Below are 115343 nucleotides of genomic sequence, written 5' to 3' on the forward strand. Positions count from 1 at the left end.
GGGGCATGCCCCCCGCGTGCTAGTTGGCGGACACCGCCTCTGGAGCAGGGGCGGCCGGGCAGGGGCGGCCGGCTTTTTGGTCGCGGGGATGAGGAAGGACAGGGCGGCGATCAGTACTGACAGGCCGGCGGCCAGCCAGAATGCCGTGTGGAACGCCTCGATGCCGGAGCCCGCCGCGAGGCCGGAGGCTGTGACGCCGATCGCCAGCCACAGGCCGACGCCGAGCTGCCTGCTGGAGGTGTAGAGCCCGGACGCCAGACCCATGCGCGGCCCCGCCACGCCATAGGTCGCGGCCACCGCGGTGCTGATCATCATGACGGTGACGCCCAAGCCCTGCAGCACGCCACCGGGCACGATGTGGATCCAGAGCGAGCCGTCCACGGGAATCCCCGTCAGCAGCAGTGAGCCCGCCGTCAGGAGCACGGCGCCGCCGATGAGCACGGGACGCGCGCCGCGCGTTCCGGTCATCTGCGCCACGTTCTTGCTGGCCAGCACGACCACGAAGGCCTGCGGGAAGAACGCGAGCCCGGTCTGGATGGCCGAGTAACCGAGCACCTCCTGCATGTAGACGCTCATGAAGAACGTCGAGATCGACATCACGCCGCCGGACAGGAACGCGATCGCGTTGCCCGCCGTCACCGCGCGGTTGGCGAAGATCGACAGCGGCACCAGCGGAGTGGAGACCCGGGCCTGCAGCCACACGAACGCGACGAGCAGCACGCCGCCCACCGCCAGCGGCCACACCACGCCCGCCGAGCTCCAGCCCTGGTCCGCGGCGACGGTCAGGGCGTACATGATCGCGCACATGCCGACCGTGACCAGCGTCGCGCCGGGCAGGTCCACGCGCCCGCGCCTGGCCACGCCGTGGTCGGCGTCCAGGCGCTTGAGCGCGCGGGCGATCAGCAGGATGCCGATCGGCACGTTGACCCACATGACCGAGCGCCACCCGAGGTACTCGGTGAGGATGCCGCCGAACAGCACGCCGCCGGTGAAGCCGGCCGACGCGACCGCGCCGAAGATGCCCATGGCCTTCGCGCGTTCCTTGGCCTCGGTGAAGCCGGACGCGATCAGCGCCAGCACCGCGGGCGAGACCGCCGCCGCCGTCAGGCCCTGCAGGGCGCGCGCCACCACCAGCACGATGGGATCCGTGGCGAAGCCGCCCACCAGGGAGGCGGCGGTGAAGAGCACCAGGCCGCCGACGAACAGGCGCTTGCGGCCGAACAGGTCGCCCAGCCGCCCGCCGAGCAGCAGGAACCCGCCGTAGAACAGCGCGTACGCGCCCACCACCCACTGGAGGGCGGCGTCGGTGAAGCCGAGGTCGCGCTGGATCGACGGCAGAGCCACGTTCAGGATCGCGAAGTCCAGCGTGAGCATGAACTGGGCGGTGCAGAGCAGGCCGAGCGGTGGACGCCGTACCGTCTCTGAGGTTTCCGACATTGTCCTTTTCCTTCCTGGATGAGACCACGCTTGGCGGCGGCCGGGACGAGCCCGCCACGGCCGCGGGACCTACTGGGGGACGTGTGTGACGCGCCGGTGCGGCAGCCGCGCCTCCTCTCGCCGCCGCTTCGACGGATGCGGTACCTGATGCCGCGGCACCGGCTCTACCGGCGAAACAGTTTTGCCGGTAATATCGGCGGCATGAAGGGACAACCTGGAGACAGGGCGATCGCGCCCGGCCGACTCGCGCTCGTGCAGTCCTTCGTGAACAGCATCAACGTCGAGTTCGGGCCCGATTACCTCGCCACCGTCGAGGGGTTCGCCACCTGGCTGGACCGGCACGGCTTCCCCGGCCTGGAGCCGGGAGAGCTCGACCGGCGCGACGCGGTGACCTTCAGGGAGGCGCTGCGCGCCCTGCTGCGCGAGCACAACGGCGGCGACCCCGACCTGCCGGCCCGCGGCGCCGTCGAGCACATCGCGCGCGGCTGCCCGCTCGTCGTGGACTTCGACGAGAGCGGCGCCCTGCGCCTCGGCCCGACGCTGAGTGACGTGCGGGGCGTGTTCGCGACGATCCTGGCCGCGGTGTCCGAGGCCGCGATCGAGGGGTCCTGGCAGCGGCTCAAGGCCTGCCACGCGCACCAGTGCGAGTGGGCCTTCTACGACCGCTCGCGCAACCGCACCGGCCGCTGGTGCTCGATGGAGGTCTGCGGGACCCGCTCGAAGATGCGCGTCTACCGGGAGTCGAAGAAGCACGCCTGAGGTCACGGGGCGTTCTCCCTGCCGAGCAGGCGCCGGGCCACCACCAGTTTGGTCGCGGCGGCGGTGCCGTCCGCGAGCTGGAGCCCGATGACGTCCCGCAGGCGCTGCGCCACCGGCCCGTCCTCCGACCAGCCGAGGTGTCCGAGGGTCAGCAGCGCCTGGTGCGCGGCCTCGACCGCCGCCTTCGGCGCCCACCACTTGGCCATGTTGGCCGCCTCCCTCGGGTCCAGGCCCACGTCGGCCCGCCACAGCGCCTCGAAGGCCACCAGCCGCGCCGCGTGGAGCAGCGTCGCGTGCTCGACCAGCGGGAACGACACCGCCTGGAAGCGCCCGAGCACCTGGCCGAACGCCTCCCTCGTGGCCGCGTGCGCGATGGCCTCGTCGAGAGCGGCCCTGCCGACGGCGATGGCCATCAGCGCGATCAGCGCCCTGGACACCCCGAACCCGCGCATGACCTGGCCGAAGCCGCGGCCCACGCCGCCGACCACGTGCTCGGGGCCCACCCGCAGGCCGTCGAGGACCAGCCGCCCGCGACCGCCGGACCGGCAGCCGAGGTCCTGGAGGAGTTCGCGCTCGACGCCGTCGAGGCCGACGTAGAAGGCCGTGATCCCGTACGGTCCCGGCTCGCCGGTGCGGGCGAAGAGCAGGGCGTGGGTGGCGTACGCGGCGGACATGATCGACGTCTTCTCGCCGGTCAGGAGCCACCCGTCGCCGTCGGGCTCCGCCCGCGTCTCGATCGCGGCGGCATCGGTGCCGTGCCCGGGTTCTGTGAGGCCCAGCGCGAGCACCGACTCGCCGCGGACGATCGGCGGCAGCCACTCGGCGAGCTGCTCAGGGCTGCCGTTCGCGGCCAGTACCCCGCCGACGAGGGCGGCGTTGAGCACCGGGAAGCACACGGACAGGTCGGCCGCGGCCAGCTCCTCCAGGACGATGCCGGCGCTCACCGCGTCCAGGTCCTGCCCGCCGTACGCCTCGGGCAGGCGCAGCGCGAACAGGCCCTCGGCGCCCAGGTCCGGGAGCAGCCCGGGGCGGTAGGAGCCGTGTACGTCGCTCTCGCGCCGGTAGGGCGCGACCCGCTCGGCCGCGAACTGCCTGGCCTGCTTGGCGAGAGCATTCTGCTCAGGGGTGAAATCGAAGTCCACGTCAGTTCCTCAGCGCGTCACGGAGGGCGAATTTCTGGATCTTTCCCGATGGGGTGCGGGGCAGGGACGGCACGATCTCCAGCCGCTCCGGCCAGTACTGCTTGGCCATGCCGAGCCCGGTCAGATGGACCCGTACGTCGTCGAGCGTCGGCGGTGCGCCGGTCGCCACGACGACGGCGCAGGCGCGCTCGCCCAGCCGCTCGTCCGGATAGCCGACGACCGCCACGTCCCTGATGGCGGGGTGCCGCAGCAGGGCGCCCTCGACCTCGACGACGGGGATGTTCTCCGCGCCGCGCATGACGATGTCCTTGAGCCGGCCGGTGATGCGGATGCCGCCGTGGCCGTCGTCCCGGGCGAGGTCGCCGGTGTCGAACCAGCCGTCGGCGGTCACCGACGCCGCGTACACCTCCGGGCGGCGGAAGTAGCCGAGGCACTGGGACGCGCCGCGTACCTGCAGCAGACCCTGCTCCCCCGGCGGCACGGGGTCGCCCCCGCGGTCCACGATCCGGATCTCCATGCCGGGCACGACGATGCCGTCGCTCTCGGCGGCACGCAGCGGCGGGTGCTCGGGGCGGGTGATGGTGACGCAGCCGTTCTCCGACATGCCCCACAGTGCGTAGACCCGGCAGCCGAGTACCTCGCCGGCGTCCTCCACCAGGCTCGGCGCGATCGGCGCGCTGCCGGTGGCGAACGTCCTCAGCGCGCTCAGGTCCCTGGGATCCTCGCGCTGGGCCTCGATGAGGTCGGACAGAAACGTGGGCGCGCCCATGAAGAACGTGACCGCCCGCTCCCGCAGGATGTCCAGCATCCGCACCGGGTCCCAGGCGTCGACCTGAACGGCGGTCGCGCCCAGCAGCAGCGGCATGACGAAGTTCCACGTGTAGCCGGCCTGGTGCGTGGTGGGCGACCCCATCGCGGTCACCTCGCCGGAGGTCAGGCCGAGCACGTCCGCCTGCGCCCGGTTCATGGCGTGGAGGGTGTTGTGGGAGTGCACGACGCCCTTGGGTTCACCGGTCGTGCCTGATGTGAAGATGACCTGGGCGGGGTCGTCGGGGCCGGCCTCCAGGGCGCCGAGGTCGGCGGCCGGCGGCTGGTGCTCCAGCAGGTCGCGGTGGAAGTCGAGGGCTCCGGGTCCGCCGCCGACCAGCACCCGGTGGCGCAGCGTCGGGACCGCGGCGGCGACCTCCGCGCTCATCTCCGCGTAGGAGAAGCCGCGGAACTCGGCCGCCGCGATGTAGACGGGACTGCCGGTCAGCCGGGTCATGAACTCGACCTCGCGCCTGCGCATGATCGGCACGATCGGCCCGGCCACCGCACCGATCCTGGCGCAGGCCAGGATCGAGACGACGAGCTGCCACGAGTTCGGCAGCTGCAGGCTCACCACGTCGCCCGGCCGCACGCCGAGCCGCAGCAGGTTGCCCGCCAGCCGGTCGGTCAGCACGGCCAGCTCGGCGTAGGTCACGGTCACGGCGTCGCCACCCTGGTAGCAGACCAGGGCGGGCTTGGCCGGATGGGCGGCGACGGCGCGGCGCAAATCATCGAGGATCGTCTCCTCGCGCCACCACCCGGCCGTACGGAAGAGCTCTCCGGTCGCGATGCTCGTCGCGGTCACCACACGTCCTTTCGTCCGAGGGCCGACCTGGCCCGCTCGACAACCGCCGCGGCCGTGACGCCGGCCCGGCGGAGAAGGTGGCGCTGGTCGCCCGCGACCGAGACGAAGGCGTCCGGCAGCGCCACCCGGTGCACCCGGATCGGCATGAGCTCGGTCAGGGACTCGGCGACCGCGGCGCCGAACCCGCCGTGAGCCCAGTGCTCCTCCACGGTGATCACCAGGCCGGTCGCGCTCGCCCACGCCGCCAGGGTGGCCACGTCCAGCGGCTTGACCGTGTGCACGTGGAGCACGCTCGCCCGGATGCCGTCCCGCCCCAGCAGGTCCGCGGCCTCCAGCGCGGCCAGCACCGGGTATGGTCCGCAGGCGGCGATCGTGACGTCCAGGCCGCGGCGCAGCACCTGTGCCCGGCCGAGCCGTACGGATGGGCCAGGCGGCAGGTCCGGGGTGGGCCCACGGCCGAGCCTGAAGTACACCGGCCCGCTCGTCACGACCGCCTGGCGGAACAGGGCGGCGGTGGTGGCGGCGTCGCCCGGCGCCACCACGGTCATGTTCGGCAGCGTCCGCATGACGGCCAGGTCCTCCAGCGCGTGGTGCGTGGGGCCCAGATGGCCGGCCGACACACCGGAGTGGGTGGCCGCGATGAGGACGGGCAGGCCGTTCATCGCGATATCGATCTTGACGGCCTCGACGGCTCGCGAGGCGGCGAACGCGGCCATGGTGTTGACCAGCGGCCGGCGCCCCTCCTTGGCCAGCCCGGCGGCGGCGCCCATCATCGTGTGCTCGGCGATGCCGAGGTTGACGTACCGGTCGCGGGCGGGGCCGAAGTCGACGCCGGCGAACAGACCGGTGTCGGAGTCCAGGCAGACCAGCCGCTCGTCGCCGGGCAGCAGCGCGGCCACCAGGTCGCGATAGACCTCCCGCGAGGAGAGGACCGCCGTCCCGGTCATGCGCGTTCCCTTTCCGAGCCCAGGGCCCTTTCCGAGCCGAGGGCCCTATCCGAGCCCAGGGGGCTTTCCGAGCGGAGGGCGGCGAGCGCCCGCTGGTGCTGCCGCTCGCTCAGGCGGGCGTAGTGGCTGCGGACCTGGCCCTCCACGAACGGCAGGCCCTTGCCCTTCACGGTGTGCGCGATGATCAGGGTGGGCCGCCCAGGCACCGGCGGCGTGCCGAGCGCCACGGCCAGTTCCTCCATGTCGTGGCCGTCGGCCTCGCGCACCTGCCAGCCGAAGGCCCGCCACCGCTCGGCCAGCGGTTCCGTACCGCCGACCGACTCGGTGTCGCCGGTGATCTGCAGGCGGTTGCGGTCCACGACGGCGACCAGGCCGTCCAGCCGGTGGTTGGCGGCCACCGCGGCCGCCTCCCACACCGAGCCCTCCTGCAGCTCGCCGTCGCCCATGACGACGAAGCAGCGGCGGTCGGCGCCGTCGAGCCGGAACGCCAGCGCGAAGCCGATTCCCAGCGCCAGGCCGTGCCCGAGCGAGCCGGTCGGCATCTCCACGCCGGGGATCTCCGGGTGGGGATGCGCCATGAAGTGGCTGTCCGGCAGCGCGTACTCGGCCAGCCGCTCCTCGGGGAAGAAGCCGGCCTCGCAGAGCGTCGCGTACAGGGCGAGGCCGCCGTGACCCTTGCTGAGCAGCAGCACGTCGCGGTCGGGCGCCCCGGGGAAGCGGGGATCGACGCGCATGACGCGGAAGTACAGCGTGGCCAGGATCTCGACGAGCGACAGCGAGCCGCCCGCGTGGCCGCCCTCCGGCCCTGCGCACATCCCGACGATGTGCTCCCTGACGCGGGCGGTCGTCTCGGCGGACGCAAGCGCGTGCGGCGTGGTGGAGACGATGGTCATGAGCTACTCCTTGGATCAGTTCGGGTGCAGGCCGCTGAATTCGAGCCCGAGTGCCTCCGGCATGCCGTACCGGACGTTCATGCACTGGACGGCGTTTCCCGCTCCGCCCTTCACCAGGTTGTCCAGGGCCGAGATCACCGTGACGTGGCTCGCGCCCTGCTCCAGGGCGAAGCCCACGTCGCAGAAGTTGGAGCCGGACAGGATCTTGGAGTCGGGGAACCGGTGCAGGCCGCGCCGGTGGGCGACGACCCGGATGAAGGGCTCGTCCCCGTAGCGGGCGCGGTAGGCGCCCCGGATGGCCTTCTCGTCCACGCCGGGCGTCAGCGACGCCTTGCACAGGAGCTGCACGCCCCGCACCGCCTCGACGCCGGTCGCGGTCATGCTGACGGGCAGGCCGGTGGCCTGCGTGATCTCGGCCTCGTGACGGTGCCGGGTGGGGGCGAAGACCCTGAGGGCACCGCTCCGCTCGGCGTGCAGGTTCTCGGGTCCGGCCTTCGCCCCCGCACCGCTGGAGCCGGTCTTGGCGTCCACGGTCAGCGAGCCCTGGATCAGCCCGGCCTCGGCGAGGGGCACGAGGGCCAGGATCCCGGCCGTCGCCATGCAGCCGGGGACGCTGATCCGACTCGCCGTACGCAGCCGCTCCCTGTGCAGCTCGGCCAGCCCCTGCACGAACGTGCCGATCAGCTCGGGAGCCTCGTGCGGCACGCCGTAGTAGTCCTCGTACACGAGGGGGTCGTGCAGCCGGAAGTCGCCGGACAGGTCGATGATCGTGTCCGCCAGTCCGATGAACTGCGGCATCTTGCGCATCGTCTCGCGGTGCGGCGTCGCCAGGAACAGCACGTCGCAGTGGTCGAGCTCGTCCTCCGTGCAGAAGGCCAGCCGGGTGAAGCCGCGCAGGTTCGGATGGACGCCGTCGATCGGGCGTCCGCGCAGGCTGCGCGACGTGGCCGCGGCGAACTCGACTCCCGGGTGGGAGATGAGCAGCCGCAGCAGCTCGCCGCCGATGTAGCCGGCCGCTCCGACGACCGCCACGCGCAACCTGCGATCATGAACAGCGTTGAGTCCGCCTGCGGAGTGAGAGTTGGCGTTCATTCCGTCCTCTCGATGAGGTGGGCCGCGATGGCGTCGGCCACGTCGGTGTGGGAACCGTGCGCTTCCTGGAAGCCTCTGAACTCCACGCGGTCGTTGACCTCGAGCACGGTGACCGAGCCGTCGCCGTCCTCGATGAGGTCCACGCCCGCGATGTCGGCGCCGACCGCGGCCGCCGCGGCGATCGCGAGATCGGCGTGGTCGCCGGAGAGCGAGAGCCGCTCGCTCACCGCTCCTCTGGCCACGTTGGTGCGCCACTCGGTGCTGCGGCGGTAGGTGCCGCCCAGCGCCCGGCCGCCCACGACGATCACGCGGATGTCGCGGTCCGCCTTGGCCACCTGCTCCTGCAGGTAGATCACGTGCGCCTGCGGGGAGGGCAGGGCCTCGACGTGTTCGAGCACGGCCGTGGAGATCTCGCGGTCGGTGACCCGGGTGACCAGCCGGCCCCAGGAGCCGATCAGCGGTTTGATGACGGCCGGGTAGCCGAGCTTGTCCAGCGCGGCCAGCGCCGACTGCGGTGTGAACGCCAGGACGGTCCTGGGGGTCGGCAGTCCCGCGCCGAGCAGGGCCGCCGAGGTGTGCCACTTGTCGCCGCTCACCTGCGTGGCGCGGGAGGAGTTGACCACGGTCGCCCCGGCGGACTCCAGGGCGCTCGCCGCGTAGAGCGCCCTGAAGTGGCCGACTTCACGGTTCAGCACGAACCTCCCGGCCCAATCCGCTCTGTCGGGATTCCCCGCGACGAACAGCGAACGAGAGTCGAGATATTCGTACGAGGCGCCGCGCCGTTCGAGCGCGGCGATGATCGCTTTTTCCTCGAATCTCACCCGTGACGCGAGGACGGCAAGGCGTGACGCCGGCATCGTCACTCGCCCCAGTCTTCCTCGACCTCGGGGGCGAGAACGAGCGCCGGGGGCTCGACCGAGGCCATCTCCAGCTCGCTCCGGCAGTCCGGGCACTCGATGATCTCGCCGGACCGCGCGTCCGCCTCGATGGGCACCACAGCCGCGCACTCCGGGCACTCCGCCGCCGCTTCCATCACCTTCTGCATCAGGTCGCCCCTTCCGAATTAGGTGCATTGCATTTCACTGGCGACGGTAACCCGGTCGCCCCGGAAAACTCCAACAAATACTGCTGCTCACAGTGAAAATGGCCGCTTATATGCAGGCACCAATAATTGCGCGCTGATTACCGGATAAGCAGAGCTACTGGTCAGGGGCGTAAAAACATTGACTCCGCCGCTTACGCTCACACGGTAATCATTCATTCCCGTGGAAAGTGAGTTCTCATGCTGACGACTCCCGGACTTGAAACCGAGGCCACCCCGGGCGGGCTGTTCGCCTCGGCCGTCGCCGAAGGGGCCGCGTCGGTGCCTTTCCGCAGCCATCTGCCGGCGGCGTTCCCGCTGTTCGCCACCCGGCCCCGCTACACGGTGCGGCACCTGCTCAGAACCGCGGACGTGGCCGACGAGCCGTACACCTTCGTGTACGAGCCGCCGCAGGGCGAGCTCGGCGCCGCCGGGACGTCGTACGCGGCCACTCCCGAGGCGGCGTTCGCGCCGCGGCTGGCCCAGGCCAGGCTGACCGACCTGAGCGTCACGATGCCGATCCCCGGCGACCTCATCCACGACCCCGCCCTGCTCGCCCACTACATCGACTTCCGGGTGCTGGTCCGGCTCTCGGTCGTGGAGAACGAGTCGCTGCTGCACGGCACCGCCGACGGCGCGATCACCGGGCTCCTCGCGCAGCCGGGCACCCGGCACACCAGAACCGGGAAGACTCTGGAAGAGGCCGTCACGACGGCCGCCGCGCTGGTCGAGGAGACCGGCGGCTCCTGCGACGGCATCGTCGCGCACCCGGCCGTCTACTGGGAGCTGGTCCGCCTGGGCGCGCTCTCCCGGCTGGCCACGGCCGGCATCAAGGTGTCGCGGACCCGTATGATCCCGCGCGACCGGTTGCTGCTCGGCGACTTCAGCGCCGCGGCGACGCTGCTGCTCCCCGGCGTGGCCGACATCACGCTGGACGGACCCACGGTCCGCGCCACCACCCGGGTGGGGCTGGCCGTGCGGTTGCCCCAGCACCTGATGACGCTGTCGTGGGGCGGTGACCATGGCTGACCCGCGAGTTCTGTACATCACCGGCTGGATGCGCTGCGGCAGCACCCTGCTCGGCAACGTCCTGGGAGAGCTTCCCGGCGTTCTGCACACCGGCGAGCTGCACTACCTGTGGCGCAACGGTGTACTCGGCGCGGGAACCAACTCCACCTGCGGCTGCGGCAGCGGCGTGACCGCGTGCGATCTGTGGTCGCGCGTGCTGGCCGCGGCCGGCGACGACCGCCACGAGACGGCGCGGCGGATGGTGCGCGCACAGCGGTCGCTGCTGCGGACCAGGCACACCCGCGACCGGCTCGCCGAGTCCGGCGGCACGGCGAGACCGGCGCCCGGCCTCGACCCGACCATGGGGCGGACCGCGGCGATCTACCGCGGCCTCGCCGGTCTGGGCGCCGAGCGCCTGATCGTGGACGGCTCCAAATACCCGGCCGAGGCGGCCGCCCTGCTGGGCCGGTCCGACCTCGACGTCCGCGTGCTCCACATGGTCCGCGATCCGCGCCCGACCGCCTACTCCTACAAGCGGGCCAAGGACTACATCGACCCGATGAGCCCGGCCCGCAGCAGCGGGTACTGGACCGCGTTCAACCTCGCGTCCGAGCTGATCGGCCGCGCCCGTCCCGACCGCTATCTGCGGGTCAGGCACGAGGACCTGTGCCGCGACCCGAGCCGGGTGGTCACCGCGGTCATGCGCTTCGCGGGCCTCGACGGCGAGCCGCCGGTGGACGAGTCCGGCCGGCTCTCGCTCGGCAGGAACCACACCGTGACCGGCAACCCGGACCGGCTGTCGAGTGGCGCGGCCGTGATCCGCGCCGACGAGCGCTGGCGCGCCGGGCTGACCGTGCGGGAGATCGCCGCGGCGACCGGCCCGGCCCTGCCGCTGCTGGCCCGCTACGGCTACCCGCTCCTGCCGATCAAGGAGGCCCGATCGTGGATCTGGGGCTGAAAGACCGCGTCGCCCTCGTCGCCGCCTCCAGCAGCGGGCTCGGCCTCGCCGTGGCCAGGGCGCTCGCGGCCGAGGGCGCGAACCTCTCCATCTGCGGGCGCGACCCGGACAAGCTGGCCCAGGCCCACGTCGAGGTCAACGCGATGGGCCAGGGAGACGTGCTCAGCATCCCCGTGGACCTGCGCGACGAGCGGGCCGCGGCGAACTGGGTGCGCAAGACCGCCGCCACCTTCGGCCGGATCGACATCCTCGTCACCAACACGGGCGGCGTGCCGTTCGGCCCGGTGGACGCCTTCGAGGTCGCCGACTACCGCTCGGCCGTGGACGCCAACCTGCTGCCGCACGTCAGCCTCACGCTCGCCGCGCTGCCCGTGCTGAAGAAGGGCGGCTGGGGCCGGATCTTGATGATCGCCTCGGAGTCCGTACGCCAGCCGCACCCAGAGAGCGGGCTGTCGTCGGTGGCCCGGCTCGGCCTGCTCGGCTACATGAAGGGGCTGGTGCACGCGCTCGGCCCGAACGGCGTCACCGTCAACGTCCTGGCGCCGGGCTTTCACCGGACACCCATCCTCGACGTGCAGTTCGGGGCGGACGTGGAGGCTGAGCTGGACCGCGTGGCCGCGCGAATCCCGATCGGGCGGGTCGGGAACGTGGCCGATTTCGGCGCGGTGGCCACCTTCCTGGCCGGCGAGCAGGCCTCGTACATCACCGGAACGGTGCTGCTCATCGACGGAGGCAACACCCGTGGCATCAGTTGAGGAGGAGCCGAAGATGTCCGTGCTCGGACACACTGCCAGCACCCGCAAGGCGGCCCTGTACGTCATCAAGATCGGAAGCGCCGGCCTGGACCACGAGGGGGTCTTCGACGAGCTGGCCGGCCTGCGTGCCCGCGGTGCGCGGCTGCTGCTCGTGGCGGGCGGCGCGACCGGGATCGCCCGCCACTACGCCGACATCGGCCGGCCCGTCAGAACGATGCGCGTGCGCGGCGGCGGCGAGGTGCGCTACTGCCCGCCCGCGGAGATCCCGCACCTCGTCGACGCCTACGAGAAGGTGACCCTGCCCCGCGTGCGGCAGGCGCTGTCCGAGCGCGGACTGAGCGTGTTCACCTCGGTGGCCCACACCGGCGCCCTGGTGTCGGCCCTGGCCAACCCGCCGGTACGGGCCGAGCTCGACGACCGCGTGTGCGTCGTGCGCGACCACCGCGCGGGCACGGTGTGCGCGGTCGACGTCGACTGCCTCGACCAGTTGCTCGAGGCGTTCGACGTCGTGTGCCTGTCGCCGCCGGTCGCCGACGCCGCCGGCGGCACGGCGCTCAACGTGGACGCCGACGTGCTGGCGGCCGAGCTGGCCAACGCCCTGGACGCCGACCACCTGCGCCTGGTCACCGGCACGGCGGGGCTGCTCACCGACCCGGCGGACCCGGCCAGCGGGATCGAGCACGCCACCCGCGGCGAGGGCCTGGCGTACGCGCGGGGCCGCATGCGTCAGAAGGTGCGCGCCGCCGAGATCGCGCTGACCGGCACCGCCGACGTCTCGATCACCGGGCCGTACGTCCTGTCCCCCGCGTCCGGCACCCGGTTCTGGCGCGCCCCGGCGCCCGCCGGCGACCTGTCGCTGCTCTCCAGGGCCGTGGAGATCTCCTCGGTGTCGTTCGACGAGCGTGAGCTGACCGAGTTCCTGGTGGACTGGTGCACGGAGCACGGAATCCACGCCGAGATCGACGAGGTCGGCAACCTGGTGGCCACCCGCGGCTCGGGCCACGAACGGCTGCTCATGCTCGGCCACCTCGACACCGTCCCGCACCGCTGGCCGGTGCGCTGGGACGGCGACACCCTGTCGGGCCGCGGCTGCGTGGACGCCAAGGGCAGCCTGGTGGCGTTCCTGGAGACGCTGGCCGAGATGGACGTGCCCGGCCACGCGCAGGTCCGCGTCATAGGCGCGGTCGAGGAGGAGAACACCGCGCGCGGCGCGTTCTTCGTCAGGGACCACTATCCGGCCGACGCCGTCATCATCGGCGAGCCGAGCGGCGCCGAGGCGCTGACGGTCGGCTACCACGGCCTGCTCAAGGTGCGCCTGAGCATCGCCGAGCCGGTCGGCCACACCGCGGGCCACGGCGTCGTCACCGCCGCCGACCGCATGGTGCACGTGCTGAGCAGGCTCCGCGACGAGATCGCGGCGGGCTCGCCGAAGGCCATGATGGCCGTGCTCGGCATCCACGCGGTCAACGCCGGACATCTGCAGCAGGGGGAGGCCGTCTTCGATGTACGCGTGCCGCAGGAGACCCCGATCGAGAGCCTCGTCGCCCTGGTGCGGCAGATCGCCGAGGCGGTCGGCGTGGAGGTGCTCAGGGCGACGCCAGGGGTGATCACACCCAGGACGAGCGCGCTGGTACGAGCGTTCTCGCGGGCCTTTCGCGAGATGGGCACCACACCGCGGTTCCTGGCGAAGAAGGGCAGCAGCGACATGAACACCCTCGCCACGACCTGGCAGGACGTCCCCATGGTCGCCTACGGCCCCGGCGACGCCGCGCTCGACCACACCCCCGGCGAGCGGCTCGACGCGGCGGAGTTCAGAAAAGCCAGGGCGGTGCTGGCCAGAGCGGTCATGAGCTGGGTCGACGAACGAGAGAGGACGACACCGTGACGATCACCACCGAGGGTCTCCATTTGCTGTCCCACCTGGACACGCTGGAGGCGGAGGCCGTCCACATCCTGAGGGAGACCGCGGGCGAGTTCGAGCGGCCCGTGCTGTTGTTCTCCGGCGGCAAGGACTCGGCCGTCATGCTGCACCTGGCGCTGAAGGCGTTCGCTCCGGCGCCGCCGCCCTTCCCGCTGCTGCACGTGGACACCGGGCACAACTTCCCCGAGGTCATCGCCTACCGGGACCGGATCGTCGCCGAGCACGGACTGCGCCTGCGCGTGGCCTCGGTTCAGGACTACGTCGACCGGGGCGAGCTGGCCGAGGCGCCGGGCGGCTCGCGCAACCAGTTGCAGACGGTGCCGCTGCTGGACGCCATCGCCGCCGGGCCCTTCGACGCGGTCTTCGGCGGTGGGCGCAGGGACGAGGAGAAGGCACGGGCCAAGGAGCGGGTGTTCTCGCCGCGTGACGAGTTCGGCATGTGGGACCCGCGGCGGCAGCGACCCGAGCTCTGGAACCTGTACAACGGCCGGCACACCCCCGGCGAGCACGTACGGGTGTTCCCGCTGTCGAACTGGACCGAGCTCGACGTCTGGCAGTACATCGCCCGGGAGGACGTCCCGCTGCCCGCCATCTACTACGCGCACCGGCGCGAGGTGTTCCAGCGTCGCGGCATGTGGTTGGCCCCCGGCCCGTGGGGCGGCCCCAGGCCGGGAGAGACGGTGCTGCGGCGGCTCGTCCGGTACCGCACGGTCGGCGACATGTCGTGCACCGGCGCCGTCGACTCGGCCGCCACGACCGTGGCGGAGGTCATCGCCGAGATCACGGCGTCCCGGCTGACCGAGCGGGGCGCCACCCGCGCCGACGACCGGGCCTCCGAGGCGGCCATGGAGGATCGCAAACGGGAGGGGTATTTCTGATGGAGACGACATTGCTCCGCTTCGCCACCGCGGGCTCGGTGGACGACGGGAAGTCCACGCTGGTCGGACGCCTGCTGTACGACACCAAGACAGTCCTCGCCGACCAGCTGGAGGCCGTCGAGGCGGCCTCGCGCCGCCAGGGCCACGAGGGCGCCGCGCTCGCGCTGCTCACCGACGGCCTGCGCGCCGAGCGCGAGCAGGGCATCACGATCGACGTGGCCTACCGCTACTTCGCCACGCCGCGCCGGCGGTTCATCCTGGCCGACACGCCCGGTCACGTCCAGTACACCCGCAACATGGTCACCGGCGCGTCCAACGCCGAGCTGGTGCTGCTGCTGGTGGACGTCCGCAAGGGCGTCAGCGCGCAGACCAGGCGGCACGCGGCCGTGGCCGCCCTGCTCCGGGTGCCGCACGTCGTGCTCGCGGTGAACAAGATGGACCTCGCCGGCTTCTCCGAGGACGCGTTCGCCGCCGTCGCGGCGGACTTCACCGCGCTGGCCTCCCGGCTCGGCATCGACGAGGTGACCGCGATCCCCGTCTCCGCGCTCACCGGCGACAACGTCGCCGTTCCCTCGCCGAACATGGACTGGTACGGCGGCCCGACCATTCTCGAGCTGCTGGAGACCGTACCCGCGGGCGCCGATCCCGCCCGCGCTCCCCTCCGGATGCCCGTCCAGTACGTCATCAGGGCCGACGGCCGGCGCTGCTACGCCGGGCAGATCGCGGGCGGCGTGCTGCGGGTCGGCGAACGCGTCGCGGTGCTGCCCAGCGGGCGCAGCGCCACCGTGGCCGGCATCGACGTGCTCGGCAGGCCGGCGCCCGTGGCGTGGGCGCCGCAGTCGGTCTCGATCGCCCTCGACGCCGCTCTCGACGTGTCCAGGGGCGATCTCATCGTCGCCGCCAACGCCGCTCCCGAGCCGACGTGCAAGCTCGACATCACCGTGTTCCACCTGCATGAGCGGGCGCTGGCGCTCGGCGAGCGGGTGCTGGTCAAGCACGGCACCCGTACGATCCAGGCCGTCGTCGAGGACATCTCGCCCTGCCCCGGACTGGACGACCTGACCTGCGACCCGGCGGCGGACCTGCTGGCGGTGAACGAGATCGGCGAGGTGCTGCTGCGCACGGCTTCGCCGCTGGCGGTCGATCCGTACACCGAGTCGCGCACGACGGGCGCCTGCCTCCTGATCGACCCCCACGACGGCTCCACCAGGGCGGCGGGCGTCGTCCGGGGCTGACCCGCGCGCCGGCCGGGGCCCGCCCGCCGGGTCCCGGCTCGCGTTCCCGCTCATGTGACGGGCAGGTTGGCCAGGTAGCCCTGGAGGTTGCGGCGGGTCTCTGCGACCGAGTCGCCGCCGAACTTCTCCGCCACCGCGTCCGCCAGCACCAGCCCCACCATGGCCTCGGCCACGATCCCCGCGGCGGGGACCGCGCACACGTCCGAGCGCTGGTGGTGCGCCCGGGCGGGGCCTCCGGTGGTGAGGTCCACGGTGGCCAGCGCCTTGGGGACGGTCGCGATCGGCTTCATGGCAGCGCGTACCCGCAGTGGCTCGCCGGTGCTCAGCCCGCCCTCGGTGCCGCCTGCGCGCCCCGACGTACGCCGGACGCCGCCGGGGGCCGGCACGATCTCATCGTGCGCCCGCGAGCCCGGCACCCTCGCCAGGCCGAACCCGTCGCCCAGGGCGACGCCCTTGATCGCCTGGATGCCCATGAGCGCGGCGGCCAGCCGGGAGTCGAGCCGCCGATCCCAGTGGACATGGGAGCCGAGCCCGACCGGGACGCCGTATGCCAGGACCTCGACCACGCCGCCGAGCGTGTCTCCGTCCCTGTGCGCTCTGTCGATCTCGGCGACCATCGCCCGGCTCGCGTCCGCGTCCAGGCAGCGCACCGGGTCCGCGTCCAGCCTGCCGGCGTCCGCGGGGGTGGGCAGGCGGCCGTCGGGGGCTCTGACGGTGGACAGCTCCACGACGTGGGAGACGATCTCGACGCCGGCCGTCTCCATGAGATACGAGCGGGCCACGGCCCCCAGCGCCACGCGGGCGGCCGTCTCGCGGGCGCTGGCTCTCTCCAGCACGGGCCTGGCCTCGGTGAATCCGTACTTCTGCATGCCCGCCAGATCGGCGTGACCCGGGCGGGGACGGGTCAGCGGCGCGTTGCGGGCCAGCCCGGTCAACGCGTGGGCGGGCACCGGATCGGCCGCCATGACCTGCGACCACTTCGCCCACTCGGTGTTGCCCACCATGATGGCCACCGGTGAGCCGAGCGTCAGCCCGTGCCGTACGCCGCCGAGGAAGGTCACCTCGTCCTCCTCGAACCTCATCCTGGCGCCCCTGCCGTAGCCGAGCCTTCTGCGGGCGAGCGCCCGCGCCACCATGCCGGTGTTGACCGGCACCCCGGCCGGGAGCCCTTCCAACGTCGCCACCAGGGCCTGACCGTGCGATTCTCCGGCGGTCAGCCAGCGCAGTCTGCTCAACGGGTCTCTCCTTCGCTGACAATCACGTGCCCGGCACTGCCGGGGCATTTCGTCGTACGGGTCCCGCGACGCGGAACCGGCCACGCCACGAAGCCGCGGCTCACTCGGCGAACGGGTAGCCGCGCAGGGCGTTCTGGAGGGCCTTCTTGGCGATCCGAACGAAGCCGGCCGTGGCCGAGCCGGTGGAGACCGCCATGGTCACGGGGATGGGACCGGGCGGGTCCGGCAGCGAGAACATGACCGTGCGCGGCAGGCCCCACAGCTCGTCGCCGTTGGCGATGAGGCAGGCCACGCCCAGCCCGGCCTTCGCCGCCGCGCGTAACCCGACCAGCTCCGACCCCTCGTACGCGACCCGCCACGGCACGTCGGATGCGTCGAACGCGTCCAGGATGCGGCTGCGCAGCGTGCACGGCTCGGTGAACAGCGTCAGCGGAAGCGCCGCGCCCTCTCCGTGCGCCGGCTGGCCGAACCAGTCCATGCGCATGCGACCCAGCTCGTGGTCGGTGGCGGAGGCCCGTGGGGAACGCGACTGGAGCAGCAGCGCCAGATCGAGCTGGCCGGTGGTCACCTGGCTCTCCAGCGACTCGCTCAGCCCGGTCCGCACGCTGAACTGGACGTGCGGCATGCCCCTGGTGAGCATCCGCAGGATGTCGGGCAGCGCCTCGGCGAGCTGGTCGCCGATGCCGATCGACACCCGGACGCTCCCCGCGGGAGGCACGAACCGGTCGACGGCCTCGTCGTTGAGCGACACGATCCGGCGGGCGTACCCGAGGAGTTCCTCGCCCTGTGGGCTGAGCCGCAGCTCCCGTCCGGTGGATATGAAGATGGGTCCTTTGATGAGATTGCCGAGCTGGCGGATTTGCTGGCTGACGGCGGGCTGGGTCACGTGCAACGCCTCCGCCGCCCGCCGGAAACCGCCGAGATCGACCACTGTCAGCAGAGCTCTCAATCGGCTTATCTGCAGATCGTGATACATTTTCCCTCTCGCGTTCCGGTAAATCCTGGTTTTTAGTGAAAGTGAAAGCCGCCCGGGGAGCGGCGGCTGCCGGCTCCCCGGAGTTCCCGGTTCTCCCGTCCACATCACCTCCTGCGACGCGTCCGCCACACCCGGCGAAATCCGCTCAATCCGACCGCCGCCACGGCCTTGTACAGCGACGGCAGGTCTGATGAGCAGGTTTCTCGCCGGTTCAGTACGGCAGCGGAACGCCGCTCGGAGTGCGCGTGTCGAGGTCGAGGGAATTTCTGGTGCACGTTCTCTTCGACCTGCGGATCGTGCGCCTTTTCTCTGATCTGCTGATCTGGACCTGCTGCATGATCTCCCCCAATCCTTTGATATGGATGGGGCGAGCCTAGGTCGGGGGAAGCACGACAACCTACACATATGGCCACCACCCGGGTGTGAATCTTTCACACTCCGGAAGTGACGCGAAAACTATGTTCGCCGGCGCCGCCGCAGCAGACTCATGGTCCATCGGACACATCACAGAAACCCGAAGGGGCTCGCGATGGCAACCACGCTGGACCACACCGACTGGCGGGTCACCGAGCTGGTCATGCGCTCCTGGACCGAGCCGCGCCCGCTCACCTGGCACGTCGACGACCTCATCCTCATCGAGGACCTCGACCGCCCCGCTCCCGGCTGCGCGCTGCCCAGCTACACCGGGTGACCACCGTGGGCATGACTGATCCTCCGCTGATCGGCTTCAAGCGCCACCTGCGAGCGGCCGCGGTTCCCGGAGAGGCGGTCTATCTGACCTCCGCGCGAGGCACGATCGCCCTCTCCGGGGCGCGCATCCAGGAGCTCGCCCCGCTACTGGACGGCAGCCACAGCCTGGCCGAGGTGCAGGAGCGCACCGAGCTCTCACCGGCGGAGCTGGGACAGCTCCTCGGCAGGCTGGCGCAGGCCAACCTGGTGGGGTCGCGCCGGCCCGCCGCGACCAGGGGCGACGCCGCGGCCGAGGCGTACTGGGAGCTGGCCGGCCTGGACGCCGGCCAGGCCGTCCCTGGCCTGACGGAGGCGCCGGTCGAGCTGGTCGCGCTGGGCGGCGTCGACACCGGGCGGGTCGCCGAGGCCCTGCGGTCCATGGACGTGACCGTCGGCGAGGAGAGCGCGGCCTTCGCCCTGGTGCTCTGCGACGACTACCTCGACCCCGAGCTGGAGCGGGTCAACGCGCGCCGGCTGGCGGACGGCCGATCCTGGCTGCTGGCCAAGCCGACGGGCGCCGACCTGTGGATCGGCCCGGTCTTCCAGCCGGGTACCGGTCCCTGCTGGTGCTGCCTGGCGACCAGGCTGCGCGGGCATCGGCGCGGTGAGACGTGGCTGCGCAACGCGCTGAGCCACCTGGTCAGCCCGCCTGAGGCCGCGCTGCCGCTCACCCGCGCGCTGGGCCTGCGGCTCGCGGCGCTGGAGACCGCCAAGTGGCTGGCCGGGTGGCGCGACGAGCGGCAGGGCAGCGTGTGGACGTTGGACACCCTGTCGCTGGAGAGCGGGCGGCACCGGGTGGACAAACGGCCGCAGTGCCCGGCCTGCGGCGACTCCGGCCTGGTCGAGGCGCGCGTGAACCGGCCCGTGGTCGTCGTCTCCAGGGGCAAGACCGCCGCCGACGGCAACGGTCACCGCGCGTTGGCGCCCGAGCAGGTGTGGGAGCGGTACCGTCACCTGGCCGATCCCGTCACCGGCATCACCGAGGAGATCCAGCGCGACCCGCGCAGCCCGTCCTTCCTGCACTGCTACCTGTCGGGTCCGAACCTGGCGCTCGCCGACGACAGCCTCTCGGGAATCAGGGCGGGGCTGCGGCAGCAGAGCGGCGGCAAGGGCAGCACCGACCTGGAGGCCAAGGTCGGCGCGTTGTGCGAGGCGGTGGAGCGCTATTGCGGCGCGCGGCTCGGGGACGAGCCGACTGTACGAGGCAGCTACCGCGACCTGGGCGCGCGCCGGGCTGTGCATCCCGACGCGTACCAGCTCTTCCACCGGCGGCAGTTCCTCGACCGCGACCGCTGGAACGCGGCGAACATGGGCTTCCAGCGCGTTCCCGAGCCCTTCGACGACGCGGAGGTCATCGACTGGACCCCGGTCTGGTCGCTCACCGCGAACCTGCACCGCCTGCTCCCCACCGACCTGCTCTACTTCACCAGGAACGGCCACGGTTCGCTGCGCGCGGACTCCAACGGCAACGCCGCGGGCGCCAGTCCGGAGGACGCGATCGTCCAGGGCTTCCTCGAACTGGTGGAACGTGACGCGGTGGCGCTGTGGTGGTACAACCGCACCGGCCAGCCCGCCGTGGAACTCGACTCGTTCGACGACCCGTGGATCGCCGGCCTGCGGCGGCGCTACCAGAGCGTCAACCGCGAGCTGTGGGTCCTCGACGTCACCTCCGACCTGGGCATCCCGGTCATGGCTGCGGTCTCCCGGCGGGTCGACAAGCCGGCCGAGGACATCATGCTCGGGTTCGGCGCCCACTTCGACCCGCGCGTGGCCGCCCGCCGCGCGCTGACGGAGCTGGGGCAGCTCCTGCCGTCCATCGTGGGCGCCCGCGCCGACGGCACCGGGTACGGCCAGGCCGACGACCACATCCAGCACTGGTGGCGAACGGCCACGACGGCGAACCAGCCCTACCTCCGCCCCGACGCCGGCCAGCCCGGGAAGGACCTGGCCGGATATGCCTACAGCCCGCGCGGCGACCTGCGCGACGACATCGAGCACCTGCTCCGGCTGGCCGGCGGGCTGGGCCTGGAGGTCCTCGTCCTCGACCAGACCCGCCCCGACATCGGCATGCCGGTGGTCAAGGTCATCGTCCCCGGCCTGCGCCACTTCTGGGCGCGCTTCGCCCCGGGCCGGCTCTACGACGTGCCCGTACGTCTCGGCCGGCTGGCCGCGCCCACGGCGTACGAGGATCTCAATCCCATCCCCCTCTTCCTGTGACCCCCGACCTCTTCCCGTGACCCCCGACCTCTTCCCGTGACCCCCGACCTTCCTGTGACCCCCGACCCGAACCAGGAGTAGCGATATGCCCGGTGGGCCCTTCCCCCTTTGGTCCTTCCGTGAGGACGTGTACGTCGAGCCGGTGCCGCAGCTGGGGATCGTCGTGGTGCACAACCGCTGGGAGGACACGTCACTGCCGAGTCCCAGACCTGCCGTGCTGGAGGCCATGCGGCGGATGAGCCTGGGGCCGATCTCGCTCGACAACGTGATCAGCGAGGACGTCGACAGGCGCGAGCTGGCCGTACTCCTCGACCGGCTGCAGCATCTCGTGGTGCGCTCGTTCGGCCTCGACCCGGAGCGGCCGCTGATCTCGGTGGTCCCGCTCACCCAGCAGGCGTCCTTCCTGCTACCGGAGACCCCCCTGGTGCACCCGGTCCGCCTGTCCAGGTTCGCGCTGATCAGAACGGACGGGAACCACTGCTACATCGAGTCCCCGCTGTCGCTGCACCGGGTCATCCTGCACCGGGCCGATGCCGTGGCCCAGATCAGCCCGCTGATCCGGCCGTTCGTCCCGGCGGAGCAGGACCCCGACTCGGTGATCGCCTACCTGCTGGCGGCGGGCATGGCGGTGCAGGCCGACGAAGGGGATCCGTTCCAGCCGATGCGGTTCGCCGAGGACCGTGACCCCGCCCTGGTCGCCTGGTCGGCGTTCGACCTCATGTTCCACACCCGCTCCACGCTGGGCAGGCACGACCACGACTTCGGGGTCACCTATCCCCTGGGCGAGCAGTGGAGCGTCGAGCCGGTGGTCAAGCCGCGCTCCGCCGACGCCGCCATCCCGCTGCCGCGGCCCACGTGGGACCGGTTGATCGCGGCCGACCCGCCGCTGGCCACCGCGGTGGAGGCCGGCGAAGCAGGCCGCGGCTACGACGAGCGCCCGCTGACGGTGGAGGAGCTCGGGGAGCTGCTGTACCGGACGGCCCGGGTGCGGGCCCTGATCGGCTCGTCGCTGGAGACCTCGACCACCGCGACCAGCGACCGCCCCTACCCCAGCAGCGGAGGCTGTTACGAGCTGGAGCTGTACGCGACCGTCGACAGGTGCGACGGCCTCCCGCGCGGCGTCTACCATTACGACCCCTTCGGCCACCGGCTCGAACCGATCCCCGCCGAGCCGGCGGGCGCGGACGAACTGCTGGAGACCGGCAGGCTGGCGGCCAACCTGACGGGCACGCCACCCGCCCTCCTCACCATCACCGCGCGCTTCCGCCGGGTGTCGTGGAAGTACGACGGGCTGAGCTACTCACTGGTGCTCAAGAACGTCGGCGCGCTGACGCAGACGCTCTCCCTGGTCAGCACCGCCATGGGCCTGCCCGCCTGCCGGTTGGACAGCGGCGACACCGACACCGCGCCCCGCGTGCTCGGCCTCGACTGGCGCGTGGAGTCGAGCGTCGGCGGCTTCGTCGTCGGCCACCGCTCCGCGCCGGACCGTGAAGGCCCGGCGGACAGGTACGCGGTGAACGACGCCGACTGGGTGACGAGGGCCCAGGCCACACTGACCTGACCTGGAGCTACCACAGGCGTTGCGGCTGTTGTAGATTTCGTGCAGACCCCGGCTGGCGACGAGGGGCCACCGTCGGACTTCGGAGGAGAAGTCGATGGCTGGAGACGGCGGTTCACCACACCGCTGGCCGGCCCGGTCGGTCCCCGGACCGCAGGGGGAGACCAGGGCTGACGGGCTCGGCGCGCTGCGCATGGCACGCGCGGTGACCACCGCGGTGCTGTTCGGTTACGTCCTCAACGCCTCGGTCTTCGTCTGGGTGGACGGCCTGCGCGGGCTCGGACTGGCCGGCTTCGGCGCGTGCCTGGCCGTCGTGTTCCTGCTCCAGCTCGCGCACTCGACGGGTGACACCTTGGAGTGGCCGGTCCGGGCGCGGGTCCTGGCGCTGTCGGCCCAGGCCGTGGCGACGTTCGCCCCCTTCCTCTGGGCCGGCACGCAGGCCGGGACGATCGCGGGCTTCCTGGCCGGCTCCATGCTGCTGGCCGTGACGGGCCCGCCGCGGTGGGCGCTCTACGGCTCCGTCGGCTGCGGGGTGCTGCTCGCGCTGTGGCTGGGGGAGGCCGCCCCGGTGGGGTTGTTCTACGGCGCGTACTTCACGCTGCTGACCGGGCTGATGGTGTACGGCGTCAGCTCGCTGGCGACGCTGGTGGACATGGTTCACGCGGCGCGCGGCGAGCTGGCCAGGGTCGCCGTGGTGCAGGAGCGCCTGCGGGTCGCCCGCGACCTGCACGATCTGCTCGGACACGACCTGTCGGCGATAACGGTCAAGAGCGAGCTGGCCTACCGGCTGTTACCAGGAGCGGCCGAGCGGGCCCGGCAGGAGCTCCAGGACGTGCTGGCGGTGGCCCGCCGGTCTCTGGCGGACGTGCGGGTGGTGGCGGGCGGCTACCGGCCCATGTCGCTGGCCGCCGAGCTGACTTCGGCGGAGTCCATGCTGGTGGCCGCCGAGATGCGGGTGCGGGTTCGCTCCTCCGTGGAGGGCCTGCCCGAGTCGCTGGAGACCGTACTGGCGGTGGTGCTGCGCGAGGCCGTCACCAACGTGCTGCGGCACAGCAAGGCACAGCACTGCGTGATCGAGGCGACTGTGGAAGCGGGTCGCGTGCGGCTGAGCGTGGACAACGACGGCGTCGAGCCGGCGCCCGGCGCGGCCCGCTTCGGCAACGGCTCAGGGCTCGGCAACCTCGAGGTTCGACTGGCGGCCGTCGGCGGCACGCTGGCGGTCACGGTCGAGGACGGGTGGTTCCGGCTGACGGCGGAGGCCCCGCAGGCGGCGGAGGCGGCTGGGCCGTCCGAACGCCCCCAGGAGGAGGCCGCTCCCCCGGGCCAGGTGGCCTCCCAGCCGTGGCACCTGCGGGTGGCCCGGCTCATCACCGTCGTGGTGCTGATCGGCTACGGCCTGCTCCTCGTGGTGAACGTGTTCGCGCTGGAGCCGTCCGCCCTGGCGCTGGCCGGCTTCGCCGCGTGCGTCGCGGTCCTGGTCGGCGTGCAGATCGTGCTCTCCCTGCACGAGCCGCGGTCATGGCCGGCGTGGGCCCGAGGGGGTGCGCTGGCGCTGCAGGCGGCGGCCACGGTGCTGCCGCTGTCGTGGATCGGCACCCCGTGGGGGTCGATGGGCGGCTTCCTGGCCGGATCGCTGCTGCTCACGCTGGCCGGGCGGGCGCGGTGGGCCCTGTACGCGGCGGCCGGGTCGGGCGTGCTCCTGCTGTCCCTGACCCACGGCGAACCGATGGAGTGGAGCGCCTACCTGACGATCTCCACGCTCCTGACCGGGCTGGTGGTGTACGGCATCAGCTCCCTGGCCGGTCTGGTGACGCAGGTCGACCAGGCCCGCGGCGAGCTGGCCAAGATGGCGGTGACGCGTGAGCGCCTGCGGGTCGCCCGCGACCTGCACGATCTGCTCGGACACGACCTGTCCGCGATGACCATGAAGAGCGAGCTGGCCTACCGCCTGCTCCCCCGGTTCGCGGGCCGGGCCAAGACAGAGATCGCGGACGTGCTGGACATCGCCCGCCAGGCGATCGCGGGCGTGCGCACGGTGGCCGGCGGCTACCAGCACATGTCACTGGCCGCGGAGGCCGACTCGGCCCTGTCCACGCTGACCGCCGCCGGGATGACGGTGCGCGTGGACGTGTCCGTGGACGGGGTCCCCGACGAGCTGGACGCTGTGTTCGCGATGGTGCTGCGCGAGGCCGTCACGGACGTGCTGCGCCACGGCGACGGCGCCGAGTGCCGGATCACGGCCGGCGTGACCGGGCACGAGGTCCGGCTGAGCGTCGCCACCGACGGCGCCCCGCCTGGTGCGCTCCCCACGCTGGAGAGCGGCACCGGCCTGGGGGATCTGGCAGCGCGGCTGCGGGCCATCGGCGGGCGGCTGACGGCCGAATCCGGCGAGGGCACGGTGCGCCTGGTGGCGACCGCGCCCACCGGAGCCATGACTGACGGGCGGAGGTGACAGTCAGTAAGGGCCGACGGCATTGCCTCTTCTCCGTGGATGGGTAGCATTCGGACAAGATTCGGTTGGCCCTGTACCGGCGAGGGGCCTTTCGGCGGACGACGCCACACCTGGTCGCACGATGGCGGCGGTCCTCGTTCCTGGCAGGGGGGAAGGGACATTGCTGTCGCTGAAGATCCTCCTGGCCGAGGACGTGCACATGGTGCGCGGCGCGCTGGCCGCGCTGCTCGATCTGGAGCCTGACCTGACCGTGGTGGCCCAGGTCGGCAACGGCGACCAGATCGTTCCCGTCGCGCTGGCGACGCGGCCCGACGTCGCGATCATCGACGTCGACCTGCCGGTCCTGGACGGCCTGTCCGCGGCCGAGGAGTTGCACACGAAGCTGCCGACCTGCCGCACGCTGATCCTCACCGGTCTGGGCCGCCCAGGCACGCTGCGCCGCGCGCTCTCGGTGTCGGTGTCCGGCTTCCTCCTCAAGGACCAGCCCGTCGCCCGGCTGGCCCAGGCGGTACGCGAGGTGGCCGCCGGGCGGCGCATCGTGGACCCGCAGCTCGCGCTGACCGCGTGGGACGTCGGGGAGATGCCGCTGTCGGGGCGGGAGATCCAGGTGCTGCGGCTGGCCGCGAGCGGCGCGGAGGCGCCGGAGATCGCGGCCGCCATGCACGTGTCTGTGGGCACCGTGCGTAACTACCTCACCAAGATCGTCACCAAGCTCAACGCCAGGAACCGCGTCGACGCCATCCGCATCGCCACCGAGGCGGGCTGGATCTGACCCGTCCCGGAGGATCACGCGCGTAGGCGGGTCGGGTCGGGCGGATGCCGTCATGTCATGCGAGTCGGCTCGTCAAACCTGACGTTCGCTTAGTCCCTGATGTGACGTTCGGCGGAGGCTCATGGATTGTGGCCGTTGAAGACGTAGAAGGCGATCCTCTCCATGGCCTTGAGCAAGCGATGGTCGTCGTTCTGCTTCCGCCTGCCTATGACGACCTCCCGGGCCTCGGTGGCGCAACCCGTTGGTCCGGCGAAGACCCGCGTCCAGCGGTGCCCCCGGTCGTCCAGCATGGATCCGGTGGCCTTCGCGGGCCTCATCTCGATCTGCGTTCTGATCTATCGGAAGGAGAACATGGCCATGGCGGACCTCTTCGCGAGGCTCCAACTGCACGAGGCCGTACAGTCACTTACCGAGCAGGGCTTATATCCCTTCTACCGGGCCGCCGAGACGCGGCACGGCAGCGCCGAGGTGGTGATCGACGGCCGGACGTTGGTGCAGGCCTCGGCTCACGACTACCTCGGCTTGTCGTGCGATGCCCGGGTGATCGAGGCGGCCGTCGCGGCCACTCGGCGGCTGGGCACCGGCACCTGCGCCTCCCGGGTGGCCAATGGCTCGCTCGCGCTGCATGAGGAGCTGGAGGGGCGTCTGGCGGATTTCCTGAGCCGTCCCGCCGTCATGGTCACCGCGACCGGATATCAGGCCAACCTCGCACTCGGCGCGCTGCTGGACCGAGGTGACAAGGTCGCGGGCGACCAGCTGATCCACGCGTCGCTCATCGACGCCGTCGCACTGAGCCGGGCACGGCTGGTCCGCTTCCGGCACAACGATCTCACCCGTCTGGAACGGCTGCTGCAGGCCTCCGACGGCCACGACTTCGGGCTGATCATCACCGAGGGCCTGTTCTCCACCAGCGGAGATCTGTGCGATCTGCCGGGCATCGCCGAGCTCGCCCGCCGCCACGGTGTCCGCCTGGCGCTGGACAGCGCCCACGACCTGGGCGTGCTCGGACGGCACGGCCGTGGCGCCGCGGAGCATTTCGGCCTGGAGCCGGCGGTCGACGTGCAGACGGTGACCTTCTCCAAGGCCCTCGGCGGCGTGGGCGGAGCCGTGGCCGGTCCCGACCACGTCATCGCTCACCTGCGTCACGACGCGCGGTCGATGTTGTTCACGTCCGCGCTGTCGCCGGCCTCGGCCGCCGCCGCGCTGGCCGCCCTGGACATCGTCATCGGCGAGCCTGAGCGCCGTCAGCGAGTGCGGCAGGCCGCTGCGCTGGTCAGCGGCGCTCTGGCCGATCTGGGGTTCGCCGTCACGCCATCGGACCGGCCCATCGTGGCGGTGCCGGCCGACGACGAGCTGAGCTGCTTCCGGTTGTGGAAAGAGCTGTTCGACGCGGGCGTACTCACCTGCGCCATGATTCCGCCCGGCGTCCCCGACGGGCGGTCCGTCATCCGGGTCGCGGTCACGGCCGCCCACACCGACCGGCACCTGGAGCGGATCGTCGACGCGTTCGCCGCCGGGAAGACAAATGCCCAAACGCGCTCAGCTAACGAGCACATGCCCGCTTAGACTCTGAAACCTGGATAAGCCCCAGTGGCGATCGTTCGTCCGGTCAAGCTCGTAGAGCGCCCAACGAAAGGCACCCCCCATGGCTTCCCCCATCGCATTTTCTCGGTCGATGCCGGCAGATCGCACAGGACGGGTCGTGCTGCTGGGAGCGTCACGGACGTTGACCGAACGAGCCTGCGCGCTGGGACTCGAGACACTGCTGGTCACCACCAAGCAAGCCGTTCCCACCGTCGACCTCGAACTCGTCGACCGGCTCGTCGTGGTCGACAGCTATGACGACAAGCTGCTGATGCCGCTCGTCTCCCGGGCTCACGAGGAGACCCCGTTCGGGGCCTGCATCACGTTCGTCGAGTCAGCGCTGGACACCGCCGCACAGATCAACGAGCAACTCGGCCTCGGGTGGGTCTCGCCCGAGACCGTTGCGCTGACCAGGGACAAGTCACTGATGCGGGAGCGGCTCAACACGCTCGGGCTGTGCCCGGTGCCCGCACGCCTGTGCTCCTCGGCCGCCGAGGCGCTCGCGTTCGCCGAGGAGACCGGCTTTCCGCTGATCGTCAAACCCCCTATGGGCGTGGCCAGCATCGACGTACGCATGGCCCGCGACGCGGACGAGCTCGCGGGCATGTTCGCGGACGGGCGTCCGCTCCACGTCGAGGAGTACATCGACGGTCCGGAGTTCTCCGTGGAGACGTTCTCCTACAGCGGCAGGCACGTGTTCCTGGCGATCGTCGAGAAGCGGCTCCTGGACGGTACGTTCGTCGAGATCGGTCACACCGTGCCCGCGCGACTCGACGACGACGCCGCCGCCTCGATCCGCAAGGTCGTGTCGCTGTGCCTGGACGCGCTGGGACTGACCGAGGGACCCGCGCACACGGAGGTGAAGCTGACACCGGACGGGGCCAAGATCATCGAGACCCACAACCGGGTCGGCGGGGACTTCATCTGGGAGCTGGTTCGCCTGGCCACCGATTGGGATCTCTGCACCATGACCCTGGAGTGGGCGGCGGGTACGGCGCCCGCGCCGAGCTGGGACGTGGCGGAGTCCACCGCGACGTCCGCCATTCGCTTTCTGGCGCCGCCGCCGGGCCGGGTCAAGCGGATTTTCGGCCCCGAACTGCTGGCCGGAATGCCGGGAGTCGTCAAATTGGGTCTTTTCGTCGGGGTCGGTGATGAGATCCCGACCGTGTCACAGTCGTTCGACAGAGTCGGATATGTCATCGCCACGGCCAGCGACGCCGCGGCCGTGAATTCCGTCTGTGACCGGGCGAGCGAGCTCGTCCGATTCGTCGTCTGACCCGGCTTGAGCCGACCTGCCCAGTCTGACCTGCCCGGGCGGGCCCCCGGTCTGATCTGCCCTAACGGGCCCGCCCAATCCGACACGCTGGGCGGGCCCGCCCGGTCAGCGGGCGCGGCGGGGCGTGATCGAGGGTGTCGCGGGCTTCGCCGCGCTGACCTGCTCGGCCAGCCCGGCGACCGTCGGGGCGTCGAGAATCATGCGTATCCGCACCTCGACGCCGAGCTCCCGGCGGATCCGCGACATGACCTGGGTGGCGAGCAGCGAGTGGCCGCCCAGCTCGAAGAAGTTGTCGGAGATCCCCACCTGCGGCAGGTCGAACACCTCCGCCCAGATCTTCGCGACGGTCTTCTCGACCTGGTTGCGCGGCGGCTCGAAGGGGCGCGCGGTGCCGGGCGCGGGCAACGCGGCGCGGTCGAGCTTGCCGTTGGGGGTCAACGGGAACGAGTCGACGCGCACGAACGCGCCGGGGACCATGTAGGCGGGCAGGGTCCGCCGGCACCAGTCCGGCAGGCCGTCCACCGGATCGGCCGCGACGTAGTACGCGACCAGGCGCTTGTCGCCCGGAATGTCCTCGCGCACGGCGACCACCGCCGCCTTGACATCGTCGTGCGAAGTGAGCACCGACTCGATCTCCTGCAGCTCGATCCGGAAACCCCGGATCTTCACCTGCTGGTCGATGCGCCCCAGGAACTCCAGCTCCCCGGTGGGCAGCCAGCGGACCAGGTCGCCGGTGCGGTAGGCCCGGGCGCCCGGGGTGAACGGGTGGTCCACGAACCGCTCCGCGGTCAGTTCCGGCCGGTTCCAGTAGCCGCGCGCCACCCCCGGTCCGCCCACCCACAGCTCTCCGGGCACCCCGATCGGCGCCAGGCCGCCGTACCGATCCATCACGTAGACCTCGGTGTTCGCGATCGGACGGCCGATCGGCATCGTCGGCAGGCCGTCCTGCCTGACCCGGTGACAGGTGGTGAACGTCGTGGCCTCGGTCGGGCCGTAGCCGTTCACGAGCACGGCGGGCGCCCACGGCCCGGCCATGAGGCTGTCGGCGATCGACCGATCGACCGCCTCGCCGCCGTACAGCACGGTCTTCATCCCGGCGAACAGGTCCGGGCAGTCCACGACATGCCGGTTGAACAGCGACGCCGTCAGCCACATCGTCGAGACCCCGTGGCGGCGAACGGCCTCCTTCAGCCCCTGGGCGTCGAGCACCGTGTCTCCGCTCATGATCGCCAATCGGGCGCCGGAGCACAGCGCGCCCCAGCACTCGAACGTGAAGACGTCGAAGGAGAAGTTGCCCGTCTGCGCGACGACGTCGTCGGCGGTCACGTCCGCGTACCAGTTGCCGTCGACCAGCCGGCAGATCGACCGGTGCTCGACCATCACGCCCTTGGGCCTGCCGCTCGAACCTGACGTGTACATGACGTACGCCAGGTCCGCCGGCCCGGCGACGGGCGGCAGGTCCGTGTCGGGGCCCGCGGGCCAGCCCTCGTCGAGGAGCATCAGGGCCGTCTCGGAGGTCCTGTCCCGCAGCTCCGACGACGTGATCACCAGTGACAGGCCGGCGTCGCGCGCCATGAACGCGAGGCGCCGCGGCGGATAGTCGGGATCGAGGGGCACGTACGCCGCGCCGGCCTTCATGACCGCCAGCACGGCGATCACCAGCTCCGGCCCGCGCTCCAGGCAGACGCCCACCAGGGCACCCCGCTCGATCCCGCGCTCGCGCAGGTGCCGGGCCAGCTGGTTCGCCCGCCCGTTCAGCTCCCGGTACGTGAGCGCCGCCGCGCCGCTCACCACGGCGAAGGCGTCCGGCGTCCGCGCGGCCTGGGCCTGCACGAGCTCGTGCACGCCGGCGTCCCGCGCGAACGGCGCGGCGTTGTGGTTGAACTCGTGGTCGTTGAACTCGTGGAGAACGCGCTCCCGTTCCCGAGGCGGCAGCAGGTCGATCCGCCGCACCGGCCGGGCGGGGTTCCGCGCGGCGCTCTCCAGCGCGATCACGCAGAGCTCGGGCAACCTCGCCGCAGCCGTGGCGTCGATCAGATCCGTGGCGAGTTCCATGTGACCGGCGTGACCGGCATCGTGCCCCCCGGACAGGGTGAACGGCACACCGTCGGCGTTGTCACGGTGGACGAGCTCGTCGAACGTGGGGTCGCCGCCCAGCGGATCGTCCTCCCACGTCAACCGTGACAACACGAGCAGGACGACGGCCCGCGCGATCGCGGCCGGCGACGTGCCGTGGCGGTCCGCGAGCAGACGCACCAGGTCGGCCGGCAGCGTCAGCGGTGTGGTGGTCATGCCACTCTCCTCGGTCGATCGGCGAGCCCCGCTCCAGGCGCCACGACGCGCGGCGGTATCCATCCTGGCGGCGTCGAGGCCCCGTGCGCCGCGATGGTTCCGGACTCGTGCGCTCCGCTCACCGGCGGGCCGGCTCACCATTCCCCGTGACCGCGGCCCGGCGCCCCACCTCCGGCTTCCCGAGGCGTCCACGCTTTCTCACCCGGTGACCGGCCGGCGGACAAATCCAGAGCAGTGTCAATGGTCCGGTCCGAAGTCTGCGATAGGTCGGCGACCACGGGCAGCGACATGCGTCCCCGGCCCCCAGGGGTACTGGAACCGATAGAACCAGCGGGCCCCGAGCCGCGTCAAGGGATTGTCACGGAAATACCCGGCCGCGCGACCGCGCAGCCGTCCGGAGTCAGCCTGGGACTACCAACCTCCGGTTCTTCTGGGTAGTGTCGTACGGGTGCTGAAGACTGGTAAAGAGCACCTCGAAAGCCTGCGCGACGGCCGTCGTGTCTACATTGGCCGAAAACTAGTCGAAGATGTCACGGCGCATCCCGCGTTCGCTCGCGCGGCGCAGACGATCGCCGACCTGTATGACTTCAAAGCCAACGCCGCCAACCGTGACGTGATGAGCTATGTGGATGACGACGGCGGCACTTACAGCTCATACTTCATGCGGGCCAGGACCCGTGCGGATCTCGCCAAGCGCTCGGCCGCGCACAAGCAGATCTCAGATCTGAGCTACGGGCTCCTGGGCCGCTCCCCGGATTACGTCGCCAGCTTCGTGACGGGAATGGCGATCTGTCCCGAAGTCTTTGGTGACGGCGCCGACAGAATAACCGCCTACTGGCGCCACATGCGCGACAATGACGTGTACGCGGCCCACGCGATCGTGGCCCCGCAGGCCGCGCGGGACCCGGCATACTATGAGCGCGAGAACAGGCCGATCCCCACCCTTCGGGTCATCGAGGAAAACGACTCCGGCGTGGTCGTGCACGGCATGAAGATGCTCGCGACCGGAGCGATCCTCGCCAACGAGATCTGGATCGGCAACATCCTGCCGCTCGCCCCGGAGAACAAGGCCGAGTCGATCACGCTGGCGGTGGCGTGCAACGAACCCGGCCTGTCGTTGTGGTCGCGCCGGCCGCTCAACGTGCCCGGGGGCGCAGAAGCCGACGACCCGCTCAGCCGGCGATTCGACGAGACCGACGCGATGGTGCTCTTCGACCACGTGTTCATCCCCTGGGAGCGGGTCTTCGTGCACAATGACGTCGCGCTGTCGCGGGAGCTGTACTTCCGGACTCCGGCGCACGCGTACGGAAACCACCAGTCCAGCGTGCGTTTCCGGTCGAAACTCGAGCTGGTGGTGGGCCTGGCGAGCAGAATCGCCCAGTCCACGGGGGCCGACCAGGTCCCCGCGGTCCGGGAGACGCTCGGGCGGCTCGCCTCACAGGAGGCACTCCTGGCGGGCCTGATCGACGGTCAGCTCTGGAGCGCCGAGCCGTGGGGAGATTACCTCAGTTACAACCGGCGTTCGATGTACGCGGCCATGAACTGGTGTGTGGAGAATTACTCCGGGATCATCGACGTGCTCCGGGAGCTGTGCGGCGGCGGCGTGCTGCAGATGCCGGCCGACAGCTCGGTGCTGGACGACGAAGAATTGTCCACGATATTCAAGGAGTTCTGGCACACCCCGCAACTCGACGCGGTGAGCCGGATGAAACTCCATCGGCTGGCATGGGACCTCGTCGGCACCGAGTTCGCCGGCCGCCACCTGCAGTACGAGAAATTCTACGCCGGTGCCGGTTTCATCGTGCGTAACCACAACTTCCGTGAGGCGCCGTGGCCCCGGTTCCACGGCGTCGTGGACGACCTGTTGTCGTCCTACGGAAATTCGGCGGAATCCGGGGACGATTCCTGAGGGCCCCGGGCGCATCGGCCCAAGCGTCGTGTCATTCCCCGTCACGGGCGATTGACGGTGCCGCCGAATTCTGCGGGTCCTGATCGATCGGATCGCGGTTCTCCGGGCCGCGGAGCCATTGCAGCAGGGGGCCCGACATCGCCGTCGTCACGACCGCCATGACGACCATGAGCGAGTAAAGGCTGGAATTGAGCACGCCGATCTGTAATCCCACACCGAGTGCGATGAGTTCGGTCAGCCCGCGGGTGTTCATCAGGGTGCCCAGGACTGCGGACTGCCGCGTGGACAGTCCCTGCGAACGGGCGCCGGCGAAGCCGCCGACGAACTTCCCGACGATCGCCGTGACCAGAATCAGCCCCAGCTCCGCCAGCCCGGTGGTGCCCATCTGGGAGAGGTCGACCTTGAACCCCGCGACGAAGAAGTAGATCGGGAGCAGGAGCACGGTGCCCATCTGGATGCGGTGCGTCAGATCCGCACGCGTCCTGTCGGCCGACTTCCGCGGCATGGCCAGGCCGAAGAGGAACGCGCCGAACACGAAATGCAGCCCGAGCAACTGCGTCACCGCGGCCGAGGCGAACAGGCAGGCCAGCACGATGGCGAAATGTCCGGTGGTCAGCTTGTCGCCGTGGCGGAGCAGCCGCCCTAGCCACGGCCGGACCACGAAGAACAGCAGGGCGGCGAAGGGCGCCACCAGGAAAACCATCCAGTGGTCCGCGACCCCGTTCACGATGGCCTGCACCAGCGCGAGCGACGTCCATGCGACGAGATCGCACACCGCCGCCGCGGACAGCGCGATCGAGCCGATCAGCGTCCTGCTCATGCCCCGGTCGACGAGGATCCGCGCCAGCACAGGGAACGCCGTGATCGACATCGCCGCGCCGAAGAACAGCACGAATCCCAGGAGATCACCGGTCCGGTGGTTGCCGGCGAGGTGGAGCGCGAGCAGTGAGCCCAGCCCGAACGGCAGGAGCATCGCACCCAGCGCGGTGGCGCCGGCCACCCGGCCGGAACCGCGCAGCCGATCGTGGTCGAACTCCAGCCCCACCAGGAACATGAACAGCACCAGGCCGACGTCTGCCAGGGAGGTCAGGTGCGGCCGGACCTCGACGGGGAAGACCGTGCTCGCCACGGCCCCGTTGAAGAGCGTGGGCCCGACGGCGATGCCCGCGATGATCTCCCCGATGACCGCGGGTTGCCCGAGCGCCTGCGCGAGCCTGCCGACGACCTTCGCCACCAGCACGATCACCGCGACGTCGAGGAGCAGGATCGCCACCTGGAATTCGGTCAATTCGCTCCCCGTGGTGTGCGCGCCGGCCTAAGCGGTGCCTGATCAGTGGCTGAGCGGTGCCTAGCGGTGCCTGATCAGTGGCTGAGCGGTGCCTAGCGGTGCCTGATCAGTGGCTGAGCGGTGCCTAGCGGTGCCTGAGCGGTGGCCTAAAGGGTGGGCACGGCGCCGCCGTCGCACCGGATCGCCGTTCCTGTGACGTACGCGGCGGATTCGCCGCACAGGAACGCGGCGAGCGCGCCGAACTCGGCCGGCCGGCCGTACCTGCCCGCCGGGATGGCTGCCTGGGCGCGCGCGGAGAACTCCTCGACCGGCATGCCCTCGCGCTCGGCCCTGAAGGTGTTCATCTGCAGCGTACGGGCGGTCTCGATCCGTCCAGGCAGCAGCAGGTTCACGGTGACGCCGTCGCCGGCCACCTCGGTCGCGAGCGTCTTGAGATACCCGCCGAGCGCGGCCCGGCCGATGTTCGACAGCGCCAGGCTGGGAATCGGCGCCACGACGCCGACGGACGCGATGGCGAGGATCCGGCCCCAGCCGCGTTCCCTCATCCCGGGCAGGACCAGGGACACGAGCCGCTGGTGCGGCAACACCAGCGCTTCCATGGCCGTCACGATGGCCTCGTCGTCGATGTCGGCCGAACCGCCGGGCGGCGGTCCCGGACTGTTCGTGACCAGGATGTCGACGGGGCCGAACGCCTCCCGCGTCGCGGCGACCAGATTCCTGGGCCCGTCGGGTGCGGTCAGGTCCACTTCGACACCCACGGCTTCGGGGAGTTCGGCGGCGATCGCCTTGGCGACTCCGCCCCTCCGCCCAGAGATCACGACCCGCGCGCCCTCGGCGGCGAGCGCTCGCGCGGTGGCCTCGCCGAGGCCCGCGGTCGATGCGCAAACCAGGGCCACTCGTCCACGAATCCCAAGGTCCATCAGGCGGACACCTCCTGTACGTACGTCGTTGAGCTCATGAGTTGTCCGCCACGTTCATGACCACGGTCTTCGCCTCGGTGAAGAACTCCCGGGAGTACCGGCCGCCTTCGCGGCCGACGCCGGAGTGGCCGTACCCGCCGAAGGGCGAGCGAAGATCGCGGACCCAGAAGCAGTTCACCCAGACATTGCCCGCCCGCAGCCGCCCGGCGACCCGGTGCGCCCGGGAAAGCCGGCTGGTGAACACCATCGCGGACAGGCCGTAGCGGGTCGCGTTGGCGGCGGCGACCGCCTCGTCCTCGGTGTCGAACGGGTGGATCGTGACGACCGGGCCGAAGACCTCCTCCTGGGTGATCCGCATCTCCGGAGTGGTGTCCACCAGTACGGTCGGCGCCACCCACCAGCCGTCGCGAGCGCCTCCGGTCAGTGCCACGGCACCGTCCTCCGCGGCACGACGCAGGTGAGCCGTGACCTTCGCGTGGTGTTCCGCGGAGGAGAGCGGACCGACCTCGGTGGCCGGCTCGCGGGGGTCGCCGAGGCGCAGCTGCCCGGCTGTCTTGACCAGGCGCTCGACGACCTGGTCGTAGACGGTCCGCTGGACCAGGATCCTGGTGCCTGCCAGGCAGATCTGACCGGCGTTGGCGAACGCCGCGTCGGCCGCCACGGCCACGGCCCGCTCGATGTCGGCGTCCTCGAAGATCAGCGAGGCGCCCTTGCCACCGAGCTCGAAGCTGACGGCGCGGACGCCGGCGGCGGCCTCGCGCATGATCGCCTCACCGGTACGCGTCTCGCCGGTGAAGGTGATCAGGTCGACACCGGGGTGCGCGGCCAGGGCCTGCCCCGCGCCCTCGGGGCCCACTCCGTGCACGACGTTGAGCACGCCAGGTGGCAGTCCGGCTTCGACGGCGAGCTGGGCCAGCCGGGTCGCGGAGGCGGGGCTCTGCTCGGCGGGCTTGAGCACCACGGTGTTGCCGTACGCGAGCGCGGGCGCGATCTTCCAGGTCTCCTGCATGAGCGGGAAGTTCCACGGGGAGATCGCGGCGACCACGCCGGCCGGTTCATGACGGGTGTAGACGTGGTGCCCAGGCTGCCCTGGCAGGCTGTCGTCGGCGGCCATCGCCGCGTGGTCGGCGAAGAAGCGCAGGTTGGCGGCACTGCGCTGGACGTCGTTCGTCCTGGTGAGCGAGAACGGGCGCCCCATGTCCACGGTGTCGAGCATGCCCAGCTCGGCGGCGTTGGCCGGCAACACCTCCGACAGCCTGCGCAGCAGGGCGGAGCGCTCCTGCTGCGTCATCCGCGGCCATGGCCCGTGGTCGAACGCCGACCGCGCGGCCTCCACCGCTCGGTCGACGTCCTGTTCGGCTCCGAGCGCCACCTCGGCCCATGGCCGGCGGGTGGTGGGATCGACCGACGGCATGGTTGCGCCGTCCGCGGACGGCGTGGTGACCCCGTCGATGAAGTGATCGATCGGTTCCAGCCGGGTCATGACCGGTCGGGCTCGAGCTGCAGGACCATCTCGATCTCGACGGCGAAGTCGTGCGGCAGCGCGATCGCACCGATCGCGGAACGCACGTGCCGTCCGGCGTCGCCGAAGATCTCCACCATGAGGTCGGAGGCCCCGTTGAGCACCTGCGGGTTGCGGTCGAACCCGGCCTCGCAGTTGACGAATCCAAGGATCTTGACGATCCGCTTCACCCGGTCGAGCGAGCCGAGCTCTTCCTTGGCCAGGGCGAGCGAACGCAGGCCCGCCTCACGGGCCGCCTGGTAACCCTCGTCGACGTCGAAGTCCACCCCGATCTTGCCCAGCCGGTCGTGGCTCCCCTGCCCGGACAGGAACAGCAGGTCCCCGACCCGCACGGCGCTGAGGAAGTTGCCCGTCCGCTTGGGGGACGGCGGAAACTCCAGCCCCAGCTCCTTGAACCGCTCCTCGGCGGATGACGTCGCGGCTTCACCGCTCATTTCGTGCCCCCATTGGTTGTGTCTTGCGGCGTTCCTGTCAGCAACGCCACGGCGTTGGTCGAAAGGATCATGGCTTTGGTGCCGTCGTCGAGCGAGGACTCCAGCACGACGTCCCCCGCGCGCTGCTCGCCGAACGGGAACGGGTAGTCGCTGCCGACCACGAGGTGGTCCCAGCCGATGCGGTTCGCGACGAGCCGCAGGTTGGCCTCGTCGCCCGCGAGCGAGTCGGCCCACAGCCGGCGGGCGGCCGAACCCGGGGTCTCGGTGGAGGCGCCCCTGCGCTCCGGCCAGGTGGCCCAGCCGCGGTCGATGCGGGGAAGGAGCCAGGCGAGTGCGCCCGCACCATGCGCGAGCAGCACGCGCAGGCCGGGTACGGCACCGAGAACGTTGCCCTGCAGCAGGGCGAGCGCCGCGTACGAGGTCTCGGTCGGCATCCCGACGGTGTACATGGCGTTGTAGCGCGTGAGCCGATCGGCCGTCCGCACGTCCCACGGATGCACCAGCACCGGCACGCCCAACTGGGCCGCGGCCTGGAAAACCGGCAGGAACGCGGGATCGTCGAGGTCGCGACCGGCGACGTTGGTACCGATCTCGACACCACGGAGCCCGAGCTCGGAGACGGCGCGTTCGAGTTCCTTCAGCGCCAGGTCCGTGTCGCCCAGCGGGAGCGTCGCCAGGCCGGCGAACCGGCCGGGCGCGTGCCTGACCATGCCGGCGATCTCGTCGTTGACGTGGCGGGCCATCTCCGCGGCCTGGTCGGGCGGCGCCCAGTAGCTGAACATGACAGGAGTGACGGACAGCCACTGCGTACGCACGCCGGCCGCGTCCATCTGCTCGACGCGCGCCGCCGCGTCCCAGCAGGTGTGCGGCACGGTGCGGAAGTGCTTGCCGCCGACGAACAGGTCGGCGCTGCAGGCGTCGATCTCGCGGCGGACCGGCCAGCGGTCGTCGCCATAGCGTTCGGCCAGGTCCAGCCAGCGCCGGGGAAGCGTGTGGGTGTGGCAGTCGACCAGTTCGGTGCGCGCGTCCGTCATTCCGCCTCGTCCAGGACGAACGGCCCCGGCTGCGGCAGAACGGAGCCGCACTTCCGGCATGTACGGCGTTTCTCGCTGGCCTGGAATTCGTCGAGCAGGGGTCCGAGGGAGGCGATCATCTCCGACGACTCCATGCTGACCCGCTCGATCAGCGCGTCGCATCGATCGCAGTACCACTCGACGTGCTCGACGTCGCCCGGCTTGCGGCGGATCTCGACGACCAGGCCCCAGGTGCCGGCCGGTCGTAGCGGCGAGTGGGCGACGCCGGCGGGCACCACGTACAGCTCGCCCGCGCGGACGAGCTGGCGGTGCGGGCCGGCGCCCTCCTCCCGGGTGTCGACCCGGATCGTGCCCTCCAGCTGGATGAAGAGCTCGTCGTACGGCTCGACGTGGAAGTCGTTGCGCTGGTTGGGACCGCGTACGAGCACCACCTCGTACTGCGAGTCCGGATACAGGGACTTGGCGGCGAGCGCGCCGGGGAACGCCGCCGCGCCTGCCCGGCGAAGCTCGTCCACGGGGACGAGCCGGCTTCGCGTGTCATCCAGGTGCGTCATGCGGTAGGGCCTCCTGTCGTCTCGATCTCGCGGCCAAGATCTAGGAATCGGTGTCGGTGGTAGACGAGCGGCTCCGCGTCGCCATCGGTCCAGTAGGCCGTCTCGATGCTGCCGATCAGCAGCGTGTGCGTGCCGTACTCGAGGGACTCCGACACGCGGCACTCGAAGGACGTCAGAGCGTCGGCGAGCACCGGCACGCCGCGCGTGCCCGCGGTCCAGTCCCCGGTGCCGAAGCGTTCGGCCCCGTTCAGTCCGCGGTGGCCGGCGAACGTCTGCGCCAGTCCGACGTGCCGGCTCGCGAGAACGTTGACGGAGAACAGTCCTGTACTGCGCAGCAGCCGGTAGGTTCCCGCACCGCGATTGAGGCACACGACCAGGCTCGGTGGCTCCGCGCACAGGGAGCACACCGCGGTCGCGGTCATTCCACGCCACCCCGCCGGGTCGGCGGACGACCCCGTGGCGACGATGCTCACCGCGCCGGCAAGACGGCTCATTCCCATCCGGAAGCTCGACAAGCTGATCTCATGTGCCATGGCGGAACTCACAAAGTTGCTCCGGTTTCCTACGGACACGTCAACGGCGGCCGGCGGCGAGCTCGGAACACGCACGGTCCCCCGCCCACCGATCCGGCTTCACGTGCTCAACGGCGTCAGACTGCGGAGTCCGCCGGAATCCCGGAAGTGTCCTGGCCAATTCGTCGTCATCAAGCGCCGGGGAGTCGGTTGGCACCGGCATCATGCCTCCGTCGCACAATTCGCTCAGAAGGTCGACAAGATCGGAGTAGGTCTACTGTGTCGTTTTGGGGCACCACGGCCTCATGTGAGGCTTACGCTCCCTGTCACGCATGTGGCGCCGGCGGCTGTCGGGTGTTCCCGGTCTACGGGACCCGGTTGACGATACACATGAAATCCGACATTTTGGTAGCCCCAGACCGGATATGTTGCGGCTGATCCGCACGGTCACATTCCGCTACATCCCGATCGACCCATTCGTCCCGTGCTGGGGGTTTTGTTCTATGTGTCCTAATTGGGCGCATGACGGGGGCTTGACAATAATCAGAACCCCCTGCTTACATCGACCGAGTTAGCTACACGGGGGTTCGCGGGGGAATCTTCTGGTCCAGCCTGGCTGACCCTCCAGACAGCGCCAGTCCCTTTATTAAGGCCGCCTTGAAGCGAATGGAGGCCTTGAAGTAAACATGAATGACCCTACTGGTCGGTCGCTGGCAGCAGAAGTTCGCGAGGAGGGTGCCCCTGTTGCCGATGACGACCCAAAAGTCGTGTCGACGGACGAGGGTAACCCTTTCATCAGATACGTAGGCAGTGACGTGCTGCTGTCGTTGCAATATCCACGCACCGACGCGCCCGCGGAACCGGCCTTCCTGATCATGACCCAAGTGATGGAGCTGCTGTTCAAGCTCGCTCATATCGAAGCCTTACGCACGAGAGACCAGCTGGAAAGCAGCGATGTCACGGGGGCGCTGTGGACGCTGCGCAGGCTCGGACAGGTGTCCGCCACGTTGACCGGCAGCTGGGACGTGCTCGGCTCACTGAGCCCCACCGAGTACGCCGAGTTCCGCGAGCAACTCGGCAGCGGAACCGGCTTTCAGTCATTCATGTACCGGCAAATGGAGTTCCTGCTGGGCAACAAGAATGCGAAGCTGGCCGAGGCGCATCGTGCCGACGAGAGAATCCATCGCGACCTCGTACGCACCCTGACGGAGCCGAGCCTCTATGACGCCGCCCTTCGCCTGCTGTGGCGGCGCGGCCTGCCCGTCCCGCGCAGCTGCGTCGAACGCGACTGGAGCGAGCCGTACGAAGAACAGGACGCCGTCGTCGACGCCTGGCACGTCGTCTATGTCGAGAAAGACAAGTACGGCGACCTCTACCAGCTGGCCGAGGCTCTCATGAGTCTCGCCGCCGACCTCGGTCAATGGCGTTACACCCATTTACTGACGGTTGAACGGCTGCTCGGGGCCAAGGCCGGCACGGGCGGCACAACCGGCGCGAACTGGCTGCGCAGGGTCGCCGATCACCGGTTCTTCCCGGAGCTCTGGATGGTCAGGACGAAATTGTGATCCGCGCGCACGGGGGCGGTGAAAAGCGCGCGCCTTCAGTTCATGAGAATCGCCGACGTGCCCCAGGCGCGCGCCTGCCCGGTTCAGTACAGATCAAAGGAGGGCTCTCCGAATGATCCAAAGTGTTGTCATAGTGGGCGGTGGGACCGCCGGATGGATGACCGCGACCTACCTGCGCGCGACGTTCGGCTCACGAATCTCGGTGACGCTCGTGGAGTCCAAGAACGTCCCGACGATCGGTGTCGGCGAGGCGACGTTCAGCACGATCCGGCACTTCTTCGCCTATCTGGGCCTGCAGGAACACGAGTGGATGCCGGAATGCAGCGCCACCTACAAGCTCGGGATCAGGTTCGAGAACTGGCGTGAGCAGGGGCACTACTTCTACCACCCGTTCGAGCGGCCCAGGATGATAGACCGGTTCCCCATCACCGACTGGTGGCTGCGGCTGCGCAGGACGGGGCGTTTCGACGACGACTGCTTCGTCATTCCCGCCTTGTGCGAGCACAAGTCCTCGCCGCGCCATCTCAGCGGCGAGACCTTCGAGCAGCGCGGCTGGGGCGGTGACCAGGCCACCGCCGGCGGCACGACGACCGAGCAGCGGACGCAGTTCCCCTACGCCTACCACTTCGACGCGGCCATGCTCGCGAAGTATCTGAGCAGGTACGGCACGGACCGCGGCGTCCACCACGTGCTCGACAACGTCACCGACGTCGTACTCGACTCGCGCGGCTGGATCAGCCACGTCACGACCGCCGAACACGGCGAGCTGCACGGCGACCTGTTCATCGACTGCACGGGTTTCCGCGGCGTGCTGCTCAACAAGAAGATGGGCGAGCCCTTCCAGTCGTACCAGGAGACGCTGCCCAACGACAGCGCCGTGGCGCTGCGCGTGCCGCAGGACATCGCCACGCAGGGCCTGCGCCCTGTCACCACGGCGACGGCGCAGGAGGCCGGCTGGATCTGGACGATCCCGCTGTTCAGCCGGCACGGCACCGGCTACGTCTACGCGAGCGACTACATCACCCCCGACCAGGCCGAGCGCACTCTGCGCGAGTTCGTCGGGCCGGCAGCGGACGGGCTGGAGGCCAACCACATCAAGATGCGGATCGGGCGCACGCGCAACGCGTGGGTCAAGAACTGCGTCGGCATCGGCCTGTCCGCGGGCTTCGTGGAGCCGCTGGAGTCGACCGGCATCTTCTTCATCCAGAACGGGGTGGAGCAGCTGGTCAAGCACTTCCCCGACAAGCGCTGGGACGACGCGCTGCGCGACTCCTACAACGGGCACATGGCCCGGATGATGGACGGGGTCCGCGAGTTCCTGGCCCTGCACTACTACGCGGCCGGCCGGCGGGACAACCAGTACTGGAAGGACACCAAGACGCGGCCGCTGCCCGACGGGCTGGCCGAGCGGATCGAGCAGTGGAAGGTGAAGCTGCCGGACAGCGAGTCGGTCTTCCCCTACTTCCACGGCTTCGAGCCGTACTCCTACCAGATCATGCTGCTGGGACTCGGAGGCGTGCCGCTGCAGGCGCCGCCCGCGCTCGGCGCGATCGACGAGAGCGCCGCGGAGAGGGAGTTGGAACTCGTCGGACAGGAAGGCCGCAAGTTGGTGACCGAGTTGCCCAGCCAGTACGAGTACTTCGCACACCTGCGTGGGCTGACACAGGCGTAGGCCACCCAGTGGCCCATGGAAGGGATTGACCTATGACTGCAGGCCAGGCGAACCAAGAGGCGAGCCCCGGACCTCCGGCGCAGAGCTTGCGGCAGAACCGCGACTTCGGCAAATATCTGGTCGGCTACACCGCATCAGACTTCGCCAGCCAGATCGGCACCGTGGCCATTCCGCTGGTCGCGGTGCTCACGGTAGGGGCCTCCTCGTTCGAGGTCGGTGTCATGCGCTCCGCCAACCAGGTGCCCTACCTGCTGTTCGTCCTGGCTTTCGGCATCGTCGTCGACCAGGTGCGCAGGCGCAACCTGCTGGCCTTCGCCGACCTCGGCAGGGCGCTGGCGCTGGCCGCGATCCCCGCGGCCTTCGCGCTGGACGCGCTCAACGTGCCTGTGCTCTACCTGGTCTCCTTCCTCATCGGCGTCTGCACGGTGCTGTTCGACGTCGGCTCGCAGGCCTACCTGCCCAGGCTGGTCGAACGCGACCAGCTCACCCAGGGCAACAGCCTGATGGAGAGCCTGCGATCGACCTCGCTCATCGCCGGCCCCGCGGTCGGCGGCCTCATCGTCGGCTGGTTCTCGCCGCCCAACGCGCTCATCGCGTGCGCGGCGTTCTACCTGATCTCCGCCGGGGCGATCTGGTGGATCCGCAAGCCCGAGCCCAAGCCGGAGGCGAGCCAGGAAACGGGCTCGGCCATCGCGAAGATCGGCGAGGGTTTCCGCCTGGTGTTCGGGCATCCGATCCTGCGCTCGGTCGTCGGCATCGTCGCACTGTTCAACTTCACCTACGCCGCGTACCTGGCGGTGTACATCGTCTACCTGCCGGTCGAGCTGAAGCTGCCCACTTATGCCATCGGTCTGGCGTTCGCGGCGACCGGGCCCGGCTTCCTGGTCGGCGCGGTGCTGTCGTCGTGGCTGCCCAAGCGGTTCGGCTACGGCCTGGTCCTGAACACCAGCGCCGTGCTGAGCGGCCTGTTCGCGCTCGGAGTGGCGCTGTTGCACGGCAACGGCATCCTCACGATCGCGTTGCTGCTCGTCCTGCAGTTCGTCTACGCCACGCTCAGCATGACCTTCACGTTGCCCCTGGTGGCGATCAGGCAGTCGATCACGCCGGACAGGATACTCGGCCGGGTCACGGCGACCCACCGGTTCCTCGGCGTCGGACTGGGTGTCCCGCTCGGCTCCCTGGCCGGCGGTTTCCTCGGCGAGCAGCTGGGGCTGCGCAACGGACTGTTCGTCGCCGCTCTGGCGATGATCTTCGCTTCATCCCTCTACCTGTTCACCGCGCTGAGGACGATCGGCAAGGAGCTTCCCGAGCCGATCGAGACATGACCCGCAGTGCCCCGTTCCCGTCGAAGTGAGAGTTGATCATGAGCACTGACCTCCCGTACTTCGTGGAAGGCGAGTTCGTCCTCGAGCCCGAGGCGATCGAGCCCGAGCGTCACGGCAACGTCGACCTGTACATACCGAAGTCCGAGGGCCCGTTCCCCGCGGTGATCCTCGAGCCAGGCGGCCCGCTCCCCGAGGACGCGGACTGGAACGACCCGCGCGAGTGGTCGGTCTACCACGGATACGGCTCGCTGCTGGCCGCCCACGGCATCGTGGCCGGCCTCGTCAAGCTCCCCCTGTACGACGGGGAGCACTTCCCCCGCTGCGCGAAGGTGCTGGCGGAGTCGGTCGACGCCGTACGTGCCGACGATCGGGTCGACGCGGACCGGATGGGGATCTGGTTCTGGTGCGCGGGCGGCCCGCTGGTCTCCAGCTGGCTGCGCGAGGCGCCGCCGTGGCTGCGCGTTCTCGCTCTCACCTACCCCTCGCTCGGCGCACCGGACGGCGTGGAACTCCCCGCGGGGTTCGAGCCGTCGGACGCGCTGGCGGAGGCACGGGAGCTGCCGCGGATCCTGCTGGGGCGCGCCGCCCTGGAGGCGCCGGCCATCGCGAAGACCGTGGAGAAGTTCGTCATGGCCGCGGAGAAGCACCAGGTGCCGCTCGAGATCATCGACGTGGCCACCGGCTTCCACGGCTACGACATCGTCAACCACGCCCAGAAGAAGGTGGGCAACCCGCCGCCCGGCGCGGTGCGCCCGGACTTCGACGCCTCCATGGTGGAGTCGCGAGCGGCGGTGAACAGGGCCCTCGACTTCGTCAGAAAGGCCCTTCAGTAATCATTCGCCTTGGCCTACGTGACTGGCGTAACGCCGAGAGGGTCAACCGTCAAAAGGGGGAGTTCGGTGTCCAGTCGTATCTGCGGCCTGTCCTCGATGCAGCGGCGCCTGTGGTTCGTGGACCAGGTTCAACCGGGTGACGTCGCGTACAACATCCCAGTCGTGCTGCGGGTCCGCGGAAGGCTGGACATCGAGGCTCTCCAGGCGGGGCTGGACGCCGTGGTCGCCAGGCACGACGCGCTGCGGACCCGGTTCCTCGTGGTCGACGGCGAACCGGCGCAGGAGGTGCTGCCCGACGCGCGCGTCGTCGTCGACGTGGTGGACATGCGCAGCCGCGAGGACGCCGAGGCCGTGGGGCGCGCGTACGCCGCGGCCGAGGCCGGGCGGTCGTTCGAGCTGACCGTCGCGCCGCTGCTGCGCTGCGTCGTGGTACGGCTCGGCGACGCCGACCAGCTGGTGATGTTCACCATGCACCACATCGTGTTCGACGGCCTGTCGGCGGAGGTGTTCTTCGACGAGCTGTCGACGGCGCTGACCGGCGGACCGCGGGCGCTGCGGGGCCGTCCCCCCCAGCTCACCGAACTCGTCGAGTGGGAGCACGCGTCGGTCGAGTCCGGCGAGCAGGACCGGCTGGTGCGGTGGTGGAAGGAGCGCCTCGCGGGCGCTCCGACCGTGCTCGACCTGGTGACGGACCGGGCGCGGCCCGCGGTGCAGGCACACCGCGGCGCCCGCCGCACGCTCACGCTGCCCGCGGACGTGGCCGAGGGCCTGGCGGAGCTGAGCCGGTCGCACGGCGTGACGTTGTTCATGTCGTTGCTGTCGGCGTTCGGCGTGGTGCTGGCTCGGCACTCGGGTCAGGACGAGGTGCTGGTGGGCGTGCCGGTGGCCTTCCGTCCCCGGTCCGGCTTCGAGCGCGCGATCGGGTGCTTCCTCAACACGGTCGCCATGCGCGTCGACATCGGCGCGAACCCGTCGTTCGCGGAGCTGCTGGCCCAGGTGAAGGACACGGCGCTGGCCGCGTTCGAGCACCAGGAGGCGCCGTTCGAACGGCTCGTCGCGGAACTCGCGCCGGAGCACGACCTGAGCCGCACTCCCCTGCTCCAGGTGCTGCTCAACATCGAGCCGGAGCCCGTGCCGCCCGCGTTCCCCGGCTGCGTGACCGAGCACGTCGAGAACGAGTCCGTGACGGCGAAGTTCGACCTCACCCTGTACGTACGGACTTCGCCGGGCCTCATCGACCTCGACCTGGTCTACGACGCCGCCCTGTTCTCAGAGACCCGGATCGGCTGGCTGCTCGACCAGCTGGGCGCGTTGCTCGCCCAGGTCGGCCCCAACCCGCACCGTTCGGTGCGCGGCTACCCCCTGCTGTCCGGGCAGAGCCGCGAGCTGCTGCCCGACCCCTTCGAACCGCTCGCCCCCGAGTGGCCGGGATCGCTGCTCGGCCGGATGGCCAAGCACGTGGCCGGCTCGCCGGACCGCGTCGCCATGACCTACAAGGACGAGGTCTGGACCTACGCCGACCTCGACCACGCCTCGAACCAGCTCGCCGGCCGCCTGCGCGGCGCGGGCGTGGGACGCGGCGACATGGTCGGCATCGTCGTCAAGCGCGATCCGTCCACCCAGGTGGCGATGCTGGCCGCGATGAAGTGCGGCGCGCCTTTCGTGATCATGGACTGGACCCTGCCGCCGGCCAGGCTCGCCCAGTGCGTGGCCGTCAGCGCCTCGAAGGCGATCGTGCTCACGCGCGGCTGCGAGCCGCTGCCGGACGGCGTGGCCGCCGCGGCAGGACCTGAGCCCGCCGAGGTGATCCGGCTGGACGACCCCGAGTGGACCACGCTGCCCGCCGATGACGACCATGTCGACATCCGCCCGGAAGACCCGATCTACGCCGTCTTCACCTCCGGCTCGACCGGGGTGCCCAAGTGTGTGGTGACCAGGCACGACGCCGTCATGCACTTCCTCGACTGGTACGAGCGGTCCCAGCGGCTCGGCCCCGGCGACCGTATCGCCGTGCTCGCCGGCCTCGGCTACGAGGTGCTGATGCGGGACCTGCTGACCCCGATGTGGCTCGGCGCCCGGTCGTCCTTCCCGCACCTCGACCGGCTGGACTTCGCCGGCACCACCCACTGGCTGCGGGACATCGGGGCGACGGTCCTGCACCTCACGCCGCCGTACGCCAACGAACTGGCCGCGGCGATGCCGCCCGGCGGGCTGCCGGACATGCGGCTGGTCGGGATCAACGGCGACGTGCTGCGCCGTGACACGGTGACGGCCTGGGCGGCGGCCGCGCCGCGCACGACATTGATCAACATCTACGGCGCGACCGAGACCCCGCAGGTGATCTCCGCGCTGTCGCTGCGCGACCCGGGCTCCCCCGACGGGGTCCGGCCCTTCACGTCCAAGGCACCGATCGGGCCGGGCATCGACGGCGTCCAGGTGCTCGCACTCAACCCGGCGGACCAGCTGTGCGCGGAGGGGGAGATCGGCGAGCTGGTCGTGCGGACGCCGTACCTGGCCACCTACCTCGACGGCGTCAGCGGCGGGTTCACCGTCAGCCCGTGGACCGGCGACCCCGGGGACCGCGTCTACCGCACCGGGGACCGCGTCCGCTACCTCGGTGACGGGTGCTTCGAGTTCGTCGGCCGTACCGATCACCAGATCAAGCTGCGGGGTCACCGGATCGAGCCGGGCGACATCGAGGCCGCCCTGCTCGGGCACGAGCACGTCGGCCAGGCACTGGTCATGGTGCGCGAGGACAGGCCTGGCGACCGCCGGCTGGTGGCGTACGTGACGCCCGCGCCGGGCGGCGCCGCGCCGTCGGCGGCCGAGCTGCGGGCCCTGGCCAAGGCCGCGCTGCCGGGGCCCATGGTGCCGTCCGCGATCGTGGTGCTGCCCGGCTTCCCCCTGACGGCCAACGCGAAGATCGACCGCGCGGCGTTGCCGGCGCCCAGCCGCGAGCAGGAGCTCGGCCACCGGTCCCGGCGCCCCTCCGGTGACGTGGAGCGCAAGCTGGCCGGGCTGTGGGAGGACGTGCTCGCGGTCGACGGCATCGGCGCGGAGGACGACTTCTTCGAGCTGGGCGGCCACTCGCTGCTGCTCACCAGGCTCCTCGCGCGGGTGGCCGAGACCTTCGGCGTCAGGCTCAGCCTGCTCGAGGTGTTCGAGACCCCGACGATCGCGGGGTTCGCCGGCCTGGTCCGGGCCAGGGCCCGCGAGGACGTCGCGGCGGAGCCCCCGCCGATCCTGGCCGGCGGCGACGGCACCTACCCGCTCACCCGGACGCAGCGGCGGATGTGGTTCGTCGACCAGATCCAGCCTGGCGACGTCTCGTACAACATGTCGGTGATCCTGCGGGTCAGCGGCGAGCTGGACGTCGGCCGCCTGCAGGCCGGCCTGGACGCCGTGGTGGCGCGGCACGGGGCGTTGCGCACCCGGTTCGCGATCGTGGACGGCGAGCCCGTGCAGGAGGTCGTCTCCGGTGCCAGGGTGCTGATCGACGTGGTGGACCTGCGAGATCGCGAGGACGCGGAGGAGGTCGGACGCGCGTACGCGGCGGGAGAGACCCGCCGGCCGTTCGATCTGTCCGTCGGCCCGCTGATGCGATGCGTCGTCGTACGGCTGGGCGAGGCGGTGCGACTGGTCACGTTCACCCTGCACCACATCGTCTTCGACGGATGGTCGGGAGGCGTGTTCTTCGAGGACCTGTCACGGGCCTTGGCGGGCGAGCTCGACGGCCAGGTCGCCCAGCTCGCGGACCTGGTGGAATGGGAGGGGTCCTCGGCCGGCGACGGCGCGCAGGACCGGCTGGTGAGCTGGTGGAAGGAGCGGCTCGCCGAGGCGCCGACGGTCGTGGACCTGGTGACGGACAAGCCGCGTCCCGCCGTGCAGGCGCACCGCGGCGCGCGCCGCCGGTTCACCGTTCCCGCCGAGGTCGTCGCGGGCCTGCACGCGGTGGGCCGGGCGCACGGCGTCACGCCGTTCATGACGTTGCTGTCGGCCTTCGGCGTGGTGGTGGCCAGGCACGCGGGCCAGGACGAGGTGCTGGTGGGCACGCCGGTGTCCTTCCGTCCCCGCTCCGACTTCGAGCGGTCCGTCGGCTGCTTCCTCAACACCGTGGTGATGCGGGTCGACACCGGCGGGCGGCCGTCGTTCGCGGACCTGCTGGCGCGGGTGAGGGAGATGGCGCTGGCCTCCTTCGACCATCAGGAGGCGCCGTTCGAACGGCTCGTCACGGAACTCGCGCCGAACCACGACCTCAGCCGCAACCCGCTCTTCCAGGTGCTGTTCGCCCTGCAGAACGTGCCGCAGGCGCCGCTGGTGATCCCCGGCTCTCTGGTCGAGACCCTCGACAGCACCGAGAGCCACGCGCAGTGCGACCTCAGCCTGCGCTTCGTGCAGGGCGCCGAGGGCCTGGTCGGCATGCTGGACTACGACGTGGACCTCTTCGAGGAGGCCACCGTCGACCGGATGATCGGCCACCTGCTGAACGTGCTGGCCAAGGTGGCCCGCGACCCGCGCGTCCCGATCCACCGGCTCGACCTGCTGGGCGGGACGGAGCGCGAGCTGCTGGTGCGTGGCTGGAACGACACGGCCAGGGACTACCCGCTGGATCGCACCCTGACCGACTTCCTGCACGACCAGGTGCGCCGGACTCCCGACGCGCCCGCGGTCCGGTTCGACGCGGAGGAACTGTCCTACGCGGAGCTGGACCGGCGGGCGAACTGGCTGGCGCTGCGTCTGCGGGAGCGGGGAGTGGGACCGGACGTCGTGGTGGGCGTCCACATGCGTCGCTCGGCCGAGCTGATGGTGGCGTTACTGGCCGTACTCAAGGCCGGGGGCGCCTACCTGCCGATGGAGCCCGACCACCCGGTCGAACGGCTCCGGACCATGCTCGAATCGAGCGCCTGCCCCGTCGTCCTGACCCACCACGAGCTGGCGGGCACCTTCCCCGGCGAGATCGTGGTCGGGCAGGACGCCGCGGACCAGGGTCCGGGGCCGGCGGCCGGTCCGGACAACCTCGCGTACGTCATCTACACGTCAGGCTCGACCGGCGTGCCCAAGGGCGTCCAGATCACGCACCGGGGCATCGTCAACCGGCTGTTGTGGATGCAGGAGGCATACGGGCTCACCGCGCGGGACCGCGTGCTGCAGAAGACGCCGATCGGCTTCGACGTCTCGGTGTGGGAGCTGTTCTGGCCGTTGATGACCGGCGCCCGCGTGGTGCTCGCCGCGCCGGGCCGGCATCGGGACCCGGCCTACCTGGTCGAGCTGATGGCCTCCGCCGGCGTCACCGTCTGCCACTTCGTGCCGGTCATGCTGCGCGCGTTCCTGGAGACCCCCGGCGTGGCGCGGCAGACCGGGCTGCGGCTGATCGTGTGCAGCGGCGAGGAACTCCCCGCCGACCTCGCCCGGCTGTGCCTGCGCACGCTGAACCTCCGGCTGGAGAACCTGTACGGGCCCACGGAGGCCTCCGTCGACGTCACCTCGTGGACGTGCGAACCCGGCTCAGAAGCGCCACGGGTCCCGATCGGCTCACCGATCGCCAACACGCGGACCTACGTCCTGGACGGCAGGCTCCAGCCGGCTCCCGTCGGCGTGACCGGCGACCTCTACCTCGGCGGTGCAGGTCTGTCCCGCGGTTACCGCGGCCAGCCGGCGCTGAGCGCGGAACGGTTCGTCGCCTCCCCGTTCGGGCCGCCGGGCGCGCGGCTGTACCGGACGGGCGATCGCGCGCGGTGGCTGCCCGGCGGCAGGCTGGAATTCCTCGGCAGGCAGGACCACCAGGTCAAGATCCGCGGGTTCCGGATCGAGCTGGGCGAGATCGAGCAGGTGCTGGCCCGTCACGACGCGATCGGGCAGGTGCTGGTCGTCGTGGGCGAGGATCGGCCGGGCGATCGGCGGCTGGTCGCGTATCTGACCACGAAGCCGGGCGCGGCTCCGCCGTCGGCCGCGGAGCTGCGGACGCTGGCCGCCTCGGTGCTGCCCGCGTACATGGTGCCGTCGGCCTTCGTGCCGCTGGCGGAATTCCCGGTCACCTCCAGCGGAAAGATCGATCAGGCCGCCCTGCCCGCGCCCGATCACGTGCGTACGGGCCCGTCGCGGGCGCCCGCCACCGACCAGGAGCGGACGCTGGCGGCGCTCTGGCAGGAGGTCCTCGGCGTCGGGAACGTCGGGGCCGACGACGACTTCTTCGAGCTGGGCGGCGACTCCATGCACGCGGTCGTGTTCGTGGGCCGCGCCAGACAGCACGGGTTCGACCTCACGGTCGAGTCGCTGTTCCGTACGCCCACGCTGGCCGCGCAGGCCCAGAGCCATCGAGCGGACGAACCCGCGCCCCGCGCGGAGAACCCCGCGCAGGACGACGACACCGACGCCTTCCTCCTGATGTCAGAAGAGGACCGCGCGCGCCTGACCGGAGGGAGCTGACATCCTGTGGTGATCGAAGACGCCTACCCGCTCACCCGGTTGCAAGCCGGGATGCTGTTCCACAGCCATCTCGATCGTGCGGGATCGACCTACCACGACGTGTCGAGCATGAAGATCACCGGGCCGTTCGACGCGTCCCGCCTGCGCCAGGTGCTCGCCGCGCTGACGGCCGGCCATGAGATCCTGCGCAGCGGCATGGACCTGACCAGGTTCAGCGAGCCCATGCAGCTCGTCCACGACGCCGTCGAGCCGGCGCTGACCGTGGACGATCTGTCCGGCCTGGCCGAGGCCGGACAGCGCGTACGGGTCGAGCGGTGGCGGGCCGCCGAACGAACCAGGCCGTTCGACCTGGCCGACCCGCCCCTGTTACGGGTGCACGCCCAGGTGCTGAACGACACCGCGTTCTGGCTCAACCTGAGCTTCCACCACGCGATCCTGGACGGCTGGAGCCTGTCGCTGCTGACGTCGTCGCTGCTGCGCGACTACGATCGGGCGCTTTCCGGCCACGCACCGGAACCGCCGCGCCTCGCCGGCCGGTTCCGCGACTACGTGGCGCTGGAGCGCAAGGCCCTGGCCGACGACGACGCGCGGGCGTACTGGCGTGACCTGCTCGCCGGCGCCGAAGTCCTCGAACTGCCCCGCAGGCGGGACGGCGGGACCGCCACGGAGAACGCGGTGCACCTCCGCCGCGTCTCCCTGGGGACGGACCTGACCGAGAAGATCCGTGACCTCGCCTCGCGTGCGCGGATCACGGCGAAGGCCGTGCTGTTCGCGGCGCACGCGGGCGTCATGTCCCGGATGTCGGGCCAGTCCCGGGTGGTCACCGGCAGGGTCGCCAACTGCCGGCCCGAGACCGCCGACGCCGAGCAGATGATCGGCCTGTTCCTCAACACCGTGCCCATGGTCCTGGACGTCGAGCGGACGAGCTGGCTCGACCTGGCCCGCCAGGCGCACCAGGCGGAGGTCGACACGCTGGCGCACCGGCGCTATCCGCTCAGCCAGATCCTGCGCGACCTCGGCCAGGACACGTTGTTCGAGACCATGGTCGACTACCGCGCGATGCGCAGCTATGGTGACACGGCCTCGCTGCGGCACCTGAGGATCGACGAGACGGCCTTCTTCGAGCAGACCAACTTCCCGTTCACCGCGAACTATGGCGCCGATCCGCGGTCCGGCGACATCGGGCTGGCACTGAACTACGACGGCGCGGCCTTCTCCGCCGACCAGATCGAGGCCATCGGCGGATACTACGTGGCGGCGCTGGAGGCGACGGTCCGCGACTCCGGCGCGTACGTCTCCGGCACCGTGCTCATGAGCCCGGCGGAGACGGCGCGGCACCTCGAGGAGTGGAACGACACAGCCGCCGATTTCCCGCTCGACAGGAACCTGCCGTCCCTGCTGGCCGAGGCGGCCGGGCGCACTCCGGACAAGGTCGCCCTGCGATCCGGAGACCGGCACCTGACCTACGCGGAGCTGTACCGGCAGGCCAGACGGCTCGCCCGGCGGCTCAGGGACCTGGGCGCCGGTCCTGACGTGATCGTCGGTGTGCACATGCGCCGGTCGCCCGAGCTGATGGTCGCCCTGCTCGGCGTCCTCATGGCCGGCGGCGCGTACCTGCCGCTCGATCCGGACTACCCGGAGGACCGGCTGGCGTTCATGCTCGCCGACTCCGGCGCGCCGGTCGTGCTGACCGATCCAGGCTCCGCGCCGCCCGGCTCGGCGGCGGCGGTGCTGACGATCGGGCCGGACAGCCTGGCGGAAGGACGTGATGACGACCTCGACCCCGGTACGACGGCTGGGCATCTCGCGTACGTCATCTACACGTCGGGCTCGACGGGGCGGCCGAAGGGCGTGCAGATCTCCCATCGAGCCCTGGTCAACCTGCTGCTGTCCATGTCGGCCAAGGTGAACCTCACAGCCGGCGACCGCTGGCTCGCCGTCACCTCGCTGTCGTTCGACATCGCCGGGCTTGAGGTGTTCGCCCCCCTCGCGGCGGGCGCCGAGGTCATCCTGCTGCCTGACGACGTCGTACACGGCCCAGAAGTGGTGTCCCTGCTGTCGACCGCCACGATCGCGCAGGCCACCCCGTCGAGCTGGCGCATGCTGATCGAGGCGGGGCTCGGCACGGAACCGGGCATCCGCGCGATCTGCGGTGGCGAGGCGCTGCCCGCCGACCTCGCCGAACAGCTCGCCGCCCGGATGGGCGCCGTGTGGAACGCGTACGGGCCGACGGAGACCACCATCTGGTCGTGCCTTTCCCGCGTGCGGTCCGCCGAACCCGTGACGATCGGCGAGCCGCTGGACAACACCCAGGTCTACGTGCTGGACGAGAGCCTGAAACCGGTGCCTGTGGGGGTGCTGGGCGAGCTCTACATCGGCGGCGACGGCCTGGCCCGCGGTTACGCCGGCCGAGCCGGGCTGACGGCGGAGAGGTTCGTGGCCGCCCCCTTCGGCACGCCAGGCTCCCGGCTCTTCCGCACCGGCGACACGGTGCGCCGGCGGCCGGACGGCACGCTCGAGTTCCTCGGCCGGTCGGACCACCAGGTCAAGATCCGCGGGTTCCGGATCGAGCTCGGCGAGATCGAGGCAGTGCTGGCCGCCCACGACACCGTCAAGCAGGCCGTCGTCGTACCGCGGCAGGATCGGCCCGGCGATCAACGGCTGGTGGCGTACCTCGTGCCTGCGGCGTCCCCGGCCGCCACTCCGGCCTCCACCCCGGCCTCCACTCCGGCGGAACTGCGGGCGCACGTGGCGGCCCAGGTTCCCGACTACATGGTCCCGTCCTCGTTCATGTGGCTGGAGACGTTCCCGTTGACTCCCAACGGGAAGATCGACAGGAAGGCTCTGCCGGACCCGGGCCGGAGCGGCACCGCCGCCGGAGAGATCGTCGAGCCCGCGACGGCGACCGAGCGACTGATCGCCGGCGTGTGGGCCCAGGAGCTGGGACTGGACCGGGTCGGCAGCACGGACCTGTTCCGCGATCTGGGCGGGCATTCCATCGCCGCGCTCCGGGTCGTCCTGCGGATCAAGGAGGTCACCGGACACGAACTGCCGCTGGCGCGGCTGCTCACCGACGGCACGGTCGCGACGCTCGCCGAGATGGTCGACAGCGGACACCAGGAAGCGGGCTCGATCCTCGTCCCGCTGCGCGAGGTGTCCGGCGCCCCGGTCAAGACGCCGCTGTTCCTCATCCATCCGCTGGGCGGCACCGTGTTCTGCTACGGGGAACTGCTCGACGCCCTGCCCCCGGACCAGCCGGTCTACGGCCTCCAGGCGTTCGACGCGGCCATGCGGGACGGGCCGCGGCCCGCGACCGTCGAGGAGATCGCCGAGCACTACCTGAGCGCCGTCCGAGGGGTGCAGGCCGAGGGGCCCTACCACCTGGGCGGCTGGTGCATGGGCGGCGTCGTGGCCTACGAGATGGCGCGTCGCCTGGAACAGCAGGACGAGCGGGTCGCCACCCTGGCGATCATCGACTCCAGCTTCGCCGACCCGGTGCCGCCCGAGTGGGTCGACGACGAGGCCGCGGCGATCCTCGGCGCGTTCGCCGACGCGCTGCCCATCACCCTGGAAGAGCTGCGGCAGGTCGATCCGGAGCACCGCCTGCGGCATGTGCTGTCGCTCGCCGTGGACGACAAGGCGCGCCCGGACGTCGGCACGGAGGACGATCTGCGCACGCTGCTCACGCTCTATCGCCGGCATGCCATCGCGCTGCTGACCTACCGGGACACCGTGCACGAGCCCTACGGTGGTGACGCGGTGGTCATCCGCGGCGCGCAGGCGCCGCACGCCCGCGCGGATCTGGGCTGGGGGCCTCGGGTCGGCGGCCGGCTTGCCGTGATCGAGACACCAGGCGATCATCGAACTCTGCTGACGAAGCTGCATGTGGGATCCCTGGCCGAAAGGCTGGTCATCGCCATGCACGACGGCGTGCAGGCACTTGACCGGTTCCTCTATCTGGAGACGCACAACGATGAGTGACCATCCGAGCGGCATTCCGAGCTGGGCCTACGGGGTAAGCAGACTGGTCGTGTGCAGTGGCGCGGGCATCTCGACGGAGTCCGGCATCGCCGACTTCCGAGGGCCGAGCGGGGCCTGGATCAAGGACCCCACGGCCCAGCACAGGAACACCTACCAGGGATTCATGGCCGATCCCGAGCTCCGCGCCGCCTACTGGAAGTCACGCTACGAGCACGAGGTCTGGCAGGCCGAGCCCAACGCCGGTCACCGCGCCGTGGCTGAGCTGATCGACTCGGAGATCGACACGACGGTCGTCACCCAGAACACCGACGGCCTGCACCAGCTCGCGGGCGCCCCTGCCGACCGGGTGGTCGAGCTGCACGGCACGATGCGCGTGGTGCTCTGCGTCGCGTGCGGGCGCCGGTCGCCGACGACGGAGGTGCTGGCCAGGATCGCGGCCGGCGAAGCCGTACCGCCGTGCGCGGAGTGCGGCGGAATCCTGAAGACCGCGAGCACCATGTTCGGCCAGACCATGGACCCCGCGGTGTTCACCCGCGCGGAGCGGGCCGTCGTCCAGTGCGACCTCATGCTCGCCGTGGGGACGACCCTCACGGTCGAACCTGCGGGGTCCCTGGCCGCGAGCGCGGTGCACGCCGGGGCCCGGCTGGTCATCGTCAACCTGGGCGAGACCCCCTACGACAGCATCGCCACCGACATCCTCCGTGAGCCGATCGGCGAGGCTCTGCCGCGCATCGTCCGGCAGCTGAAGGCCGTCCACGCCGGCACCCCGCCGCCGGCCGCCGGTCCGTCCGAGGCGGCCGCCCCGGTACGTGTCCCACGGCCGAGCCTGCTGCTGCGGGCGGAAGCGCGTACCGCGCGCCTGCACGCGCGTAGCGAGGAACTGCGCCGGCTCACCGCGTGGCTCACGGGCGAGGGCACCCGCGCCCATCTCGTCTGGGGCCCTGCCGGGTCCGGCAAGTCCCGCCTGGCGCTCGAACTGGCCGACCGCGTGCGAGGCGACTGGGACGTCGAGTTCCTGGCCCCAGGCGCCGGACTCCCCTCGGGCGGCGACCGGCCGTCGCTGCTCGTCGTGGACGACGCGGAGACCCGCCGGGAGCAGGTGGCCCGGATCCTGGGCGCGGCGGGCGAACGCCCGGCCCTCCGCGTGCTGCTGTGCGCCCGCACCAGGGACGGATGGTGGGAGGAGTTCCGGTCCGAGTCCAACACCGACGAGGAGCTGACGTCCCCCTACGCCACGGAAACCACCCTCGACCACGCGGACACGGACGGGGGAACCACCCTGGACCACGCGGACGCGGACGGGGGAACCACCTTGGACCACGCGGACGCGGTGCGGGAGACCACCCGCGACTACGCGGACACGCTGACCGCGATGGGGTTCTCCTGTCCCGCGCCGGACCAGGCCCCCGGCATCGGGCTCACGGACGCGACCCGGCTGCCGGGCGGGCTGCAGGCCGCCGTGCTGGCCGGACTGCTGAGCCTGACCGGTGACGACGCCACGGCCGCGCTCGGCCGGCTCGAACTGGCCCACCTGCGCTGGGACGCCGCGGAGCACGGGCTGGCGCCGGCCGCCGACGTGGTGGAGGGCGCCGTGGCCACCGCTGTGCTGTGCGGCGCCGCCGACGAGGAGGCGGCCCGCGACGTGCTCGGGCACCTCCCCGCGCTGCAGGACGACGATCTCCGGCTGCTGGCCGCCCGCTGGCTGCGCGAGGCCTGCCCGCCGGCCGCGGCGTCGTACTGGGCCGAGTCGCTCCCGGACCCACTGCTGGAGGAACTGGTCGCCGCCGTCGTCTCCCCGAAGTTCCTCATGGGCATGCTGATGGAGACGACGCAGGACCAGAACCGGCGAGCACTCACCACGCTGGCCCGCGCCGCCGCCACTCGACCGGCGCTGCGCGTGCTCCTGACCGAGCTGCTGTCCATCCTGCCCGGCCTCTCGCCGAACGCGGTCGACGCGGCGCTGCACGGCGGATACCCCGCCCCGCTCGCCGACGCGCTGATCTCACTGGCCAGGAACGCCGCCCTCCCGGCCGAGCTCCTGGAGGACGTACCCGCGGGCACCACGGTGCTCGGCGATTTCGCGGTGCTGCTCGCGGAGAGCCTCGTCGAGGCATACGAGTACCGTGTGCGGCAGAACCGGCCCACGGCGCAGCGGGGGCTCGCGACCATGCTCAGCGAACTGGCCGAGCGGCTGGCCGACCTGGGCAGGGCAGAAGAGGCGCTCGCCGCCGCGCGAAGGGCGGTGGAGGCCGCCGAGAAGCTGCCCGAGCAGCCCGAGCACCTGACCCGTGCCGAGACGGCGCTGCGCAGGGCCGCCGACATGGCCGGGTGACGTACGCGAGACGGCTGATCCCGGGACGCTGAAGGAACAGCCGCAGGAGGGCCCCGGTCACGCGCTACTGGCCGGCCGTATCCGCTTCCATCGCCTGGACCAGGCTGTACGGCCGCATGTCGGTCCAGTTCCGCTCGACGTGATCGAGGCACTCCTGGCGGCTGCCCGGACCGTGCACGGCGGTCCATCCGGCGGGGATCTCCGCGAACTCCGGCCAGATCGAGTACTGCCGTTCGTCGTTGCGCAGCACCAGGAAGGTCCCGTGCTCGTCGTCGAAGGGGTTGGTCATTCCGTTCCTCCTCGGCTGGGTCGGGTGAGATGGCCGGCGAGCGCGGCGGGCGTCGGATGCTGGAAGAGCTTGCCGAGGGTGATCTCCCCGCCGAGCCGCGAACGGATCAGGTTGATCAGCCGCACGGCCAGCAGCGAATGCCCGCCCACGTCGAAGAACCCGTCGTCGGGCCCGACCGTGTCGTGCTCCAGCACCTCGGCGAACAGCGCGCACATCGCCTCCTCGGCGGGCCCCGAGGGGGCGCGGCCGGGAGGTTTCGCCTCCAGCGACGGCAGTTCCCGCGTGTCTATCTTCCCGAGCGGGGACAGCGGCAGCCGCTCCAGCATGAAGAAGCCCGACGGCACCATGTGGCCGGGAAGCCGTTGCCTGGCGAACTCCCGCAGCTCGTCCGCCAGCAGCTCGGTACGCCTGCCCCGCAGCGGATCGTTCGCGAGGCCGTCCGGCAGGCGCGCCGGATCGAGGCCGTCCGGCAGGCGGCGCTCCGGATCGAGGCGGCCCGTGGCCCCGACCGTGACGACGACGTCGTAGCCATCGTCGCCGGGGACCACCTCGACGTGGCGGGCCCTGGCCAGCCGCTCGGGCAACCCGGTGAAATACGCCTGCCCGATGGCCAGGTCCCCGTCGTCGGCGTGTTCCCGGACGTCGGTGACGATCACCAGGCCGCCGTCCTCCACCGCGTTCGTGGCCAGCTCGACGGCCTTGTCCACCCAGGACAGGCCGGGGCAGTGCCGGGCCACGGAGTCGAGCACGACCGCGTGAAACGACCGGTCGCGGAAGCCGCGGAAGTCCGTCGCCTCACGCATCAGCAGCGTGAGCCCGTTCCCTGCGGCCAGGTCCGGCGCCGCCCGCAGCAGGTCGATGGCGGAGGAGGAGAAGTCCGTCGCGACGTACTGCTCGCACACGGGCGACAGCGCCCGCAGCAGCGCACCGGCGCCGCAGCCGATCTCCAGCAGCCGTTTCGGCCGCAGCGCGGTGATCCGCTCGACCGCGGTGGGATTCGGCGGCGCCGCGCCCGTCCCCTCCCGGTGCGCCTTGTCGAAGAAGCGCTGACGTTCCCGGACGTGCTGCTCACTCAGCGCCGCGTCGTCGTCCGTGGCCACGTCCACGGGCACGACGTAGGCGAACATGCGCCGGTCGCCGCCCGCGCTCTCGCGGACCGCCACGCGCGCCTGGTCCACCGCCGGGTGCTCGGCGAGCACCGCCTGGACCTCGCCCAGCTCGATACGGAAGCCGCGCAGCTTCACCTGGTCGTCGAGCCTGCCGAGGAACTCCAGGTCCCCGTCCGGCCGGTAGCGGGCCAGGTCGCCGGTCCGGTACAGCCGCGAGCCGTCCCCGGCGAACGGGTCCGCGACGAAGCGGGCCGCCGTCAGCCCCGGCCTTCGCAGATAGCTGCGGGCCACGCCGATGCCGCCGATGTACACCTCGCCGGGCACGCCCACCGGAACCGGCCGCAGCCAGGCGTCCAGCAGATGGATCCGCGTGTTGGCGATGGGCCGGCCGATCGGCAGCGGCTCGCTCACCTCGCCGGTGGAGTGGAAGACCGACGCGTTGACGGTGGCCTCGGTGGGGCCGAAGACGTTGAACAGGTCGCGCCCCGGCGCCCAGCGGTTCACCATGGCGGGCACGCACACCTCGCCGCCCATGAGAATCGTCTTCAGGTCGGGCAGCGCGGTGCCGGGCATCGTCGCGAGCACGGACGGCACGAGCGCGACCTGCGTGATCGCCCGCTCGGCGAGCACGTCGGCCAGGTCCTGGCCGATGAGCTGGCGGGGCGCGACCACGAGTTCGCCGCCGCTGATCCAGGTGATCCAGATCTCCGACACCGAGGCGTCGAAACAGACCGACGTGACCTGGAGGACGCGTGAGCGCGGCCCGACGCCGAACGTCCGGCTCTGAAAAGTGATCAGGCTGGTCAGACCGCCGTGCGCGACCTCGACGCCCTTGGGTTGCCCGGTCGAGCCTGAGGTGTAGATGACGTACGCCACATTGTCCGGTGACAGCTCCGGCGAGGGATCGTCCACGGGCCAGGACTCGTCCGCGACGGCGTCGAAGCGCACCACCTCGGCGGTGCCGGTGTCGACGTCGAGCCCCTCCTGCACGACCACGAGCGGGCAGGAGGCGTCCCGCAGCATGAACCCGATCCGCGCGGCCGGATGGTCCGGGTCCAGCGGCAGGTACGCGCCACCCGCCTTGAGGACGGCGAGCATGGCCACCATCACCTCGAGCCCGCGCTCGAAGCAGAGACCCACGACCACTTCCGGCCCCACACCGAGCGAACGCAGCCGGTGGGCGAGCCGGTTCGCCCGCACGTCGAGCTCGGCGTAGGTGAGCCGATCGTCATGGAAGGACACCGCGACGGCGTGTGGCGTCCTGGCGGCCTGTGCCTCGAAGAGCCGCATCACCGTCCCCGCGGGGACCGACGTGGCCGTGTCGTTCCACTGGACGAGCTGCCGGTGCCTCTCCTCTTCGGTGAGCAGCGACAGGCGCGACAGCCTGACCTCGGCTCGCACCTGCGTCAGCGTATGCACGAAGTGCCGCGCGAACCGTTCCATGGTCGCCTGGTCGAACAGGTCGACCGCGTACACGAGCCGGGCGGAGAGCCCGTTCGGGCTGTCCCAGCAGTACAGCTCCACGTCGAAGTGGATGGCGTCGCCGTGCCCCTCCAGCGGCGTGATCTCGATGCCCGCCAGGTCGAGCGAGCGCCCGGTGTGCCCCGCGGGCAGGAGCTGGAAACCGATCTGCGTCAACGGGTTGCGGCCCTGGTCACGCGCCGGGTTCAGCTCTTCGACCAGGCGCTCGAACGGCAGGTCCTGGTGGTCCAGCGCCCCGAGTGTCACCTCGCGCACCCTGTCCACCAGCTCGCCGAAGGCCGGATCGCCCGAGCAGTCCACCCGCGTCACGAGATTGTTGACGAAGAACCCGATGAGACCCTCGAGTTCGGCCCTGTCCCGTCCCGCGACCGGGACGCCGACCACGATGTCGGTGCCGCCGGTGTAGCCGGCGAGCAAGGTGTCGAACGCGGCCAGCAACACCATGAACAGGGTCGCCCGCCGCTCCGTCCCGAGCTCCCGCAGGCGCTCCACCACGTCCGCGGGCACCTCGAACGACACGACGCCGGGGGTGTGGCTCGGCACCGGCGGACGGGCGCGGTCGGCCGGGAGCTCCATCGCCTCCGGCATGCCGAGGAGGCGCTCTCGCCAGTAGTCGAGCTGCCCGGCGAGCACGTCGCCCGACATCCACGACCGCTGCCACTCGGCGAAGTCCGCGTACTGGATCTCCAGGGGCGGCAGCGGCGACGGGCGCCCGGCCGTGAAGGCGGCGTACAGGACGCTCAACTCGGACTGCAGCACGTTCAGCGACCAGCCGTCGCCGACGATGTGGTGCATGGTCACGAGCAGGACGTGGTCGGCCTCGCCCAGGCACAGGAGCCGGGCGCGCAGCAACGGGCCCTTGGCGAGGTCGAACGGGACGAGCGACTCCTCATCCGCCAGCCGGTGCGCCTCGGCCGGCGGTTCGGCCGCGTCCCTGATGTCCTCCACGATCAGCTTCAGCGGAGACGGCGGGTCGATCACCTGCCAGGGCTCGTCCCCGTCATCGGCGAACCGCGTGCGCAGCGCCTCGTGCCGCGCCACGATCTCACTGAGACCACGTTCCAGCGCGTCGATGTCGAGCAACCCGGACAGCCTGTACGCGAACGCCAGGTTGTAGTGCGGGTTGCCCGGCATCAACCGGTCGAGGAACCACAGACGTTGCTGGGCGAACGACAACATCGGCCCATGGGAGACGTCACCCATCGACTCAGCTCACTCCACTCACTCCGCTCACTGCGTGTCCGGCGAGTACTGCTGCAACGGGAACCTGGGACCGGTCACCCGCGGGAGGCCCGCCCACCGCAGCAGTTTGCGCCTGCGCATCTCGAGGGCGAGATCGACGAGTTCCTCGACGTCCGCCTCGAGTTCGCGCGCGATGTCGCGCATCGAGCGGACACCGTCGGCCAGGTCGAGGATCCGCTGCCACTCCGGCGAGATCGGCACGCCCTGCTCCCGGCGGCCGTTCGGTCCCGGGGCGGTCCGGACGCGTTCGGGCCGCAGCGCGGTGAGGTCCGGCGCCGGGATCTCCAGATCGCCGATGAACAGCCTGTCGAGTCGCGAGCCGTAGAGGCAGTCCATCGCCTCTTCCGGCCGCTCCACGATCGGCATGCCGCGCAGGTTGAACGAGGTGTTGAGCACCAACGGCAGGCCGGTTTCGATCTCGAACGCCTCGATCAGGGCGCGGAAGGGCCCAGGCGTGTCCTCGTCGACGGTCTGCACCCGGCACGTGCCGTCGACGTGCACGACCTCGCTGATGAGCCGCCTCTGCTCGTCCAGCACAGGGCACACCATGAGCATGAACGGGCTTTCCCGCGCGGGCATGTCGAACCATTTGTGCGCGCGTTCGGTGAGCACGGATCCGGCGAACGGCCGGAAGGACTCACGGAACTTCACCCTGGCGTTGAGCCGGTCCTTCATCCCGGGGATGCCGGGGTGGCACAGGATCGAGCGGGCGCCCAGCGAACGCGGCCCGAACTCCGCCTGGTTCTGGAACCAGCCGATGATCTCGCCACGGGCGATCGCGCCGGCCGCGGCGGCCGCGAGCTCCTCGGGCCCGCCGTGTTCGCGTGGCTCCAGGTGCCATCGCTCCGCGATCGCCTGGAGGTCCACTCCGGTGAGCCGGGGCGGGCCGAGGTAGACGTGCCGCATCGCCGGCCCCGCCACGGTCTCGTGGCCCATCAGGTTGTGGTGGGCGTAGAGCACGGCGCCCACGGCGTTTCCGTCGTCGGTCGCCGCGGGGAAGACGAACATGCGGTCGATCTCGGTCTCGCGCATGATCCGCGTGTTGAGCTTGGAGTTGAGGAACGAGCCGCCGGACAGCGCCAGCGAGCGGCTGCCCGTGACGGCGAGCACATGCCGGGTCAGGTGCAGGACCGCTTCCTCGAACTCCTCCTGCAACTGCGCGGCGAGGTCGTGGTGGAACGGCTCGTACGGAGCCCGCGGCGGACGCGAGACGAGCCGCAGTTCATCACCCTCGAGCACCGCGACGCCGAGTTCGACGAGCGAATCGGCCGCGCGGTCGAACCGCAGCTCGCCATTCGGCGCCGGCTCGAAGAAGAGGTTCTCCGCGCTGAACCGCTTGCCGTAGGACGCGAGCCCCATGGTCTTGCCGGCGTCGTCGTAGATGGTGCCGGCTTCGTGGAACCCCAGCGCGAGCGTGACCACGCGGTAGATCTCCCCGATGCCGGACAGATCCGACGGCGTACGGATGTGCCCGTCACGCATGTAGCCGGCCCAGCGGTCGACATCGCGCTTTAGGCGCATGACGTCCTTGGGTCTCTCGCCGACGCGGAAGAAGAACGCCGTCTCCCGCTCCCGGCCGCCGTCGATGAGCGAGCCGTAGCAGTCGATGGCCAGCGCCGCGGCCTCGTCGAAGCCCGAGGAGTAGAACGCGGCGCTCGCGTGCGCGAGATGGTGGGCGGGGTGCGGCAACGTGAGGCATCGCTCGGGCGGCGCGACGAGGCCCAGCGAACTCAGCAGCTTCGCCTCGTCCGCCTCGTCACGGGATTCGGTCGACGTCGCGATCCAGCCGTCGATGTCGGTCGATACGAGTCCCGCCGCCGACAGGATCTCGTTGGTCAGGTCGGCCATCATGGCCGAGTAAGCGTGCAGCGGGACCGTGCCCCGCTTGATTCGAGTAGTGCGTTCGAGTGCGAGCGCAAAACGAATGACACCGTCTTCCGCTAAACACACACTGCTGTCATGGCTCAGGTTGAAGCCGATGATCCGAGTAGAAATAACTACCCCCAAGAACCAGCGCGGATGTCAATGTCACCGCAGCAGCACCAAAGGGCGCGGGACAACAACCGGCCATTTCCCCGTTGACAGATTCCCCTGATATGCCCGAAGCGTAGCCGAAACGAAGCCGGTGTCAACACCCGAGACCAACATTTCGACCCCTCCGGAACTACCGGCCGTCCCGCCGGTCGAGGACTGATCACCGGGACTATCAGGCATTTCACCTCGGGAGCGGAGGCCGAATCACAATCGCGACGACGCCCTCATCGATCTCCTTCTCGCTGATCGTTTCCGGCGGGCCTCGACTCGGGCCGGCCCTGTCTCCTGGGCGTCGCTTCGTGGCGGCCTCGTCTCGTGGGCACACCCGAGGGCGCGCCATCCCCGCCGCGAAGGCGGACCACTCAATGCTTGACAGTAATCGGACCCACTGATTACATCGGGCGTTGTCGCCTCCGTGCGCGGCGCGGGGGGCTTTTGGAAATCGACTACGAACATCCGACCGGTCGCTCTCGGGGGGAAGCGCGTGGGCTCTTCACCGGATATGTGGCAAGTGCGGCTGAACACCGCCCCGGCAACGACGCTTATGACTGCGCCCCAGGTGAATATGTAGGCGGCCTGCGGTGCGGGCGGGATTTCCGCACGTGTCCGGAATTCACATCGCGTGCGACTCCGTCTCGGATCAGTGCGACGGCCATTCCATCGTACTCACCGCGGGTGTCTCCTTGTCCGAGATCGGCGCATGCACATCGTCAACCGGCTGTCACGTCTGGTGTTCCGCATGACAGCGATGACAGCCATGTGCATGAATTCCGCTGATCCCGTGTACGAGGGGTGGCCGACGAGCCATGACAGGTCGCGAGAGGAGCGCAAGTGAGCGACCGCTTAGTCACCTTGGTCAATCCGAACCGTATCCACCCCGGGATCACTCCGTACGCCCTCGACATCCTGACGACCTCGCTCGAGCAGGCCGGATATGACGTCGAGGTAGTCGATCTGACCTTCCGGCGTGACGCCTGGAAAGACGCGTTGACGGATTACTTCAGTGACCGCCGGCCGCTGCTCATCGGCGTGACCATACGCAACACCGACACCATCTATCCGCAGGAACAGAAGGTGTTTCTCGGTGCGCACAAGGAGATCATCGAGGAGATACGCCGGCTGGCGGACGCGCCGATCGTCGCCGGAGGCGTCGGCTTCTCGTCCATGCCCGTCGCGGCCACCGACTATCTCGGCGTCGACTACGGGGTGAAGGGGCCCGGCGAGATCGTCCGCCGCAAGCACGGCGACGCCGGCTCCCCGCTGCACGACCTGCGCCTGTGGATCTACTCCCAGCCGGCCCCGTTCGACGACGAACTGGCCGAGTTACTGGCCCAGGCGGGGTGCGCGGGGGTGAATGTGGCTCCCGACCACGTACGCGAGGACCTGCTGAACGGGTGGAAGGTCACTCAGCGCGGGACGCGCTATTACGGCTATGACGACTTGGTCAACGTCGTGGAGCTCACGCGCAAGCACGGAATGCTCTGCATGATCGAGGTGCTGCTCGGGATGCCGGGTGAGACGATCGACACGCTGCGCGAGTGCATCGACCGCACCATGGAGTTGGACGTGACGGTCGTCGGTTTCACGCTCGGACTGCGCATCTTCCCGTACTCACCGCTGGGCATGCAGTGCGCCGCGCTGAGCGGCGGAGACAAGGCGGTGCCCGGAGTGCAGTCGAACACCGCCACGCGGCCGATCATCCTGCGCACCGCGGAGCAGTGCTCCACTCCCCTCGAGTACGAGCGCCAGTTCATGTTCGAGGAAGGCGGTTCCTTCCGGCCGCTGTACTACTTCTCACCGGAACTGCCCGAGGACCGCAGACCCTCGCGCGACCCGACGGCCGTGGCTGAACACCCTGAGCTTCATGTGGGACCACATCGCCGCGTCCGACTATCCGCGGGTGATGCTGCCCACCGCGCCAGGCCTGACCCAGCACGACAACAACTATGCCGACAACCCCTTCCTGACGAACCTCGTGGCGCTCGGCTACAAGGGCGCCTTCTGGTCACGGTGGCGCGAGCGTGACCAGATCATGCGGCAGGCCGCCGCGGAAGGGTTGCCGGTTCCGGTCAATGTCTGATCGCGACAGCAACGACGATTCGTCGATGGAGCAGGAGAAGGAAACGGGGATGACGGAACAGGGGCGCCTGGTAACGGCGCTGCGGTCCATCGCGGCAGAGGTGGAGACCGCACAGGCGTGGAACACGACCTCCCGCGCCATGGTAGGAGAGCGCATCGTCACGGTGTTCGGCTCCGCGCGCGGCAAGCGCGGTCAGCCGTCCTACGAACTGGCCAGGGAACTCGGAACCGCGCTGGCCGAGCGCGGATGGACGGCCGTGACCGGCGGCGGGCCAGGCATCATGCAGGCGGTCAGGGACGGAAGCGGCGACACCCTGTCCAGGGCGGTGCGCATCGAGATCCCAGGGGAGGAGCCGGAGACGGAGCTGGACTCCACCCGGTCGATCATCGTCGGCACGTTCGCGCTGCGCAAACTGCTGCTGACGCACGACATCGACGCGCTGTTCGTCCTGCCAGGCGGCCTCGGCACCTTCGATGAGCTTTTCGAGGTGCTGACGCACCAGGTGCTCGACCGGCTCCACCCGTTCCCGGTGATCCTGATGCAGCCCGAGGGGATCCACATCTGGGACGCCTGGCTGAGGTTCATGGACGAACACGTCGTGCGGCCTGGGCTGCTCGACGCTTCCGCTCTGTCTCACGTGGTCATCGCGAAGAACGTCGAAGATGCTCTCGCCCTTGCGGAGTCCGCCACGCCGTGGACGGGAGCGGCCGACGACGCGTTGACGGGGCGAACAGAAGAGGGGCCGCAAGCGGCGGTGCCGGCCGCCGCGGCCGGTCAGGTGTCATGAGCGCGCGTATAGGAAGGATGGTGCGGGGTGGGCCGGCTTCCCGCCCTCCCCCGGTGCGCATCAGCGCTTTCGGCCCACCCCGCAGGTCGCCGCCATCCCCGTCACACGATCCAGCGCGGGAACCGACTCGTCCGGACGCCACTCCGGCAGCGGCACCGCTCCCGGGGGCACCAGTTCGAGCCCGTCCAGGAACTCGGCGATCCGCTCAGGCGAGCGAAGCACCGCCCCCGTCCCGGAGGCGCTGTAGAAGGCCGCCGCCTTCTGGAGCTGCGGGGTGTCGCCGATGTGGCTGATGACCAGATACGACCCCGGCGGCATCGCGTCCATCACCGTGCGGACGATCCGGTGGGCGTCCCCGTCCGGCACGAAGTGCAGCATCGCCAGCATCATCACCGCGACAGGCTGGTCAAGGCCCATCAGCGAGTCCGCCTCCGCCAGGATCGGCTCCGGCTCGTAAAGGTCGCCCTCCACCACATGGGTGGCGCCGGTCGTGGCCAGCAACGCCCGCGCGTGCGCCAGCGCCACCGGGTCGTTGTCAACGTAGACGACCTCGGCCTCAGGACGGACCTTCTGCGCCACCTCGTGGACGTTCTCCATCGTCGGCAGCCCCGCTCCCAAGTCCAGGAACCGCCCGATGCCTGCTTCACCGGCCAGGAACCGCACCACCCGGCGAAGGAACAACCGGTTGTGATACGCCATCACCGGCATCTCGGGCACGACGGCCTTGACCCGGTCGCCCATTTCTCGATCGGCCGCGAAGTTGTCCTTTCCGCCCAGCCAATAGTCATAGACGCGAGCGATACTCGGAACGTTCGGATTGACGCCTGCGGGGGGATTCTCATCGCGGTCCATGGTCATGACGGTAACAACCCTGACGCCCAGCCGTGACCGTCGGCATCGGCCGGGTCAGTCCCGCGTCTTGCGGGGCAGCCGGTCGTACGGCACCGCGTGGCTCGTGTGCCCGTGGACGCCGGTGGTGGTCGTCGCGGTGAACAGGGAGTTGAGCAGCGCCTCCTCGACCGAGTCCATGACCGCGGCGAAAACGGGGTTCAGCGCGTCGTCGGGCAGGGTGGCGAGCCGCGGCGGCGCCGTGCTGAAGGCGATCGCGTAGTCGCCGCTCCCGTTGGAGTACGACGCCCCGACGCGGCCCATCGCGAAGACCGCCCGGCGGGCGAGGCGGCCCAGTTGGCGAGCGTCGAGCGCCGCGTCGGTGGCCACCACGATCATGCAGGAGTTGCCGGACGGCTCCTCGGGACCGGCGTCCGGGACGAGCTCGCCGACCGGCATCGGGACACCCTGGACGGTCAGCACGCCGCCGAAGTTCGCCTGCACGAGCGCCCCGACCGTCACCTGAGCACCGTCCACCGCCGGCCGCCGGGACGAGGTCCCGATGCCGGCCTTGAACCCCAGGGCGGTCGTCCCGGTGCCCGCCCCCACGCATCCCTCCGCGGGCAGCCCGCCGGACGCCCCTTCCAGCGCGTCCAGAACGTGCCGTTCGGTGATCGGGCGGCGCCGGATGTCGGACAGGAAGCCGTCGTTGGTCTCCCCCACGAGCGGATTGAACGACAGCCCGTCCCGGCGAAGCCTCATCAGGTACGTGAGCAGCGCGTCGGCCGCCCTGAACACCGACAAGGTGGCGGTCAGCACGATGGGCGACTCCAGAACGCCGAGTTCGCCGACCTGGGTCGAGCCGACCAGCTTGCCGTACCCGTTGCCGGTGCAGACGGCCGCGGGCAGCGCCCGCCGCCCGGTGGTGAGCTGCCGGGGGACGACGGCGGTGACCCCGGTGTGCAGATCGGCGCCGTCGTCGAGGGTGGTGTGACCCACCAGAACCCCTTCGACATCGGTGATCGCGTTCAGCGGCCCGGTCGGCAGGGCGCCGACGACGATGCCCAGCGAGCGCGCCCGGGCACGCTCCTCGGATGCGGTGGAGTGGTCGTTCATCCCGTTCCTGTGCTCGGTGTGACGCCCTGCCGATGTCTGACGCGTCAAGGCGTGTGCGGTGGTGTCCCCATGACGAAGACCACGACAATACTCAGGGCATGACGCGGCGGCCGGCGAGCTGCTCGACCGGCGTCAGGCGATGTACGGGAGCTGCTCCGGTTCGACCCGCCCGAGCAGCGGCGCGCCGTTGACGAACCTGCTCACCTCGGCGATCGCGAATTCGCCGAGCCTGCGCGTCTCGCGGCCCTGCGCGCCGGCCAGGTGCGGGGTGATCAGCACGTTGGGCAGGGCGAAAAGCGGGTGTCCCGGCGGCAGCGGCTCGGGGTCGGTGACGTCGAGGACGGCGGAGATCCGGCCGGTGGCGCACGCCGCGGTCAGCGCCTCGGTGTCGATCAGTGAGCCGCGGGCGGTGTTGATGACGACCGCGCCGTCCGGCAGCAGGCCGAGCCTGCGGGCGTCGAGCATGTGGCGGGTCTCGGGCAGGGCGGGGGCGTGCACGGTGACGAGGTCGCCGCGGCGGCAGATGTCGTCCATGCCCACGGGCTCGGCGCCGAGGGCCGCGGCTTCGGCCGCGCTCACGTACGGGTCGTAGAGCAGCACCTCGACGTCGAAGGCCCGCAGCCGCCGCAGCACGAGCCGGCCGATCCTGGAGGCGCCGATCACGCCCACTGTGCAGCCGTGCAGGCCGGTGCCCTCGCCCGAGAACCAGTCCCCGTGCGCGTCCTCCACCGCGGCGGCGTAGCGCCTGGCGCGGCTGAACGCCTGCTTGGCGCCCAGGACGAGCATGGCGACGGTGTAGTCGGCCACGGGGACGGCGTTGGCCTCGGCGGCGGAGGACACGACGAGCCCGTTGTCGAACACGACGGGGTCGACGCGGGCCTTGACGGTGCCGGCGGCGTGGATGACGGCACGCAGCCGGGGCGCGGCGGTCAGCACGGCGGCGTCGATGCGCGGTCCTCCCCATCCGCTGAGCAGGATGTCCGCCTCCGCCAGGGCGGCGGCGGCCGCCGGTCCTTCGAACGAGGTGAAGGTCGTGGCGGGGTCGATGTCGACCAGTTGCCGTAGCCGGGTGAGCAGGTCGGCAGGGAAGACGCCGTCGAACGCCCAGGGGGCGATGGCGAAGACCGCGACGGGTCGCCGTGGCACTTGATGAGCTCCTATGAGGCGTGGTTGTGTAAACGCTTCCGCAAACGAGGCCACTCTACGTGGCCACATGTCCTACCACAACGCCCCTCCAGGCCAGAGGCCCAGGAGAACCCCGGACTCCTCCTCAGGCGTCTATTGACGATGCTATGTAACCGTTTTATGTTGATGAACATTCTGTTTCGAGCTCGGCACCGCGAGAGAGGCGTAGCACGTGAGCATGACGCGGGTCCGCGGCGGCACTGGCGCGACCAGTCCGCCGATCGAGGGGGCACGGAAGCCGTCCACCCGCATCGGCCCGCTACGGCGCATCCGTGCCGACCGCGTGCTGCTGCTCCTCGCGGTGCCCGGCGGCGACCAGGTGGCCGGGGAACTGGCCAAGGAGTACGCGGCGAACCAATGACGTCCCGGCTGCAGCGGCCGGCCCGCCGCCGGGATTTCGCACGCGGGGACGTCGCCCAGCCGGACCGTCACCGTCTCTCTCCCATCGGCCAGATGTTTAATCGTTTACGCCGTATCCTGGACCGGAGGGAACCAGCAGGCATTTGACACCCCGACCCGCGAACGGAACGATCGCGTGCAAGCGGTTTACCAGTTGTTGCACCATCCAGTGGAGGTGGCATGTCCCGGCGCGCGACGTCTGGGGGCGAAGAGCGGCGGGCGGTGACGATTCGCGACGTGGCGGCGCACGCCGGCGTGTCCGTGGCCACGGTCTCCCGGATCCTGTCCGGCACCTACCCCAGCGCGCCCGCCACCCGCGGCAAGGTCATGCGGGCGGTCCGTGAGCTCGACTACGTGGCCAACGCCAACGCCCGCGGCCTGGCCGGCGCGAGCAACCGCAGCGTCGCGATCATCGTCAACTCCGTCGTCTCCCCCCACTACGCCCACGTCGCCCAGGGCGTTCAGACGCAGGCCGCGCTCGAAGGCAAACTCTGCATCGTCGGCACCACCGGCGGCGACCCCGAGCGCGAGCTCGCCACCGTCCAGCTCATGCGGCAGGAACACGCCGAATGCGTCATCCTCGTCGGCAACGTCGTCAACAACGACGCCTACCGCGAGCGCATGGCCGAATACGCCCGCGCCCTCGCCGCGGCCGGCTCCCAACTCGTCCTGTGCGGCCGCCCCACGCTCGGCCCCGACGTGCCCGCCCTCGTCATCGAGTACGACAACACCGGCGGCGCCTACGCCATCACCAGCCACCTGCTCTCAGCCGGTCACCGGCGCATCCTGTTCCTCGGCCGGCACGAGGGCTGGACCACCCCGGGCAGCCGCGTCGCCGGCTACCGCAACGCCCTGGCCGACTTCGGCGTCCCCCACGACCCCGGCCTGGAGATCGACGGCACGATGGAGCGCAGCGAGGGCTACCGCATGATCCGCCGGCGCCTCGCCGCCGGGCCGCCCGACTTCACCGCCGTCTTCGCCGGCAACGACCTCATCGCCGCCGGCGCCCGCCAGGCGCTGCGCGAGCACGGGCTGCGCATCCCCGACGACATCTCCATGGTCGGCTTCGACGACCTGCCCACCGCCGCCGACATCGACCTCACCACCGTCCACGTGCCCCACGAGGAGCTGGGCCGCACCGCCGTACGCATGGCTCTGCGACGCGGGTCCGGCGAGGCGGGAATGACGGAGCACGTGATGCTCGGCACCCACATCGTCGTCCGCGACTCCGTTCGCGTCCTGAGACGCCCGAGCTGACCCGCCGCATGTCGCCGACGAAGGTGGGATTCTGGCCCTGACTGGCGTTGACCGCGCCGTAGTTCCAGGTGCTGAGCAGCCGGGGCAGGCTGTTGCTCGGCTTCGGCTCTGCCGGGTCCCACTTCTCCAGCTTGCCGTCGTTGAGCAGCTCCCTGGTGAGGTCGCCGTCCCACCACAGGCCCAGTTGCGGCCACGGGGCCAGCGACGTGTCCGGTTCGGTGAGCCGGTTGGACCGCGCGTTGTAGAGGCCGGAGAAGGACCAGACCTCCATGCCGGGGAAACGCGGGTCGATGTCGGCGGCCATGCCGCGGCCGACGTCGGCGACGCCGTCCCCGGCGTGCTGCCAGAGCATGGTGCCGTCCTTGGCGCCGTAGTAGTACTCGCGCAGGCCGCTGGGGTTGTCCTGCTGCACGCCGTACCCTTCCAGGCCCGGCCGGGAGGGGTCCAGGTCGGCGATGTGGAAGCGGTCGCCGTGGACGACGCCCTCGTCGGCGAGGGAGTAGCGCAGGGTGCCGTCGCCGTTCAACGCGAACCCGATCTCGGCGATCTCGTCCTTGCCGTCGCCGTCGAGGTCGACGATGCGGGTGTTGTGCCCGTCGGCCATGGTCCCGTTGCCGCGCTTCCACTTCCACTGGTTGGTGAGGGCCGCGCCGTCGAACCGCCAGGCGGTGAACATGAGGTTGAAGTCGCCGTCGCCGATCCGGTTCTTCATGAACGCGACCAGGCTCGGCGCGACCCCGTCGAGGTGGCCGACGCCGAAGCGGGCGTACATCGGGCCGTCGGGCCGGTAGTCGGTGGGCACCTGGGCCGTGGCCCGGGCCGCTCCGGTCCTGCCGTCGAGAATGGCGATGTGCTGAGGGTCTCCTTACCGCTTGTCGCCGATGAGGGCGAGGCACTGGATGGCGGCCAGGCCGTACTGGGCGGAGGCGTTGGTCGAGAGAGGGGCCTCGTCGACCGGCTTGAGCACCTTCGAGCCCTCGATCCGCACGGCCTCGAACGAGTGGTCCTTCGGATAGCCGGCGTGGCCGGTGTCGAACTCCTTCCACGCCCGCGCGGCCAGGCCGGCGTCCCCGAGCTTGGCGGCCGCGTAGGCGGTCAGCCGGGAGTGGGCCTGGCGCAGGTTCTGGCTGCCGAACGACTGTCCCGTCTCGGCCTTCTGCTCTTCCGCGGTGCCGTTGTAGAGGCGGCAGTACTGGAGCCACGCCTTGGTGAAGGCCTCGTCACCGGTCAGGTGGATCACCTCGCTGCACAGCTCGACCAGGCCGAACACCGCGCCGAGCGAGCCGACGCTCACCGCCGGTTCTGTGGGCTCGAACGTGCCGTCGTCGAGGTCGTACAGGCCGCTGCCGCGCACGAAGCCGTTGGGCATCGCGGCGATGGTGCGCATGCCGTTCAGCAGCTTCTCGCGGGCGATCGGCGCGCCGCCCCGCTCCCACTCCGTCAGCCAGGCCAGCGCGAGGCCGCTCCAGTCGGTCCCGGTGCTCACACCGAGGGCGTGCGGGTCCGGCTCGTAAGGCTCCGTGCGGATCTTGCGGATCGGGTCCAGGACGAGGAACGTCTTGTCGGCGTCGACGAGGTCGCGCAGCAGATCCCCGATCCGTTCGTCGGCGGTGAGGAAGTAGAGGAAGCGCCGGTAGCCGGCGTTGCTGATGCGGGCCTGCTTGGCGCTGTCTGCCCAGTGCTGCACGCCGTGCCGCGTCCCCAGATCGCGCCACTTGCCCAGGTGGTAGACGTCGACCTCGCCCGTGTGCCGGGTCATCGCCTCGGCGAAGCGGAACGCCTCCGCCTTGCCGGTGCGCAGGTAGTGGTACCACAGCCACAGGTCGGTGGACAGCTCGGAGTTGTCCCAGGCGTAGCCGCCGACGTCGTACCGCCACACGTGCCGGTCCTCGTCGTAGCTGTGCATGACGTCGCCGTAGTCCCAGAAGCCGTACCAGGAACGCTGCTCGACCTGCTTGCTGTGGTGGTCGAACATGAAGTCCAGCCGGTCCTCGATCAGCGCCTTCTCCGGGGTCGAGCGGTCCACCGGCGACCAGTCGCCGAACACCCCGGCCGCGTGCAGGTGCGCGGGCGGCGCGACGACGAGCGGCGGCGTGCGCACGGCATCCGTCAGCTCCGCGATCTTCCCGGCGGCGGGGGTGGCCTCCAGGGCCCAGAACATCAGCTCCGTCGTACGCGCGATGCCGTACGGGGTGCCGAAGCCCGGCTCGTAGTCCTCGTACGTGATCTCCAGCCCTTCGAGCTGCTCGGCGTAGGTGTCCTGGCCGAGGCCGTCGTGGTAGAAGCGCAGGTCCATCGCCCCGGCCTCCGGGGACCACATCCACAGCGTCACCTCGGCCCTGTCGCCGGCCGCGCCCCTGACGTCGAGCTGGGTGGGGTGGAGCTGCCAGAAGTTACGCATGCCGAAGGCGAATCCGCCCTCGGGGCTTCCGACGTACCCGAGCCCGCCGGCCCGGCCGCCCGCGTCCACCGGGATCCAGCTGTGCCCGGCCTTGGTCCGCTTGCGGATCTGGAAGCCGTCGGCCGTGACCTGGCGCAGTGAGTAGTCGCCGAAGGCGGGGATGAGGTGCAGCCGGGAGCTGACCCGGGTGTCCCACGTCTCCACCGGCGGGGTGGCCTGCCCGGCGACCTGCGCCTGGCGGACCGCCGCGCCCGGGTCGCGGCGGAGGCCGGTGATGCCGCGTACCGCCTCGGCCAGCACGCCGTCGCCCGGCCCCGCGAAGCGTACGTGCCGGTTGTACAGCTCGCCCCGCATCGGCACCTCGAACCGGATGCCGAGACCGCGGATGAAGTCCTCCTTCTCGTCGCCGTCGTAGACGAAGCTGTGCACGGCGCGGATGCCGTCGCTGCCGGCGTAGAAGTACAGCCGCACGGTGAACGGCAACCAGGACCGGTTGCCGTGCCGGTGCCTGCCCTCGATCCTGACCACCGCTCGGACGGGGCCGGACTGCTCGACCGTCACCTTTTCCGTCCGGCCGGCGAACTTCTCCGTCTTGCCCGCCCGGCCCTCGTCGTCGTCCGGCTCGTCCTGGCGCAGGCAGACCAGCTCGCCGTCGCGGGCGATCTCGATGTCCCCGCGGTGGATGGAGCGGACGAGTCCGTCGCCCCTCTTCTGGATCACACACCGGATGACCCCGGTGTTCACCTCGACCCCGTCCCTGCCGTCCTTCACGGTCACGGCCGTCGCCGGCGCGGCGGGGGTGCCGGCGGCGAGCACGTACTGCTCGGCTGGGGCGACCTCTGCGCCGATGGCGTGCGCGGTCCACTTGAGCGACCCGTCCGGCCAGTACGCCGTCGCCCACGTCTGCACCGGCACCTGCTGCCCGGCGGCCGTCTTCAACGCGAACGCCTGGTCCTTCGGCACGACGCCCTTCGGCCACGCCACACCCCACGTGGACCCGGCGGCCAGTTGCTTGGGGGCGCCGCCCTCCAGCCACCTGAGCTGGACTCCGTCCTCCAGCGGGCCGGCTGCCGCGACCTGCCGCGCGGACTCCGCCCGCGCTGGTCCGGCGCCCAGGCTGAGCTGTCCGGCGGCGCCGACCGCCGCCGCGCTCAAGAGCAGGTTCCGTCGGGACATCATCGCCATGGGGGGCTCCACTCGGGTTGGCGTAACGTCGATGAAACGGTCCGTTGTTAAACCGTTTACTCGAAGCCGATCGCACCACGAGCCCCTATGGCCTGTCAAGAAGCAGTTCGAGCCTTGAATACGTTTGCAACAACCACTCCTACGTGACGGTCACAGGCCCTCCACTTGCCCCACGACCAGGACGAAACGGCGCGAAGTTGCCACCTCGACACGCACCCGGAACCAAGCGGATGGAAGCGCTTCACTAAGGGAGGCCGCGTCAAGGAGAGGCGCGAGGATTTCAAGAAGGAGCACGGCGAACGTGCGCGCGGTCTGGGCGCGTGGAACGCGGAGCAGCAGACCATGATCTGAACGAGCCTCGGCTTCTCACCGAGGTCCGGCGCCGACTCGGCCCCGTAGTCCGTGCCACTGATGCTCAGTGAACGGTCCGGGGGCGGTTCCACCAGAGGGAGAGGGACAGGGCCGCGGTGATGAGGACGGCGCCGCCTGCGGCGAAGGCGGCGGCTGTGTCGACCCGTTGGCGGACGACGGTGAAGCTGCCGGGGAGGGCGTCGAGGGCGCTCTGGAGTTGGTCGGCGTTCTCGGCGCGGTGGTAGGAGCCGCCGGTGGTCTGGGCTATCTGTTTGAGTGCGGGCTCGTCGATCATGCGGACGTTGCGGCCGCCGTCGAATCCACCGCGGCCCCGGCCGCCGAAGCCGCCGCCCCAGCCGCCGAAGCCGCCGTCGAACTGTGAGTTGTCGCAGACCATCGGGGCCGGGTTCGTGGTGCCGAAGCCGATGGGGAAGACGCGGACGCGACGCAGGGCCGCTTCCTGGGCGGCGGTCTGCGGGTCGACGCCCTGGGTGTTGGCACCGTCGGTGAGCACGACGATCGCGGCGCCGGCGTAGCCTTCCCCGCCTCCGCCCGGGTTCGCCCCGGTGGCGGCGACCGACGGGTCGACCTCCGCGATCGCGTCGATCGAGGTGAGCATGGCCTGCCCGACCGCGGTGCCGCGGGCCACGGTGAGGCTGTCCAGCGCCTCGATCAGCGACTCGGTGTCGTCGGTGGGAGGGACGAGCAGACCCGCGGTGCCCGCAAAGGTGACCAGGCCGATACGCGGCCCGCCCCGCTGCGACTCGATGAACTCCGCGGCGGCCTTCTTCGCGGCGGTGATGCGGTTGGGGTCGACGTCCGTGGAACACATGGAGCCGGAGGTGTCGAGCGCGAGCACGATGGTCGCCGACGTCTGCGGCACCGGCACCGACGCCTGCGGTCGCGCGGCCCCCACCGCGAGCAGCGCGAGCCCGGCTATGAACAGTGCCGGGGGGATCTTCCGCGTCCAGCGCGTACGGCCGGGCAGGGCGCTCCGTACGAGCGCGATCGAGGTGACGCGCACGGCGGCCCGCCGGCGGCGGCGCCGCGCCCACTCACGGATGGCGAAGATCAGCGGGATGATCAGGACTGACAGCAGCGCCCACGGCCATGAGAACAACATTCAGATCACCCGTCCAGACCGGAGCACGGTGAGCGCCGCTCCGGCGGTGAGCAGCGCGAGGGCGAGCCCGATCAGCCCGCCGGCGAGGGGCAGCGGCTCGTCGGAGACGGTGAGCCGCAGATCGATCGTGTCGGCGACCCCGTCGAGCCGCGCAGTGTCGGAGGCGGGATGGTACGCGCCGCCGGTGGTCTGCGCGATCAAGGTGAGGGTGTCCTCCTCGAGCGAGGTCTGCAGGTGGTAGCCATCGACCTTCACCGTCGCCCCTGCCGTGGTGCCGACCCCGACGGTGTGGATGTGGACGTTGGCTCGCTGCGCCACTGCGGCGGCCCGTTCGACGTCCGCGCCCTGGTTCTGGCCGTCGGAGAACATCACGATCGTCGCCGACGGCCAGTAGCCGATGTCGGGCGTGGTGCCGTCGCGGCCGACGGCCACCGGCTTGCCGATGATCGCCGACAGCGAGGCCGTGATGGCCGTCCCCAGCGAGGTGCCGCCGGTGATCTTCAGCCGGTTGATGGCCGCGAGCGCGATGGAGTGGTCGGCGTCGGGCCGTGCGGTGGTGAGCGCGCCCCGCTCGAACGCGACGACTCCGATGTCGACGCTGTCGGGCTGCGCCGCCACGAACGCGCGGGCCGCCCGTTGCGCGGCCGCCAGCCGGGTGGGCGCGACGTCGTCGGCCCCCATGCTGTTGGAGACGTCGATGGCGAGGATGACGGTGCCCGCGGTCCGCGGGACCGGCACCATGGCCGCCGGTCCCGCGGTGGCGATCGCGAGCACCCCGACGCCGGCGATCGTCAGGCCGATTCCGAGGTACGCCGGGCGGCCCCCCGGCACGGGGACACCGGCCGCGGCGAGCGCGGCCGTCCGCCGGCGCGCCGAGACGACGGCCGCCCAGGCGAGCGCCACCGTGACGAGCAGCCCGACGGCCAGCAACAGCGGAGACGACAGAGTCATGAGGCCTCCTTCGCCGGCCTCATGACCAGAGTGCTGTGCCCATTGATGACCTCGACAGGCTCGGTCATGATGACCGGTCCCGGGTTCGGGCGACGACCTCGACGAGTGCCTCGGCCAGATCGCGGTCGGTGTCGATGCGGTGGACGGGGACCCCGGCCCGGCGCATGCCTGCCGTGAGCCGGGCGTCGCGGGCGTCGACGGCGGCGCGGAAGCGTACCCGTAAGAGGGGGTCGGCGGAGTCGACGACGAGCTGCTCGCCGGTCTCGGCGTCCTCGACCACGATCAGCCCGGCTTCGGGCAGCACGTCGTCGGCGGTGTCCACGATCCGCAGGGCGACCACCTCGTGCCGCCGGGCAAGGCGCTGGAGCGAGCGTTCCCAGTCGCCGTCGCCGATGAAGTCCGACAGCACGACGATGAGTGCGCGGCGGCGCGCGAGCCGTCCGGCCGCATCGAGCATCTCCGCCAGGTCGGTGGTGGCGCTGCCGCGCGCCGCGGAGGTGCGTTCCAGCTCGGCGCCGATCCGCAGCGCGTGCCGCCGGGAGGTGCCGGGCGGCACGACGCGCAGCATCCCGGTGTCGAACAGCAGGGCGCCGACGCGGTTGCCGCCCCGGCCGAACATCCGAGCGAGGACGAGCGCGAGCTCGGCGAGCACGTCATGCTTGCCGCGCCCCGGCCGGCCGGCTGCCATCGACGCCGACCGGTCGAGCACGAGCCACACCGTCAGCTCGCGGTCCTCGGTGAACACTCGCAGGTGCGGCTCGTCCAGCCGTGCGGTCACGTTCCAGTCGATGTGCCGGGCGTCGTCGCCGTCGCTGTAGGCGCGCAACCCGGTGAAGTCGATTCCGGAGCCGCGGTGCGCGGTGCGGTGGGCACCCTGGAGTCGGCCGTCGAGCCTGCGGACGACCTTCCACTCCAGGCGGAGCAGGAGCCTCTCGGGGGCGGTGGCCATGGCTCAGCGGTTCTGCAGGACGACGTCGGGCGCCCGGACGGCCCCGAGCACCCTGGTGATGATCGTGTCGGCGTCGACGTCGTCCGCGAGGCCCTCGTAGGACAGCACGAGGCGGTGGCGCAGCACGTCGAGCGCGAGCTCGGACAGGTCGTGTGGCAGGACGTAGTCGCGGCCGCGCAGGAACGCCAGCGCCCGGGCGCCCGTGACGAGCGCGATGGACGCCCGCGGGCTCGCCCCGTAGGTGACGTACCGTTCCAGCTCGCCGAGCCCGGCCGTCGCCGGGGAACGCGTCACGGAGACCAGCCGTACCGCGTAGTCGACGATCGCCGGATCGACGTACACCTTCTGGGCGTCGGCCCGCATCGCGATCAGATCCTCGGCCGTCACCATCGGCTGTGGCGGCTCCGGCGGACGCAGCGCCCGCCCGACGATCGCCTGCTCTTCGGCCTGCGTCGGATAGTCGACGACCACCTTCATCATGAAACGGTCGACCTGCGCTTCGGGCAGCGGGTAGGTGCCCTCCGACTCGATCGGGTTCTCCGTCGCCATGACCAGGAACGGCTCGGGCACCCGGAACGTCTCACGGCCGATCGTCACCTGATGCTCCTGCATCACCTCCAGCAGGGCGCTCTGCACCTTGGCGGGGGCGCGGTTGATCTCGTCGGCCAGCAGTAGGTTCGCGAACACCGGGCCGAGTTCGGTTCGGAACTCCCCGGAGTGCTGGTGGTAGACCCGCGTGCCCACGAGGTCGGCCGGCACCAGGTCGGGGGTGAACTGGACGCGCTGGAAACTCCCGGCGATCGCGGCGGCCAGCGACCTCACCGCGAGCGTCTTCGCCAGGCCCGGCACGCCCTCGACGAGCAGGTGACCGTCGGCGATCAGCGCGACGGCCATGCGCTCCAGCAGCACGTCCTGCCCGACGATCGTGCGTTTGACCTCGAACAGCACCTGTTCGAGCGGATGAGCCGACTCCGGGGACTTGGTCGAGGTCATGGTCTTCCTTCTCGTGACGCTTCGGTCAGATCTCAGGCCCGCCGCCCGGCGGGCCGTCGCCTTCGCTACCACCAAGGGCCGCGCCGATCGGCACCGCGAACGCGATGCCGGCGAACGCCTCGTCGCCTCCCGGGTCGGCGATCGATACCACGATCCCGATGACCAGGCCGCGAGCGTCCAGGAGGGGACCGCCGGAGCTGCCCGGGTTGACGGAGGCGTCGAATTGGATGAGCCCGCTCAGGTCGCCCTCTTCCGCGGACCGGTTCAGGCCCGACACAACGCCGGTGGAGACGCTGTAGGTCAGGCCCAGCGGATTGCCGATCGCCACGACGGGCGCGCCCACGGCCGCGCCGCCGCCGAGCGTCGCCGGGACGACGATCTCCGGCAGCTCCGCGGGCTTGAGGGTCGCGACGTCGCGCCGGGGATTCGACGACGAGACGACGGCCTTCGCCTTGGTGCCGTCAGCGAACGTCACGGTGACGTCCTCCGTGCCTTTGACGACGTGGTACGCCGTCAGAATCGTTCCGTCCTCGGCCGCGATCACCCCGGTTCCGAGTGACTTCCCGGCCTGGATGACCGCCACCGACGGCCCGGCCCTCTTGAAGACCTCGGACACCGTGAGCGTCGCACTGGGCGTCGGTGCCGGCGTCGCGCTCGGCGCGGGCGCGGCCCCCGCACCGTTCCCACCGCTGCTTCCCAGCCAGTACGCCAGCACCGCCACGACGACAATGGCGCCGCCCGCGACGACAAGCCGCCGAGACCTCCCGGCCCCGGCTCCCTGAGCCTCGGCCGCATCGGCCTCCTGCGGCGCGCGCTCCATCACCCCATATTTATAAAAATCAGCGAAAAGTGCTACAAATCCCGCCTGAAAACTCCATGAGAACCGGTCCCCACAGCCCCACGCGCGCAACACGGAGACGTGATCATGTGCCCCACGGACCCGGTCCGGGAGGCACACGCTCGTGTCCAGCTGGGCACGCGACGCGCTCACGGGCAGGGACCAGCCAGGCACTCGTCTCTTTTATCAACTGTGAAATCGGACATCTTGACAGCTCACTTGTCCGGGTGTCACCATCGCAAACAATCCGAAACAATGCCGAAATAGCTCCACTTGTCGTACATAACGTCAAGTGCAAGGAGCTGCGCGCGCCTTGCCTGACTCAACCCCCCAGGTCAGGAAAGTAAGCACATGGCAGCACACCTGTTCACGGCCTTACTTCTGGCGCTACCCAGCGTCACGCCCGCGACCGCCGCCGCGACGGCACCGGACATCCCACCTGGCGACTATCAGCAGGTCCAGCTGGCGACCGGCCCGCCCGAGATCGGCGAGGCGATGTCCCTGGCCGTCCTCCCCGACAGAGGAGTCCTCCACACGGCCCGCGACGGCACGGTCAGGCATACCGACCCGGCCGGCAACACCAAGGTCGCCGGCAAGCTGGATGTCTATACCCACGACGAGGAGGGCCTGCAGGGGATCGCCGCCGACCCCGCCTTCGCCACCAACCGCGCCCGCGTGTCGGCGGGCGCGCCTGGGGGAACGATCGAGGTGCGCGCGGGCTCGGCCACCGGCACCCTGCTCGGAACCCTGACCGTGCGGAACACCGGCGGCTGGGACACCTTCGCGAACGTCTCGGCGAACCTGTCCGACACCCCTTCCGGCACCACGACCCTCTTCCTCTTGTTCAAGGGGATGACCGGACAGGGAAACCTGCTCGACGTCGACACCTTCACCCTCACGAGGTAGGCACCGGGATGCGTCACTTCATAGGAATCGTCCTCGCTCTGCTCATGTGCATGGTCACTCCCGTGGCCGCCACCGCCGACGCCGCCGCTTACCAGGTGCTGGTCTTCTCCAAGACGGCCGGCTTCCGGCACGACTCCATCCCGGCCGGTGTCGAGGCGGTCAGGAGCCTCGGCGCGGCCAACGGCTTCACCGTCACCGCCACCGAGGACGCGGCCGCCTTCACCACGGCCAACCTGGCCGGTTACCGGGCCGTGGTGTTCCTCAGCACCACCGGCGACGTGCTGAACGACGGCCAGCAGGCCGCGTTGCAGTCGTACGTGGATGGTGGCGGCGGTTTCGTCGGCGTGCACGCGGCCGCCGACACCGAGTACGGCTGGCCGTACTACGGGCAGCTCGTCGGCGCCTGGTTCAAGAGCCACCCGGCCATCCAGCAGGCGGTGATCAGGAACGAGGACCGGTCGCACCCGGCCACCGCGCATCTAGGGGCGACCTGGACTCGCACGGACGAGTGGTACGACTACCGCACCAACCCGCGCCCCAACGTGAAGGTGCTGCAGACCCTCGACGAGAGCACCTACACCGGCGGCACGATGGGCGCCGACCACCCCATCACGTGGTACCACACTCAGGGCAGCGGCAGATCGTTCTACACCGGCCTCGGCCACACCGTCGAATCGTACGGTGACGGTGATTTCCGGCGGCTCCTGCTCGGCGGCATCCAGTACGCGGCCGGCGTGACCGCCGTACCGTCCGCGATCGAGGGCGAGGCGTACACCTCCGGTCAGGGCGTGCAGATCGCCGACCACGCGCCCGCCAGCGGCGGCAGGACGCTCGGCCATATCGACAACGGCGACTGGTCGGGATACTCCCAGGTCAGCACGGCCAACGCGAGGACCTTCAGCGCCCGGATCTCCTCCGCGGGCGCGGGCGGCACCATCCAGATCCGCTCCGGCTCGGCCACCGGCACCCTGCTCGGCACGGTCGCCGTCCCGGTCACGGGCGGCTGGGAGAGCTTCCAGACCGTCACCACGACCCTGACCGGCACCGGTTCAGGCCCGCTGTTCCTCGTCTTCGCGGGCGGCGCGGGCGCCCTGTTCGACATCGACACCTTCACCCTGAGCACCGAGACGGCGCGGGCGCAGGTCTCACCGAACGTGCATGTCTTCTACTACCCCTGGTACGGCAGCCCGTCCGTGAGTGGCGCCTGGCGGCACTGGCAGCAGGGCGGCCGCACCCCGCCCGCGGACATCGGCGCCGACCTCTACCCCAAGCTCGGCCCCTACGACTCCGGCGACCCGGCCGCGATCGACCAGCACATGCGGTGGATCAGGCAGTCGGGCACGGGCGTGCTCGTCTACAGCTGGTGGGGGCGCGGCGGTTATGAGGACAATGTGGCACGCCAGGTCCTGGACGCCGCCCAGCGCGAGGGCATCAAGGTCGCCTGGCACATCGAGCCGTACGCGAACCGCACCGCGGCGTCCGTCGTGTCCGACATCGCATACCTCAACCAGACCTACGGCTCGCACCCCGCCTACTACCGGCACGGCAACCGCCCCGCCTTCTACGTCTTCGAAAGCCTGAAGATCACCGACTGGACCGCGCTCGACCAGGTCAACGGCGCCAACATCATCCTCGCCCAGACCACCGACACCTCCAAGATCGCGCATTTCTCCGGCATGTACACCTACGACGCGATCGCCGGCGCCACCGCCCCCGGCTGGCAGCAGGCCGCCGCCTACGCCAAGCAGCACGACCTGATCTGGGCGCCGTCGGTCGGCCCCGGCTACATCGACGACCGCGCCGTCCCCGGCAACACGACCCCGACCCTGGCCCGCGACAACGGCGCGACCTACGACAGGGAGTGGACCAACGCCATCGGCACCGCCCCGACCTGGGTGTCGATCACGTCGTTCAACGAATGGCACGAGGGCAGCGTGATCGAGCCCGCCGTCGCCAGGTCCGGATACCAGAGCTTCGACGGCGCGTACGGCAGGACGGGCGCCGCCGCCGAGACCGCGTACCTGGATCGCACGCGCCACTGGGCCGAGCGGTTCCAACCCTTGAACGCACCGGCCAGCCCGTTGCCGAGGTAACGCCGCAGCAGCACGAACAACGCCACGGCCGGCAGCACGAACAGCCGGCCCGTCGCCCACCGCGGCCGGCGTGGGCGGCGGGCGGCCACCAGGCCGGTTACTTCAAAGAATCCAGAAATGCCTTGATTGCGTCCCGGGAAACGTGGTCAAGTCGTCGTCTGAAAATCTTCGTTGGTAAGGGTGGTGAAGTTGGTCAAGCGTGGTGAAGAAGGGGTGTCGCTACCGCCGACCGGCTGCGTGCCCAGCTTCAGGGCGACCTCGGCGCGGCGCTGGGGCACCTCTCCGAGCGATTGCCGGGCAACGAGGTGACCTGATGGCCCAGCCGTTGAGGATCGAGCGCCGACTGGTCGACGACGGCCTGGCGCTCTGGAGCGGCATGGCCGCTGAATTGGAGAGCGCGGTCACCGTCGCTGTCACCCGCATCGAACAACTGCACGCCGCCGCGCCATGGGGCGACGACGCTTCGGCGAGGGAATTTCTGCAGGCGTATATGGCGGAAAACGGGCCTAATGTCCTGATCTCCTGGTCCAAGAGTCAAATCGGCCAGATCATCGACACCGGGACGGCGGTGCGGCAGAGCGTCGACGGCTCGGCCGAGGCGGACGCAGAGGCGTTCACGAGACGGACGTAGCGGTTTGACGGCAGCTCAAGGGCACGGGGGAAGGTCGAGACAGGTGTGGCCATAGACGCGGGAGCGGGCCGCAACGTCAGTTCTCCTGTCACAAGTACGCCCGACAACCTGGACGTCACCATCGGCAGCGAGGGATACGCCGCCGATGTCACCAAGGCATGGGGTGAGAACCTGCCGCCACTGGCCGACGCACTGATCGCACTGATCTCGAGCGGGCGGCTGTGGCCGACGGCCAGCGAGAGCGGTGAGGCGGCGCTGGCTCTCGCGTTCCAGGACCTGGGGACCGCCCTGTCGGCTGCCACCGAACCCCTTGGCAGGGCGAGCGGCAAGATCTTGGACGGGTACGACGGGCCCGCCGCGAATGCCTTCCGCGAGCAGGCGGAGCGGCTAGGTTCAGGTGAGTCAGGGTTGGCCGCGGCGGCCCGGCTGGCGCACGGCTACGCCCTCCAGCACGACAGTTACGCCCGTGAGATCCAGTACGCCAAGCTCTCGATCAACATCGGCTTCTGGGTGACGCTCTCCTCCGCGCTGGTGGCGGCGCTGGCCACGTTCTTCAGTGCCGGTGCCACGGCGCCCTTGCTTGGGCCGTATGCGAGGGTGTTGCGCCGGTTCCTGGATCGGATCTTCACAAGGCTTGACAACGCCGCGAGTGTCCGCTTCGCCGGGGCGGTGACGCCGAAGTTCGGTGCCGTGAATGTTGCCCGCCTCAGCGCCGCGCCGGGGGCGAAAGGGCTGCTCGCCAGGGCTGTTGCGAGCCATGCGCTGAGGGAGGTGCCCGAGGAGGTCGCCGAGGGCCTGCTGATCGACGGGTACGCCCAGGCCGTGCAGCGGCGGCTGGGGACGCGTACCTCGTGGGACGGCAGGCGGACGCTGGCCACGGCGCTCGGCGACGCCGGAGGCGCTGTTCTCGCGTCGCAGATCGCGCGGCCGGTGTCCCGGTTGGTGGGCGGCATGCCGGGAATCAGGGCCCTGAACTCGGCCGCCGGGGACGCGCCTGGAATCCTCAACGCCCTGCGCCGTTACCCTGGTCGAGCCGTCCAGGCGGGGCTGGTCAATGGTGCCGTGTCGCTGCCGGCCGGCTTCATGGCCAACGGGGTCGTGTATGGCCAGTGGGGTCTGGCTTCGCCCGGTGAGGTGCTGGGAAGCATGGTGGCCGGGGCCGGTCGGACGAACACGATCAGTCCGTTCAGCGTCGACGCGGTCAGCGCGATCGCTCACCCGGGAGCCACGTTGGAGGCCGCTGATGCGGCCGCTGCCGCTTCGGACGCGGCACGCGCGCCCGGCAGCGGTACTGCGGGCGGTGCGGCGGCCTTGTCAGGCTCTCCGAGCATATCTTCAGGAACGAACGATACCGCCGGGCCATCGGGCGGTACGGCGAGTGGATCCGGAGGCGGCGGGCCTGCCCCTGCGGCGTCCGCTCCCTTTCCCAACACACTGGCCGACGCGCTCACCGGCGCAGCGGCCCCGGCGCAGCAGACGTCGGCACAGGCCCCGGCACAGCAGGCCCCGGCGCAGCAGGCGGCGTCGGCACAGCAGGCCCCGGCGCACGGGCGGCCGGGCCTCGGTCCGCCCACGTCCCCGGAGCCGTCAACCGGATCGGCCTCGGCGCCTGCCGACTCGACGCCGGCCTCCCGCGGGTCGGGGCCAGGCGTGGAAGGGCCGTCGGCAACAATCGCCGGACCGGCACCAAGCCCGGCAACGACCGCACCGGCGCCAGGCCCGACAACAGGCGGACCGGCAACGACCGCACCGGCGCCAGGCTCGACGACGAGTGGACCGGCAACGACTGCACCGGCGCCGGGCCCGACAACGAGTGGACCGGCGCCAGGACCTTCAGCGGCGGCGGGGCCAGGGCCCACTACCAGCGGCAACGGGTGGCCTTCCCCATCAGCGCAAGCGACACAGGGGCCCGTCGACGGACCGGCGTCCCCTTCCGCACTACAGGCAGCATCCGCCCGTGACAACGTGGTGCCGTCCCCAAGAGAACTCGCCTTGGCGCTCAGCGGCGCTTCTCACCCTCCCCAGCAGGTCACCCCCGGCGATCCGGCGACAGCCGCCCCTTCCGATACCGCTCGATCTCCGCACGGCCACGCAGCACACCAGGCCCCGTCGCAGAACCCTCGGCCCGCACCCGACCATGTGCTCACCGAGGAAGAACACCGGCGGATCTTTCATGAGCGGATCGTGCCCAGCATGCTGTCAGGGGCCACGCGATCCATTGAGCCGACGATGATCGTGGTCGGCGGCCAACCGGGAGCAGGCAAGTCGACCACTATCGCCCGGCTCCATGACGATCTCCAGGACCGGGGCGGCGCCGTACGGATCATCGTCGACGACTACAAGGCTTTCCACCCCGGCTACGACCAGTTGCTCGCGTGGGACGACATCGCCGCCAACGCCCTCATTCAGCCGATCGCCAAGAAATGGCAGTCGATGGCCTTCGACTACGTCATCGAACGACACTACAACGTGATCGTCGAAGCCACCCTGGGCAATCCGGAAGACGCCCGGGAATTCATCCAGCATTTCACGGGCCACGGCTATCGGGTAGAGACCGAGTTCGTCGCGACGGCCGGACCGCAAAGCCGGCTGTCGATCCTCACCCGTTATTTAGGGGAAAAGGTCAGTGAGGGGGCCGGCCGCTTCGTGCCGGCCGGTGACCATGACAGCCGATTCGCTGGATCCGCGGAAACGGCGGCCCAGTTGGAGTCCGACGATCCTCCGGTTCAGGTCGACGCCATCCGGGTCCGGCTTCGTACCGGAGAGACGATCTTCGCCAACGAGCGCGGTCCCGACGGCGCGTGGACCAGCGCGAGAGGCGCTCGAGACGCCCTGCTCACCGAGCGGGAGCGCCCTTGGAGCCGCGCCGAACGGCAGGCCTTCACCCGCCGGCTGAACGACCTGCGCGCCACCCTGGAGAAGCAGCGCCGAGAGCATCCTGACAGCCCCGCGACCTACCGCCGTCTCGCCCAGGAGGCCGACGCCGTCGAGGCGTTGGCGCGGCCGTGGCTGGCCCGCCGGGATTCCCCGGCGATCGAGTGGTCGCTGGACGGAGCCCGGCGATTTGAGAGCAGCCTCGGTGAGGCGCTGTTCCACGATCCCGAGGCGCGCGCCGCGGCGGATCGAACGCTCGCGAAGTTGTTCGACGTTCTCACCGCGGTCCATCGGGAACTGCACCCGGAATCCCCGGCGGACCGGACCGAGCAGGCGTTTTTCAAGGATGATCCGAGCAGTCCGGGCCAGGTCGGGCGCGATGTGATCTCGTTGTCCGAGCTACGCCGCGACGGCAATCTGCGCATGGTGATGACAGCGCTGTACAACGGCGCCTACTTCAGCAAGGACGAGTTCTCGCTGATCGAAACCCTGTATGAGTTGCGAAGCCGGCCGAATTGGCCGGAGACGATGGCGCGCGCCGGCTTGGACGTCTCCCGTTTGGGGCCTGTTCTGGCGGGCCCGCTCACCACCTCGAGGGACATCTTCAAAATCCCGGCACTCGGTACGCACGCCGCCGAGACCGCGGATGTCGTTACGGAGTACCTGGAAAGTCAGTCCGCCAGATGGTCACGCACGGTCGAAGACCGGGAGGCGTTCCGGCGGACACCGCAGGATTTTCTCGATCGCCGAATACCCTTGCATGCCCTCGAACTGGCGGCGCAGCTTCACCATCAATCGGACGCGCCGGAGGCTGGACCTGGTGCGCCCCCAGAGCCGGCCGCTTCGACAGCGATCCGCAACGTGCTGGACGAGCCGGCGGACGAAGACAACTGGTCAAGCCTCTTGGCCAGGTCGCACGACGAGCCCCCGGCTCAGGAGGTCCAGCCGCCGCTGGACTGGGTGCTCGGAACGGCTCGCTACGGAATGCACGCCGATCACCCGTGGTACGAAACGATTTCCGGTGCAGCCGGCCTCCCCCTTACCGCCGGGATATCGGGCACCGCCGCACGGCTCCACTCGATCTTCTGCTGGATACGTCCGGAAGGAGTCACCGAGGAACACTTCGCGCGCGCCCTCCTCGGCTGGATGCTCACCACCGAAGACCATTCCGTCTACGAAATAATTCGCGGCATCGAGGTGGCGTCCCCGCACCTCTTCAAAGGGTCGGCCGACGGATACTCTGATGCCGAGGAGCTGTACGAACGGATTGTCCCGCCAAAGCTCGTTACCGAAATCATCGCTACCATGGGGGCCTCCGGAGACAGGCAGAGGAGAGACCTGTGGTGAATTACCGGTTTCCGCAGCTTGTGGCGAATTGTCACATGATGCTGCTGCGGTTGTCCGGGCGGGTTCCTGACAGCCTGATCGCCGAGGCCAGAGATCGCCTCGTCGCGGAGGACCTGGAGAAGCTGGCCGGCACTGTGACCGCCGCCGTCGTCGAGGGTGGCATAGCACTCGACGAGCGTGACGCCGACCTCCTCGCCGGCCTCCTGACCAGTGCGGGCATGGACCCCACGCCCCTTTCCAGGGTTGCGCGGACGGCGGAAGCACCCCTCCCGGCATGGGAATTCGCCCCTGTGCCGCTGCCGGTGCTGCGTGCCCACGGCGACCGGATCGGCCGTTGCCTCGACCTCACCGGCGATGCGGACAGGGCGCTCGCCGACGGCCTGCTCGACGAACGAGACGCGAGCCTGATCGACTGGGTCGCCCCTCAGCCGGGCATCGTAGGTCTGTGGCGGGCCTGGAGATTCCCGCGTACCGGCTCTCCCCTGGCCGGTGCCCGCCGCGTCCATCTCATCGAGGTCACGCCCGGGACAGACCCGCCTCTCCTGGCCTTGCGCGCCCAGGTCGTGCTCAGCCGGCAAGGAGAGTTGGATCCGCGAGTCGAGGTCTACACCGGCGAACATCCGCTTCCGGCCTACCAGCGGACCGCGCGAGCCTGGTCGTCGCTACTCTGGGCGCCCACCCCGGCACACCGCTTCCGTCACGCGCGGCTGTACGACACCGCCGAGAACGGCTTCCACGTCGATCATCCCCGGATCGGCGACGCGGAGCAGCGGGAGAAGATCACAGGTTATCTCACCTCAGCGACGCTGATCCGTGAGAACACTGTCCGCCGCGACGACATCATGGACCCCTCGCGCCGCGGCGTCGTGCCATGGAACTTCCGGACGGACGGCACGTGGATCTGGTCGGAGGCCATCGCCTATTACCTGCGCGAGCACCGGCTGGCGCCGGCCGCGGACTTCCTCGGCCATCTCACCGCCGCGGTCCCTCGGCCACCGGCGGTGGACACGGTGACGTGGTTCAGGGCCAGAGCGGCGTTGTACCGGTTCACGAAGGCATGAGCACGCGCCAGTCACCATGGCGGCAGTGGTAGCGGAGCATCAGGTGCAGCCTGGACACGGCTTCGGCAGCGGCCATCATCTCCACCTCGACCCGATATCCGGCGTCCAGGAAAACCGCCGCGTAGTCGTTCGCGTCGTCGGGGAGATTCACCCCGACTTCGAGGACCACGTCCACCCGGCGAGCGATGGCCCGCTCAACGGCCAGCGCGCACCAGCCCAGTGCGTCGGTCATCACCCGGTCACCGGCGGCGGGATCATCCTGGACGACCAGTTCCCAGCTGCGCGGATGATAAGCGAGGAACGCCTCCGGGTCGATCGCTTCGCAGTGCGCGCGGGCTCGTGCCGCCCGGCGGACTCGCGTCGTCTTACCGGTGCCCGGAGACCCCGCGACGATGAGCGCGGCCGGGTCCGCGCTGGGCTTCGCGGTATTCAGCATGTCAGGCACGATGTACTCGCGGAAAATGCTGAGGTGCTCTTCCGGGGTGAGCCGGTAGTCATCGGGTGACGAGCGAGGCATGACCTCGAGTGAGCCACCGAGCTCAGTCAACTGGGCGCCGTACGTCGTGATGGCCTGGTCCACAGCCGCCCCGTCGGATGCGTCGAGCGTGAGAAGTTCCCGCAGATAGCCACGCCGGCGCTCGCGCCACCCCGGGCCGGCTTCCGCCGCACTACAACGCGCCATGAGACTGCCGATGATGTCCAGAGCGGCTTCGAAATGCAGCGCCTCATCTCTGCCTGCCACGGCCAGCCTCCGTACATCCCGGTCGACACAAACTAATCCACCTCCTGGCCGAACCTACCCGGCTGAGCGCGCGTGGTGCGCTCGATCTCGGCCTTTGGAGAGCCGGCCCGCTCATGCCCTTCTGCGGCATGCGACGGATCGCCACGCGGGGCAGCGTGGTCCCGACGGAGACACACCGGATTTGCATGACCGTCACGCGGCCGAAACACCGGACGGCCACTGTGGAGCGACCCCCGATGATCACGGGCCGCCCGCGGTGCCGTTGCCGACGATGGGAGTTCAGCATTTCCACCAACCACTGGAGCTCGGCAAGCCGGAGGAGCCTGCTGGCCGCCGGACTGGCCGCGACGTTCACGGCCGGCGTCGCCGCCCCCGCCCAGGCGTCGCCCGGTGACAAGAACGGCCGCGGCGGTCCCAAGCCTGGGAAGTGGGACCATCACCTCAGGTCCACCCCGGACACATTGCACTGGGGCGGCTACCCGATCGGCTGGGAGCCCGGCCTCACGATGAGGTCGGGTGAGACCGTCCGCGTCGACACCCTCTCTCACCAGGGCTTCACCAACCCTGCCAGCCACCCACGCGACTACTTCGGTGCCTTCGGGGTCAAGCCGGACGAGATCCTCGCCGACGGGCTGGCGTTCTGGGAGACGCTGCCCGAGCGCCAAGCCACGGGCAGGCAGTACGGCGGGCACGTCCTGACCGGCCCGATCTACATCGAGGGCGCCGAGCCAGGAGACACCATCGCGGTCGACATTCTCGACATCGACACCCGGGTGCCCTACGGCTTCAACAACACCGCTCCGACCGGCGGTGTCATGGCCACGTTCTACCCCGGCTGGCGCGAGGGCGACGAGGGCCTCGACATACCCGCCGAGATCCCGCCCGATCTTCCGGCCGGTGTCTGGCCCGACGTCCGCACCCACCTCTACCGGACCGGCATGTACCGCGGTGAGGAGGTCGTCTTCTTCGCCGACGACATCATCATTCCGACCCACAAGTTCATGGGGATCATCGCGGTCGCTTCGCCGACAGGCGAGTTCGTCGGCAACACCGAGGACGCGCCGCCGCCGGCCACCGGCGTGCAGAACTCGACGCCGCCGGGCAAGTTCGGCGGCAACATGGACGTCCGCGACCTCAACGTCGGGACGAAGCTCTACCTGCCGGTCTTCCAGCCCGGCGCGCAGGTCTTCATCGGTGACCCGCACAGCTGCCAGGGCGACGGCGAGGTCAGCGGCACCGCCGTCGAGCACTCGCTCGCCGGCACGTTCCGCATCACCCTGATCAAGGACGTGGAAACCGCGCTGCCGTGGGCCGAGACCAAGGATCACTGGATCATGATGGGCATCCACTGGGACCTCGACCGCGCCATGCGGATCGCGGTCGAGAGGACCGTCGACTTCCTCGTCACCACCCAGGGCCTGACCGTCCCGAAGGCCTACTCGTTCGCCTCGATCGCGGTGAACTACCACAACGCCGAGGTCGTCGACCGTACCCAGGTCGTGACCGGCTACATCCCGAAGAGCGTCTTCAAGGGCCGCCGCTGATCCGGCCCCGGCGTACAGCCGGATCTCGGCAACCTGCCTCGAACCAGAAGCGCGGTACGGGCCCACGGATGCGCGGTCACGGCCGGTCGGCGCAGAGCGTGAGCGGGGGGCTGCGGTACACGATCGCGCGCGGCAGCTCGTCAGGGGTCTTGGTCCAGTTCGGAACGTCCTTGCCGCAGACCGAGGCGTCAGCGGACCCATCCGACACCTTGGTGACCTGGTAGGTCGCCGAGGCTCCGCAAGTCACCTTGGACGCCTTGCCGGTGGGGAAGCCGATCTCCTGGTAGAAGCAGTCGCCCTCCTTCGCGTTCAGCGTCAGGCACAGCTGGCTGCGCGATCGGCGGCTGCCGACCTGGACGTATCCGTTGGTGACGTCGTCGCAGCGGCTCGCCTTCTTGATCACCTTGTAGGCGGCCTGCGGGGTGGTGCATGCGACGATGTGGAAGTCGTCCCGGACGGTCTTGCCACCCCTTCCGAGCGCTTCGAGGCAGGACCCGACCTGGGCGTTGCTCGGATCGTCCTCAGGGGCGCAGCCCGCGGCCACGGCGATCAGGAGCACGCAGGCAAGTCCTGTGGTGAGGCGGGCCACAGGACGGTGGCGATCACTCGTGGTGCCGGTCATGGCACGGCAGCCTAGGCCAGTTCGCCGGACACTCCCCCTCATTTGCGGATTCGTCGAAGCGTCCGGCGAAGGCCTGCGCCTCCCGCCTCGTCTCCGGCGAGCTGGTGAACACCGAGTTCTGCCGACACCATCCCGACCGGCATGGCCACCCCGCCGTCAGCGGTGTGCGGCGAAGGGGTCGGCGGCCAGGCGGCGGAACTCCTGGGCGGCCTGCCAGGCGGCACGCGCGTACGGCTCCGGGCGGTGACCAGCCAGGATGGCGTCGGCCAGAGCGTGGAGCCGCACCGGCGAGAACAGGCTGCGCGTGGCGGGGTCGTCGAGCTGAAGGCTGACCACATGACCGGTGCGCGGATCCTGGACCCGGAGCCGAGGGATCAGCCGCCCCGTCGGCGCCGAACCGGCGTTTCCTGCGAAGGACCGCTCGACGACCGAGTCGATCGTGATCAGTGCGGCCTCGGCGAGATCACAACGGCGCGTGGTGAAGGCGGAGCGCACCACCAGCACCGTGCCGTCGAGCCAGGCGGCCGCGCGCAGAATGTCCAGCAGCAGAAAGCCCAGGGAGGCGACGCACAGGAGCGCGACCCCGGCGCAGAGGATGCCCAGCACCGCGGCCAGCCAGCCGGACAGGATGGTGGCGATCCAACCCATGACGAGGAGCAGGAACAGCACCAGGACGCTGGAACACCCGATCAGCGCCTTGAGGCCCCACGAGCGCCCGCCGTGCAGCCGGACGCGCTGCTGACGGCCCATGCCCTCGCTCGACGTCACCTCGGCGAACTCTCCTCAAAGGTAGCCATCGCCTCAACCTACCCGGACTCGACCTGCACGGCCGTGCCGCTCACCAGAACACGGCGGCCGGGAACCCGCCGCGAGCACCACGGCTACGTGAGTACGGCGCGGCAGGCGGGTTCAGGTCGTGGCCGAGTTCTGCAGGCCATCGCGCGGCCAGGTCCTCGCGACGGCGCAGAAGGAGCAGCGCCGCCTCGGTGGAGACGCCCGCCCAGGCCCATCGAGAGTCTCCCGCACCTTGGGCGCGGGGTCTTCGCTGTGGTGAGGGCCGTCGAGCGTGCTCGACGATTGCTGAGGATCAGTCGTCGTAGTCGCGCTTGAACTTCACGATCTTGCCGTTCTTCAGCGACACGTAGACGTCGTACTCCCAGTTGCCCTTGCGGAGTTCGACCTTGCACACCCGGTGGCCGTGCTCCCACTCGCGTTCGGTGTCGGTGACGTGCGCGCCGGGCGCCTTCTTCTTGGCGATCTTGACAGCCGTGGTGCAGTTGATGGCGGTGGCGTCGGTGAGGGCCGTTTGCGGGGCGGCGGCCAGGGCGGATGTGGTGCCGCCCGCCAGCACGACTAAGGTTCCGATTCCCGCGGTGATGATCTTGCTGCGTGTGTTCATGGCCCCAGGTTGCCGATTTCGGTGATAGCGCCGCGCTAGCTAATCGTTAAGGGCGAGATAAGGTGCGGTCGTCTTCGGCCGACCCGCGCCGGTCACGCACCGCCTGGCTCGGCGATCCGCTCCCACATCGACTTCATCTCGGCGAACCCCTGCTCCATGACCCCCACCATGGCCTTCCTGGCCCGCTCTCCGTCGCGCCGCTGGATCGCCTGAGCCACGTCGGTGTGCAGCTGCAAAGCCCGCTCGTCCGGGTAATGAGGCATCAGGTGGTAGTGGTGACGGCCGGCGAGCACCTCGGCGACGATCAGTTGCAGTTCCGCGAACATCTCGTTGCCGGACGCGGCCAGCACCCGTCGGTGAAAGTCGATGTCCAGGCTGAGGAAGCGCGCCTCGTCACCGGCCTTCCCCGCGGCCCACAACTTGGCCCCGAGCCCGACCAACTCGCTCGCCTCGTCGTCGTCGATCCGCTCGGCGGCCAACATGGCGGCGTGCGGCTCGATCGCGGTCCGCAGCTCGCTGATCGAGCGCATCTGCGCCATCCGCCCGTCCGAGGCGAGCCGCCAGCGAATCACCTGCGGATCGAAGACCTTCCACGCCCGGGCGGGCTGGATCATGATCCCGACCCGGCGCCGGGTCTCGACGAGCCCCATGGAGGCGAGCACTCGCAGCACTTCACGGATCACCGAGCGGGAGACCTGGTAGCGGTCGACCAGGTCTTCGATGCTCAGGACGGAACCGGCGGCCACGTCTCCGCTGCAGACGGCGGTGCCGAGGTGGTCGAGGACGCGTGCGTGCAGCCCAGCCTCAGCGGGAGCGTGCCGGGTGGGGGCACCCCGGGAGAAGGACTGGATCACACGATAAAGCATATCAGTTGGAGGTCGGCTCTTGAATAAATCAGCTTTTTTGTCCTAACATCCCGGCATTAAGCCGACGTTACGAGAGTGTGGCGCTCTTCAGGGGGACGGCGACCATGACAGAAAGGCGAGATGGCGTGCGACGTCGATCGATAATCGGTACATCTCTGGCCATGGTTGTGGCCATGGGCCTGTCCGCCTGCGGTGGCGGCGACGGGGGCGACGGCGCCTCCACGACAGTGCGGGTCACCCTGGCCAACCACGTATGGACCGACAACGTCAAGCAGGCGCTGCCCGAGTTCGAGAAGCAGACCGGGCTCAAGGTCGAGATCACCCAGCTCGGCGAGGACCAGCTCTCGGACCAGTACAACGTCAAGCTGAACGCCGGCTCGTCCGACATCGACGTGATGATGTACCGCCCCCTGCAGGAGGGGAAGCTCTTCGCCAAGAACAAGTACCTGGCCGACCTGTCCGCCCAGGTCAAGTCCGCGGCCTGGGACTTCTCCGACTTCCAGGGCGGCCCGGTAGAGGCCACCGCGTACGAGGGCAAGCCGGTCGGTGTCCCGATCATCACCGAGCAGGAGGTCCTCTACTACCGCAAGGACCTGCTCGATGAGGCCGGCCTGAGCGCCCCGCCGAAGACCCTCGACGAGCTGAAGGCCGCCGCCGCCAAGGTCAAGGCGGCCGAGCCGGATGTCGCCGGCTTCGTCGCCCGTACCGGCAAGTCGGCGGCGGTCACCCAGTTCTCCAGCTTCCTCTACAGCTTCGGCGGCGACTTCGTCGACAGCGGTGGCAAGGCCGCGGTCAGCAGCGACGCGGCCAAGCAGGCATACGCACTCTACGGCGGGCTGATCAAGGACTCCGGCCCGGCGAACGTCAGCACCGACATGGGCTGGCCCGAGGCGATGGCCATCTTCACCCAGGGCAAGGCCGCCTTCTACACCGAGGCGAACTCCCTCTACAAGAACGCCACCGACCCGGCCAAGTCCAAGGTCTCGGACCAGGTCGGCTTCGCGCCGTTCCCGGCGGGCCCGGCCGGTTCGAAGCCGTACAACATCCCGTCGTGGGCACTGGGCATCAACGCCGGCTCCGAGAACACGGACAACGCCTGGAAGTTCATCGAGTGGGCCACCAGCAAGGAGCAGACGCTCGCTCAGCAGAAGTCCGGCGTGCCGGGCGCCCGCAGCTCTGTCTGGGCCGACCCGGAGGGCATCTCGACCTTCCCGGAGGACCTGGCGGAGGCCATCGAGGCCAGCACCAAGGCGGGGGTGGGTCATGACCGGCCGCTGGTCGTGAAGGTCGCCGAGGCCCGCGAGATCGTCGGACAGCCGCTCGTCGACGCGATCACCGGCAAGGACGCCGGAGCGGCCGCGGACACGGCCAACGCCATGTTCCAGAAGTTCCTGGACGACGAGGCCAGGTAAGCGGCACACGCGGGTGGCGGGACAGAGCGCCCGTCTCCCGCGTACCCCGCAGGCCCGCCCATCCCTGGAGACCTCATGGCAACGATCACCACCAAGCCGCCGCGCAGCACCCCCGCCGCCCCCGATACGCCGGGCTGGGTGCGCTGGGTCAATGACCACCGCAAATGGCTCTTCGCCGCGCCCGCGATGACCTTCGTCGCCGCGCTGCTCGTGTTCCCGCTGGCCTGGACCGCCTATCTCAGCCTGACCGACGCCGAGGGGTCCGTTCGCGCGGAGAGCGAGTTCGTGGGGTTGGCGAACTACCTGGACGTCCTCTCTGACACCGACCGGTTCTGGCCCGCCGTGGGACGGACGGCCACCTTCACCGTCGTCGCGCTGCTGTTCGAGGTGGTCCTCGGGATGGCGATCGCTCTCCTGCTCTGGCGGCCGTTCAAGGGGCAGAGGTGGGTCCGGGTCGCCATCCTGCTGCCGCTCGTCGCCACCCCGGTGGCAGTCGGCATGATGTGGCGGCTCATCTTCGACCCGAACATCGGCCTGGCCAACCAGGTCCTGGGCTGGTTCGGCATCGGGCCACAGCCGTGGCTCGCCGGCCAGTACTCGGCGCTGCCCACCACGATCTTCATCGACGTGTGGCAGTGGACGCCGATGGTCGTGCTGATCCTGCTCGCCGGGCTCACCTCGCTGTCGGACGAGCCGCAGGAAGCGGCGCGCATCGACGGCGCCAGCACGTGGCAGCGTTTCCGGCACGTCACGCTGCCGCTGCTGATGCCCACGCTGACCGTGGCGATCCTGCTGCGCGGCATCGACGCGCTGAAGACCTTCGACATCCTCTACGCCACCAAGGGCCGTGGCGGCGGTTCGTTCCACGAGGTGGAGACCCTCAACGTGTACGCCTACGGCCTCAGCTTCGACTACAACGAGTACGGCGTCTCCTCCACCGTGCTCATCATCTTCTTCCTGATCATCATTGGGGCGATGTGGGCCCTGACCGCCCGGCGCAAGGAGGCGCAGCGATGAAGCCCCGGCCCGCGTACCGGATGTTCCGGGTGGTGGCGCTCACCTTCGTGATGCTCATGCTGCTCGCGCCGCTGATCTGGATGATCGCCGCGTCGTTCAAGACCAACGTCGACATCTACGACCCGGGCAAGGCGCTGGCGTTCTCGCCCACCATGGACAACTACGCCAAGGTGCTCCAGCAGGCGAACTACGTCGAGTTCATCGTCAACAGCCTCTGGGTGGCGTTCGCCGCCACCGTGGCGTCGTTGATCCTCGGCCTGCCGGCCGCGTACTCGATGAGCCGGTTCAACATGAAGAAGTCCGCGCTGGTGGTGCTGATGGCCCGGGTCATCCCCGGCGTCTCGCTCCTGGTGCCCTGGTATTACGTCTTCTCCAACCTGAAGATGGTCGGGGGCTTCGGTGTGCTGATCATCAGCCACATGTTCGTCTCGCTGCCGCTGGTGGTCTACATCATGATGGGCTACTTCGACAGCCTGCCCGAGGACCTGGAGGAGGCGGCGCTGGTCGACGGGCTGACCCACATCGGCGCGTTCCGCCGCATCACCCTGCCTCTGTCCGTGCCGGGTATCGCCACCGCCGGGATCCTGTCCTTCATCTTCTCCTGGAACAACTTCATGTTCGCGCTCGTGCTCTCCGACGCGGACACCAAGACGCTGCCCGTGGCGATCTTCGACTTCGTCGGCTACGCCAGCATCGACTGGGGCGGCCTGATGGCCGCGACCACCGTGGTCACCCTGCCGATCATGCTGATCGCCCTGTTCGTGCAGAAGTACGTGGTCTCAGGCCTCACCGCCGGCGCGACCAAGGGCTGACCGGCATGACGACCTTCGCCCAGACGTCGCAAACGGCAGCCACCACGCCGAAAGCACGCGCAGCCGGCGAACGCCAGGGCAGGCCGGTGTGATGGAGTTTCGTGCGGATGGTCAGTGCGTGGACGGCGACAGGTGGGCGCGTTCTCCCTGAGCACCGATGCATGGGAGGGCCCCTTCGGCGGGCCGATCGCGCACGGGCACCTCACGCTCTCGCTGGTGCCGCACCTCCTCACCATGGCGCCCTCCTGGAACGGGCCACGGAGCCCGGTCGGCAGCCGGGGGGCCGACCACGTCAAGCTCTTCGACGGGGCTGAACGATAACGATTAGCTGTGAACCCTGCTCCCGATGCGCCTCTCACGCGCGACCCATGGAACCCTCAAGGCGGCATGACGATGGCAAGGATCGGATGGGGATCGGTGGTATCGACTAACGGGGGATCGACTTGGCGGCGGCTCGGCCGGCTGACAGCCTCGGCCGCGGTGGTCACCGCCATGGCGCTGGCCGCGGCGAGCTGCGGGGTCGCCGACCCGGACGAGCCGGGGGTGCCTGTCGTGCGGCAGTCCTCGGCCGCGCCGCAGGCGGCGACCGAGAGCGAGATCGGCGTACCCCCTGCGGTGGACCCCGGGTGGCCGCGCTGGGGGTTCACGCATACGGGTGTCAGCGCCAACAACATCACCCCGCGGTTCGAGCGGGACGTGGCCCGGTCGCTGGCCCGGACACCGATGTTGCAGAACCAGCACATCATGGGGTTCGGCGCGCTCAACCCGGAGCCGTACCCGGGGCAGTACTTCTGGGAGGACCTCGACAGCCGGCTGAACCTGATGCAGGAGTCCGGCGGCACGCAGATCATCACGCTCTGCTGCGCCCCCGACTGGATGAAGGGCGGCCCAGAAGGCCCGACCGAGGAGTCGGCGTGGGACGAGCACCTGGAGGACGCCCCCTACCCCGAGCACTACGACGACTTCGCCAGGCTGGCGGCGACCGTCGCCAGCAAGTACAAGGACGTCAAATACTTCATGGTCTGGAACGAGTTCAAGGGCTTCTGGAAGGACCACTCCAAGCCCGCGAACTTCAAGGGCTACACGGAGTTGTACAACAAGGTCTACGACGCGGTGAAGGCGGTCCGGCCCGACGCCAAGATCGGCGGCCCGTACCTCGGCTTCGACAGCAACAGCAGCGGCGAGTCCGAACTGCGGGGGCCGTGGGGAGTGGTGAACCAGAACGCCATCGACGCCTTCGAGTACTGGTTCAAGAACAAGAAGGGCGCCGACTTCATCGTGGTCGACGGCGCCTCGCCCACCGACGCGCATGAGTTGCTGCCCGACGAGTTCGGGGCGCTGGCCAAGTTCGGCGCGGTGACCAAGTGGCTGCGCGAGAAGACCGGCGACCTGCCGGTCTGGTGGTCGGAGTGGTATTTCGTGCCCGAGGACGGCACCACCTGGCCGGAGAACAAGCGGCTCGCGGTCCAGGCCGCCTCGATGATCGAGTTCGCCGAGAGCGGCGCCGCGACCGCGCTCTACTGGAACCCGCAGACCAAGGAAGGCCCCTGCGAGGGCTGCCTGTGGGACTCGCGGACCGGAGCGGAGATGCCGACGGGACAGCTGGTGAGCAACTTCACCAAGTGGTTCCCCGCCGACGTCAAGGTGGAGCAGGTCACCTCCTCCGACCCGGACGTCCGGGTGCTGGCGCAGCCGCAGCAGCTCCTGCTGGTCAACACGACGGATTCCGCGGTCACCACGACGGTGGACGGCAAGGAGTTCGCCCTCCAGCCGTATGAGATCAGGTGGAGCGGCCGGTAGCCTGCGCCGTGCCAGATAGCAAGACGGCCACCTCTGTGATGGCTGATCCCTCATTGTGTGATGAAACGATGACAATGCGGTTGACCACCGGATTCGTCTGATACGGATCATGCAACCGACGAACCCCTCCCCTGACTCCTCGTTTCCCCAAGTCACCACTGGCCGCCGCCGCGCCGGAGCGATCGTGGCCGTCGCGGTCGCGGCCACGCTGGCGGCCTGCGGCGTATCCACGACTGCCGCCCCCGGCGACGGACCGGCCGCGGCGGACGCGACGGCCCAGCACGCCGATCAGGCCGCAACCGGCGTCAAGGTTTTGTGGATGGGCGACTCCATCGCGGGCGCGGAAGCCCCGGCCCTGGATGCCGCGCTGAAGGCCAGCGGTGTGCGGTTCAAGAACGCCACCTCCGACGGCGGCGGCGGCAACATCGTCGCCGGTGATCACCCGGTGACGGCCATGGCGGCCAAGGACGCCTGGAAGAGGCTGAGGGAGAACCTCGCCTCCTTCCGGCCGACGCTGATCGCGTACCAGATCGCCACCTATGACTGGGGCACGCCCGGCCAGCAGTTGGCGGCCTACCAGAAGCTCTCCCGGACGGCGGAGGACGCCGGTGCCCAGCTCGTCCTGGTGTCCGCCCCGCCGTTCAAGATCGACGAATTCTTCGAGCCCCACGAGGGCGCGATCAAGAGCGCGCCCGCGATGGCCGCCAAGGTCGCTGACGTTCGCTACCTGGATGCCTCCGAGCTGTGGGGGAACGACTACGCCGCCGGCAGGGCCCAGCGTGCCAATGACGGGATCCACTCCTGCCAACAGGGGTCGGCGGCCTTCGCCACCTGGTTAGGCAACGCGCTACGACACGGCGGTACGCCGGTATCGGTGCTCGTCCAGGTTCGGGCCGATGCCGACCAGATCGCCGTCACCGTCTCCGACGACGGGCCCGGCATCCCCGCCGACCTGCTGCCCCACGTCTTCGACCGCTTCACCAAAGGTGACGTCGCCCGTACCCGCACCGATGCCAGCGGCCTGGGCCTGGCCATCGCCACCGAGAACGCGCGCCTGCACGGCGGCACTCTCACTGCGGCCAACGCCCCCCGCGGCGGAGCCATCCTGACCCTCACCCTGCCGCGGAACCCACCATGAGGAACGCCGGCACATCTCTACTCGCGGATGCCGATGCCCTCGACCGGCGGGGTGCGCATGAGCCGGCCGATCGGCAGCACCGTGGCGACCAGCGCGAGCACGACGGTTCCGCCGATGATGGTGACCCAGCCCAGGGCCGGGACGTACGGGATGGGCTCTCCGGCGATGGCGTTGACGATCGAGGAGAGGGTGACCGTTGCGATCGCGACGCCGATCGTGAGTGCCACGCCCAGTAGGGCGGCCTGTTCGGCGTGGGCCATCCGTCTCACCTGGCCGCGGGTCATCCCGACCAGGCGCAGCAGGGACAGCTCCCGGGTCCGGGCCAGGGCGGCCATGATCAGGGTGTTGGCGGCCGCGAGTACCGCGTACCCGACCAGCACGGCGACCAGCAGCTTGTTCAGCCAGGCGCTGATCGCCAGATCTTGGGCGAGTTCGCCGGTGAGCCGGTCCGTGCCGGTCACGGTGCTCGCCGGGTATTCACCCGCGAGCCTGGTCAGGGCGGTGCCGACGGCGGCACCTGGTGCGGTGCGGATCAGGACATGGTCGTCGAGACCGGTCACGGTGTGCCCGGCGAGTGTCTCGGTGTTCAGGGTGACCTCGCCGAACCCGAAGCCCCGGTCGTAGATGGCGACGACCCGCAAGGTGACCGGCGTGCCGTCACCGAGCCACAACCGCGCGTCGTCGCCGATCTCCCAGCCCGACGACTGCGCCCGTGACGCGGACACCGCCACGGTGGCGCCGTGCAGATCGGCGAGGCTTCCCGACCGTACTCCCAGGTCCATGGTCCGTTCCGCCCCCTGCGGATCGATGCCCTGCGCAACCACAGCCTGACCACCGAACTCCATGGGCACGACCACGGAAGTGCGGCGCACCCCGGTCGCGGCCAGCACCCCCGGGATCAGGCGGGCCTTCTCCGTGGCGGACACGGGCAGGCCGACGCGGCCGACCAGCGCGTGCTGGGCGAGTGTCCCGTCCTGGCTCTGGATCACCGTCTGGCGCTGCAGGTTGTCCTGCAGGAACCAGACGGTGCCGCCGAACCCGACGGACAGGACCAGCGCGGTCAGCACGGCGACCATTCCGCGCGCGTTCGCCCGCAGGTTCGCGGCGGCGAGGTACCCGCTGTCGCCCCAGACGGTTCGCAGGACCGGCGCGAGTAGCCGCGCGGCGGCCTGGTTGATCCACGGGGCCAGGAGCGCGACCGCCAGCACGAACGTGTACAGCATTCCCACCGCGGCGCCCATTGCGGTCTCACCGCTGGTGCTGCCGGTGAGGCCGATCATGCACACCGCGCCGACGAGGAGGGCCAGGCCGCAGACGCCCCGGACCTTGCCCCCCGTCGCGGGTTCGACGGCGGCCTCACCGAGCGCCTCGGTAGGCCGGATCCGGGTGGTGCGCGAGGCCGCGATCCAGGCGGACAGCAGCGCGACGGCGGCCACCGCGGCGATCACCGCCAGCGCGGACAGGACGCCGCCGCGCACCGTGAAGGTGTCGGGGACGAACCCGCGGGTCACGAGTTCGTCCCGGATCCAGGCGGTGGCGGCCAGTCCCGCCGGGACGCCCACCGCCACGGCGAGCAGGCTGAGCAGGCCCACCTCGCCGAGGATCAGGAGCCGCACCTGGCCCGGGGTCGCCGCGATCGCCCGCAGTAGGGCGAGGTCGCGGCGGCGGTGCCGGACCGACAGTCCGACCGTCGCGGCGATCACGAAGCCGATGATCATCGCGGCATAGCCACCGAACGCGCCACCGGCCTGCACGGCCAGGTCCCGTGCGGCGGCCGCCTCGGGCTGTTCCGCCAGCCCCCGCTCGGCGCCCGTGTACGTCTTCGCCCCCGCCTCGGCCGCGACCCGGCGCACCTCGGCGACCACCGCCGACCGATCGGCGCCCTGCGCGGCGAGGACGCCGATCGCGTCGAAGCGGCCACGGTGCGGGTCGAGCCGGGCCGCCTGCGCGTCGGTGAAGAACAGCACCGCTCCCGGCCCTCGCGTGCCGGCCGCCTCCACGACGCCGCTCACCCGGAACCGGTGAACGGCCCCACCGGTGACGATCTCCGTGGTGACACCGGGACGCAGCCGTCCGGCGGTGGCGAGCCGGGCGTCGACGGCGATCTCACCAGCGGACCGCGGCGCCGTGCCGGACACGATCCGGTACGGGGTGAGCGCCGCGCTCGCCCAGCCGTGGCCGGTGGCGGGCACGTTCGATGCCGCGACCGCGATCGAGTGATCTCCCACCGCGCTCGCCACACCGGGCACCTGGGCGAGCAGGCGGACCAGCGATTCCGGGACACCGCCGCGCTCGGGCAGCACCACCGTGGTGGACTCGCTCTCCCCGAACATCTCCGGCCCGGCCACCGTGAGGTCCCGTTGGGCGACGACGGCGGTCGCCTCGCCGTACCGCTCCGGCAGGCCCTGGTACTGCAGCCCCGATTCCACGAGAAGCGCGCACACTGTCAGGATCATGGCGCCGGCACTGAGCGCCATGAAGGTCGCCACGAAACCGCCTTTACGAAAGCGCAGCATCTGCGCGGCCAGTCGGAGCATGGTTCAGCCCTCCTGGCTCGCGACGGGCTGCCGGCGGCCGAGCTGCGCCAGCTGTTCGGCGATCCGCTGGACCCCGGGCTGCGGCATGTCCTGCACGATCCGGCCGTCGGCGAGGACCATGACCCGGTCGGCGTAGGACGCGGCGCCCGGATCATGGGTCACCATGATGACGGTCTGCCCGGACTCGTCGACCGCTGAGCGCAGCAGGGCCAGCACCTCCGCCGCGCTCTGTGTGTCGAGCGCCCCGGTCGGTTCGTCGCAGAAGATCACCTCGGGCCGGGTGACGAGTGCCCGGGCGATCGCCACCCGCTGCTGCTGGCCGCCGGAGAGCTGCGTCGGCCGGTGCCGGAGCCGATCCCCCAGGCCGACCCGTCCGACCACCTCGGTGAGCCATGCCGGGTCCGGTCGGCGGGCGGACAGCCGCGACGGCAGCAGGATGTTCTCCTCCACGGTGAGCGCACCCACCAGGTTGAACGCCTGGAACACGAAGCCGACCCGGCTGCGGCGCAGCTTGGTCAATTCGTTCTCGGACATCGACGACAGGTCGGTGGCGCCGATCCGGACCCGGCCCGAGGTGGGCCGGTCCAGGCCGGCCGCGCAGTGCAGCAGGGTGCTCTTGCCGGAGCCTGACGGCCCCATCACCGCCGTCATCGTCCCGCGGAAGAACCGGGCGTCGACATCGTTCAGGGCCACGACAGACTGACCGTCCCCGTACGTCTTGCTGACACGTTCGACGCTGACGGCGTCATCGGTCATGGTCATGGACATGGCGAGTACCTTCCACGGAGAGCCCTTTTCGACGGCTCCCGACCCTAGGTAGCTCACCGGGCCCGCAACAATGCAGCCAGTTACCCACGCGTGGTAGTGCAGGCGCTACCACGCGCTCCCCGGCCGTACGGCACCCGCTGCCGCCCGGCAAGCCGCAGGACCTGCACGGATGACGTCATCGGCAGGCGCAGGGCTACCATAGGCTCCATGTCGCAGCCAGCCCCGACACTCGCTCCCGGCTCAGTCGGCACGGTGGAGACGCAGTACCTCGACCTGCCGCAGCCGGTACGGCTCGACTGCGGGCGGGAGCTGCACCCGGTTCGCGTGGCGTACGAAACCTACGGTGCCCTCTCACCGCGGCGCGACAACGTCATCCTGGTGTGCCATGCGCTCAGCGGCGACGCCCATGCGGCGGGCTTCGCGAAGGCGCCGCCCGAGGAGAGCACGCGCGACGGGTTCGGATCCGAGGATCGCGACGGCGCGGGCCGCAAGGGACTCGGCTGGTGGGACGGGATGATCGGCCCCGGCAAGGCGTTCGACACCGACCGCTTCTTCGTCGTCTCCACGAACCTGCTCGGCGGCTGCCGCGGCACGACGGGTCCGTCGTCGATCGATCCGGCGACGGGCAAGCCGTACGGGTCGGACTTCCCCGTGATCACTGTCGCGGACATGGTACGAACCGAGCGCGCGTTACTTGACGCACTGGGCATCGAGCGGCTCGCGGCGGTGGCAGGGGGCTCGCTCGGCGGGATGCAGGCGCTCGAGTGGGCGATCCTGTTCCCTGACCAGGTCGATGCCGTCGTGTCGATCGCCAGCACGCACGCCCTCCACCCTCAGGGTGTGGCCTGGAACGCGATCGCGCGCGACGCGATCATGCGCGACCCGGCCTGGCAGGGCGGCCACTACCACGGCACGGGCCGCTCGCCCGATGCCGGCATGGGTGTGGCGCGGATGGTCGGCCACATCACGTACCTGTCCGCGCCCGCGCTGAGCGAGAAGTTCGGCCGGCGGCTGCAGTTCGCCGACGACATCCGCTACACGATCGACGAGCCGGAGTTCGAGGTGGAGAACTACCTGCGCCACCAGGCCGACTCGTTCGTCAAGCGCTTCGACGCCAACACCTACCTCTACACCTCGCGCGCGCTGACGTATTTCGATCTCGCACGGCAGCATGGCGGCGGATCGCTGGCGCAGGCGCTCGAAGGCGTTTCCGCGCGGACGCTGCTGATGGCGTTCAGTTCCGACTGGCTGTACCCGCCGTCCGCGTCGAAGGAGATCGAGGAGGCGCTTCGCGCCCTCGGCAAGCCGGTCGAGCTCCATGTGATCGAGGCGATGTACGGCCACGACTGCTTCTTACTGGAGGAAGCGCGGCAGACCCCCATCATCCGCCGGTTCCTGGCCCAAGGCGGGCCTGGATGACATCGAGGAAGAGACCTTCGTGACCGACCAGCCTTCCCGTACCGAACAAGCCCGCGCGTTCGGATTCGAGACACGGCAACTGCACGCCGGGCAACGACCCGACCCGAACACCGGCGCACGTGCGGTGCCGATCTTCCAGACGACCAGCTACGTGTTCGAAGACCCGGAATCCGCGGCGGCGTACTTCAATCTGCAGGAGTACGGGAACACCTACTCGCGGATCATGAACCCGACCGTCGCGGTGTTCGAGGAGCGAGTGGCGAACCTCGAGGGCGGCGCCGGCGCGGTGGCCTTCGCCAGCGGGATCGCCGCGCAGGCGGCCGCGCTCTTCACTCTGCTGCAGCCGGGCGACCACGTCGTCTCGTCCTCGGCGCTCTACGGCGGGACGGTGAACCAGCTCAAGCACCTGCTGCGCAAGATGAGCGTGGAGCTGACCTGGGTCGATCCCGACGACCCGGACGCGTGGCGGCAGGCGGTCCGCACGAACACCAAGGCATTCTTCGGCGAGACGATCGGCAACCCCGCCGGGAACGTGCTGGACATCGAGACCGTGGCGGCCATCGCGCACGAGCACGAGCTGCCGCTGATCGTGGACAACACGTTCGCGACGCCGTACCTGTGCCGCCCGATCGAATGGGGCGCCGACATCGTGATCCACTCGGCTACCAAGTTCATCGGCGGCCACGGCACGAGCATCGGCGGCGTCGTCGTCGAGGCCGGCACGTTCGACTGGTCCAACGGGCGTTTCCCCGTGGTCGCGGATCCGTCGCCGGCCTACCACGGCCTGCGATTCCACGAGACGTTCGGGTCGTACGGCTATCTGATGAAGCTCCGGGCCGAAACCCTGCGCGATCTCGGCGGCGCGCTCGCACCGCTCAACGCCTTCCTGTTCCTGCAGGGGCTCGAGACACTGTCGCTGCGGATGGAACGCCACGTCGAGAATGCGCGGGCGGTCGCGACGTTCCTCGAGTCGCACGAACTGGCGTCGAACGTGACCTACCCCGGCCTGCCCGGGAGCAGGTACCGGCCGCTCGTGGAGAAGTACTTGGCGCGCGGTGCCGGCGCGGTGTTCTCCTTCGACTGCGCCGGTGGCCGGTCCGGCGGGCAGGGCCTCATCGGCGGCGTGACGCTCTGGTCGCACCTGGCGAACGTCGGCGACGCGAAAAGCCTGATCATCCACCCCGCCAGCACGACGCATCGTCAGCTCGGCGACGACGAACTGCGGGCGGCCGGCGTCGGGCCAGGAACGGTGCGGCTGTCAGTCGGTACCGAGTCCGTCGAGGATCTGATCTGGGATCTGGAGCAGGGTTTCGCCCGCGTCGCCGCGACGATGGGCAAGAAGGTGGAGACGGTATGATCGATTTGGAGCGATACCAGGACCCGTTGACGATTCAGCGCGTGCTCCACAGCGCCAGGACGATCGCGATCGTGGGCCTGTCGAAGAACGAGCTACGAGCCAGCTACTTCGTCGGCTACTACCTCAAGCGGCACGGCTACCGGGTGATCCCGGTGAATCCCCGCGAACCGGAGATTCTCGGAGAGACCAGCTACGGGAGCCTCCTGGACGTACCCGTGCCGGTGGACGTTGTGAATGTCTTCCGCGCGCCGGACGCACTGCCGGGGATCGCGCGGGAGGCGGTGGAGATCCACGCCGGCGTCCTCTGGTGCCAGTTCGGCGTGATCAACGAGGAGGGCGCACGAATTGCCGAGGACGGCACCCTGACGGTGATCAAGGACCGCTGCATGAAGATCGAGCACGCGCGCTATGTGGGCCGGATGCACTGGCTCGGCTTCAACACGCAGCGCATCACGTCCGTCCGCGCCGGGCTCCAGTAGCCGACGAGGGGACGGAGACAGGTCCTGGCACACGGATGGCCGATCGCCACCGGCGTCACCGAGGACGCCCGCCGCCGCTTGATCGGTCGCCCGCTCGTCCATGACCGCCCGGTGGCAAGACGCCCTACCCAGTGGCGATGAACGGCGGGATCGTGTCTCCGACCGGCACACGAGCCCGTCGCGCTTCTTGGTCTGCTCGACGGGCGCGAGCGGACAGCTCGTCGCGCGGAACGACGGCCGCGGTACGCGAATCGAGAGCCTCCTCCACATGAGCGCGTTCCTTTGAGAACAGCCGTACCAGGTCGTGGAACCCATAGCGCGGGCAGCCAGTCGCATCCTGGTCGAGCGGCCTGGCGAGCTGCGCGTCCACAAGGTGCTCGCACAGCTTCTCCGCGATCGGGAGCGGCACCTCGGCGAGCGCGGCCACCGTCCAGGCGGCGAACCCGCCGGGCGGATCGAGCAGCCCCAGACGGCGGAAGGCGACCTTGGCCGCTTGAGGCAGAGCCCGGTAGCTCAGCTCGAAGCTGCCCCGCACCTCCAGCTCCGCATGACGCAGCTCGTCCAGGCGTCCCTGCTCGCTCTCCAGACGGGCCGCCATCCCCGACACCGTCCAGTCGCTCCTGGCCATCAGCTTGGCCGCGGCGATGCGCAGAGCCAAGGGCAGCCTGTCGCACAGCTCGCCGAGTTCGCGGGCGGCGGGCCGCTCTCTCGCCATCCGCTCTGCGCCCACCATCCGGCCCAGCAGCTCTTCGGCCTCCTGCGGGCTCAAGACGTCCAGGCCGACACAGCGAGCACCGTCCTGGGCGACGAGCCCTCCCAGCGGGGAGCGTGAGGTGATGACGACGCAGCAGGAGTCCGACCCCGCCAGCAGCGGGCGGACCTGCGCGGCCGAGGCCGCGTCGTCCAACACGATCAGCGCGCGCCGGCCTTCGAGCAGGCTGCGGAACAGCGCCGTGCGCTCGTCGAGCCCGGCCGGGATGCTTCTCTCCGGCAGGCCGAGTGCGCGTAGAAACCTGGCCAGCACGGCTTCGGGGCGTAGCGGGGGCGCATGGCGGGCGTGTCCGCGAAGGTCTGCGAACAGCTGTCCATCGGGAAACCGGTCGGCGACGCGATGCGCCCATGACACCGCCAGCCCGGTCTTGCCGACTCCGGCCATGCCGTACACAACGCAGAGCGGAAGTTCCCCGCTGCCGTCCTGCCGATCGAGCAGCGTGTCGAGCGCGCCGAGCTCCCTCCGCCGGCCGGTGAAGGCCGACACCGCGGGGGGCAGCTGGGCCGGCCGGACTCCCGAGCCCGCCTGCCATGTGCCTGACTCGCCGCCCGCAGCCCTTGCGGGCCGTGCCCCGGCACCGGCCCACCGTACGCCTGGTTCGTCGCGCAGGATCGCCGCGTGCATGTCACGCAGCACATGCCCCGGCTCCAGTCCAAGCTCCTCTACCAGTACGGCCCGGCCCTGGTCGTAGACCTCCAAAGCCTCTGCCTGGCGTCCTGACCGGTGGAGTGCGAGCATGAGCTGCGCGCGGATCCGCTCACGCAGCGGGTGCTCGGCCACCGATACACCGAGCACGCCCACCAGCTCACGATGCCTGCCGAGATCCAGCTCCGCCTCGGCCCAATCCTCCAGCACACTCAGCCGCAGCTCCTCCCATCGGGAGGCGACCGCACGCAACGGCCGGGTGCTGATCCCCGCGAGGACCTGCCCACGCCACAGCCCGAGCGTCTCACGCAGCAGCGCGGCCTTCCAGGCGAGCGGCGCCTGACGTGCCTGTGCGAGATTCACCTCCGCCTGGTGGGCGTCGAGATCGGCGGTACGTATCCGATAGCCGCACGCCACGGTCTCGATCAAGTCGGGATCGCCGCCGGCGGTACGGAATGCCTTGCGCAGGGTGGACACGGCGATCATCACCTGGTTTCGTCCTGAAGCTGGGGGCTCGTCCTCCCATATCTGGTCGATGAGCCGCTCAATGGGCACAATCTGCCCGTCGGCCAGGAGCAGCGCCGCGAGCGCGGCCCGTGCCCGTGGCCCGCCCAAATGGACCGGCCGGCCGCCAACAGTCACAATCAGCGGGCCCAGGATGCCGAACCAGGTCTCTGACCTCATCCCGGCCCGTGCCATGGGTGAAGCGATGATTTCGTGCATGACGACGATCCCCCTGATGCGGACCCTGTAAGCAGCGATACGACACGCCTCGCAGCGGGCCCTCCCCATCACTGCCGTGATGGTCCCTGTCTCCCCCGGTCAGGCCTCTGTAGCCAGTGAAGGTCACAACGCCGAGCGCTCGTCGATAGAACAATGGGACCCTGTGAACGACCGCTGGATCCAGCCGAAGGAGCCGTTCCCCACCTCGTACAAGCTGCTCAAGTTACGCCAGCGGGCAGAATCACCTGCCGACCATGGCTGCCCCGTGCATTGACCGCGCGGGCCGTCACCGGCGAACGGCGGTCAGCACCACTCGCACTCACCCGCCTGGATGCTGACAGGCGCCTGCTGGTGAGAGTCGATGTGAGTGGCGGCCCCCACGCCCGCGCCAGAGATCGCCGAGAGCGCCAGTAGAAGAGCCGCGAGCTTTCGCTTGAGCATCTGAGTATTTCCTTCCTGGTGTCCGTGGTCAGTAAGTATGCTGCCAGAGCGCGATTTCAGTCCGTTTACAGAGATCGAGGAGGCGTTCGTCACCCTGGCGGGCAGCGTGTACCGGGGGGATACGTATGGTTCAACAGAACGAACCGGTCATGCCGACGATCCGCATTCTCGGGCCTTTGGAGGTCAGGATCGCGGGGCACGAGGTGACCGTTCCCGGGCGCAACGGTCCCTGGCTGTTGGCGGGGCTGGCACTCGGACTCGGCCGTCCAGTGCCGGAAGATCGGCTGACCGAGTGGGTGTGGGGGCCGGCAGGGGCGAGCGTGGGCGCATTGCGCACGGGGATCTCCCGCATCCGCACATGGCTGCGCGACCAAATGTCGCTGCCCGACGCCATCGAGCTGACCGCTCACGGCTACCGGCTCAACATCGCGCGCGTCCGGCTGGACGCCGCGCGGTTCATGGAACTGACCGAGACGGCGGTGGCCGAGCGTGACCCCGCGCGTCGGCTCGATCTGTTCCAGCAGGCGTTGGCGGAGTGGCGGGCCCCTGTGCTGCTCGGCGCTCCCGAGGGACTACGCGCTTGCCCCGAGGCGCACCGGCTGGACACGGCGCAGCTGACGTGCGTGATGAACCTGGCAGACCTCGCGCTCGTCCTCGACCGGCCGCAGGAGGCCGTCGATCAGGTGGTGCACCTGGCCGGGCGGCATCCTTATGACGAGCGGCTGCACGCGCGCCTCATCACCGTTCTCGGCGCGTCCGGTCGTCGGGCGCAGGCGCTGCGCTGGTTCGAGGCCACCAGGAGGAGGCTCGCTGACGAGCTCGGGATCGATCCTTCGCCTGAGCTCCGTGACGCCCACGCCGCGCTACTGGCGGAGGAGGCACGCGCCAGCGGCCAGGGGACGGCCCGCCCGGCGGTACCGAACATGCTCCCGCCGGACGTGACGGACTTCACCGGGCGCGAGAGGATCCGGCAGGAGCTGCGGCGCTACCTGTGTGACGCGAGCAGGAACACCGTGTCGATCGCGGCGGTCTCGGGTATGGGAGGCATCGGCAAGACCGCGCTCGCCCTGCATCTGGCGTACGAGATCCGCGCCCAGTTTCCCGGCGGGCAGCTGTACATGGACCTGCACGGCACGGGGACACGGACCGAGCCAGTCGATCCGACCGAAGTGCTCAGCCGGTTCCTGCGGATCCTGGGCGTGGGCGGCGACTCGATCCCGCCGACCCTCGACGAGCGAGCCGAGCTGTTCCGCACGCTGATGTCCGATCGCCGGGCACTGATCATCCTGGACAACGCAACCGACGCGGCCCACGTCATGCCGGTACTCCCGGGAAGCCCGTCCTGCGCCGTCATCATCACCAGCCGCAGGTCCCTGGGGGCGCTCGCCGGAGCCTGGCATGTGGATCTCGACGTGCTGAGCCCGTCGCAGGCCACGACATTGCTGGAGCGGATCGTGGGTAAGGAGCGGCTGGCCCGAGATCCCGCCGCGGCCCGGGAGTTGCCGTCTCTGTGCGGCTACCTCCCGCTGGCCCTGCGCATCGCCGGCGCCCGCCTGGCGGCCAAGCGACACTGGACCACCACCACGCTGGTGGCGCATCTCAGCGACGAGCGGCGCAGGCTGGACGAGTTCGCCTACGGGCCGCTGCATGTGCGTGCCGTCTTCGCACTCAGCTACCAGGGCCTGGAGCCGGAGGAGCAGCGCGCCTTCCGGCGGCTGGGGCTCATCGAGGTCACCAGCTTCGCCTCGTGGGCGGCCGCCGCGCTCCTCGATGTCGACGTTCCCGAAGCGGACAGGTTACTCGAAACCCTGGTTGACGCCCAGTTGCTGCAGGTCGCCGCGAACGACTCGGCCGGGCGGACGCGCTACCTCTTCCACGATCTGGTACGGCTGTTCTCGCGGGAGATGGGTGAGGCCGAGGACCCGGCCCAGGTGCGCAAGGACGCTGTCGAACGCATGCTGAGCTGCCTGCTGTCGGTCAGCAGAGGGGCTTACAGCGCGCTGTACGGCGGCGAACACCAGATCGTACGCGGTTCTCCCAAGCGCTGGCGCCTGCCCGCCGACTACGTGGAGGAACTGGTCGCCGATCCGGTGGAGTGGTTCGAGACCGAGCGGCTGACCATCGTCAACGCGGTGCACCTGGCCGCGAGCGCCGGCCACGAGGACCTCTCCTGGGACCTGGCCTGTACGACCTCGATCTTCTTCTCGCTTCTGAAGTACCTCGACGACCAGCACACGACACTCGAGACCGGCTACGCGGCGGCCGAGCGGGCGGGCGATGTCCGCGGTATGGCGGCGGTGCTCCAGCGGCGCGGGATGCTCCACGTGGACAAGGCGCTCTACGACCTGGGGACAGCCGATTACGACCGCTCGCTGGAGCTGTTCCAGGAAGCGGGTGACGTCCACGGCCAAGGCATCGCCCGGACCTACCTGGCGATGGTCGATCGTTTCGTGGGCCGCTTCGACCAGGCCATGGGCCGCTACGAACAGGCGCTGGAGGAGCTGAGAGAGGCGGGCGACCTGGGCACCGAGGCGTTTGTCCTGCGCAATATAGCCCAGATCCACCTCGACCAGGACCGGCTCCAGCTCGCCAGGGTCAACTTCGAAGCCGCCCTGGCGATCTACGAGCCGCTGAACACCCCGCGCGGCCTCGCGCAGACCCTCTACTGGCTGGGCAGCCTCGATCTGCGAGAGAAGAGGTACGGCGAAGCCCGCGACGCCTTCACCAGAACCCTGACCAGCGCACGCACGATCGGAGACCGCGTAGGAGAGTCCCTGGCTCTGCACGGCCTGGGAGAGTCGAGCATGCGGCAAGGACTGCTGGAGGAGGCCGAGGCCGCCCTGACCCAGGCCGTGGACATCACTCAGAGTCTCAAGAGCCGGCTCATCCAGGCCCGCGTGAGAACGTCGCTCGGCGAGCTCTACCACGTGGCCGGCCGAACCGCGGAAGCCGCCGCCCAACTGGAGACCGCCGTGGAGATCGCCAAGACCATCGGCACCAAACCCATCGAGGAACGAGCCGCGGAACTCCTGGATGAGGTTCGTAGCACGATTGACTGAGTTCTTTCCATTCGTCCCAGGCCTGGCCCCACCGTGACACACCCCCACCCCCGTGGAGCCGATCACACCATTCTCCCCACCGGAGCGTTTGTTCGTCACTTGTTTTGTTCGCCGGGCACCACCGACAGCGAACAGGCATTCCTGCGATAGACAGACGACCGACCGCTGCAAATTCCGGTTCAAGGAGGACCGATTCACATGGAGAACTCTCACCGGCGGCGTCCGCGATCAGGAACCCGACTCCGGGCTACCTGCCTGGCGCTGCTCGGAGCCGCATCCATCGCAACCCCGCTGATCGCGTCCCCGGCCAACGCCGTGTCCGCCCCCGCTCGTCTGGCGCTTTCTGCGACGTCAACCTTCGTCGCGTACTCGGGGTCGAGCTTCAGCGGAGACTCGGAAGGCATCCAGGGCTGTGGGCTCCACACCATCAGCTACCACGGGTCCTACAAGTGGTACGCGAATGGGCAGAGCGGGCACCTGTTCAACAATTCCACAGGCAGTGGCGTCCCCCACACCCGGCTCGCCTCGGACGACAACGCGGAATCCGGGAGCGGCTTCGCGTGGGGAAGCATTTTGATCGTCTGCTGATCCCTGACCTGTACCCGCAAGGGGAAGGACTCGAGGCCACCTCGGCATGTCGTTGTCTCATGCCGAGTTCTCTGTCTCATCCACGCATGTAGCTCACCTGGCGCGGCAAACCCGGCAGGAACCGGGGTTGCCGCGCCAGGCGTGGTCACGGTGCGCGGTCGACGATGCGGAAGGCGTGGACCAGGTCGTGGGTGCCGGGGCCGGGAGTCAGGAGGTTGAGGCCGAGCAGGCGTTCTGCGGTGCGCAGGCGGGCCCGTACCGTGGCGCGGCTGATGCCGAGGACTCGGGCGGTCCGCTGGGCGTCCGTGTCGGCCTCGACCCAGGCTCGCAGCGTCTCCACGACGGCGCGGTCGTCATGGAGGGGTTTGAGGAAGGCGCGGGCCCAGCCGACTGCCTCCTCGGTGGTGAGCAGGCCGTCCAGCGAGGGCACCGGCGTGACCTCGCCGACCGGCGGCGGAACGTCGCCGACGGCCAGGGCCAGGGCGAGTTCGGCACGGTCGTGTGCCCTGTGCAGGTCCAGGCCGAGGGCCTGCTCGACCTGACGCAGGTGAGAGGTGACCGTGTTGCGGCTGATGCCGAGCAGCCGCGCCACTCCGGAGCGGGGGAAGGCCAGGGCGAGGCGGGCCACGTCGTGGGTGAGCCGGGGCGCCGAGCCGATCGGCCGCAGGGTTGCCCCGGCCCAGGCGAGCGCCGGCCGCCGGGGGAGCACCCTGGCCAGTGACGCGTGGCCCTGGTAGGTGGCGACCCGTCCCGGCAGCTGACGCGCGACGGCCAGAGCGTGCCGGGCCTGGTCGTACGCCTCCGCCGTCGCCGCCAAGGGGTGCGGGACGCTGATGCCGAGCTCGTAGCCCGGGTTGTCGCGCACCAGCGCCGACACGAGCGCGCTCAGGTCACCGTGCTCTTGCGCCTCGTCCTCGGGGACGAGACAGATGAGGTGGTCGTCGTAGACCGGGCAGCGCACCATCAGGCCCCTGCCGTGATAGCCCAGCTCGTCCTGGTACGTGTCGGCCAGCCGGACACGGTCCTGCGGCGGGCACCGTAACAAGTGCACGCGCACGGCATCGGCCTCCAGCAACGGAGGGACGGACCCGGCCGTCATCCGGCGGGCCATGGTGACGTCGGCCGCCATCAGCGCCATGAAGATCGCCAGCCGGTGCCGTTCCGCCATCCACTGGTAGCGGCCGGCGAGGTCGTCGGCGTGCCGCAGCCGCCGCACGACGTCCAGCACGACGCCGGCGTGGGAGGCGAGCGCGCTCGCCTCGCGGGTGAGCGGCGACGCGCCCGCCACCACCAGCACCGCGCGCGGCACGCGCCGGCCCAGCGCCTCACACTGCACCTGCAGGTCGCCCGCCCGCGTGGCGACGGCGCGCACCCGTCCGTCCGCCACCTGCGCCAGCACCAGCCGGAGCGCGGCGATCGTGCCGGGTGTGAGGCCCGCCGTCGACGCCTCCACCCTTCCGCGCTCGTCCACCACGGCGATGTGCGCGCCGGTCTGCCGCCGCAGCCAGTCGACGAGCCGCTGCGGAGTCAGGTCGGCGCCCTGGAACGCGAACAGCCTCAGCTGCCGCAGTAACTCGTCGAGCATTTACGGATTTCCTCGGCAGGCGACGACGTGAAGCTCTTTCACGCCAACGTCCTAGCACCAACCCACCGTGAAGACACACGTTTCCCCATAACGCGGGAACGCGGATTTCACCGTGCACCGTGCGCACCCGACCGTGCCCGGCTGAGCACTGTGCGCATTGCCCTGTTTCCGCCGCTGCTCTTACCGTCCTCTTTCGCCGGTGGTGATGAAACGGCAGTGCCGCTGACGGAGAGGGAAACTCATGGCCAGGACCTCTTTCAACGCCGCCGCCCTGGTGCCGGTCGTCCTGGCCGCGGCTTGCGGGGGCGGCGACCAGGCGGCGGCACCCCGACCCACGACGGCGCCCTCCACAACGGCACGGCCAGTCCGGAAAGGGCCGCACGGCCTTGCGGATCTCCCCTCGCGGCCGGGCGAAAGTCTGAGGTGATCGAGCGATGTCCGACAGCCTGATACTCCGATCGGACGAGACCGCCGACGTCGTCGACTCGACCAACGAGGTCCGAGACCACGTCGTCCGTACGCTGGCCGGCTACATCGAACTGTCGGCCACCATGCGCGAATTCGAGGACGCGTTCAGCACGCAGGTCCTGCACAAAGCCCACCGGCTGCACGAGCTGATCGAGGAGCGCAGGCGCCTGGAAGGCGAGTGCGAACGCATCAGGAAGACGATCGAGCGCGGCGGCTACTCCCGCGCCGAGGAGCTCGAGAACGACGTGCGCGCGGTGCTCGCGCCGCCCGGCGACGAGGACGAGGCAGGCGGCGGGCCACCGATCGCCGACAGGCCGCCCGCCGACCTCGATGACGATCTCGACGCCGCCATGAAGGAGGGGATCGTCCGGGCGTTCAAACACGTCGTCCTGCCCCGTGTGCATGCGGACACCTCGGACACCCCGTACTCGATTTTCGAGGTGGCCTACTCCGCGTACAAATCCCAGGATTACGTGATCATGGAGGCTTTCGTCATTCAGTACCGCGGTGCGGTCGGCCCGTC

Annotated in this window: 84 protein-coding genes and 1 pseudogene (1 of these 85 running past the window's edge); 44 read left to right on the plus strand and 41 right to left on the minus strand. The window is 70.2% G+C overall.

All coding sequences use genetic code 11. The features are described from left to right. Nucleotides 1-1437: MFS transporter (locus ITP53_RS01670; RefSeq protein ID WP_195893465.1), on the minus strand; the 1437-nt coding region annotated here is incomplete at its 3' end. Between the two features lie 201 nt (nt 1438-1638). On the opposite strand from ITP53_RS01670, the gene ITP53_RS01675 reads away from it, so the two are divergent. Further along, complete coding sequence (locus tag ITP53_RS01675) at nt 1639-2196, plus strand: CGNR zinc finger domain-containing protein (protein ID WP_195893466.1); 558 nt, start codon at nt 1639-1641, stop codon at nt 2194-2196. Nucleotides 2197-2198: 2 nt separating this feature from the next. Here the strand turns inward: ITP53_RS01675 and ITP53_RS58960 are convergent, their stop codons facing one another. Genes ITP53_RS58960 through ITP53_RS01710 form a run of 7 tightly spaced genes read right to left on the minus strand, consistent with a single transcriptional unit; the run spans nt 2199 to nt 8927 of the window. Beyond that, the gene (locus ITP53_RS58960) at nt 2199-3338 is read right to left on the minus strand and encodes an acyl-CoA dehydrogenase family protein (RefSeq protein ID WP_195893467.1); all 1140 of its coding nucleotides are present in this window, start codon (nt 3336-3338) and stop codon (nt 2199-2201) included. A gap of 1 nt (nt 3339) precedes the next feature. After that, entirely contained in the window at nt 3340-4950 is a 1611-nt protein-coding gene (locus ITP53_RS01685; RefSeq protein WP_328813683.1) for an AMP-binding protein, read from the minus strand. Then, entirely contained in the window at nt 4947-5897 is a 951-nt protein-coding gene (locus ITP53_RS01690) for a transketolase family protein (RefSeq protein WP_195893469.1), read from the minus strand. The genes ITP53_RS01685 and ITP53_RS01690 overlap by 4 nt, the downstream gene beginning before the upstream one ends. Next, nucleotides 5894-6790, minus strand: coding sequence for a transketolase (locus ITP53_RS01695; RefSeq protein WP_195893470.1), 897 nt, complete (start codon nt 6788-6790; stop codon nt 5894-5896). Before ITP53_RS01695 ends, ITP53_RS01690 begins: the two co-directional genes overlap by 4 nt. A 15-nt stretch (nt 6791-6805) precedes the next feature. Next, nucleotides 6806-7822, minus strand: a complete 1017-nt coding sequence (argC, locus tag ITP53_RS01700) for an N-acetyl-gamma-glutamyl-phosphate reductase (protein WP_328813686.1) — start codon at nt 7820-7822, stop codon at nt 6806-6808. A 56-nt stretch (nt 7823-7878) separates the two neighbouring features. After that, a complete protein-coding gene (locus ITP53_RS01705) occupies nt 7879-8739 on the minus strand; it encodes a RimK family alpha-L-glutamate ligase (RefSeq protein WP_195893472.1) in 861 nt (286 codons plus the stop codon). Nucleotides 8740-8741: 2 nt separating this feature from the next. Beyond that, entirely contained in the window at nt 8742-8927 is a 186-nt protein-coding gene (locus tag ITP53_RS01710) for a lysine biosynthesis protein LysW (protein ID WP_236050326.1), read from the minus strand. A 237-nt stretch (nt 8928-9164) separates the two neighbouring features. Here ITP53_RS01710 and ITP53_RS01715 point away from each other — a divergent pair, with 237 nt between their 5' ends. From ITP53_RS01715 to ITP53_RS01740, 6 genes are read left to right on the plus strand one after another with little or no spacing between them, the layout of a single operon-like run. Next, a complete protein-coding gene (locus tag ITP53_RS01715; RefSeq protein ID WP_195893473.1) occupies nt 9165-9992 on the plus strand; it encodes a family 3 encapsulin nanocompartment shell protein in 828 nt (275 codons plus the stop codon). Then, entirely contained in the window at nt 9985-10929 is a 945-nt protein-coding gene (locus tag ITP53_RS01720) for a sulfotransferase (protein WP_195893474.1), read from the plus strand. The genes ITP53_RS01715 and ITP53_RS01720 overlap by 8 nt, the downstream gene beginning before the upstream one ends. Beyond that, nucleotides 10914-11684 carry an SDR family NAD(P)-dependent oxidoreductase gene (locus ITP53_RS01725; RefSeq protein WP_195893475.1) on the plus strand — a complete coding sequence of 257 codons (771 nt, stop codon included), beginning with the start codon at nt 10914-10916 and terminating at the stop codon, nt 11682-11684. Before ITP53_RS01720 ends, ITP53_RS01725 begins: the two co-directional genes overlap by 16 nt. A gap of 13 nt (nt 11685-11697) precedes the next feature. After that, nucleotides 11698-13569, plus strand: coding sequence for a M20/M25/M40 family metallo-hydrolase (locus ITP53_RS01730; RefSeq protein ID WP_195893476.1), 1872 nt, complete (start codon nt 11698-11700; stop codon nt 13567-13569). Continuing rightward, a complete protein-coding gene (cysD, locus tag ITP53_RS01735) occupies nt 13566-14483 on the plus strand; it encodes a sulfate adenylyltransferase subunit CysD (protein ID WP_328813689.1) in 918 nt (305 codons plus the stop codon). The genes ITP53_RS01730 and cysD overlap by 4 nt, the downstream gene beginning before the upstream one ends. Then, entirely contained in the window at nt 14483-15718 is a 1236-nt protein-coding gene (locus tag ITP53_RS01740; protein WP_195893477.1) for a sulfate adenylyltransferase subunit 1, read from the plus strand. The genes cysD and ITP53_RS01740 overlap by 1 nt, the downstream gene beginning before the upstream one ends. 50 nt (nt 15719-15768) lie before the next feature. On the opposite strand, the gene aroC is transcribed toward ITP53_RS01740, so the two are convergent. After that, nucleotides 15769-16944: a chorismate synthase gene (aroC, locus tag ITP53_RS01745; protein ID WP_236050332.1), complete on the minus strand. Its 1176-nt coding sequence runs from the start codon at nt 16942-16944 to the stop codon at nt 15769-15771. A 109-nt stretch (nt 16945-17053) separates the two neighbouring features. Beyond that, complete coding sequence (locus tag ITP53_RS01750; protein WP_207755421.1) at nt 17054-17902, minus strand: LysR substrate-binding domain-containing protein; 849 nt, start codon at nt 17900-17902, stop codon at nt 17054-17056. Nucleotides 17903-18458: 556 nt separating this feature from the next. Here ITP53_RS01750 and ITP53_RS01755 point away from each other — a divergent pair. The 5 genes from ITP53_RS01755 (at nt 18459) to ITP53_RS01775 (ending at nt 25657) form a co-directional block, all read left to right on the plus strand. Continuing rightward, nucleotides 18459-18620: a hypothetical protein gene (locus tag ITP53_RS01755; protein ID WP_195893480.1), complete on the plus strand. Its 162-nt coding sequence runs from the start codon at nt 18459-18461 to the stop codon at nt 18618-18620. Between the two features lie 11 nt (nt 18621-18631). Further along, on the plus strand, nt 18632-20875 hold the full coding sequence (locus ITP53_RS01760) for a TOMM precursor leader peptide-binding protein (protein ID WP_195893481.1): 2244 nt from the start codon (nt 18632-18634) through the stop codon (nt 20873-20875). An 85-nt stretch (nt 20876-20960) separates the two neighbouring features. Further along, entirely contained in the window at nt 20961-22436 is a 1476-nt protein-coding gene (locus ITP53_RS01765) for a SagB/ThcOx family dehydrogenase (protein WP_195893482.1), read from the plus strand. A 94-nt stretch (nt 22437-22530) separates the two neighbouring features. Next, nucleotides 22531-24885 (plus strand): sensor histidine kinase, encoded by a 2355-nt coding sequence (locus ITP53_RS01770; RefSeq protein ID WP_195893483.1) that lies wholly within the window; start codon nt 22531-22533, stop codon nt 24883-24885. Between the two features lie 121 nt (nt 24886-25006). Then, nucleotides 25007-25657: a response regulator transcription factor gene (locus tag ITP53_RS01775; protein ID WP_195893484.1), complete on the plus strand. Its 651-nt coding sequence runs from the start codon at nt 25007-25009 to the stop codon at nt 25655-25657. A 119-nt stretch (nt 25658-25776) separates the two neighbouring features. On the opposite strand, the gene ITP53_RS01780 is transcribed toward ITP53_RS01775, so the two are convergent. Beyond that, nucleotides 25777-25974, minus strand: a complete 198-nt coding sequence (locus tag ITP53_RS01780) for a hypothetical protein (RefSeq protein WP_195893485.1) — start codon at nt 25972-25974, stop codon at nt 25777-25779. Between the two features lie 40 nt (nt 25975-26014). On the opposite strand from ITP53_RS01780, the gene ITP53_RS01785 reads away from it, so the two are divergent. Continuing rightward, nucleotides 26015-27223 carry an aminotransferase class I/II-fold pyridoxal phosphate-dependent enzyme gene (locus ITP53_RS01785; RefSeq protein WP_195893486.1) on the plus strand — a complete coding sequence of 403 codons (1209 nt, stop codon included), beginning with the start codon at nt 26015-26017 and terminating at the stop codon, nt 27221-27223. Nucleotides 27224-27332: 109 nt separating this feature from the next. Further along, on the plus strand, nt 27333-28517 hold the full coding sequence (locus ITP53_RS01790; RefSeq protein WP_195893487.1) for an ATP-grasp domain-containing protein: 1185 nt from the start codon (nt 27333-27335) through the stop codon (nt 28515-28517). Nucleotides 28518-28622: 105 nt separating this feature from the next. On the opposite strand, the gene ITP53_RS01795 is transcribed toward ITP53_RS01790, so the two are convergent. Continuing rightward, complete coding sequence (locus tag ITP53_RS01795) at nt 28623-30809, minus strand: non-ribosomal peptide synthetase (RefSeq protein ID WP_195893488.1); 2187 nt, start codon at nt 30807-30809, stop codon at nt 28623-28625. 448 nt (nt 30810-31257) lie between these two features. On the opposite strand from ITP53_RS01795, the gene ITP53_RS01800 reads away from it, so the two are divergent. After that, complete coding sequence (locus tag ITP53_RS01800; RefSeq protein WP_195893489.1) at nt 31258-32718, plus strand: 4-hydroxyphenylacetate 3-hydroxylase family protein; 1461 nt, start codon at nt 31258-31260, stop codon at nt 32716-32718. A 31-nt stretch (nt 32719-32749) separates the two neighbouring features. Here ITP53_RS01800 and ITP53_RS01805 read toward each other — a convergent pair whose 3' ends face one another. The 7 genes from ITP53_RS01805 to ITP53_RS01835 form a co-directional block, all read right to left on the minus strand. Then, nucleotides 32750-34006 (minus strand): cation:proton antiporter domain-containing protein, encoded by a 1257-nt coding sequence (locus tag ITP53_RS01805; protein WP_195893490.1) that lies wholly within the window; start codon nt 34004-34006, stop codon nt 32750-32752. A 146-nt stretch (nt 34007-34152) separates the two neighbouring features. After that, on the minus strand, nt 34153-34926 hold the full coding sequence (locus ITP53_RS01810) for an SDR family oxidoreductase (RefSeq protein ID WP_195893491.1): 774 nt from the start codon (nt 34924-34926) through the stop codon (nt 34153-34155). A 34-nt stretch (nt 34927-34960) separates the two neighbouring features. After that, nucleotides 34961-36409: an aldehyde dehydrogenase gene (locus ITP53_RS01815; RefSeq protein ID WP_195893492.1), complete on the minus strand. Its 1449-nt coding sequence runs from the start codon at nt 36407-36409 to the stop codon at nt 34961-34963. Next, nucleotides 36406-36882 carry a RidA family protein gene (locus tag ITP53_RS01820; RefSeq protein ID WP_195893493.1) on the minus strand — a complete coding sequence of 159 codons (477 nt, stop codon included), beginning with the start codon at nt 36880-36882 and terminating at the stop codon, nt 36406-36408. Before ITP53_RS01820 ends, ITP53_RS01815 begins: the two co-directional genes overlap by 4 nt. Further along, nucleotides 36879-37916, minus strand: coding sequence for an amidohydrolase family protein (locus tag ITP53_RS01825; protein WP_195893494.1), 1038 nt, complete (start codon nt 37914-37916; stop codon nt 36879-36881). Before ITP53_RS01825 ends, ITP53_RS01820 begins: the two co-directional genes overlap by 4 nt. Beyond that, complete coding sequence (locus ITP53_RS01830) at nt 37913-38470, minus strand: 3-hydroxyanthranilate 3,4-dioxygenase (protein ID WP_195893495.1); 558 nt, start codon at nt 38468-38470, stop codon at nt 37913-37915. Before ITP53_RS01830 ends, ITP53_RS01825 begins: the two co-directional genes overlap by 4 nt. Then, nucleotides 38467-38964, minus strand: a complete 498-nt coding sequence (locus ITP53_RS01835) for a flavin reductase family protein (RefSeq protein ID WP_195893496.1) — start codon at nt 38962-38964, stop codon at nt 38467-38469. Before ITP53_RS01835 ends, ITP53_RS01830 begins: the two co-directional genes overlap by 4 nt. A 704-nt stretch (nt 38965-39668) precedes the next feature. Between ITP53_RS01835 and ITP53_RS01840 the strand changes: the two genes are divergently transcribed. The 7 genes from ITP53_RS01840 (at nt 39669) to ITP53_RS01870 (ending at nt 57116) form a co-directional block, all read left to right on the plus strand. Beyond that, nucleotides 39669-40547, plus strand: a complete 879-nt coding sequence (locus ITP53_RS01840; RefSeq protein WP_195893497.1) for a tryptophan 2,3-dioxygenase — start codon at nt 39669-39671, stop codon at nt 40545-40547. A gap of 112 nt (nt 40548-40659) precedes the next feature. Further along, nucleotides 40660-42219 carry a tryptophan halogenase family protein gene (locus ITP53_RS01845; protein ID WP_195893498.1) on the plus strand — a complete coding sequence of 520 codons (1560 nt, stop codon included), beginning with the start codon at nt 40660-40662 and terminating at the stop codon, nt 42217-42219. A 32-nt stretch (nt 42220-42251) separates the two neighbouring features. Further along, nucleotides 42252-43544, plus strand: coding sequence for an MFS transporter (locus tag ITP53_RS01850; protein WP_195893499.1), 1293 nt, complete (start codon nt 42252-42254; stop codon nt 43542-43544). Between the two features lie 38 nt (nt 43545-43582). Further along, the gene (locus ITP53_RS01855; protein ID WP_195893500.1) at nt 43583-44377 is read left to right on the plus strand and encodes a dienelactone hydrolase family protein; all 795 of its coding nucleotides are present in this window, start codon (nt 43583-43585) and stop codon (nt 44375-44377) included. 66 nt (nt 44378-44443) lie between these two features. Then, nucleotides 44444-50803 (plus strand): non-ribosomal peptide synthetase, encoded by a 6360-nt coding sequence (locus ITP53_RS01860; RefSeq protein ID WP_195893501.1) that lies wholly within the window; start codon nt 44444-44446, stop codon nt 50801-50803. Nucleotides 50804-50809: 6 nt separating this feature from the next. Continuing rightward, nucleotides 50810-54784, plus strand: coding sequence for a non-ribosomal peptide synthetase (locus ITP53_RS01865; protein WP_195893502.1), 3975 nt, complete (start codon nt 50810-50812; stop codon nt 54782-54784). Then, a complete protein-coding gene (locus tag ITP53_RS01870; protein WP_195893503.1) occupies nt 54777-57116 on the plus strand; it encodes a Sir2 family NAD-dependent protein deacetylase in 2340 nt (779 codons plus the stop codon). The genes ITP53_RS01865 and ITP53_RS01870 overlap by 8 nt, the downstream gene beginning before the upstream one ends. 64 nt (nt 57117-57180) lie before the next feature. On the opposite strand, the gene ITP53_RS01875 is transcribed toward ITP53_RS01870, so the two are convergent. The 3 genes from ITP53_RS01875 to ITP53_RS01885 are packed head-to-tail and all read right to left on the minus strand — an operon-like array spanning nt 57181 to nt 63089. Further along, nucleotides 57181-57405 carry an MbtH family protein gene (locus ITP53_RS01875; RefSeq protein ID WP_195893504.1) on the minus strand — a complete coding sequence of 75 codons (225 nt, stop codon included), beginning with the start codon at nt 57403-57405 and terminating at the stop codon, nt 57181-57183. Further along, entirely contained in the window at nt 57402-61199 is a 3798-nt protein-coding gene (locus ITP53_RS01880; RefSeq protein WP_195893505.1) for a non-ribosomal peptide synthetase, read from the minus strand. Before ITP53_RS01880 ends, ITP53_RS01875 begins: the two co-directional genes overlap by 4 nt. Nucleotides 61200-61226: 27 nt before the next feature. Then, nucleotides 61227-63089, minus strand: coding sequence for a carbamoyltransferase C-terminal domain-containing protein (locus ITP53_RS01885; protein ID WP_195893506.1), 1863 nt, complete (start codon nt 63087-63089; stop codon nt 61227-61229). Nucleotides 63090-64103: 1014 nt separating this feature from the next. Between ITP53_RS01885 and ITP53_RS01890 the strand changes: the two genes are divergently transcribed. Both ITP53_RS01890 and ITP53_RS01895 read left to right on the plus strand, forming a co-directional pair. Next, on the plus strand, nt 64104-65297 hold the full coding sequence (locus ITP53_RS01890) for a B12-binding domain-containing radical SAM protein (protein WP_328813702.1): 1194 nt from the start codon (nt 64104-64106) through the stop codon (nt 65295-65297). A gap of 104 nt (nt 65298-65401) precedes the next feature. After that, on the plus strand, nt 65402-66139 hold the full coding sequence (locus ITP53_RS01895) for an LOG family protein (protein ID WP_195893507.1): 738 nt from the start codon (nt 65402-65404) through the stop codon (nt 66137-66139). 60 nt (nt 66140-66199) lie between these two features. Here the strand turns inward: ITP53_RS01895 and ITP53_RS01900 are convergent, their stop codons facing one another. From ITP53_RS01900 to ITP53_RS01910, 3 genes are all read right to left on the minus strand, one after another. Further along, nucleotides 66200-66991 (minus strand): SAM-dependent methyltransferase, encoded by a 792-nt coding sequence (locus tag ITP53_RS01900; protein WP_195893508.1) that lies wholly within the window; start codon nt 66989-66991, stop codon nt 66200-66202. Between the two features lie 54 nt (nt 66992-67045). Beyond that, nucleotides 67046-68083: a P1 family peptidase gene (locus ITP53_RS01905; RefSeq protein WP_195893509.1), complete on the minus strand. Its 1038-nt coding sequence runs from the start codon at nt 68081-68083 to the stop codon at nt 67046-67048. Between the two features lie 132 nt (nt 68084-68215). Further along, nucleotides 68216-69229: a hydroxyacid dehydrogenase gene (locus ITP53_RS01910; RefSeq protein WP_328813705.1), complete on the minus strand. Its 1014-nt coding sequence runs from the start codon at nt 69227-69229 to the stop codon at nt 68216-68218. Nucleotides 69230-69446: 217 nt separating this feature from the next. Between ITP53_RS01910 and ITP53_RS01915 the strand changes: the two genes are divergently transcribed. Continuing rightward, nucleotides 69447-69629 (plus strand): hypothetical protein, encoded by a 183-nt coding sequence (locus ITP53_RS01915; protein WP_195893511.1) that lies wholly within the window; start codon nt 69447-69449, stop codon nt 69627-69629. A 218-nt stretch (nt 69630-69847) separates the two neighbouring features. Then, nucleotides 69848-70924 (plus strand): LacI family DNA-binding transcriptional regulator, encoded by a 1077-nt coding sequence (locus ITP53_RS01920; protein ID WP_195893512.1) that lies wholly within the window; start codon nt 69848-69850, stop codon nt 70922-70924. 22 nt (nt 70925-70946) lie between these two features. On the opposite strand, the pseudogene ITP53_RS59990 reads toward ITP53_RS01920, so the two are convergent. The 7 genes and pseudogenes from ITP53_RS59990 to ITP53_RS01950 all read right to left on the minus strand — a co-directional run. Continuing rightward, a pseudogene (locus ITP53_RS59990) lies at nt 70947-71696 on the minus strand (rhamnogalacturonan lyase family protein); the annotation flags it as partial. Nucleotides 71697-71789: 93 nt separating this feature from the next. Continuing rightward, nucleotides 71790-74510 carry an exo-rhamnogalacturonan lyase family protein gene (locus ITP53_RS01925; RefSeq protein WP_195893513.1) on the minus strand — a complete coding sequence of 907 codons (2721 nt, stop codon included), beginning with the start codon at nt 74508-74510 and terminating at the stop codon, nt 71790-71792. Nucleotides 74511-74925: 415 nt separating this feature from the next. Continuing rightward, nucleotides 74926-75984, minus strand: coding sequence for a VWA domain-containing protein (locus tag ITP53_RS01930; RefSeq protein WP_195893514.1), 1059 nt, complete (start codon nt 75982-75984; stop codon nt 74926-74928). Then, nucleotides 75985-76935, minus strand: coding sequence for a VWA domain-containing protein (locus ITP53_RS01935; protein ID WP_195893515.1), 951 nt, complete (start codon nt 76933-76935; stop codon nt 75985-75987). It abuts the gene before it with no gap. A 64-nt stretch (nt 76936-76999) separates the two neighbouring features. Further along, nucleotides 77000-77884, minus strand: coding sequence for a DUF58 domain-containing protein (locus tag ITP53_RS01940; protein WP_195893516.1), 885 nt, complete (start codon nt 77882-77884; stop codon nt 77000-77002). Between the two features lie 3 nt (nt 77885-77887). Further along, nucleotides 77888-78877, minus strand: a complete 990-nt coding sequence (locus ITP53_RS01945; RefSeq protein ID WP_195893517.1) for an AAA family ATPase — start codon at nt 78875-78877, stop codon at nt 77888-77890. A 25-nt stretch (nt 78878-78902) separates the two neighbouring features. Further along, nucleotides 78903-79697, minus strand: a complete 795-nt coding sequence (locus tag ITP53_RS01950) for a S1C family serine protease (RefSeq protein WP_195893576.1) — start codon at nt 79695-79697, stop codon at nt 78903-78905. A 369-nt stretch (nt 79698-80066) separates the two neighbouring features. On the opposite strand from ITP53_RS01950, the gene ITP53_RS01955 reads away from it, so the two are divergent. The 5 genes from ITP53_RS01955 to ITP53_RS01975 all read left to right on the plus strand — a co-directional run bounded on the left by ITP53_RS01955 (nt 80067) and on the right by ITP53_RS01975 (nt 88627). Continuing rightward, nucleotides 80067-80621, plus strand: a complete 555-nt coding sequence (locus ITP53_RS01955; protein WP_195893518.1) for a carbohydrate-binding protein — start codon at nt 80067-80069, stop codon at nt 80619-80621. Between the two features lie 50 nt (nt 80622-80671). Beyond that, nucleotides 80672-82714: a ThuA domain-containing protein gene (locus tag ITP53_RS01960; RefSeq protein WP_207755423.1), complete on the plus strand. Its 2043-nt coding sequence runs from the start codon at nt 80672-80674 to the stop codon at nt 82712-82714. A 313-nt stretch (nt 82715-83027) separates the two neighbouring features. Next, nucleotides 83028-83345 (plus strand): hypothetical protein, encoded by a 318-nt coding sequence (locus ITP53_RS01965; protein WP_195893520.1) that lies wholly within the window; start codon nt 83028-83030, stop codon nt 83343-83345. A gap of 45 nt (nt 83346-83390) precedes the next feature. Further along, entirely contained in the window at nt 83391-87566 is a 4176-nt protein-coding gene (locus ITP53_RS59995; RefSeq protein ID WP_195893521.1) for a zeta toxin family protein, read from the plus strand. After that, entirely contained in the window at nt 87563-88627 is a 1065-nt protein-coding gene (locus ITP53_RS01975; protein WP_195893522.1) for a hypothetical protein, read from the plus strand. Before ITP53_RS59995 ends, ITP53_RS01975 begins: the two co-directional genes overlap by 4 nt. On the opposite strand, the gene ITP53_RS60000 is transcribed toward ITP53_RS01975, so the two are convergent. Beyond that, on the minus strand, nt 88614-89369 hold the full coding sequence (locus tag ITP53_RS60000; protein WP_195893523.1) for a zeta toxin family protein: 756 nt from the start codon (nt 89367-89369) through the stop codon (nt 88614-88616). The two genes, ITP53_RS01975 and ITP53_RS60000, sit on opposite strands and share 14 nt — an antisense overlap. A 236-nt stretch (nt 89370-89605) precedes the next feature. Here ITP53_RS60000 and ITP53_RS01985 point away from each other — a divergent pair, with 236 nt between their 5' ends. Continuing rightward, entirely contained in the window at nt 89606-90913 is a 1308-nt protein-coding gene (locus ITP53_RS01985) for an acetamidase/formamidase family protein (RefSeq protein WP_195893524.1), read from the plus strand. Nucleotides 90914-90989: 76 nt separating this feature from the next. Here ITP53_RS01985 and ITP53_RS01990 read toward each other — a convergent pair whose 3' ends face one another. The 4 genes from ITP53_RS01990 to ITP53_RS02005 all read right to left on the minus strand — a co-directional run bounded on the left by ITP53_RS01990 (nt 90990) and on the right by ITP53_RS02005 (nt 93788). Then, the gene (locus ITP53_RS01990; protein WP_195893525.1) at nt 90990-91535 is read right to left on the minus strand and encodes an LppU/SCO3897 family protein; all 546 of its coding nucleotides are present in this window, start codon (nt 91533-91535) and stop codon (nt 90990-90992) included. 156 nt (nt 91536-91691) lie between these two features. Then, the gene (locus tag ITP53_RS01995; RefSeq protein WP_195893526.1) at nt 91692-92303 is read right to left on the minus strand and encodes a hypothetical protein; all 612 of its coding nucleotides are present in this window, start codon (nt 92301-92303) and stop codon (nt 91692-91694) included. Nucleotides 92304-92622: 319 nt separating this feature from the next. After that, nucleotides 92623-92934 (minus strand): PepSY domain-containing protein, encoded by a 312-nt coding sequence (locus ITP53_RS02000; protein WP_195893527.1) that lies wholly within the window; start codon nt 92932-92934, stop codon nt 92623-92625. 92 nt (nt 92935-93026) lie between these two features. Beyond that, nucleotides 93027-93788 (minus strand): FadR/GntR family transcriptional regulator, encoded by a 762-nt coding sequence (locus ITP53_RS02005; RefSeq protein ID WP_207755424.1) that lies wholly within the window; start codon nt 93786-93788, stop codon nt 93027-93029. Between the two features lie 173 nt (nt 93789-93961). Between ITP53_RS02005 and ITP53_RS02010 the strand changes: the two genes are divergently transcribed. From ITP53_RS02010 to ITP53_RS60005, 6 genes are all read left to right on the plus strand, one after another. Further along, nucleotides 93962-95212, plus strand: a complete 1251-nt coding sequence (locus ITP53_RS02010) for an ABC transporter substrate-binding protein (RefSeq protein WP_195893529.1) — start codon at nt 93962-93964, stop codon at nt 95210-95212. A gap of 75 nt (nt 95213-95287) precedes the next feature. Next, on the plus strand, nt 95288-96229 hold the full coding sequence (locus ITP53_RS02015; protein ID WP_207755425.1) for a carbohydrate ABC transporter permease: 942 nt from the start codon (nt 95288-95290) through the stop codon (nt 96227-96229). Beyond that, entirely contained in the window at nt 96226-97041 is an 816-nt protein-coding gene (locus tag ITP53_RS02020; RefSeq protein ID WP_195893530.1) for a carbohydrate ABC transporter permease, read from the plus strand. Before ITP53_RS02015 ends, ITP53_RS02020 begins: the two co-directional genes overlap by 4 nt. A gap of 114 nt (nt 97042-97155) precedes the next feature. Then, the gene (locus ITP53_RS02025) at nt 97156-97362 is read left to right on the plus strand and encodes a hotdog family protein (protein WP_195893531.1); all 207 of its coding nucleotides are present in this window, start codon (nt 97156-97158) and stop codon (nt 97360-97362) included. 159 nt (nt 97363-97521) lie between these two features. After that, nucleotides 97522-98841, plus strand: a complete 1320-nt coding sequence (locus ITP53_RS02030; protein ID WP_195893532.1) for a glycoside hydrolase family protein — start codon at nt 97522-97524, stop codon at nt 98839-98841. A gap of 109 nt (nt 98842-98950) precedes the next feature. Next, nucleotides 98951-99979 carry an ATP-binding protein gene (locus ITP53_RS60005; RefSeq protein ID WP_195893533.1) on the plus strand — a complete coding sequence of 343 codons (1029 nt, stop codon included), beginning with the start codon at nt 98951-98953 and terminating at the stop codon, nt 99977-99979. Nucleotides 99980-99996: 17 nt separating this feature from the next. Here ITP53_RS60005 and ITP53_RS02040 read toward each other — a convergent pair whose 3' ends face one another. Then, a complete protein-coding gene (locus ITP53_RS02040) occupies nt 99997-102516 on the minus strand; it encodes an FtsX-like permease family protein (RefSeq protein WP_195893534.1) in 2520 nt (839 codons plus the stop codon). A gap of 3 nt (nt 102517-102519) precedes the next feature. Then, a complete protein-coding gene (locus tag ITP53_RS02045) occupies nt 102520-103284 on the minus strand; it encodes an ABC transporter ATP-binding protein (protein ID WP_207755426.1) in 765 nt (254 codons plus the stop codon). A gap of 207 nt (nt 103285-103491) precedes the next feature. Here ITP53_RS02045 and metX point away from each other — a divergent pair, with 207 nt between their 5' ends. Genes metX through ITP53_RS02060 form a run of 3 tightly spaced genes read left to right on the plus strand, consistent with a single transcriptional unit; the run spans nt 103492 to nt 106539 of the window. Then, complete coding sequence (gene metX, locus ITP53_RS02050; protein WP_195893535.1) at nt 103492-104703, plus strand: homoserine O-acetyltransferase MetX; 1212 nt, start codon at nt 103492-103494, stop codon at nt 104701-104703. A gap of 19 nt (nt 104704-104722) precedes the next feature. Next, nucleotides 104723-106060, plus strand: a complete 1338-nt coding sequence (locus ITP53_RS02055) for an O-acetylhomoserine aminocarboxypropyltransferase/cysteine synthase family protein (RefSeq protein WP_195893536.1) — start codon at nt 104723-104725, stop codon at nt 106058-106060. Then, nucleotides 106057-106539: a CoA-binding protein gene (locus tag ITP53_RS02060; RefSeq protein ID WP_195893537.1), complete on the plus strand. Its 483-nt coding sequence runs from the start codon at nt 106057-106059 to the stop codon at nt 106537-106539. Before ITP53_RS02055 ends, ITP53_RS02060 begins: the two co-directional genes overlap by 4 nt. A 124-nt stretch (nt 106540-106663) precedes the next feature. On the opposite strand, the gene ITP53_RS02065 is transcribed toward ITP53_RS02060, so the two are convergent. Further along, nucleotides 106664-108679, minus strand: a complete 2016-nt coding sequence (locus tag ITP53_RS02065; RefSeq protein WP_195893538.1) for an AfsR/SARP family transcriptional regulator — start codon at nt 108677-108679, stop codon at nt 106664-106666. Nucleotides 108680-109269: 590 nt separating this feature from the next. Here ITP53_RS02065 and ITP53_RS02070 point away from each other — a divergent pair. Further along, on the plus strand, nt 109270-112179 hold the full coding sequence (locus ITP53_RS02070; RefSeq protein ID WP_195893539.1) for an AfsR/SARP family transcriptional regulator: 2910 nt from the start codon (nt 109270-109272) through the stop codon (nt 112177-112179). Between the two features lie 198 nt (nt 112180-112377). Further along, entirely contained in the window at nt 112378-112767 is a 390-nt protein-coding gene (locus ITP53_RS02075) for a MiAMP1 family antimicrobial peptide (RefSeq protein ID WP_195893540.1), read from the plus strand. 145 nt (nt 112768-112912) lie between these two features. Here the strand turns inward: ITP53_RS02075 and ITP53_RS02080 are convergent, their stop codons facing one another. Next, complete coding sequence (locus tag ITP53_RS02080; RefSeq protein WP_195893541.1) at nt 112913-114352, minus strand: helix-turn-helix domain-containing protein; 1440 nt, start codon at nt 114350-114352, stop codon at nt 112913-112915. Between the two features lie 434 nt (nt 114353-114786). Between ITP53_RS02080 and ITP53_RS02085 the strand changes: the two genes are divergently transcribed. After that, nucleotides 114787-115343, plus strand: the 5' portion of a protein-coding gene (locus tag ITP53_RS02085) for a hypothetical protein (RefSeq protein WP_195893542.1). 262 nt of this gene lie beyond the right edge of the window; 557 of the gene's 819 nt are visible here — the first part of the coding sequence; its start codon is at nt 114787-114789; the stop codon falls past the right edge of the window.

This window comes from Nonomuraea cypriaca, from assembly GCF_015645445.1.
In the GTDB taxonomy this organism is placed as follows: domain Bacteria; phylum Actinomycetota; class Actinomycetes; order Streptosporangiales; family Streptosporangiaceae; genus Nonomuraea; species Nonomuraea cypriaca.

Coding starts and splice junctions, on each gene's coding strand:
- ITP53_RS01710 (WP_236050326.1), bottom strand. CDS start 8,927: ATGCAGAAGGTGATGGAAGCGGCGGCGGAGTGCCCGGAGTGCGCGGCT.
- ITP53_RS01705 (WP_195893472.1), bottom strand. CDS start 8,739: ATGCCGGCGTCACGCCTTGCCGTCCTCGCGTCACGGGTGAGATTCGAG.
- ITP53_RS02045 (WP_207755426.1), bottom strand. CDS start 103,284: ATGTCCATGACCATGACCGATGACGCCGTCAGCGTCGAACGTGTCAGC.
- ITP53_RS01925 (WP_195893513.1), bottom strand. CDS start 74,510: ATGGCGATGATGTCCCGACGGAACCTGCTCTTGAGCGCGGCGGCGGTC.
- ITP53_RS01740 (WP_195893477.1), top strand. CDS start 14,483: ATGGAGACGACATTGCTCCGCTTCGCCACCGCGGGCTCGGTGGACGAC.
- ITP53_RS01790 (WP_195893487.1), top strand. CDS start 27,333: ATGCCGGCAGATCGCACAGGACGGGTCGTGCTGCTGGGAGCGTCACGG.
- ITP53_RS01830 (WP_195893495.1), bottom strand. CDS start 38,470: ATGACGCACCTGGATGACACGCGAAGCCGGCTCGTCCCCGTGGACGAG.
- ITP53_RS02015 (WP_207755425.1), top strand. CDS start 95,288: ATGGCAACGATCACCACCAAGCCGCCGCGCAGCACCCCCGCCGCCCCC.
- ITP53_RS60005 (WP_195893533.1), top strand. CDS start 98,951: ATGCAACCGACGAACCCCTCCCCTGACTCCTCGTTTCCCCAAGTCACC.
- ITP53_RS01780 (WP_195893485.1), bottom strand. CDS start 25,974: ATGAGGCCCGCGAAGGCCACCGGATCCATGCTGGACGACCGGGGGCAC.
- ITP53_RS01845 (WP_195893498.1), top strand. CDS start 40,660: ATGATCCAAAGTGTTGTCATAGTGGGCGGTGGGACCGCCGGATGGATG.
- ITP53_RS02010 (WP_195893529.1), top strand. CDS start 93,962: ATGGTTGTGGCCATGGGCCTGTCCGCCTGCGGTGGCGGCGACGGGGGC.
- ITP53_RS02065 (WP_195893538.1), bottom strand. CDS start 108,679: ATGCACGAAATCATCGCTTCACCCATGGCACGGGCCGGGATGAGGTCA.
- ITP53_RS01765 (WP_195893482.1), top strand. CDS start 20,961: ATGCCCGGTGGGCCCTTCCCCCTTTGGTCCTTCCGTGAGGACGTGTAC.
- ITP53_RS01955 (WP_195893518.1), top strand. CDS start 80,067: ATGGCAGCACACCTGTTCACGGCCTTACTTCTGGCGCTACCCAGCGTC.
- ITP53_RS01810 (WP_195893491.1), bottom strand. CDS start 34,926: ATGGACCTTGGGATTCGTGGACGAGTGGCCCTGGTTTGCGCATCGACC.
- ITP53_RS02080 (WP_195893541.1), bottom strand. CDS start 114,352: ATGCTCGACGAGTTACTGCGGCAGCTGAGGCTGTTCGCGTTCCAGGGC.
- ITP53_RS01695 (WP_195893470.1), bottom strand. CDS start 6,790: ATGACCATCGTCTCCACCACGCCGCACGCGCTTGCGTCCGCCGAGACG.
- ITP53_RS01850 (WP_195893499.1), top strand. CDS start 42,252: ATGACTGCAGGCCAGGCGAACCAAGAGGCGAGCCCCGGACCTCCGGCG.
- ITP53_RS01835 (WP_195893496.1), bottom strand. CDS start 38,964: ATGAGCCGTCTTGCCGGCGCGGTGAGCATCGTCGCCACGGGGTCGTCC.
- ITP53_RS02075 (WP_195893540.1), top strand. CDS start 112,378: ATGGAGAACTCTCACCGGCGGCGTCCGCGATCAGGAACCCGACTCCGG.
- ITP53_RS01965 (WP_195893520.1), top strand. CDS start 83,028: ATGGCCCAGCCGTTGAGGATCGAGCGCCGACTGGTCGACGACGGCCTG.
- ITP53_RS01785 (WP_195893486.1), top strand. CDS start 26,015: ATGGCGGACCTCTTCGCGAGGCTCCAACTGCACGAGGCCGTACAGTCA.
- ITP53_RS01770 (WP_195893483.1), top strand. CDS start 22,531: ATGGCTGGAGACGGCGGTTCACCACACCGCTGGCCGGCCCGGTCGGTC.
- ITP53_RS01905 (WP_195893509.1), bottom strand. CDS start 68,083: ATGAACGACCACTCCACCGCATCCGAGGAGCGTGCCCGGGCGCGCTCG.
- ITP53_RS01900 (WP_195893508.1), bottom strand. CDS start 66,991: ATGGACCGCGATGAGAATCCCCCCGCAGGCGTCAATCCGAACGTTCCG.
- ITP53_RS01760 (WP_195893481.1), top strand. CDS start 18,632: ATGACTGATCCTCCGCTGATCGGCTTCAAGCGCCACCTGCGAGCGGCC.
- ITP53_RS01960 (WP_207755423.1), top strand. CDS start 80,672: ATGGTCACTCCCGTGGCCGCCACCGCCGACGCCGCCGCTTACCAGGTG.
- ITP53_RS01775 (WP_195893484.1), top strand. CDS start 25,007: ATGGCGGCGGTCCTCGTTCCTGGCAGGGGGGAAGGGACATTGCTGTCG.
- ITP53_RS01720 (WP_195893474.1), top strand. CDS start 9,985: ATGGCTGACCCGCGAGTTCTGTACATCACCGGCTGGATGCGCTGCGGC.
- ITP53_RS01755 (WP_195893480.1), top strand. CDS start 18,459: ATGGCAACCACGCTGGACCACACCGACTGGCGGGTCACCGAGCTGGTC.
- ITP53_RS01990 (WP_195893525.1), bottom strand. CDS start 91,535: ATGACCGGCACCACGAGTGATCGCCACCGTCCTGTGGCCCGCCTCACC.
- ITP53_RS01930 (WP_195893514.1), bottom strand. CDS start 75,984: ATGTTGTTCTCATGGCCGTGGGCGCTGCTGTCAGTCCTGATCATCCCG.
- ITP53_RS01715 (WP_195893473.1), top strand. CDS start 9,165: ATGCTGACGACTCCCGGACTTGAAACCGAGGCCACCCCGGGCGGGCTG.
- ITP53_RS01825 (WP_195893494.1), bottom strand. CDS start 37,916: ATGACGGACGCGCGCACCGAACTGGTCGACTGCCACACCCACACGCTT.
- ITP53_RS01920 (WP_195893512.1), top strand. CDS start 69,848: ATGTCCCGGCGCGCGACGTCTGGGGGCGAAGAGCGGCGGGCGGTGACG.
- ITP53_RS01895 (WP_195893507.1), top strand. CDS start 65,402: ATGACGGAACAGGGGCGCCTGGTAACGGCGCTGCGGTCCATCGCGGCA.
- ITP53_RS01875 (WP_195893504.1), bottom strand. CDS start 57,405: ATGACCAACCCCTTCGACGACGAGCACGGGACCTTCCTGGTGCTGCGC.
- ITP53_RS01945 (WP_195893517.1), bottom strand. CDS start 78,877: ATGACCTCGACCAAGTCCCCGGAGTCGGCTCATCCGCTCGAACAGGTG.
- ITP53_RS01915 (WP_195893511.1), top strand. CDS start 69,447: ATGACGCGGGTCCGCGGCGGCACTGGCGCGACCAGTCCGCCGATCGAG.
- ITP53_RS01690 (WP_195893469.1), bottom strand. CDS start 5,897: ATGACCGGGACGGCGGTCCTCTCCTCGCGGGAGGTCTATCGCGACCTG.
- ITP53_RS01730 (WP_195893476.1), top strand. CDS start 11,698: ATGTCCGTGCTCGGACACACTGCCAGCACCCGCAAGGCGGCCCTGTAC.
- ITP53_RS02040 (WP_195893534.1), bottom strand. CDS start 102,516: ATGCTCCGACTGGCCGCGCAGATGCTGCGCTTTCGTAAAGGCGGTTTC.
- ITP53_RS01820 (WP_195893493.1), bottom strand. CDS start 36,882: ATGAGCGGTGAAGCCGCGACGTCATCCGCCGAGGAGCGGTTCAAGGAG.
- ITP53_RS01855 (WP_195893500.1), top strand. CDS start 43,583: ATGAGCACTGACCTCCCGTACTTCGTGGAAGGCGAGTTCGTCCTCGAG.
- ITP53_RS01840 (WP_195893497.1), top strand. CDS start 39,669: ATGAATGACCCTACTGGTCGGTCGCTGGCAGCAGAAGTTCGCGAGGAG.
- ITP53_RS01885 (WP_195893506.1), bottom strand. CDS start 63,089: ATGATGGCCGACCTGACCAACGAGATCCTGTCGGCGGCGGGACTCGTA.
- ITP53_RS01985 (WP_195893524.1), top strand. CDS start 89,606: ATGATCACGGGCCGCCCGCGGTGCCGTTGCCGACGATGGGAGTTCAGC.
- ITP53_RS01870 (WP_195893503.1), top strand. CDS start 54,777: ATGAGTGACCATCCGAGCGGCATTCCGAGCTGGGCCTACGGGGTAAGC.
- ITP53_RS01940 (WP_195893516.1), bottom strand. CDS start 77,884: ATGGCCACCGCCCCCGAGAGGCTCCTGCTCCGCCTGGAGTGGAAGGTC.
- ITP53_RS01935 (WP_195893515.1), bottom strand. CDS start 76,935: ATGACTCTGTCGTCTCCGCTGTTGCTGGCCGTCGGGCTGCTCGTCACG.
- ITP53_RS01815 (WP_195893492.1), bottom strand. CDS start 36,409: ATGACCCGGCTGGAACCGATCGATCACTTCATCGACGGGGTCACCACG.
- metX (WP_195893535.1), top strand. CDS start 103,492: ATGTCGCAGCCAGCCCCGACACTCGCTCCCGGCTCAGTCGGCACGGTG.
- ITP53_RS02060 (WP_195893537.1), top strand. CDS start 106,057: ATGATCGATTTGGAGCGATACCAGGACCCGTTGACGATTCAGCGCGTG.
- ITP53_RS02070 (WP_195893539.1), top strand. CDS start 109,270: ATGCCGACGATCCGCATTCTCGGGCCTTTGGAGGTCAGGATCGCGGGG.
- ITP53_RS02000 (WP_195893527.1), bottom strand. CDS start 92,934: ATGAACACACGCAGCAAGATCATCACCGCGGGAATCGGAACCTTAGTC.
- ITP53_RS02020 (WP_195893530.1), top strand. CDS start 96,226: ATGAAGCCCCGGCCCGCGTACCGGATGTTCCGGGTGGTGGCGCTCACC.
- ITP53_RS01675 (WP_195893466.1), top strand. CDS start 1,639: ATGAAGGGACAACCTGGAGACAGGGCGATCGCGCCCGGCCGACTCGCG.
- ITP53_RS01950 (WP_195893576.1), bottom strand. CDS start 79,697: ATGGAGCGCGCGCCGCAGGAGGCCGATGCGGCCGAGGCTCAGGGAGCC.
- ITP53_RS01795 (WP_195893488.1), bottom strand. CDS start 30,809: ATGACCACCACACCGCTGACGCTGCCGGCCGACCTGGTGCGTCTGCTC.
- ITP53_RS01880 (WP_195893505.1), bottom strand. CDS start 61,199: ATGGGTGACGTCTCCCATGGGCCGATGTTGTCGTTCGCCCAGCAACGT.